Genomic DNA, 113,127 nt, shown 5'->3' on the forward strand with positions numbered 1-113,127 from the left:
GACCGGATGATCGCGCTGGTCGAGGGCGCCGCCCGGCAGAAGACGCCGAACGAGATCGCGCTGAACATCCTGCTCGCCTCGCTCACCGTCGTCTTTTTGATCGCGGTCTGCACCCTGCAGCCGATGGCCACCTACGCCGGTGCCCCGCAGTCGATGATCGTGCTGGTGGCTCTGGTGGTCGCACTGATCCCGACCACGATCGGCGCGCTGCTCTCGGCGATCGGCATCGCCGGTATGGACCGGCTGGTGCAGCGCAACGTGCTGGCGATGTCGGGGCGCGCGGTCGAGGCGGCGGGCGACGTCAACACCCTGCTGCTGGACAAGACCGGCACCATCACCCTGGGCAACCGCCAGGCGGCCGAGTTCCGGCCCGCCGAGGGCGTGTCGGTCGAGGAGCTGGCGGACGCCGCCCAGCTTTCCTCGCTCGCCGACGAGACCCCCGAGGGCCGCTCGATCGTGGTGCTCGCCAAGACCGGGTACGGCCTGCGGGCCCGCGCCCAGGGCGAGTTGACGCACGCCACCTGGGTGCCGTTCACCGCGCAGACCCGGATGTCGGGGGTCGACCTGGCCGAGGCCGACGGTGTGCACCAGGTCCGCAAGGGCGCCGCCGGCTCGGTCGCCGAGTGGGTGACCGGCAACGGCGGCACGGTGGGCACCGAGGTCACCGACCTGGTCCAGGAGATCTCCGGTGCCGGTGGCACCCCGCTGCTGGTCGCCTCGAGGATCGGGGCCGCCCAGGCCCGGGTGCTGGGCGTGGTGTACCTCAAGGACGTGGTCAAGGAGGGCATGAAGGAGCGCTTCGACGAGCTCCGCCGGATGGGCATCCGGACCGTCATGATCACGGGTGACAACCCGCTGACCGCCAAGGCGATCGCGGAGGAGGCGGGCGTGGACGACTTCCTCGCCGAGGCCACCCCCGAGGACAAGATGGCGCTGATCAAGAAGGAGCAGGCGGGCGGCAAGCTGGTCGCGATGACCGGCGACGGCACCAACGACGCCCCCGCGCTGGCCCAGGCGGACGTCGGCGTGGCGATGAACACCGGCACCATGGCGGCCAAGGAGGCCGGCAACATGGTGGACCTGGACTCCAACCCCACCAAGCTGATCGAGATCGTCGAGATCGGCAAGCAACTGCTGATCACCCGTGGTGCGTTGACCACCTTCTCGATCGCCAACGACGTGGCGAAGTACTTCGCGATCATCCCGGCGATGTTCGCCACCGTGTACCCGGGCCTGGACAAGCTGAACATCATGCAGCTGCACAGCCCCCAGTCGGCGATCACCTCGGCGATCGTCTTCAACGCCCTGGTCATCGTCGGCCTCATCCCGCTCGCCCTGCGCGGCGTCAAGTACCGCCCGTCGGACGCCAGTTCACTGCTGCGCCGGAACATCGGGGTCTACGGCCTGGGCGGTCTGGTGGTCCCCTTCGTCGGGATCAAGGCGATCGACCTGATCGTCCAGTTCATCCCCGGCCTGAGCTGAAAGGAGCGCAAGCCATGTCCAAGCCCCTGCCCACCATCGTGCGCAACCACCTGACCGCGCTGCGGATGCTGCTGGTGATGACCGTGATCCTCGGCATCGCCTACCCGCTGCTGGTGACCGGTCTGAGCCAGGTCGCGTTCGCCGGCAAGGCGAACGGATCGATCGTCAGCTCCGAGGGCAAGGAGGTGGGTTCCAGCCTGATCGGCCAGAACTTCAACCTCCCCAAGAAGAACCCCGACGACGCCGACGAGGCCGCCCAGCCGGACCCGAAGTGGTTCCAGCCCCGGCCCGCCGCCTACCCCTACGACCCGACCAGCTCGGGCGCCTCCAACCTCGGCCCCAACAACGAGGACCTGGTCAAGGCGGTCGAGGAGCGCCGCGCCGCGGTCGCAGCCTTCGACGGGGTCGACCCGGCGAGCGTCCCGGCCGACGCGCTGACCACCTCGGGATCCAGCCTCGACCCGCACATCTCGGTGGCCTACGCCGAGCAGCAGGTCACCCGGGTGGCCAGGGAGCGCAACCTGTCGGCCGAGACGCTGAAGGGCCTGGTCGCCAAGTACACCGACGGCCGCCCGCTCGGCTTCCTCGGCCAGGCCGGCGTCAACGTCGTCCTGCTCAACAAGGCCGTCAGCGAGCAGAAGTGACCGCAGACCGGCCGGCCGCCGACTGAACGGACCGACCCTGCCCCGGGACACCACCCGGGGCAGGGTCGGTCCGCCGTATCCGCCCTCCAGCGAAAGATGCAGCGCCCATGGCCCGCGACGACCTCACCCCCGGCCCCGCGCACCGCCGCGGCCGGCTGAGGGTCTACCTCGGCTCCGCCCCCGGGGTCGGCAAGACCTACCGGATGCTGGACGAGGCCCGCAGACGCCAGGAGCGCGGCGCGGACGTGGTGGTGGGGTACATCGAGTGCCACGGCCGCCGGCACACCGAGAACATGCTGCAGGGCCTGGACGTCATCCCGCGCACCCAGCGGACCTACCGGGGAACCGAGTTCACCGAGATGGACCTGGCGGCCGTGCTGGAGCGCCGCCCCTCCGTGGTCCTGGTCGACGAGCTCGCGCACACCAACATCCCCGGCGGGCGGCACGCCAAGCGCTGGCAGGACGTCGAGGAACTGCTGGCGGCCGGGATCGACGTGATCACCACCGTCAACATCCAGCACCTGGAGTCGCTCAACGACGTGGTGCAGAAGATCACCGGCATCCCGCAGCGGGAGACCGTACCCGACGAGGTGGTCCGCCGGGCCGACCAGCTCGAACTGGTCGACATGGCCCCGCAGGCGCTGCGCCGCCGGATGGCCCACGGCAACGTCTACAAGGCCGAGAAGGTGGACGCCGCGCTCTCCAACTACTTCCGGGTCGGCAACCTGACGGCCCTTCGGGAACTCGCCCTGCTCTGGGTGGCCGGCCGGGTCGACGAGGGCTTGCGGGACTACCGGGTCGAGCACCGGATCGACCGGGTCTGGGAGACCAGGGAACGCGTGGTGGTGGCCCTCACCGGCGGCCCCGAGGGCGAGACCCTGATCCGCCGGGCCGCCAGGATCGCCGACCGTACGGCGGGCGGTGAACTGCTCGCCGTGCACATCACCCGGAGCGACGGCCTGGCCGGGGCCTCGCCCGGAAACCTGGCCGAGCAGCGGCAGTTGGTGGAGACCCTGGGCGGCAGCTACCACGTGGTGGTCGGCGACGACATCCCCACCGCGCTGCTCGCCTTCGCCCGCGCGCACCATGCCACCCAGCTGGTGCTGGGCACCAGCCGCCGCGGCCGGATCACCCGGTTCCTGACCGGCCCCGGCATCGGCGAGACCACCGTGGACGCCTCCGAGGACATCGACGTCCACATGGTCACCCACGAGTTCAGCGGCCGGGGCCGGCTGCCCGCGCTCGGCCGCCGGCACTCCCGCCGCCGCACGGTGGCCGGGTACACCGTCGGACTGGCGCTGCCCGCGCTGCTCACCCCGCTGCTCTCGCACGCCGGGCTGAACCTCACCACCGACGCGCTGATCTTCCAACTCGGCGTGGTGGCGGTCGCGTTGCTCGGCGGCGCGACCTCCGCACTGCTCGCCTCGGTGGTCGCCTCGCTGCTGCTGAACTACTACTTCATCCCACCCGTCCACACCTTCACCATCACCGAGCCGAACAACATCATCGCGCTGGCGGTGTTCGCGGTGGTCGCGCTCACCGTCTCCACCGTGGTGGACCACGCCGGCCGGCTCACCGCCCGGGCCGCCCGGGCCACCGCCGAGGCGGAGACGCTGTCCACCCTGGCGGGCAGCGTGCTGCGCGGCGCCGACGCGCTGCCCGCCCTGCTGGAGAAGTCCAGGACCGCCTTCGGGATGGACTCGGTCGCCCTGCTGGACCGCACCAGCGGTGAGGTGCTGGCCAGGAGTGACGCCGGCGGCGAGGCCGCCGCCGACCGGGAGGTGACCGAAGTGCCGGTCGGCGAGAGCGCGTTGCTGATCCTGGCCGGTCGGCGGCTGCCTGCCGCCGACCACCGGGTGCTGACCGCCTTCGCCGCCCACGTGGCGGCCGCGCTGGAACGTGACCGGCTGGCCACCGTCGCTGCCGAGGTGGAGCCGATCAAGGCCGCCGACCGGATGCGCACCGCCCTGCTGGCCGCCGTCAGCCACGACCTGCGCACCCCGCTGGCCGCCGCGCTCGCCTCGGTCGGCTCGCTGCGCAGCCCCGACGTGGAGTTCTCCGAGGAGGACCAGGCCGAACTCCTCGCCACCGCCGACGAGTCGCTGCTCAAGCTGAACCGCCTGGTCGACAACCTGCTCGACATGAGCCGCCTGCAGGCCGGCGCGCTGACCCTGTACCTGACGCCCACCCACCTGGACGAGGTGCTGCCGCGCGCCCTCGACTCGCTCGCCGACCAGGACGCCCCGGTCCAGCCGCTCGGCCTGGCCGAGGCACCGCCGGTGCTCGCCGACCCCCCGCTGCTGGAACGGGTGCTGGCCAACGTCATCACCAACGCGCTGCGGCACAACGCCCCGGGCGCCCCGGTCCTGGTCACCGCCAGCGCCCACGCCGAACGGGTCGAGATCCGGATCGCCGACCGCGGCCCCGGCATCCCCGCCGAGGAGCGCGACCGGGTCTTCCTCCCGTTCCAGCGCCTCGGCGACACCGACAACACCGCCGGCGTCGGGCTCGGCCTGGCGCTCTCCCGGGGCCTGGCCGAGGCGATGAACGGCTCGCTCGAGGTCGAGGACACCCCCGGCGGCGGCACCACCATGCTGCTCACCCTGCCGGTCGCCGGGCCCGTACCGGAGCCCGCCGGGGAGCCCGGCGAGGTGGCCCCGTGAGCCGCATCCTGGTGGTGGACGACGAGCCGCAGCTGCTGCGCGCGCTGAAGATCAACCTGCACGCCCGCCGCTACTCGGTGCTCACCGCCGCCACCGGCGCCGAGGCGCTGGACCTGGCGGGGCGTCAGATGCCCGAGGCGGTGCTGCTCGACCTCGGGCTGCCGGACCTGGACGGGATGGACATCATCCGGGGCCTGCGGGCCTGGAGCCCGGTGCCGATCATCGTGATCTCCGGCCGGGGCAGTGCGTTGGAGAAGGTCCGGGCCCTGGACGCGGGGGCCGACGACTACCTCACCAAACCCTTCGTGATGGCCGAACTGCTGGCCCGCCTGCGGGCGGTGCTGCGCCGCCCGCCGACCGGACAGCCGCCGCCCAAGGCCGTCATCGGCGTCCACGAGATCGACGTCGGCGCCGCGACCGTCACCGGCCCGGACGGCCCGGTCCGGCTCACCCCGACCGAGTGGCGGATCCTCACCCTGCTGCTGGCCCACCCCGGCCTGCTGGTGCCGGGCCGGGACATCCTGCGCGAGGTCTGGGGGCCCGAGCAGCAGGCGCACTCCAACTACCTGCGGGTCTACTTCTCCGGCCTGCGCCGCAAGCTGGAGCCCGATCCGGCCCGGCCCCGGCACCTGGTCACCGAGCCCGGGCTCGGCTACCGCTTCGAACCCTGAGAGATCGAGCCGCCCCGGAGGCAACGGTCGGGGGCCGTTCTGGGCTCTGGCAGGGTGAGGAGGTGCTCATGGGAGAACCGAAGACCGACCGGGACAGCGAGTTCCAGGCGTTCACCGTCATCGCCTGGCCACGGCTGCTGCGCACCGCGTTCCTGCTCGCCGGTGAGCAGCACGCGGGCGAGGACCTGGTCCAGTCGACCCTGGAACGGACCTACGCGGCCTGGGGCAAGGTACGCCGGGCCGACGACCGGGACGCGTACGTACGCCGCATCCTGGTGAACGAACACGCCCGGCGGTTCCGCCGGAAGGTGCCGGAGCAGCTGGTCACCGCCGTGCCCGAACGGGCCGGGGCGGACGGGTTCGCCCAACTCGACCAGCGGGCCGTGCTGTTGGCGGCCCTCGCCACCCTGCCGCCCCGGCAGCGGGAGGCGGTGGTGCTGCGGTACTGGGAGGACCTGAGCGAGAGCCAGGCGGCCGCCGCGATGGGGTGTTCGGTGGGCACCGTGAAGAGCCAGGCGTCGAAGGGCATCGCCCGGCTGCGCACCGCCTCGTCACTGAAGGAAACGGCAGACATCGGAGGCGCGGCATGACCAGTGAACAGCGTTCTGGGTACGAGGAGTCGGCGGCACAGGTGGGGATCGGCCTGGCCGGTCTGGTGGAGACGGTGGAGATCGGGCCGGCCCCCGTGGCCGCGCTGGCGGCCGGTGGCCGGCGGCGGCTACGGCGCCGCCGGGCGGTGCTGACCGGCTCGGTGGCCCTGGTGACCGCCGCGGTGGTCGGCGGCGGGTTGCTGATCGGCCCTGGCCTGGGCCCGGCCGGGCGGCCGGGCCTGGCCGCCGCGGCGGGGGTGGCCGCCGGTCCGTCGGCGGTCCTGTCGGCCGGCGCGGTCCCGCTCGCCCGCAACCCGCTCGCGCCGGTGCGGGCCGTGCTCGCACAGGGTGTGGTGGACGGCAAGGAGTGGAAGGTCTGGGCCGCGCTCTGGCCGCTGGCGACCAGGGAGCAGTCCCTGGAGCAGGCCAGGATGATCTGGCAGGAGCAGCACGCGGCGGGCTCCGACCTGCCCGAGCCGACCGCAGCCTACGTCCAGCAGTACTGGCAGTCCGGCTCGGACGTGGTGAACCTTTACTACACCGTGGACGGCACCCGGCTGCCGTACAACGGCGAGCTCACCCCCACCGCCCCGGGCCCCACGCCCCCGACCCCGACCGGGCCGGACGGCGGGCTGAGTGGCGTGCTGGTCGGTGCGCTCGGCAAGGGGCAGAACGCCGGCCCGGTCCGGGTGGCGGCGCTCACGGTCGGCCCGGACGTCGCGAAGACCGTGGTGACCTGGGCCGACGGCAGCACCTCCGAGCCGTCGCCGGTCACCCTCGGCGACTCCCTGGTGCGCCTGATCGGGGTGCCCGAGCGTCAGGGGAACAAGGCCCGGTCCATCGCGGTGTACGGCTCCGGCGGCCAACTGCTCGGCACCAACACGAGCTGGCTGTCCTGACCCGTCGTTGACCCGTCGCAGCCAGGGCCCGGCTGCGACGGCCCACTGTTGGCACTGAGTGCTGCCGATGGCATGCATCAAGTGCCATTCCGTGCCGAAAATGCTAAATTCACGCCATGACCGCCGCACGGGACACCAGCTCCGAGACCTCCGCCACCCCGGCGAAGCCCGCCATGCGGGACGCGCTGGTCGCGGCGGCCTTCCAGCTGTTCGTGGAACGCGGCTACGAGCAGACCACCATCGACGACATCGTGACGCTGGCCGGTGTCGGCCGCCGGTCGTTCTTCCGGTACTTCCCCTCGAAGGAGGACGTGGTCTTCCCCGACCACGAGCAGTGCCTCGCGGACATGACCGCCCTGCTGGAGGCCAGCGGGGACGAGGACGACCCGGTGGCCCGGGTCTGCGACGCAGCCAGGCTGGTGCTGCGGATGTACGCCGAGAACCCGGTCTTCTCGGTCCAGCGCTACCGGCTGACCAAGAAGGTGCCGGGCCTGCGCACCTACGAACTCTCGGTGGTCTGGCGCTACGAGCGCACCCTCGCCGAGTACCTGCGGGCCCGGTTCTCGGCCCGCCGGGACGGCACGCTGCGGGCGGACGTGATCGCCTCCGCCGTGGTCACCGCGCACAACCACGCGCTCCGCGCCTGGCTCCGCGCGGGCGGCGAGGGCGACGCGTCGGCGGGGGTGGACCACGCCCTCGACTACGTCGCCCGGGCCTGGACGCCCGAGTCGTCCCCAGCGGCCGAGGCTGCGGAGGAGGACGAGGTGGTCATCGTGATCACCAGGCGCTCCACCCCGATGTGGCGGGTCGTCAGGGACGTCGAGGCGGGCCTCGGCCGGGGCTGACCGCACCTGACGACGAAGCCGGACGGCAGTTGCTGCCGTCCGGCTTCGTCGTGCGCTGGTGTCTGGGTGTGGTCAGCCCTTGCGGGTCTTGATTTCGGTGGTGAGTTGGGGGAGGACGGTGAAGAGGTCTCCGACGATGCCGTAGTCGACGAGTTCGAAGATGGGGGCTTCGGGGTCCTTGTTGACGGCGACGATGGTCTTGGAGGTCTGCATGCCGGCGCGGTGCTGGATGGCGCCGGAGATGCCGGCGGCGATGTAGAGCTGGGGGGAGACCTGCTTGCCGGTCTGGCCGACCTGGTTGGTGTGGGGGTACCAGCCGGCGTCGACGGCGGCGCGGGAGGCGCCGACGGCCGCGCCGAGGGCGTCGGCGAGGTCCTCGACCACGCTGAAGCCCTCGGCTGCGCCGACGCCGCGGCCGCCGGAGACGACGATGGCGGCTTCGGTGAGTTCGGGGCGGCCGGAGGAGACGCGGGGGGTGCGGGCGGTGACGGTGGCGGCGTTGCCGGTGAACGCCACCTCGACGCTCTGCACGGTGCCGGCGGCCGGGGCGGGCTCGGGGCTGGTGGAGTTGGGCTTGACGGTGATGACGGGGGTGCCGTGCGAGACGGTCGACTTGACCTGGAAGGAGGCGGCGAACACGGACTGGGTGGCGACCGGGCCGCCGTCGGTGCCGGCTTCGAGGTCGACGGCGTCGGTGATGATGCCCGAGCCCAGGCGCAGTGCGACGCGGGCGGCGATCTCCTTGCCCTCGCCGGAGGAGGTGACCAGCACGGCGCCGGCGTTGGCGTTCTGGGCGATCTGGGTGAGGGCGTCGACCTTGGGGACGACCAGGTGGTCGGTGAACTGGGCGGCGTCGGCGGTGTAGACCTTGGCGGCGCCGTACTCGGCGGCCTTGGCGGCGATGCCGGCGGTGGCGTCGCCGGCGCCGAGGACGACGGCGGAGGGCTCGCCGATGCGGCGGGCCAGGGTGAGCAGTTCGAGGGCCGGCTTGCGGACCACACCGTCGGCGTGGTCCACGAGGACCAGGATCTCAGCCATGATTTTGTCTCCTGAGGGATCGTGGCGGGTGGCGCTGACGGTGGCTTAGATGAACTTCTGGTCGGCGAGGTAGCCGGCCAGCGCGGTGCCGCCCTGGCCTTCGTCCTTGACGATGGTGCCGGCGGTGCGGGCGGGGCGGGCGGTGATGTCGTCGACCGCGGTCCACGCACCGGCCAGGCCCACCGTGTCGGCGTCGATGCCCAGGTCGTCCAGGTCGAAAGACTGCACCGGCTTCTTCTTGGCGGCCATGATGCCCTTGAAGGAGGGGTAACGGGCCTCACCGGACTGGTCGGTGACCGAGACGACGGCGGGCAGCTGCGCCTCGACCAGTTCGGTGGCGGCGTCGCCGTCGCGGCGGCCGGAGACGGTGGTGCCCGACAGGGTGACCTCGGACAGCAAGGTGGCCTGCGGCACGCCCAGGCGCTCGGCCAGCAGGGCGGGCAGCACACCCATGGTCCCGTCGGTGGAGGCCATGCCGCACACCACCAGGTCGTAGCCGGTCTTGCCCAGGGCCGCGGCGATCACCGCGGAGGTGCCGATCACGTCGGTGCCGTGCAGGTCGTCGTCGTTGACGTGGACGGCCTTGTCCGCACCCATCGACAGCGCCTTGCGCAGCGCGTCCTTCGCATCGTCGGGACCCACCGTCAGGACGGTCACCTCCGCGTCGCCGTGCGCCTCCGCGATCCGCAGCGCCTGCTCCACGCCGTACTCGTCGAGTTCCGACAGCAGACCGTCCACGGCCTCCCGGTCGGTGGTGGTGTCGTCCGCGAACCGACGGTCACCCGTCGCATCCGGCACGTACTTCACACAGACAACGATCCTCAAGCTCACGACTGCTGCGCCTTTCTGACGGTTCGACAGGGAAAACTACGGGAGGTTGCGGGACATCACGATGCGCTGGATCTGGTTGGTGCCCTCATAAATCTGGGTGATCTTGGCGTCGCGCATCATCCGCTCCAGCGGGTAGTCACGGGTGTAGCCGTAACCGCCCAGCAGCTGCACCGCGTCGATCGTGATCTCCATCGCGGCGTCGGAGGCGAAGCACTTGGCGGCGGCACCGAAGAACGTCAGGTCCGCGTCCACCCGCTGCGACTTCGCGGCCGCCGCGTACGTCAGCTGACGCGCCGCCTCCAGCTTCATCGCCATGTCCGCGAGCATGAACTGCACACCCTGGAAGTCACCGATCGGCTTCCCGAACTGCTTCCGCTCCCGGACGTAGCCCTTGGCGTAGTCCAGCGCGCCCTGCGCGATGCCCACCGCCTGCGCCGCGATGGTCACCCGGGTGTGGTCCAGGGTCTTCATCGCGGTCGCGAAACCGGTGCCCTCCGCCCCGATCATCCGGTCCGCGGGGATCCGCACGTTGTCGAAGTACACCTCACGGGTCGGCGAACCCTTGATGCCGAGCTTCTTCTCCGGCGCACCGAACGAGACGCCCGCGTCGCCCTTCTCCACCACGAACGCCGAGATGCCCTTGGACCGCAGCTCCGGATCGGTCACGGCGAGCACCGTGTAGAACTCCGACACCCCCGCGTTGGTGATCCACCGCTTCACACCGTTGAGCACCCAGAAGTCCCCGTCCCGCACCGCCCGGGTCTTCATCCCCGCCGCGTCCGAACCCGCCTCCGGCTCCGACAGGCAGTACGAGAACATCCCCTCGCCCCGCGCCAGCGCACCCAGGTACTTCGCCTTCAACTCCTGCGAACCCGACAGCTGCACCGGCAGCGAACCCAGCTTGTTCACCGCCGGGATCAACGACGAGGACGCACACACCCGCGCGATCTCCTCGATCACGATCACGGTCGCCAACGCGTCCGCCCCCGCACCACCGAACTCCTCCGGCACGTGCACCGCATGCAGCTCACTGGCCTGCAACGCGTCCAACGCCTCCTGCGGGAACCGGCCCTGCTCGTCCACCTCCGCCGCAAACGGAGCGATCTTCGCCTCCGCCAACGACCGCACCGCCTCCCGGAGCATCTCGTGCTCCTCGGAAACCCGGAAGAGATCGAACACCTTGTCCATGGCGCGGCGCTCCTGAGCGATAGAGGGAACCAAGTTCCCCTAATAGACCACACTCTGTGCCATCTCGGCCAGCCCTTGCGGCACTGAGTCCCCTGAGCAGGGTGAACTCGGTCCCCCGGGTGCGGCTCGTCCTACAGTGGTACCGCGAAGTCCCGGGGGCGGCGGCTGGAAGGTGGGGGACCTTGAACGTTGCCGGAAGGAAGATCGACGACCGGTACCGGCTGATCTCGCTGCTCGGGCGGGGCGGCATGGGCGAGGTCTGGCGGGCGCACGATCCCCGGCTGGACCGGCAGGTCGCGATCAAGTTCCTGCCGCCCTGGGCGGCCCACGACGGCCAGGGAGTGGCGAGGTTCCGCCGCGAGGCCAGGGTCACCGCCGGGCTCAAGCACCCGGGCATCACCCAGGTCTTCGACCACGGAGCCCAGGCCGGGCAGCTGTACCTGGTGATGGAACTGCTCGACGGCCGGGACCTGGGCGCGGTGCTCAGGGAGCGGCCCCAGGGGCTGCCGGTGGACCGGGCGGTGGAGCTGGCCGCGCAGGTCGCCGACGCGCTGTCACACGCGCACCGGGCGAAGATCGTGCACCGTGACATCAAACCGGCCAACCTGATGCTGCTCCCCGACGGCCGGGTCAAGGTCTGCGACTTCGGGCTGGCCGGATTCATCCGGGTCGAGTCCGAACTCACCCATGCGGGAATGGTGTTGGGGACGCCCGCCTACATGGCCCCGGAGCAGGCCGCCCAGGGGCGGGTCGACGGCCGGGCCGATCTGTACGCCCTCGGCTGCGTGCTGTTCGCGCTGCTCACCGGGCGGCCGCCGTTCACCACGGGCGGCTGGGCCGTCCTGGTCGACCACCTGAACACCCCGCCCCCGCTGCTGGCCACCCTGCGCCCGGACGTCCCGGACGCGGTGCAACGGATCGTCTCCGGGCTGCTCGACAAACGACCCGGGGCGCGGCCCACCTACGCGGGCCTGGTCGCGGAGCAGCTCAGGGACCTCGGCCGGCCCCCGTCCCGCCCCGTCCCCGAGCCACCCGCCGGCGCGCCGGAGCCGGTCGGGGCCGGGCGGCCCGAGCTCGGCATCGAGGTGTTCCAGAACGAGTACCTGCCGCCGGACGCCACCGAGGTCAACGCCATCGTGCGGATCAGCGGGGGCGCTCCCCGCCCGGAGGACCTGGCGGTGGCGGCGCCGCGGTCGCTGGTCTTCCTGCTCGGCCTCTCCGCCGCGCTGCCCGAAGCCGACTTCCGGGCCGTCCGGGAGCGCGTCGCCGACGCCGTCGAGGGGCTGGACGACGGCGTCGCCTTCGCCGTGGTGGCCGGCGCGGAGTACGCCCGGATGCTCTACCCCGACACCATGCGCCTGGTCCGGGCGAACGCGACCACCAAGGCCGAGGCACGCGCCGCGCTGGCCGACCTGGAACCGAGCGGAGCGGCGGCGTTCGGACGCTGGATCCGGCTGGCCGACCGGCTGTTCACCGCGCACGCCGAGACGGTGCGCACCGCGATCCTGCTGACCGATCTGGAGGCCACGGCCGAGTCCCCCGACGAGCTCGCGGCGGCGCTGGCCGCCTCGACCGGCCGGTTCGCCTGCCACGCGCGCGGCCTCGGCACCGCCTGGTCGGTCGGTCAACTCAGGGCGGTCACCAGTGCCCTGGCCGGCACGTTGGACATCGTCGCAGCCACGGCCGGGCCGACGGCGGAGAAGAGCCTGGCCCGCGAACTGGCCACCGTCATCGACGCCACCCGGCAGCCCTACGCCCGCAACCTCGCGCTGCGGGTCGGCCTGCCGCCGGGCGCCGGGGTGCGGTCCGTCAAGCAGGTGACACCGGTGGTGGAGGACCTGACGGACCGTGGGCAACCGGTCGGCCCCGGCACCGTCGAGTACCCGGTCGACGTGCCGGGCAACGGGGCCTGCGAGTACCACCTGGTGCTCGACGCACCGCCCGGTCGGGCCGGCGAGCGGCTCGAAGCGGCCGAGCTCACCGTCGTCCTGCTGCCCCCGGCGGGCGACGGCCGCACCCTGGCCCGGGTACCGGTCCTGGCCGTCCTGGCCGACGGACCCGACCGGCCGTCCCCGCACCTGGCGCGGTACGCCGACCGGGCCGACCTGGCCCGGGCCATCCGCGAGGGCCTCGACGCCCAGGGCGACCAGGGCGACCAGGGCCGGGCACGGCGGTAGCACAGAACCGCCCCGGGCCGGGCGATCTCGGGGCCGAAGTCAGCCGATCCGATGCACTTCGGGGCGCCCCGCGCCGACCGGTGGCCCGGGCCGCCGATCCTGGTGGACGTCGTGGGTCGCCGTCCGGTGGCCTGCCGTCCGATCCGTGCCCCGGGAGGGAACACCATGGCAGCCCAGGACAGTGCCGGAGCGCGCACCGATCGGGGTGTCGAGGCGATCCAACTCGTCGCCGGCGCGGTCGATCTGGGCCTGGAGCAGGCCGAGGGGCTGCTGCGCCGGATGCGTGGCCTGCTCGGCCGCTCGGACCTGCCCGGGCTGGCGGCCGACGGGCAGGAGGAACTGCGGGCGCGCGGCGAGCTGTTGCTCGGCCGGTTCGCGCCCGCCTCCGAGTCCCATCTGGAGGCCGTGGCCCGGCGGGCGGCCGCGGTCCGACGCCCGGCACCTGATGCCTGATCCGTCCGGAGGCCCGGCGCTCAAGTCACGGGTGGACCGGGCCCTGCTGGCGTTCGCCGAGCAGGAGACCGGGCTGCTGGTCGCCGTGGACGCCGAACTGGAGCCGGTGGCCGAGCAGTTGCGAGCCGCCGTGGCGGAGGGCAAGCGGCTCCGGGCCGCCTTCTGCTACTGGGGGTGGCGGGCGACCGGCCAACCGGACAGCGAGGCGGCGGTCCGGGCCGCGGCGGCGATGGAGCTGGTGCACGCGGCGGCCGTGGTCCATGACGACCTGATCGACGACAGTCCGATCCGCCGTGGCGCGCCGACCGTGCACCTGGCCCTGCGGCACGCCGTCCCGGACGGCCCCGAACGCGACGCCCGGGGGCGGGCGTTGGCGATGCTGACCGGCGACCTGCTGATGTCCTGGGCGGGCCAGCTGTTCGCCGGCTGCGGACTGCCCGGTGCCTACCTCGCCCGGGCCCGCCCGCTGTGGGCCACCCTGGCCCGCGAGCTGGTCGCGGGGGAGTGCCTGGAGATCCTGCGGACCGGCGCGGCGCCGGGTGCCGACCGCTCGGTGGAGATCATCCGCTACAAGACCGCGAAGTACACCGTCGAACACCCGCTGCATCTCGGCGCGCTGCTCGGCGGCGGGCCGCCCGCGCTGCTCGCCGCCTTCACCGCCTACGGGGTGCCGCTGGGCGAGGCGTTCCAGCTCCGGGACGACCTGCTCGGCGTCTTCGGCGACCCGCGGCGGACCGGCAAGTCCAACCTCGACGACCTGGCCGGCAGCAAGCCCACCGCCCTGCTCGCCCACGCCCTCGCCGGTGCGACCCCCGCCGACCGGGCCCGGCTCCGGGGGCTGCTGGGCCGGCAGGACCTCGGTGCCGCCGAACTCGACGAGCTGCGGGAGGTCATGGTCCGCTCCGGAGCCCGGGCCCGGGTCGAGGAGATGATCGGCGCGCGGACGGCCGCCGCCCGCGCCGCCCTCGCCCGGGCCGCGCTCCCGCGGGGCGTCGCCGACGCCCTGTCGGACCTGGTCGCCGCCGCGACCGCCCGTACCTGCTGACGCCCGTACCTGCCGATGCCCGCACCGAACGAGGGGACACCCGATGACCGCGACACCCGAAGCGATGGACGCGCTGCGCCTGCAGGGTGACCCGCTCGCCGACGCCGTGGTGGCGACGCTGTTCGAGCGCGGTGAGATGGGCAGGTTCAACACCCTGATGCGCTGGTTCGCCCGGACGGGCCAGCCACTGCCCGAGGACCTCCCCGAGGTGGCCCGCGACTACCTGCGGTCCACCGCCACCCCGCCCGACTGGGTGGACTGGGACCAGATGGAGAAGGCCCGGCTGTTCTTCATCGACAACAACGTGCACATCTCCACCGCGCTCTCCTTCGCCTCGATGCCCGCCTGCTACGTCGTGCCGCACATCGCCAGGCTGCTGAGCGCCACCCACTCGCTGGCGTACCCCTCCAAGCGGATGGCCGAGACCGGCCAGTTCACCCTGTACCTGATGCGGCCGGACGCCTTCGAGGCCGGCGGCAGGTTCATCCCCGCCGCCCAGAAGGTCCGTCTGCTGCACGCCTCGATCCGCCACCACCTGCGCCGGGAGAACCGCTGGGACGAGGCCGCACTCGGGGTGCCGATCTGCCAGGAGGACATGATCGGCGGTCAGATGATGTTCTCCATCCAGGTGCTGGACGCGCTGCACCGGATGGGCATCCACCTCTCCAACGAGGGCGCCGAGTCCTACTTCTACGCCTGGCGGGTGGTCGGCGCCATCCTCGGCATCGACACCGCCGCCGCCCCGGCCGACCTGGAGCAGGCCCGCCACTTCTCCGACCTCTACATGGCCCGTCACATGGGACCGTCCGAGGAGGGCGCCCGGCTCACCCGGCAGCTGATCGACCTCTACGAGGAGGTCGTCCCCGGCACCCTGCTCGACCCGGTGGTGCCCGCGCTGATCCGCTACCTGATCGGCGAGACCTGCGCCGACTGGCTGGAGGTGCCGCGCTCCGGCTGGGACCGGGCGATCGGTCTGACCCCGGCCCTGCTCGGTGTGCTGGAGCGGATCGAGGATGCCTCCCCGCTCGGCGCCTGGGCCCTGGACCGCCTCGGTGACCTGACCGCCCGGTTCGAGCTCAGCTCGCTGACCCGGGGCCGGGTGATGCAGTACGCCGTCCCCGAACACCTCAAGGGCGACTACGGCGTGACCTCCGCCAGACCCCGCACCGATCCCTGGACGCCGCCACCGCTCTCCCCGAGGCTCCCGGTCTGACCGGGGCGGATCCGGTCAGCGCAGTTCCAGGCCGAGTTCACGCTCCAGCGCGGCCGCCTGTTCGGGGGTGACGAAGGCGAAGTAGGTCTCGTAGCCGCCGTCCCCGAGCCGCACGTGGTCGACCAGGCGGAACCGGCGCGGGTCGCCGCCGGGGTCCGGGTCGAGGTGGCCGATGAACTCCACGATCGCCAGATGGTCGAGGTACTCCGCCGACCGGTGCTCGGTCGGCTGGGTCACCAGGACGCCGTTCCGGGCGAACTCCAGGACCTCGTCGTACTCCTGGTCGGCGCGCAGCCGGACGTCGGTGACGGTGACCGCGCCGTCGGTGAGCGCCGCGGCGGCCGCCAGGATGGCGGCGTAGCTCTCCTCCAGGTCGTCGACGTCGTCCGCGTGGGCCGAGACCGCCACCCCGAACGCCTCCAGCGCGTCGGGCACTTCGTGCGGCGGCAGGTCGTGGTGCGCGTACTCGGCGTACTCCGCCAGGACGCTGTCGGCCTTCTCCCGGGAGATCATGCCCAGCCGTTGCAGCAGCGCCCCCACGTGGGCGTACGAGGTCGGCCGGAACCAGAACAGCAGATCCCGCAGGTGGTCCGCGGGCTTCCCGGTGAACAGGTCCCGCAGACAGAGCAGCGGGACCGCAGCCGCGCCGCCCCGCTTGGTCGGCTGATCCACCAGCGGCACCCCGGTCCACCCGCTCTCCCGCGAGCCGGGCGTCCCGGGCCCGGCGGCCGGTTCGAACGGGGTGTGCTGCCACACCGCACCCCGGTTCCGCCGGACCACCTCGCCCAGGTACCAGCAGGCACCCTGGACGAACGGCTCCTCCCGGGCGGCGTCGAACTCCCGCACCGTGGCGAACCGTCGGCGTACCTCGGCCTCCAGCCAGTCCAGCGTGTCGGGGTGGAAGTTCCACCGCCAGGCCCCGCCGAACGCGTCCCCGGCCCAGCCGGCGAGCGCCGCCCGCCGCTCGGCCAGCCAGGCCGTCAGCACCGGGTGCTCCGGCAGGGGCAGGGCGGGATCGACCCGTGGCGTGTGCTCCTTGACCGGCTGCCAGCCCGGTACCTCGTCCTGCCGGTCCGCGACGGCCTGCCGCAGCCGGTCGACCTCCTCGGCGAACGCCGTCCCGGTGCGCACCCGGAGGGCGTACGAGATCAGCAACATCGGTGCGACGGGGGAGAGTTCGAGCCCCCGGTCCGGCCGGACCACCGGCTGCCCCGGCAGCTCGCCGGTCGGCCGGGTGTGCCACCCCCAGCCGCCGCCCGCGACGCCGAGCAGGACCTCGCCGAGATAGGCCGCCGCAGCCGTCGCCAACTCCCGCCGCTGCTCGGCGTCCTGCTCCCGGTCGTGCCGTTCCAGCAGCCGCGCCTCCAGGGCGTCCAGTGAGCCGGGGGAGTAGTCGAAGCCGAAGGTCCCGGCGAGCAGCACCTTCTCCAGCATCATCAGCTGGTGGGGCAGGTCGTCGATCCACTGCTCCAGCAGAGCCTGCGGTGAGTTCTCGGGCTGCGTCTCGGGGGCCATCCGGACACTGTAAAGGGGCTCCCCGACAGCGGCATCGGCCTCCCGGACGCTGCCCTGACGTTCCCTCAGCAGTGCCGGATCACCGCCTGCCAGGGGGTCAGGTGCCGGGCGCCCGGGCGGTGCGCCCCGATCGTGGCCGCGCGGGCCGAGCGGGTGAACGCCTCGGTGACGTCGATCAGCCAGGCGGTCTCGGCCTCGATGCTGGCCTGCACCTGGTGCGCGGCGTACGGGACCGGCGGCCCCGCCCGGTACGGCAGCCCGGCCTCGGCGGCGGCCAGTGCGGCCGCGATGCAGGCCGCCTCCGCCCGGGCCGCCGCGTTGCCGCCCGTACCCGGCCGGCCCGCGGTGGCCACCGCCCAGGTGTGCACCCCGGGATGGACGTAGGGTCGCAGCGCGAGCTGGCCGTCGTGGATCTCGATGATGCGGCGGTACAGCGCGAACTCGGCACCGCGCGGGAAGGCCGGCCGGAGCCGGGCGGCCGGTGTGCAGAGCGCGATCTCGGGCACGGCCCGGTGCAGGGCGGCCCAGAGCGGGCCGATCCGCCGGTACGCCGTCCAGGCCCGGATCCAGCGGATCGGAGCCGGGGTCATACCCGACTGCCGCGGCGGGGGCGGTGCAGGGCCAGTGAGGCGAACAACTCGGCCTCCTGTTCCTCGAGTTCGGTGTAGACCGTACGCCCGAGGACTCGCTGCACCAGCTCGTCGGAGAGATTCGGCAGCAGTGCCTGCACGGTGCCGGGGCTGAGCCGGTCGGATCCCGCGTGGCCGGACAGCAGGTGGCCCAACTCGTGCAGCAGGATGTGCTGTTGGTGCAGCGCCGTGGTGGCGCTGGGGTAGCCGATGTAGTCGGCCCGGTCGGTGGTGATCAGAAGGCCGCACGGGGTGCGGGCCCGGATCGGCAGTTGGATCAGCTCGATCGGCCGCCCGCGCCGCTCGGCCAGCGCGGCCACCAGCTCCGCCGGATCGAAGGGCGCGGACAGCGGGAGGGACTCCACCATCCGTCGACATCGGCGCCAGAGCACCCGCCGCCGCTGGTCCGTGTGTAACCGCACAGTCCCACCCCCTGGCCCGGTCCGATCACGGTCAGCGATACCCGACCCGCTGTGAGCGATCCTAGGCGTGTGAAGGTCTGATGGACAGTCATTCGGAGCGGTGCGATCCGGCCTCTCTGCGGGCGATGATCTCGATCATGTCGCTGATCGTGCCGAGCCCCTCGGGGGACAGCGAAACTGCACGCAGCGCCACGTCACGGACGCCCGCATCCCGCAGCGCGCCGAGCAGTTGGAGCTCCTCGGCGATCCGGGCGCTCTGCTCGTCGTCGAAGAAGTAGGCCGGCGGGACCTGGAAGAACCGGGCCAGCGCCTCGAGGTGACGCTTGGTCGGGTTGTCCCGCCGTCCCGTTCTGAGCTGCCAGAGGTAGGTCGCGGAGAAGGTCTCGCCGGTGGCCTCCCGACAGGCCCGGGCGACGTCCTCGTTGCTGTACGGCTCGCGGTCGGGGCCTCGGACCACCTCGAAGAGCCGGTCGATCCGGTCGGCGAGCGTGGTGGCTCCGGATCGGGTCACCGCGCACCTCCCTTGCTGGTTCAGCGCTGCGCCGCGAGCGCGGCCGGAACCCGGCGGCTCCGTCGCCCCATCCTAGTTGGCCGGGCGCCGGAACCACCCTGGTCTGCGGCGCCCCGCCCGTCCCGGCCGTCGCCGGGCGGCCCGGCCGGTCGCAGCTGTTGACGGGTCGGCGGCGGAGCTGTCAATCTGCGAGGGCTCCGTCTGAGATGAATGAAAACACCAAGTCCCGTTCATCTGGGACTGGTTGGACTCCAGCAGGGAGAGGCGTGCCGGATGGCCCTCGACGAGGCGGTGACGGCGGGCCGCCCGCTGCGCGCGGTGCTGGGGCGCTACGCGACCGGGGTCGCGGTGGTCACCACCCGGTACCGGGGACGGCCCGCGGGTCTGACCGTGAACTCCTTCACCTCGGTCTCGCTGGACCCGCCGCTGGTGCTCTGGTGCCTGCGGCTGTCCGCCACCAGCCGGGTCGCGTTCACCGGCGCCGACCACTTCGCGGTCTACCTGCTGGCCGCCGACCAGCGCGATCTCGCCGTCCGGTTCGCCGGTCCCGGCGATCGCTTCGCGGGGCTGGGCGACCGGGCCGGACGGTACGGACTGCCGCTGCTGGAGGGCACCGTGGCGACCCTGGTCTGCCACCGGGACCGCACCGTGCCGGCCGGCGACCACCTGATCCTGATCGGCCGGGTGCTGGAGCACCGGGCCACCTCCGGGGCCCCGCTGCTGTTCGTCGACGGCGGCTTCCATGCCGGACCTGACGGGGCGTCAACTCGCTTTTCCGACTGTTGACATGAGCCGGACTCGGATCCATGCTGATGGGCGTCGCGACAGCTGAGATGAATGACCGATGCTTAGCGATTCACTTCTGCTAGTCCCTGTCAGCTCGACGAAAGGACATCCCATGAAGAAGATCGTGATCCGCAAGGCCGGCCCCGTCCGCCTGACCAGCTCGGCCCAGACCATGTACGGCTGCGGCTGCGACGCCTGAGGCTCCAGCGCCATCTGACGGGGTCGGCCGCCGTGGTGGCCGACCCCGTCAACCACACCGCCCAGCAGGGAAGTTCCCCGGGAGGAACGATGCGCCCCTCGACCGACCAGGCGTCCGCCGGCCCGGACCTCGACCGTCCGGTCGCGCTGCACCCGCTGGTCTACCTGGAGGAAGGCGAGGAGGTCACCGTCGGCCGGGTCGAGACCGACTCCTACGCGGTGCTCCCCGCCGACGGCGCGGAACTGGTCCGCCTGCTGGCGGACGGCCTGACGCCGCGCGCGGCCGCCCGCGCCTACGAGCGGCAGTACGGCGAGAGCGTCGACATGGCGGACCTGCTGGCCGGACTGGCCGAGCTCGGCTTCGTCCGCACCGGGGACGAGCCGGCACCACCGCCGCTGCGCTGGCAGCGCCTCGGCCGGGCGGCGTTCAGCTGGCCCGCCTGGCTCTGCTACCTGCTGGTGGTCGCCGCCTGGATCACCCAGACGATCCGGGTGCCCGAGCTGGCACCGCGCCCCTCGAACGTGTTCTTCAGCCCCTACTTCACCGTGGTCTCGCTGGTCCTGTTCGTCGGTCAGTTCCCGCTGATCCTGGTGCACGAGGGCTTCCACGCGCTGGCCGGCCGCCGGCTCGGGCTGCCGAGCAGACTGTCCATCGGCCACCGCCTGATCTACATCGTGCTGGAGACCTCTCTCGACGGGCTGGTCACCGTGCCCCGGCGCAAGCGCTATCTGCCGATCCTGGCCGGAATGCTCGCCGACACCGTGCTGACCGCCGCGCTCACCCTGACCGCCGACGCCACCCGGCTCCCCGGTGGCGCGCTCAGCGGGTTCGGCCGGCTCTGCCTCGCCCTCGCCTACGCCACCCTGCTGCGGATCGCCTGGCAGGCGTTCCTCTACCTGCGGACCGACATCTACGTGCTGCTCAGCACCGTGCTCGGCTGCCGCGACCTGCACACCACCGCGACGGGCGTGCTGACCAACGCCGTCCGCCGCCGCCGGGGCCGCCCGCTGCTGGACGAGTCGGCCTGGCACCCGGTCGACCGCCGGGCGGCGCGCTGGTACTCCTGGCTGATCGTGGGTGGCTACGCCTTCTCGCTGACCGTCTTCGTGATCGGCGTCGTCCCCGCCGGGGCCCGGTTCGTCACGGGCGCGCTGGACCGCTTCGGCGGGCACGCGCCGCTCGGCCCGTTCATCGACTCCACGGTGTTCTTCGCGCTGGCCGTCCTCCAGCTCGGCGCCGTCGCGGTGCTGGTCCGCCGGGACCGGCGCCGTCGGAAGTCCGCTCCGGAAGCCCCCGCACCCGCTCTCTGACGAAAGGCCCCACCGCCATGGCCGAGCCCCGCCACCACTGGGTCCGGGCGCCGCACCGCGCCGCCCGGGCCGCCGCCCACGAGCAACTGGCGCTGCCGCCGGTCCTGGTGACGGTCAGTGCGCACCGCCGGCTGCGCGGCCCGTACACCGCCGTCGGCTCGCTGCTGCGGGCGCTGGTCCCCGACGCGCTGACCCGCTGCCCCGAAGCCGTCCGGCGGCACGACGTGGAGATCCTCAGCACCGCCCCCGAACTGCGCGGCGTGGTCCCCGCCTCCCGGGAGACCCTCACCTCGCTGGCGGTGCCCAAGGAACGCACCCGGTACTACTCCCGGCTGCGTACCCTGCGGATCGCGCACGGCCTGGTCGAGTTCCTCACCGAGTACGCTCAGGCCCTGGGTGACGGGCCGCACACCCTGGTTGTCGAGGACCTGCACCGGGCCGACCCGACCGACCAGGAGTTCCTGGCGGTGCTGCTCCGCCGGATGGACCCGGCGCTGCTCACAGTGGTCGCGCACACCGGGACGGAGCCGCTGGAGCAGCCCCCGGGCGAGGTGGCCGCCCCGCTGGAGCCCGCCCTCACCGCGTACTGCGTGACCGTCGAGGGCACGGCCCCGGCCGACCCGCTGCCGGAGTCCCCGGCCGAGCGGGCGGCGCTGTACGTGGCCGGCGACGGCACCGCCGAGGACCCGCGCGTGGCCGAGGCGTACGAGCGGCTCGCCCCCGCCGAGCGCGCCGCGCTGCACGATGCCCGGCGACTCGAACTGGCGGCGCCGGACGAGCGTTCGCTGAGCCTGGGCGCCCTGCTCTGGCACGCCGAGCACGGCTCGGACCCGTCCGGCCTGGGTGCCGAGCTGCTCCGCGAGGCGTGCAACTACTGCACCGACATGGGCTTCTACCACGCCGTCCTGGACTACGGGGAGCGCGGTGGCGCCCTGGTCACGCACGAGACCCACCCCCGGCACTGGTGGACCTTCCTCGCCAAACCGGCCAACGCCTTCGCCGGGCTGGGCCTGACCGACCGGATCCTGCCGATCTGGGAGCGGGCCCGCGCGCTGAGCACCGATCCGGAGATCCACCTGCAGTGCGCGTACGGCACGGCGATGCTCTACACCCGCTTCCTGGACGACGACCAGCGGGACCACCAGCTGGCGCGCGGCTGGATCAACACCGCGATCGCCTTCGCCACCCGGACACCGGACCCGAAGGAACGGGCCTTCCGGACCGCCTTCAACCGCAACGGGCTGGCCCTGATCGAGGTCCGCGAGGGGCGGCCGGAGGCGGCGCTGGCGCTGCTGGACGAGTGCGTCGCCCGCCTGGACGAGATCCTCGACCCGGGCGAACACGCCCTGCACCGCTCGGTGCTGGTCTACAACCGGGCCCAGGTGCACGGCGGGCTCGGCAGCCACGACGCGGCGGTGGCCGACTACAGCTCGGTGATCACCGTCGACCCCAACTACGCCGAGTACTACTTCGACCGGGGCATCGTGCTCCGGCGCACCGGCCGCGCGGCCGAGGCGCTGGCCGACTTCGACGAGGCGATCCGGCTCTCGCCCCCGTTCCCCGAGGCGTACTACAACCGCGCCGACGTCCGGGCCGAACTCGGCGACGTGAAGGGCGCGGTGCAGGACTTCGGCTACGTCATCGAACTCGACCCGGCCTTCGTCGACGCCTACCTCAACCGGGCCGGGCTGCTCACCGACCTCGGTGACCTGCCCGGTGCCCACCGGGACGTCGCGGCCGGGCTGGCCCTCGACCCGACCAACGCCCAACTGCTGACCGTTCAGGGCCAGTTGTACGCGGCGGAGGGCGAGAACGTGGCGGCGCACGCGGCGTGCTCGGCGGCCCTCGCAGCCGACCCGGAGTTCGCCCCGGCCTGGGCGCTGCGCGGTGAACTCGCCTACGAGGAAGGCGACCTGGCGGCGGCCGCCGCCGACCTGGAGCGGGCCGTCGGGCTGAGCGACGACCCGGGGCTGCGGTTCAACCTGTCGGTCGCCTACCAGGACGCGGGGCGGCACGCCGAGGCGCTCGGCCTGCTGGACGCCGTGCTGGCGGAGACCGACGACCCCTCGGCCCGGCTCCAGCGGGTCGGTTCGCTGCGGGCGTTGGGCCGCGAGGACGAGGCGCTGGCCGAGGCCAGGGCCGCCCTGGCGGCGGATCCGGAGCTCGAACTCACCGACGAGGTCCGGGAGCTGCTCCGGTAGTGCCCCGGCCGGTGGGCGCCGGACGACCCCGCCCGGGGGCGCGGGCGGGGTCGTCGGTGGGGCGGCCGGGTCAGTGCACCGTGCCCGCGTAGCGGCGGGTGAACCGGGTGCCGGTGGCGGCGGTCACCGTCACGTCGTAACGACCGTTGTCGAGCGGCCAGTTGACGGTGGCCTGCTTGTTCGCGGCCACCCACACGGTCTGCGGCTGACCGGCGAAGTCGTTCGGGGCCACGGTGAACGACACCTCCGTCCCGCCGTCGTTGTGCAGGTGCAGCGCGACCTTGTTGCGGTTGACCAGCGCCTCGACCGAGGGGACGGGGACGTCGTCCTGGCCGGCCCGGGTGACGGTGCCGGCGAACCGGCGGACGAAGCCGTCGGGGCCGTGCACGGTGAAGTCGTACCGGCCGTCGGTGGCGGCGGCGTCCCAGGTGTAGGTCCTGGTGGCGGCGGGCGCGACGGTGAACGGCGTTCCGGCGAAGGGGAAGACGATGTTCGGGTACACCGTGAAGGGGTAGCCGACGGTCCCCGTGTTGGTCAGGGTGCAGGTGACCTTGCCGGTGCTCCGGTCGACGGTGACCTCGGCGCCGGGGCCGTAGGGCAGCTTGCGGTGCGGCCGCTCGCCCGGCTCCTGGGGCGGGAGGGCCTGGCTGCCGGTGGCGGGCAGCTTGACGGCGGGCAGGCCCGCGTTGGCGTCGGCCGTGGCCATCAGGGCGGCGGTGTCGGGCAGCACCGGGATCGAGTAGTCGGGCTTGGCGAAGTCGAAGCAGCTGGTCAGGTCACCGCAGACGGTGCGGCGCCAGGCGGAGATGTTGGGTTCCTGGACCCCGGTCACCACCTCCAGGAAGCGCAGCACCGAAGTGTGGTCGAAGACTTGGGAGTTGACCCAGCCGCCGCGCGACCACGGGGAGGCGACCCAGAGCGGCACCCGGTTGCCCAGGCCGATGGCCCGGCCCTGGGTGAACTCCTCGGGGGTACCGGCCTCGGGGGTGGGCGGCACCATGTGGTCGAAGTAGCCGTCGTTCTCGTCGTACATGACCAGGAAGACGGTGTGCTTCCACACCTCGGGGTTGGACATCAGCGACTGCAGTGCGGTGTTGACCCAGTGGGCGCCGTAGGCCGGGCCGGCGTTGGGGTGCTCGCTGAAGAGGTACGGCGCGACCAGCCAGGAGACGGTGGGCAGGGTGCCGTCCTTGCAGTGGGCGTCGAAGGCGGCGGGGTCGAACTTGGTCATCGCGTTGATGTAACGCGGGTCGGTGGCGGGGAAGTTGTGGAACTGCTTGAAGTACGACAGCGCGTTGTCGTCGTAGTCGCCGGTCCGGTCGTCCTTGCTGGGGTTGTGGTAGACCCGCCAGCTCACCCCGGCGGCGTGCAGCCGCTCGGCGTAGGTGGTCCAGTCGGCCACCGGGTTGTCGGTGACCGGGGTGTTGTCGATCCATGGCCCGGTGGTGCCGTCCACCCCGGGGCCCGAGGTACCGGTCCACAGGTACAGGCGGTTGGGGTCGGTCGGGCCGGCCAGCGAGGTGAAGTAGGCGTCGCAGAGGGTGAACGCGTCGGCCAGCGCGTACTGGTAGGGGATGTCCTCGCGGTTGAAGTACCCCATCGCGCGCTCGCCCTTGGCGGCGATCCACTTGTTCATCGCGCCGTTGTTGATGGCCTGGTGCCCGGTGGCCCAGTCGTGCGCCAGGCCGCCCGCGTTCTGCGCGTTGTACTTGGTGGTGTCCATCCGGTACGGCAGCATCACACCGCCGTCGCTGCGCCCGGCATCGGGTTGGCGGAACACGTTGCCGCCGTCCGGGAACTGCAGCGCCTGCTTGTCGCCGAAGCCCCGGACACCGTTCAGGGTGCCGAAGTAGTGGTCGAAGGACCGGTTCTCCTGCATCAGGATCACCACGTGCTTCACGTCCGCCACGGTGCCCGGCCTGGGCTTGCCCTTGGCCTCGGCCTCGGTGGCGCCGGTCAGGCCGACCATGGTGGCCGCGCCTGCGGCGGCGGTGGCCGAGACGAAGGTACGGCGGCTGAGCTGGGGAGTCATCGGACGGCCTCTCAGAGCGTGAAGGTGGCGACGGCGGCGGCGGTGTCGGAGGGCCAGCCGTTGGCGGCCGCGCCGGGCTCCGGCTGGGGCCAGCCGGTGACCAGGGTGTGCGCTTCGACCAGGGTGAGCTTTCCGGCGAACTGCACCTGGTCGATCCGGTCCTGCGGCTCGGGCTTGCCACCGCGCAGGGTGCGGGTGACGGACCAGGTGTTGCCGGGGGAGGCGGCCGGGTCGGGGTGGGCCAGACGGTAGGCGTCGACCAGACCGGCGTTCTGCAGGGCCACCGTGACCGGCCAGTTGAGCGCCGGCACGCCGCCGTGCGCGGTGGCGGTGGCGGGCGTCCAGTCCAGGTGCGAGGGCGAGGCCAGCCCGGCGGCCAGGATCACCGGCTTGCGGGCGGCCAGGTCGGCCTTCACCAGCGCGGCCAGCGCGAGGGCCTGCTTCCCCCGGGCGGAGGCGTTCTCGCTCGCCAGGGTGGCCTCGGCGGTGCGCCCGTCCTGGACGGCGTACGGACCGTAGTCGGCCTCGTCCAGGTGGGCCGCCCAGAACCGCACGGTGCGGTTGCCCGGCAGCTGTACGGTGGCGCCGGCGGCGGGCAGTTCGGCGGTGGCGGCGGTGATCTCGGTCAGCGGGTACCGGCTGAGGATGCCCACGCTGCCGGCGCTCTGGTGGGCGTACCAGCCGAGCGCGTCGGCCAGCGCCTGGGCGGCGGTGCCCGCCGTCTCCTGCAGTGCGACCAGGTCCAGGCCCTGGGTGAGGATCAGCCGGAGCTGCTTCTCCAGCGCGTCCTCGACGCCCGCGCCGGCCTTGCAGAGGTTCAGGGTGGCGGTCTTGAGCTGCGGCTTGCGGGCGTTCACCGGCGCCTGGACGGTGATCGTGTCGGTGCTGCCCGCGGGGTCCTTGATCCCGACGGTCAGCACGGCGGGCCGGGACAGCGCCGCGTTCGGGGCGGTCCCGGTCACGGTGCCGTCGGAGCTGACGGACAGCCAGGAGTCGCCGCCGACCTTGCGGAACACCGGGGTGCCCGTGCCGTGCATCCACAGCCCGCCGAGCTTGATCCGGAAGGCGGCGGACGGGGCCACGGTGGTCGCGGTCAGGGCGTCGACGGCGCTGTGCGGGCGCGGGGCGACCGGTCGCGGGGTGAAGCCGAACGGCGCGCTCTGGGCCAGGATGCCGTAGCCGTCCTTGGCCAGCAGATAGGCGGTGTACGGGCCGTCGGTGAGCGCCGAGGTGTCCAGCTGGAGGTCGCCGGAGGCGGCCGGGGTGTACTTCCAGAGCAGCGAGGAGCCGGTCCCCGGCAGCCGGGCGCCGTCGTAGATGCCGACCCAGTTCTTGGCGTCGGGCACGTCGGTGGTCCAGCGGAAGGTGAGCTTGTCCCCCTCGTGCGGAGCGGGAGAGCTGGAGAGGACGAGGGAGGAACCTGTCGCCACGGGGGTCCTGTCCGCCGCGGCGGGCGTGCGCGGCTGAGTCGAGTTGGCTGTACAACCAGGCCAATTCAGTCGGGGCGCGGCGGACTGCGAATGAACGGAACGTGACGGGCGGTCGGGCTTCCCCGGAACTGTCCGAGGCCGGGCCGCCGTCGTGCAACGAAAAGGTTGCACGACGATCGATCGGCGTGCAATGATTTGGTTGCACTCAATGCCGGTACTTGAAGGAGTTTCCTCATGAGCGACGACATCATCGAGCGTGACACTCTGATCGACGCCTCGGTCGAGCGCGTCTGGTCGCTGGTGTCCGCCCCCGGCTTCTGGGTGGCCGACCCGGACAGCGTCCAAGGCACCACCGCGGTCGAGGGCGAGTCCATGCTGGCCAAGAACCCGGACCACGGCGACTTCCCGGTGCGCGTGGTGAAGGTCGAGCCGCAGACGTACCTCGCGTACCGCTGGGCCCCCGCCTCTCCGGGGCAGGAGCTGACCGAGGGCAACAGCACCCTGGTCGAGTTCACGCTGTCCCCCGAGGGCGACAAGACCCGCCTGACCGTGGTCGAGAGCGGTTTCGCCGCACTGGCCGTCTCCGACGAGGTGCGTGCCTCGACGATCGCGAACCTCACGGCCGGCTGGCCGCAGATCCTCGACATGGTGAAGACGCGCGTCGAGGAGCCGACTGTGTGAGGGCGGACCCCGACAGTGCGGTCGAGGAGGTCGGCAGTGTTCTGGTCGCCCTCGCCGACCCCACCCGTCGCCGACTGCTCGACCTCCTCGCCGCGCTCGGCGTGGCCACCGCGACGACGCTTGCCGGGCGGCTCCCCGTCTCCCGGCAGGCGGTCGTCAAGCACCTCTCCCTGCTGGACGCCGCCGGCCTCGTGGTCGGCAGTCGGGTCGGGCGTGAGGTGAGGTACTCGCTGCGGCCGACCGGCTTGGATGCCACCACGCGGTGGATGTCCTCGCTCGCCGCCGACTGGGACCGCCGGCTGGCGGCCATCAAGCGCGTCGCCGAGACGGTGGAGCGCGACTTCCCGTAGGACCCGGACCCACCCGACACCCTGATCCGCGGCACGGCGATCGCTGCTGCCGCGCAACCGGACTCATCCCTGAGGAGACTTGTCATGAGCATTCTGAAGCCTGGAAGCATGCTGCTCGGCACCACCCGGCCGGCCGAGCTGAGGGCCTGGTACGTCAAGGCGCTGGCCCCGGAGTTCACCGGCGAGGGCGCGATCGACCTGGGCGGCTTCCTGCTGGTCATCGACGGTCGCGACGACGTCGAGCCGAAGAACGACCAGCCCGGTCGCGTGATCGTCAACTTCCACGTCGAGGACTTCGCCGCCGTCGAGGCCCAGCTGAACGCGGCCGGGGTGGAGTGGGTCTCGATCGAGGACCGGGAGAAGGGCAAGTTCGGCACCTTCGCCGACCCCGACGGGAACTACCTCCAGATCATCGAGTGGAAGTGACCGCCTGACCCCGAACCCCCGTCGGTCGCCCCGTTGTTGAGACGACTCCTCGCACCACGACAAGAAGGAAGTGCGCACATGAGTACCCAACAGACGGCGCTGAGCCCGGGCAGGGCCAACCTGGCACTGGCCACGCTGTTCCTAGGAATGTTCGTGCTGGGCAGCGGTGAACTGCTCGTGGTCGGTGTACTGGACCGGGTGGCCGCCGACCTCCACGTGACCATCTCCGAAGCGGGCACCCTGGTCACGGTGTACGCGCTGGGCCTCGCCATCGGCGGTCCGATCCTGACCGCGCTGACCATCAAACTGGAGAAGAAGATCGTCCTGATCGGGTCGCTCGCGCTGTTCATCGCGTGCAACCTGGCCGCGGTGCTGACCTCCAGTTACGGTCTCTTCCTGGTGCTGCGCTTCTTCATCGGTGCGTCGCAGGGCCTGTTCATCGCGGGTGCGTTCATCGCGGCGATGACCGTGGTCCCGCCGGAGCGGATCGGCAAGGCGATCGGCATCGTCATCTCCGGTGTCGCGATGTCCGGGGCGCTCGGCGTGCCGCTGGGCACCCTGGTCGGCCAGACCCTCGGCTGGCGCGGCTCGTTCGTGGCGATCGTGGTCGGCGCCGTGCTCACCCTGGGCGGCACGGTGGCGCTGATCCCGGTCGTCCCGCCGGCCGGTGCCGGTGCGGCCCACCAAGCCAGGTACGCGTTCGCCCCCCGGGTGCTCGCGGTGCTGTTCCTCAACTTCATCGTGTTCTCCTCGGTGTTCGCGACGCTGACCTACCTGGTGCCGTTCCTGCAGCGGGTCACCGGCATCTCCGGCGGCGTGCTGAGCGTGTTCCTGCTCGCCTACGGCGCGGCCACCGCGGTGGGCTCGTTCGGCGGCGGCAAGTTCGCCGACCGGAACGCCCAACTCACCCTGATCATCGGCTCGGTCGGCATCGCGGCCTCCCTGCTGGTGCTCTACTTCGTCGGCTCGATCGCCTGGCTCGTGGCGCTCGCGCTGCTCGCCTGGGGCCTGTCCTTCTACAGCATCGTGCCCTCGCTGCAGGTGCGGGTGATCAGCTTGGCCGGCCCTGGTGGCCAGCTCGCCCAGTCGCTGCCGGTCTCCGCGGCCAACGTCGGCATCGCGTTCGGCGCCCTGGCCGGCGGGTTCGCGATCGACAACCACAGCGCCTCCGCCCCCGTGATCACCGGTCTGATCCTCGGCGTGGTCACCATCGCGGTCGCCTGGGGGACCAGCTACCTGAAGCCGCCGGTGGTCGACGAGTCGTCACCGGCCGCCGTCCAGTCGGTGCCCGAGCCCGCGTAACCGTCCGTCGGACCACTCCCCGCAGCTTTCGGAAGCACGGTGGTGACCACCCGGTCCCGTCACCACCGTGCTTCCGAAACGCATGTCCGGCCGCCCGGGGAGGTGGGCAAGGAAGGAGTAGTGACGGCCCTGACTGCGGTGGGAGCTTTGGGACATCCCCACTTCACCGACAGAAAAGGTGTGCCATGAACGACTCGCAGGCGGCACCGGGTCAAGGCCCGACCACCGAGGTGACCCACCGGTTCGTGGAGACCAACGGCATCCGGATGCACATCGCCGAGCAGGGCGAAGGACCGCTGGTCGTGCTGCTGCACGGCTTCCCCGAGACCTGGTACTCCTGGCGCCACCAGTTCGCCGCGCTCGCGGCGGCCGGCTACCACGTGGTCGCCCCCGACCAGCGCGGCTACGGTCGGACCGACCGCCCCGAGGCGGTCGAGCAGTACTCCCAGCTGCACCTGGTCGGCGACGTCGTCGGTCTGATCGACGCGCTCGGCGAGGAGCAGGCCGTCCTGGTCGGCCACGACTGGGGCTCGCCGGTCGCCTGGAACACCGCACTGCTGCGCCCCGACCGGGTCCGCGGCATTGCCGCGCTGGGCCTGCCGTACCTGCCGCGCGGCCCGGTGAGCGCGCTGGCCGGGATGACCCAGGGGCTCGGCCCCGGCTTCTACATGAACCAGCTGCAGCAGCCCGGTGTGGCCGACGCCGAACTGGCCCGGGACCCGCGAGCCGGCCTGCTCCGGGTCTTCCGGTGGGGCTTCGGCGACTCGCCGCAGGCCGAGGCGCCCACCCTGCCGCTGGTGCCCGAGGGCGGCAGCTTCGCCGACCTGCTGCCCGAGGCGGGCGCACTGCCCGACTGGCTGACCGAGGCCGATCTCGACGTCTACGCGGCGGACTTCGCCCGGACCGGGTTCACCGGCGGCCTGAACTGGTGGCGGACGATGGAGCTGAGCTGGGAGCTCACCGCGCCCTGGCAGGGCGCGCCGATGACGACCCCGGCGGTGTACCTGTACGGCGAGCGCGACGGCAGCGTCCAACTCCCGGGCCTGGACCAGCTGATCGCCAACCTCCAGGTGTTCGTACCGAACCTGACCCGCACGGTGGTGCTGCCCGGGGTCGGGCACTGGACCCAGCAGGAGCGCCCGGACGAGGTCACCGCCGAACTGCTGAAGTTCCTCGGCGGGCTCTGACCCTTCGGCGCCGGAAGTCCCGTACCCGGACCGGCCATTGGTCCGCTCCGTACGGCGACCGCGCATTCCCCCGTGCGTTCTCCCGGGTATTCCCCGCACACCGGGAATCAGGGCCTCCGGGCTCGGCAATGTGGGAGAAGCCCCCGGCCGGGGCGCCCTGCCAGAGTCGTTCCCAGCCGACGGTGAATCGCCGCCCAGCCGGACAGCAGGGGAGACCTGCGACACGATTCCGCGCGGATACCGCCGATTCCGGCGGGGTTCCACTCCACTTTCCTTTCCCTGTCATCGAATTGAGGAGCACAGATGACGATCAACGAGGCGACACCGCAGGCCGAGCTCGTCGGCCGGGCCACGGAGCTGGTCGAGGTGATCCGGAAGCACATCCCGTGGCAGGAGGAGCACCGGGTCCTGCACGACGAGGTGCTGCAGGCGATCACCGACGCCGGGATCATGAAGATGCGGGTGCCGGTGCGCTACGGCGGCGCCGAGTCCGACGTGCGGACCGTGTCCGCCGTGATCTCCGAACTCGCCCGGGGCGACGGCGCCGTCGGATGGACCATCAGCACGTTCACGATGGGCTCCTGGCTGGCCGGCCTGTTCCCGGACGAGGTGCAGGACGAGATCTTCGCCGACCCGGGCGTCCGGATCTGCGGCGGCGTCAACCCGTCGGGCATCGCCACCCCGACCGACGGCGGCGTGATCCTGAACGGCCGGTGGCACTTCGTCTCCGGTGCGCCGCACAGTCAGTGGGACATGCACTCGGTGCTGCTGGCCACCGAGGACGGCGGGTTCGCCCCGGCCACCATCGCGGTGCCGATGGCGGACCTGACCATCGTCGACGACTGGCACACCGCCGGTCTGCGGGCCACCGGCAGCGTGACCACCATCGCGAAGGACCTGTTCGTCCCGCAGGCCCGCGTGCTGCCGATGATCCCCGTGATGATGCACGGTGAGCACCTCTCGAAGCAGAACGCGGACTCGCTCACCTGGAAGCTCCCGTTCGTGCCGCACGCCACCGCGGTGACCAGCTCGTCGGCCATCGGCATGGCGAAGGCGGCCCGGGAGGCGTTCTTCGAGAAGCTGCCGAGCCGCAAGATCGCCTACACCCACTACGAGCACCAGGCCGAGGCCCCGCTCACCCACCTCCAGGTGGCCGAGGCGGCGATGAAGATCGACGAGGCCGAGTTCCACGTCCGCCGCGCCGCCGAGCGCCTGGACACCAAGGTGCGGGCCGGCGAGCAGTGGTCGCTGGAGGAGCGCGCCCTCTCGAAGATGGACGCGGCGATGGGCTGTCTGCGGGCCAAGGAGGCGGTGGACGTGCTCAACACCGCCAGCGGCGGCTCGTCCATCTACTCCGACCAGCCGATGCAGCGGATCGAGCGCGACATCCAGGCGCTCAACCTGAACGGTGTCCTGCACCCGAACACGGTCGCGGAGACCTACGGCCGGATCCTGTGCGGCCTGGAGCCGAACACCGACCTCCTGTAGGCCACGGACCGACCTCCAGGTCAGGTGGCCGGGGCCGGCGCCCCGGCCACCCGACCGGACCTCCCCGACGAAAGGCGGCAGGCCCGTGCAACCGTTCCGGACAGACATCCCCCAGGCCGATCTCGACGACCTGCACCGGAGACTGGAGAACACCAGGTGGCCGGACGAGGTGGCGGGCGCCGGCTGGTCACGAGGTGTCCCGGTCGACTACCTGAAGGAGCTCGCGGAGTACTGGCGCACCGGCTTCGACTGGCGGGCGGTGGAGTCCCGGATCAACCGGTACCCGCAGTTCACCACCGAGATCGACGGCGCGAACATCCACTTCCTGCACGTCAGGTCGCCCGAACCGACTGCCAGGCCGCTGCTGATCACCCACGGCTGGCCCAGCACCTTCGTCGAATTCCTGGACGTGATCGGCCCGTTGACCGATCCCCGGGCGCACGGCGGTGACCCGGCGGACGCGTTCCACCTGGTGATCCCGACCATCCCCGGCTTCGGCTTCTCCGGCCCGGTCCGGGAGGCCGGCTGGGACCACTACCGGGTGGCCCGGGCCTGGAAGGAGCTGATGGCCCGGCTGGACTACCGGCGCTACGTGGTGCAGGGCGGCGACTGGGGCATGATGGTGTCGCTGGAACTGTGCCTGGCCGACCCCGAGCACGTGGCGGGCGTGCACGTGAACTCGCTGGTCACCTTCCCGCCGGAGGACCCGGCCGAGCTGGCCGACCTCGACCGGGCGGAGCTGGCACGGCTCGGCAGGCTGGGGCACTTCGACCGGGAGCTGTCGGCACACCTGAAGCTGCTGGCCACCCGCCCGCAGACGGTGGCCTACGGCCTCACCGACTCCCCGGTCGGCCAACTCGCCTGGATCATGGAGAAGTACCGCGAGTGGACCGACTCCGACCAGGTGCCGGAGGACGCGATCGACCGCGACCTGATGCTGGCCAACGTCACCGTCTTCTGGCTGACCGCGACGGCGGGCTCCTCGGCCCAGCTGTACTACGAGTCGCTGGACCGCACCCTTCCGAACATCGCCGCCCGGCTGGGCGGGCCCTGGGAGTTGACGATGCCGGCCGGCGTCGCGGTCTTCCCGCACGACGCCGCGCTCCCGCTCCGCCGGTTCGCCGACCGGGTGCTGCCGACCATCACGCACTGGTCGGAGTTCGACCGCGGTGGCCACTTCCCCGCGATGGAGGAGCCCGACCTGTACGTGGGGGACCTCCGGGCGTTCGCCCGCACGCTCTGGAAGGACTGAACCACCGAGGACCGTTGCGCACGTGAAGCAGGGCCCGGGTCGGCAGACCCGGGCCCTGCTTCACGTTCCTGATCTCAGATCAGGTGCGTGCCGGGCTCCAGCCCGCAGAGCACCCGCCCGTACAGCTCCAGGTTGGTGTCCGGGTGCAGGACGCCGTGCAGGCTGATGGTCTGGATGTCGCGCTCGATCCGCTGCATCGGCTGGTCGGAGTAGATGGACGAGCCGCCGCTGGCGGTGTTGAGCACGTCCACCGCCTCCTTGGCCCGCCGGGTGGCCGCGCCCATCTCCATCCGGGCCAGGGCGCGTTCCTCGATCGACCAGTCCTCGCCGTGGCGGACCTTGTCGTCCACCTGCTCGGCGGCGCGGCGGACGTGGAACTCGGCCTCGTCGATCTTCATCGCCGCCTCGGCCACCTGGAGGTGGGTGAGCGGGGCCTCGGCCTGGTGCTCGTAGTGGGTGTAGGCGATCTTGCGGCTCGGCAGCTTCTCGAAGAACGCCTCCCGGGCCGCCTTCGCCAGGCCCAGCGGCACGGCGGCGGCACCGGCGGCGGTGATCGGCGAGAACGGCGCCTGCCACATCAGGGACCCGGCGTTCAGCTCGGAGCGGTGCCGGTTCTGCAGCACCAGGGGGATCATCGGCAGGATCCGCCCTTCCGGGACGAACAGGTCCTCCGCCACGGTCGTCACGCTGCCGGTGCCGCGCAGGCCCACGGTGTGCCAGTCGTCGACGACGGTCAGCTCCGCCGTCGGCACGGCGAGCATCACGGGGGTGAACTCCCCGTCCGGGCCGGCCAGTACGGCCGAGTGGACGAACCACTGGCTGTGCAGCACCCCGGTGCTGAACGGCCAGCGCCCGTTCAGCACCACCCCGCCCTCGGTCGGCACGGCCACGCCGTTCGGGCTGACGCTGCTGCCGATCCGGACGTCGGGGTCGGCGAAGATCTCGTCCTGTACCTGGTCCGGGAGCAGCCCGGCCAGCCAGGAGCTGATCGTCATCGTGCTCACCGTCCAGCCCACCGAGCCGTCGCCCCGGGCGAGTTCGGAGATCACCTCGCACACCGTCCGGACGTCCGACTCGAAGCCGCCGTACCGGGCCGGTACCCGCATCTTCATCAGCCCGGCCTCGGCCACCCCCCGGAGCACCTCCGGGTGCAGCGCCCGGTGCTCCTCCTGCCAGGCCGCGTGCCTGCGGATCAGGGGGACCAACTCGGTTGCCCGGCGGACGAGCTGAGCGCTCGTCGGCGCCTCGATGGTCGTCATCTGTGCTCCTCGAAATACGATGGCAGAGACACGAAAATAGGTCGGCCCTCATTCGGCGCAGCGCCGATTCTGCATGGCCGCAGTCACTCTGACACGGGCCGGCAGCCGGGAACTTCTCCCACGTTGCCAGGCCCGGCGGACGGGAAAGGGCGGTCCACCGGAATGCCCTCCCGGCAATTCGCCGGCCGGTGGACGATTTCCCGTCCGTGTACGGTCTTCGTACCCCCTGGTGTCCTGCGGGCGGACCGCCGGGAACCCGACCGGAGCCGACGCGGCTTCGCACGCCGCCCGGTACGATGCCCCGTCGCCCTGCCGTCACCTCTCCTGGAAGGACCCGGTCCTGAACCCGCTGTTCGCCGAGATCCTGTCGGTCACATTGCTCCTCGTCGTCCTGGGCTGTGCGGTCGTGCGGCCGTGGGGCTGGCCCGAGGCGGTGGCCGCCGTGCCGGCCGCCGGTCTGGTGATCGTCACCGGTGCCATCCCGCTGGAGCACGCCCGGGCGGAGGCGGAGCGGTTGGGGCCGGTGATCGGCTTCCTCGCGGCGGTGCTGGTCCTCGCCCAACTCTGCGACGACGAAGGGCTGTTCCAGGCCTGCGGGGCGTGGATGGCCCGGACGGCGGCGGGCCGGCCCGGACGGCTGCTGGTGCAGGTGTTCGCGGTCGCCTCGGTGATCACGGCGGTGCTCAGCCTGGACGCCACCGTGGTGCTGCTCACCCCGGTGGTGTTCGCCACCGCCGCCCGGCTGGGGGCCCGGCCGAAGCCGCACGTCTACGCCTGCACGCACCTGTCGAACAGCGCCTCGCTGCTGCTGCCGGTCTCCAACCTGACCAACCTGCTGGCGTTCGCGGCCAGCGGGTTGAGCTTCACCCGGTTCGCGGCGCTGATGGCGCTGCCGTGGCTGGTGGCGATCGGCGTCGAGTACCTGGTCCTCCGCCGGTTCTTCGCCGCCGACCTGGCCGCCGGGGCCGAGGCCCCGCCCGCCACCGGGGCTCCCGAGCTGCCGCTGTTCGCCCTGGTCACCGTGGCGGGCACGCTCGCGGGTTTCGTCGTCGCCTCCGCGGTCGGCATCAGCCCGGCGTGGGCGGCGCTGGCCGGGGCCCTGGTGCTCGCCGCCCGTGCCCTGGCCCAGCGCCGGACCGGTCCGGTGGCGATCGTCCGCGCCGCGAGCCTGCCGTTCCTCGCCTTCGTCCTGGGGTTGGGGATCGTGGTCCGCGCGGTGGTCGACAACGGGCTCGCCGACGCGCTCGGACACGTCGTACCGGACGGTGACGGCCTGTTGGCGCTGCTCGGGCTCGCGGCGCTGGCCGCCCTGCTGGCGAACCTGATCAACAACCTGCCCGCCGTGCTGGTGCTGCTCCCGCTCGCCGCCCCGGCCGGGTCGGGCGCGGTGCTCGCGGTGCTGCTCGGGGTGAACATCGGACCGAACCTCACCTACGCCGGATCGCTGGCCACACTGCTGTGGCGACGGATCGTGCGCGAGCACGGCGCCGAGGTGGACCTCGGGGAGTACAGCCGGCTGGGACTGCTGACCGTGCCCGCCTCGCTGCTCCTGACGGTGGCGGCGCTGTGGGGGTCCCTCCAGGTGATCGGCGGCTAGGGCCGGTCCGACGCACCGCGAGCCGCCGGAGTGATGCGCGTCACTGTCCGGGCGGCCCGGGGCGGGCGTGCGCGATCATGATCGGTATGGACGCTCGCTTCGTTGGTATCCCCGAGCTGGTCGAGGCCCCGTCGGTGGCGGTGGTGGTCGACGTCATGCGGGCATTCACCGTGGCGGCCTGGGCCTTCGCCCAGGGCGCGGAGAAGATCGTGCTCGCCGGGTCGCTGGACGAGGCCCTGGCGCTCAAGGAGCAGCACCCGGACTGGGTGGCGCTCAAGGACGGCCCGGCCGCCCCCGGGTTCGACCTGGTCAACTCGCCGGGCCTGCTGCGGTCGGTCGACCTCGGCGGGCGGACCGTGGTGCAGAAGACCACGGCGGGCACGGTCGGCGCGCTCGCGGTCAAGGACGCGTCGCTGGTGCTGTGCGCAAGCTTCGTGGTGGCGGAGGCGACGGCGCGGGTCCTGCGCGGGAGTGACGCGGTCACCTTCGTGGTCACCGGCGAGGACGGGCAGGCCGACGAGGATCTGGCGTGCGCCCAGTACATCGCCCGGCGGGCCACCGGAGACGGGACGGACGCCGCCGGCTTCGTCCGCCGCGCCGCCGGGTCGCGGGCCGCCACCGAACTGGCGGAAGGGGTGCGGGAGGGAGTGCACCCCGACGACGTCGCGCTCTGCCTCGAGGTCGACCGGTTCCCCTTCGCGATGGTGGCGACCTCGGAGGGCCCGCTGATGGTCCTGCGTCCACGCACGGTCCCTCCGGTGACCGAGGATTCCGCCGCAGCGACCCGGGCCGGCCGCCCGGCCTCCTGAGCCCGTCCGGGTGATCCGGCCAACCGGAGTCCGTGTCAGGTGATATGACGGTGCGGAGCCTGGAGGTGGTCCCCTGATGACCCGGTACTGCGTCGACCCTGCGCGACTCGAACTGATCGCCACCTGGGGGAGCGGGACCGGCGATCTGGCCACCCGTATCGCCGTCCTCCCGGCCGGGACCGATACGGGGGCACTCACCCGACTGGCCAGCGTGCTCACCCAGTTGTCGGCGGCGGCCTGGCACACCTACACCCACCCCGCCAGCGCCACCGAGTCGTTGGAGCCCAACAGCGAGGGGTGGCGCAGGGAGCAGGAGCGCAAGGCGTTCGACGAGGTCGCCCATGCCGTGGCGGATCCGAACGTCCCGCAGGGCGGTTCGATGGTGGTCGCCTACAGCCCGCTGGTGGAGAACGCCAACCGGGTCGGTCGGGCCCTCCTCGCCCTGGGCGTACCGGAGTTGACCGAGGCGGTCCGCGCCGAGACCGTACTGGAGCTGGCGGCGGTGGAGGCGGCCGAGCTCGGCGACCTGACCGGCCGGGCCCAGCAGGCGGTGCTGCTCAGCCGCGAGGGCGCCTCCCCGGCGCAGGTCGCGGCCGCCGACCGCCTGCTGGAGCGGGACCCGTTCGGCCCGGCCGCGCTGTTCTGCGACGTCGACCCGACGGCGGCGGCGGTCGCGGCGGCGCACTGGCTGCTGGCGGCGGCGGAGGTCGCCTCGGGAGTCTCCGGGCACGCGCCGACCGCGGTCGTCCAGGAGGCGGACGACATCGAGTCGTTGGCGCACGAGACACCGACGCTGGTCCTGGAACTTCTGGACGAGGGCGCCTCCCCCTACGACGCGGTCACCGGTCTGGTTCGGCACGCCATGCGCGTCGCCGACGGCATCCTGCCCGACCCCGACGCCTTCCGCGAGCAGCTGGAGGAGGCGCAGGAGATGCTCGCCGAGTACGGCGACGACGAGGAGGAGATGGAGCTGGCGGGCCTGCGGATCACCCCGCTCGATCCCCAACGACCCGCCCGCGACCTGCTCGAAGACCTCCTCGCGGGCATCCAGGGCTGCTGGCTCCTGCACGACCAGTACGTCGAATCCGATGAGGAGGACGACGAGGAGGGGGACGAGCAGACCGGCTCGGACTCGGACGACCAGCGGGCCGAACGGCGGCAGGACCTCAGCCGCGAAGCCTTCGCCGCCCTGGTCCGCGCCACCGCGGCCCGGCACCGCGACCGCCTCATCTGACGTGGCTCACGGCTTCGGCAGGGTGTCCACGAAGTCGGTGCCGGCGCCGTAGAAGCCGTCCACGGTCTTCTGGACGTCCGCGTAGGAGACGGCCGCGGCGTCCTTGTAGTAGAACCAGTTGATCTTCAGGTTCCAGGTCCGCTGTCCGCCGAGGGACGGCAGCAGGTCGACGAACCAGTTGCTGAAGTGGACGTCCATCTTCTCGCGCGGCACGTACTTGCCGGTGCTGGTGAACAGCTCCTTGCCGTCGATGGAGTAGGTGGCCTTCCCGTCCACGGCGGTGACCATCATGATGTGCCAGCCCTCGAAGTGCTGCTTGTGCGGCTTGGTCACCCGGTCCGCCGGATCGGCCTTGAACCAGCTGGTGGTGTCGAGCTGCGGACCCGGCGTGCCCCAGCCGCCGTTCGGCATGTACTCGTAGTCGAGCTCGCTGTAGTTCGCCGAGTCGTCCGCGGGGGAGATCGGGAAGTAGGACTGGACGACGTGGTCGCCGTTCTTGCCGCCGGCCGGCTTGTCGCTGAGGTAGACCCGGGCGGCGAAGGTGCCGTTGAAGAGCTTGCTGCCGGTGCTCTGGATCTCGACCTGCTTGGTGCCCTTCTGGGTGCCGTCGGTGGACGCCTGCAGCTGCAGGGTCCGGCCGCCCTGGGCGGTGGTGTCGGCGGGGAAGCTCGCGCCGGAGTCGGACCAGGAGTCCTTGATCCCGGGGCCGCCCTCGCCGGTGCGGATCTCCCAGCCGTGCGCGGTGAGCGCGGGGTCGGTGGGACCGGTGTAGCGGAAGCTGTCGAACAGGGTCCCCGGCGGGCCGGTCGGGGTCGGCGAGGCGCTGGTCGCGGACCCGCTCTTCGCCGTCGCGGCGGGGCCGTCGCCGCCACCGGCCGCCGGACCGCTCGAACAGGCGGCGAGCACGCCCAGCAGGACCGGGAGGGTCAGCACGCTCCACGCGCGGTGACGACGGGTGCGGCGGGGCTGACTCACGCGGGCTCCTCGGGGCGTACCGATCACACCTGCGCACTGATCGGATGAGGGGGTCATCCTAACGGGGGCCCGCAGACCCCTCCGGCCCGCAGGCGCCTTCGGCGTGCGTCCGTCCGGCACGCGTCCCGCCGCATCCGGAGGGGCGGAGTCCGAGGTCAACGGCACGCATGCCTACTTTCCGGTACCCGCCCACCGGCGTTGCGATCCGATTACAACCCCTCGCCAGATCAGGCCAAATCCCCCCATCGAACCCAATTCGATCCAGGTGGTGCACTAGCGTTCGCTCTACGCTCACGCGGTCTACGTACCCTGCCTGAAAGGCGTCGCAAGGTGCGCCCAGTCACCACCCCCATCGAACCCGGATCGGCGTACCCACCGGTGCCTGACGTGCACGAATCAAGTCTGGAAGAGGCCGCTCCGGCACCGGTGTTCGTGTCCCGGTCGGGTCTGCGCGGTCGGCTGCTGCGGGGCTTCGGCTGGCCGGTCTCGGTGGTCGGCGCACTCCTGGCGGTCGTCATGGCCAGCAGCCTGGTCGGCATGCAGGCGGACGCCCCGGCGATGGGGATACCCGTGCAGTCGCCCGCACAGTCACCCACCCCCGAGGCGTCGCCGTCACCGGTTCCGTCGCCCACCCCGTCACCTTCACCGTCGGCGCCGTCCAAGACGCCGCCGCGCTCCGCGACCCCCTCGACGAAGACCACGTCGAAGCCGACGACCACCGCGCCGCGTGGCGCGACGCCTTCGGGCCAGTCGACCAAGCACCCCTGAACCGCCGCACCACCCATCTCCAGGAGCGCCATTGTCCCGCCATCAGCGCCGCCGGCAGTCCCCGCGCAGGCCGCGCCGACTGGCCGCGCCTCCGTTGCGCTTCTTCATGCCACTGTCCCTGCTGGCGTGCCTGCTCGCGCTCCTGGTCCTGCGCGGACTGGCGACCAACGAGGTGTTCCACGACACCCGGGTCGCCGACTCGGCCGACAAGACGATCGTGCCGGAGAACCTGCTCACGGGCGGCCCGATCATCGACGCGCGCGGCAGCAACAACGACCACCCGGTGAGCTACAGCATCCCGGACCGCACCGTGGTCCTGAGCTTCGACGACGGCCCCTCGGACGAGTGGACCCCGCAGATCCTGGAGATCCTCGAGTCCCGCAAGGTCCGCGCCGACTTCTTCGTGACCGGCGCCATGACCGCCCGTCACCCGGATCTGATCCGGAGGATCGTGGCGGACGGCCACGAGATCGGCCTGCACAGCTTCACCCACCCCGACTTCGCCTTCCAGTCGCACGCCCGGATCAGCTGGGAGATGGCCCAGACCCAGCTGGCGCTGGCCGGTGTCGCCGGGGTGCACAGCTCGCTGTTCCGCCCGCCGTACTCCTCCAACTCGGCCGCCCTGGACGACTGGAGCTACCCGGTGATCCAGTACCTGGGTGCCCGCGGCTACGTCACCGCATTCATCGACCACGACACCGACGACTGGAAGCGTCCGGGGGTGGACGCCATCGTCAACGAGGCGGTGCCGGCCATCCCCGGCGCGGGCGAGCTGATCCTGCTGCACGACGCCGGTGGCGACCGCTCCCAGACCGTTCAGGCGCTCGGCGTGCTCATCGACAAGCTGCAGGCCGACGGCTACCGCTTCACCACCATCTCCGAGGCGCTCGGCGCCGGCAGTGCCACCACGCCGGTGAGCGGCTTCCAGCTGTGGGCGGGCAAGGGCTACATCTGGGCCACCCAGCTGTCCCTGCACACCCTGCCGGTGCTGATCGGGCTGTTGGCCGTGGTCGGCTTCCTGAACTTCGGCCGGTTCGCGCTGATGCTGGTCCTCGCGCCGATCCACGCCCGCCGCTCCCGGCGGCAGGACCTCTGGGGCGAGCCCGTCACCCGTCCGGTCACCGTGCTCGTGCCGGCCTACAACGAGCGCGAGTGCATCGCCAACACCCTCAACTCGCTGGCCGCCAGCGACTACCCGATCGAGGTCATCGTCATCGACGACGGCTCCTCGGACGGCACCGCGGACATCGTCGAGGAGATGAACCTCCCGTTCGTCCGGCTGATCCGCAAGGTCAACGGCGGCAAGTCCAGTGCCCTCAACGTCGGCATCGCGGCGGCCTCGCACGACATCGTCGTGATGATGGACGGCGACACCGTCTTCGAGCCGTCCACCGTGCGCGAACTGGTCCAGCCCTTCGGCGACCCGGCGATCGGCGCGGTCTCCGGCAACGCCAAGGTCGGCAACCGCGACACCCTGATCGGGGCCTGGCAGCACATCGAGTACGTCCTCGGCCACAACCTGGACCGCCGGATGTACGACATGCTCGGCATCATCCCGACCATCCCCGGCGCGGTCGGCGCCTTCCGCAAGGAGGCCCTGGACGCCGTCGGCGGGATGAGCGACGACACCCTCGCCGAGGACACCGACATCACCATGGCGGTGCTCAGCGAAGGCTGGCGGATCGTCTACGCCGAGCGCGCCCGCGCCTGGACGGAGGCCCCCGCCAGCCTCCAGCAGCTCTGGTCCCAGCGGTACCGCTGGAGCTACGGCTCGATGCAGGCGATGTGGAAGCACCGCCGCACCGTCGTCGCCCGTGGGCCGGCCGGGCGGTTCGGCCGTCGCGGCCTGCCGCTCGTCGTGCTGTTCGGCGTGGTCGCCCCGCTGCTGGCCCCGCTGGTCGACATCTTCCTGATCTACGGCGTGCTGTTCGCGGACGCCGGGCTGACCCTCACCAGCTTCGGCGGCTTCCTGGCGGTCCAGGGCGTGCTGTCCTGGTACGCCTTCCGGCTCGACCACGAGAAGCCCTGGCACCTGATCAGCCTGCCGACCCAGCAACTGGTCTACCGGCAGCTGATGTACATCGTCCTGCTGCAGTCCGCCATCACCGCGCTGACCGGCGGCCGACTGCGCTGGCAGAAGCTCCGGCGCACCGGCGAGGTCTCCGCGCCGGTGGAGGCGTGACCGTTCCCCCGGATCCTGGCCGCACCGAGGGCGTACGCGCCTGAGTGGTGACGGCCAGGACCGGGGTGGCCGTGAGCGTGGCCGGAGCGACCGGGCTCACCGACAGGGGCAGGCTCACGGCTCCTGGTCCCAGCGCCTCCGCCGAACCGCCGGGACCGCCAGTACCACCGCACCGGCGACCAGTTGCCACAGCGCGCCGAAGCCCAGCACACCCGCCGTGCCGACCTGGTCCGCCAGCGGCCCGGACGCCGCCAGCCCGAGGGGCCCGAGTACGAACGCGCCCAGGCCGCCGAACGCGCTGACCCTGGCGAGGGTTTCCGCCGGTACCCAGCGCTGCAGCGTGGTGCTGTACAACGTGCCGCAGACCGCCGATCCGGCCCCCGCCACCAGGGCCGCCCCGGCCACCGGCAGCACCGATGCCTGTGCCGCCAGGGCGGCTGAAGGAAGCGTCCAGCCGAGCGTCGCCACCGTCGCCACCGCCAGTGGCCGGCCCGGACGCCGCCCGAGCATCAGCAGGCCGCCCAGGACCGCCCCGGCCCCGTACACCGCCATCACCAGCCCCCAGCCGCGCGCCCCGCCGAGTCCCCGTTGTGCGGTCAGCGGGCCGAGCACCAGGAACGGCGCCCAGACGAGGAGGTTGAACAGTCCCATGTGCACGGTCGTGATCCACAGCCAGGGGCGCGAGCGGAACTCCGACCATCCCTCGTGCAGATCGGTGAGCATCGACCCGTCACTCCGCTTCCGCTCCTGCGGTGGCAGCGACAACCGGGCCAGCGAGAATGCCCCGATGCCGTACGTGACGGCATCGACCAGCAGCACCGTGGCCGGGCCGTACACCGCCGTGACCACCCCCGCGGTCGCCGGACCGGCCACCATGGCCAGCGAACGAGCCAGCCCCACAAGGGTGTTGGCGTCCGCGAGCCGGGGACCCGCTCGAACCATCGCGGGCACCAGTGATCCCATCGCGGGCATCGACACCCCCTCGCCGAGCCCCCAGAGGGCGACCAGCGCAACCATCACCCAGACCGACGCGTGCCCCCACAGCAGCGCTGCGGCGAACACGGCCTGTACGCCGCAGCGCAGCACGTCCGCGGCCAGCATCACCCGTCGGCCGCCCAGCCGATCCGCGATCACCCCGCCGGCCAACAGGACCAGCACGATCGGCAGGATCCGGGCCGACATGACCCAGCCGAGCCCGCTACCACCGCCACCGGCGCCCAGAACCGCGAAGGCCACCGCCACCGGTGCCATCGAGGAGCCGAGGAGCGAAGTCGCGTAACCGACGAAGAACCACCTGAAATCGCGCTCGCCCAGCACGGCCAGACGGTCCGTCAACCTTGTCGACGCCGCCTCACCGGGCTCGGGTGCGCGATGCGCATCCACTGCCATGGGCGGCAGTCTGCCTCCGTCGGACGGCCTGGCGGAAGGGCTTTCGGCGGAAAGATTGAGTCTTCCATGCTCAATTCTTCCCGACGGCCAACTGTCGCAGTAAATGGCGCCATACCCCCTATGTGGCCTGCTATTTACTGCGCTTCAACGCTATTCTTCGCAGGTGATCCCGGTCGAATTTACTGCGGAAAGAAGGCCCCATGTCGAGCACGCAGCCCGTCGAGTACGCAGTCGCCGTCGAGCGGTATCTCGCGGCCTCGCACCTGAGCACCGGGTCCCTGCGCGTCTACCGGATCGCCCTCGCCACCTGGGCCTGGGCGCTCGCCGACCGCAGTGCCCCCGTCGGCCCTGACCGGCGCCGCGCGCGGCCCCCCGTCCTCCCGCTCGCGCTGCTCGACCACCCGGACGCCGCCGGACGCTTCCGGGGCGCCGTCGCCCGCCGCGCAGCCGACGCCGATCCCCGCACGCTCAACCGGGAACTCTCCATCCTGCGCGCGGCCGTCACCTGGTGGCGCACCCAGGGTTGGATCGACACCGACCCCACCACCGACCTGCGCCCCCTCCCGCTCCCCGCGTCCGGCTCCGGTCCCCTCACCCCCGAGGACCTGCGAACCCTCTTCGCCATCCGCGCCCCGCTCCGCGAACAGACCCTCTGGCACCTGCTCCACGAAAGCCACGCGCCCATCGAAACGGTCCTCGCCCTCGACGCCGACGACCTCGACCTGATCCACCGTCGGACCCGCCCCTCCGCCGGTGCCGACCTCCGGTGGCAAGCCGGCACCGCTCGCCTTCTCCCTCTCCACCTCGTCGGCCGCACCGCAGGACCGCTCTTCCTCACCGACCGCCGCGCCCCCGCCAACACCCCAGCCCCCGACCGCTGCCCCCACACCGGCCGCGCCCGCCTCTCCTACCGCCGCGCCGCCGAACTCTCCACCGCCTGCACCCGCCACCCCGACTGGACCCTGCGCCGACTGCGCACCGGCACCGACAGTGTCCGCCCGGCGACTTGAGCCGCCCGCGAAGCCGGGACGGCACCGTGGTCCGTTCGGCCTACGGCCCCACCACTTCCCGGTGCAGCCATTCGACGGCGCAGGTGGCCCTGCGCTTCCCGTCCGTCGACCAGCGCCTGTCCGACGGCACCCCCGTGACCGGCGTGCCGAGCCACTGGCGGTGGTCGGCACGCCATTTCGCGCACAGCTCGTCCGCCTGGCGGTGCAGCGCGGCCGAGCCGGGGGAGTTGCTGCTCCCGGTCAGTTGGAACGTCGCGTAGACCTGGCCCTCGTACGGTCCCGTGCAGGGCACCGGCAACACCCGGGGGCTGGTCCGGTAGTCCGGGTCGGTGGTGCGGTTGTAGCACTCGCCCACATCGAGGGTACTGAGCTCCGACCCGCCGGGGCCGAACAGCGGTGCGCCGATGAGCAGTTGGTAGCCGAGCCAGGCCGGGCAGAACACCAACGCCGGCACGGCCAGCGCCGTGGCGCGCAGGCGCCTGCGGTCCCGGGTCCACAGGGCGGCCGCGCCGAAACCGACCGCCACCACACCGAGCAGCGGCATCGGCCAGCTCAGCAGCACGAACAGCCCGGAGATCAGCGCCGCAACACCCCGATGCCCCACGAAGAATCCCGCCGCCAACCCGGCCGCGAGCACACCGTTGCCCACAGAGACCAGCACCGCCCGAAGACGCCACTCAGCCGGCAACCCGAAAACGATCCTGCCCACCCCGTCATCCACAACCGCACACCGTACGCCCGCCCCACACCCCCGGACAGAGACCCGGACCAACAACCTCACCCGCCGTCCGCTCGTCCGAGCCGCAACCGCGGGCGCCTGTGTCGCCTGGCAGGACGGCTTCGACTCCGTTCAGCAGCAGGTAAGTTGGCCGACAGGCGCGGTCGCACCGTCAGTTTGCCAAAGCCGGGCCCCGGTGCGCGAGAGCGCGTACCGGGGCCCGGGTGCCAGGTGGGTGAGGCTCAGCAGTCCTTGGCGAATATCACCGAGGCGTTCTCGTTGTACGTGTTGACCAGGTTCCCGGAATTGCGGTAGTTGAACGCGTCGCGCGGGCCGCCGTAGTTGGAGTTGTAGAACACCGTGACCGTCATGCACACGTTGGAGACAGCCGAGGCGGCGTTGTTCTTGAGGTGCTGCCCCTGGCCGTTGCCGGGGCTGGCGAAGGTGTACCCGGCAAGGTCGGGCACGTCCCGCACTCGCAGTGCGGTGTGGGAGCCCTGCTCGTTCGAGTTGTAGAAGAAACAGAAGGTGCTTTCCTCGCAGTCGCTCGCGTCGGCCTGCGCGGTGGTGGCGAGGATGGGGACGAGCAGGGCAGCGCCCAGGGCTGCTGCGGTGAGCTTGAGGGTACGCTTCATTTCTTTGGGTCCTCTCTTGGTGGACGTTCCAGGCGTAGGCAATCCCCTTGTTCTGCCTGGGGATTGGTGGGCCCGCCCGGACGTGAAAAAGTGCCGGCCCACTACTTCACTGATCGCGCAGCACGGCGTCGGCCTTGGCGAGTTGCTCGGTCTTCGCCGCGAACGCCGCCGTGAAGTCGGCTTGCTGCCGTGCGATCAGTTCCTTCTGCAAGGAAGTCTCGACCGCGAACCAGGTGTCGATCAGATCCACTTGCTGCTTGCAGGTCACGTCTGCCGTCGCCACCTGGAGTTCCAGCGGCGTGGGGGAGTCCCCCAGGAAGCGGCGGTCGCTGATGGCATCCATCGGGTTGGGGTAGGAGTAGCCCTTGTCCTTCATGCAGCCGGACCACGCCTCGAATGCCTGGGTGACCTGCGGCACCGACAGACTGGCCTTGAAGGTCTGGAAGTCGGCCTGCTGGGCCACGTTGCCCGGGCCCAGGTCCGCCGAGCCGGCCAGGCTCCGCTTCGCCTCGTCGTAACAGCCTCCGGGGGGTACCGGAACCCCGTTGACCTGAAGCTTCGTGTCGTCCGCACCGGTCTTCCCCGGGAGGTGTCCGGTGAGCACCTGCTGCTGCTCGGGGGAGAACTGCGGCGGGTGGACCGGGTGGGTGCGCGGGTCGCGGTCGCCGAGGTGGTAGCCGTTGGCCGCCGCCTCGGCCTGGTCCGTCACGCCGTACCGGCGGTCCATGAACGTGCGCGGTCCGGTCGGCGGGCCGGCGGGGCTGGTGTCGTAGTCGAGACCGAACCGCTGCAGGCACGCCTTGCGCAGCACGGCTCCCGCCCTGGCCAGCTTCTCCGTCTCCGCGTCGGAGAAGAGGTACGTCTCGATCGGAAGATGCGGATCGGCACTCGCCGGGAGTGCGGACGGGGCCTGCGCGGACGGGGCCTGCGTGGTCGGCACCGCCTCGGCGGCTGGGCCCCCGGACGGCGAACAGCCCGCCAGGGAAAGGAAGATGAGCCCGGCCAGGCCGACTCCCACACCTTTGCCGGTCAATCGCTGCTGCACGGCGGAACTCATACGCCGACGGCCTCGGTCGCGGTCACCGTTGCACTCATGGCCAGGTGCTTGCACATCTTCCGCATCTCGTCCTGCGTCCTCTTCCGGTCCGTTGGCATGGGCCGTCGGGTGAGCCCTCGGCCTGTGACGCCATCGTGGTGCGCGGAGGTATCGCAGTGGTCTCATCCCCGCGATACCCGGCGGCGCCGGCCGCCCTTGCCAGGCCGCCGTTCGTGCAAGATGCCCGTTCCTACATACCCTCAAGTGACTTGGCGTCAGCCCGGGCTCGGGGCGGGGCGGCCGGATTGCCGGTGCGGGTACGCGATACCCCCGCGATACCTGCACGCGATCATGGCCAATTAGCGTCGCGGCGCAGGTCGCGCCGCCGCCCGAGCCCGGGCGCCGCACGGACGCGGCCCCGTGCGAGGAGTTCTCATGCGCCAGCTCGTCCACCGTGCCACCACCGCCGTCGCGGTCGCGACCGCCGCCTTGGCCGGAGTGGTCCTCGTACCCGGCTCGGCCGAGGCCGCCGTCTACAACGGCGCCTGCGGAAGCGGCTACACCGTTGTCGACGCCCTGGAGGTCGGCGACCACGGGACCATCTACCTCACCTACAGCCGGTCCACCGGCAAGAACTGCGTCGTGAACGTGCGGGACAACCCGGGCGCCCGGGTGTACATGAACGCACTGGTCCGGGTGTCCGGCTCGCCGGACTGGATCGGCAACTACGGCCAGTTCACCACCTACGCGGGGCCGGTGTACGTCTCCGCGGCCGGCACCTGCATCGACTGGGGCGGCGAGATAGAGACCGTTTACGTCTACCGCGAGAACGTCCACTGCGGCTGACCGTTGCGGGCCTGCTCGGAGAAGTTCTGTTCCGAATTATGCCGAACGGCCTTGGCCGCCCCGGTGGATGGCACACGTCGCCACTGGGTACGCTCGGGCCACCCAAAAATGATCAAGAAAATGGGGAAGTCAATGCTCTTTGCCCGTAAGGCACTTGTCGCTGCGTCAATAGCGGCTTCAGCCGTTGTCGGTACCCTTGCCATGGCCTCTCCGGCGAGCGCGGGAATCTCGACCGGCTCGTACAACGTCGGTGACTGTGACGCCCAGTGCCTGGTCCTCTACTACAACACCGGCTACGGCGGCTCGCACACGACCATCGAGTCCGGCACCCCCAACGGTGGCGAGGGCGTGTACGACCTGGCGGGGTACACCTTCCAGAGCGATGGTGCCGGGCAGGGGAAGAGCCTGAAGAACAACGCAGCCTCGGCGAAGGCCCGGGTCTGGGGTATCGACGCCAGCGTGACGATTTACTTCAACAGCGGCTACGCCGGCCCCTGCGACAAGTTCCACAGGACCGAGTACCCGGTCGCCTGGCAGCTCTCGAACACGTACAACGAGAACGCGTCGGTGTACTTCCGGAACGTTCCGGTCAACCAGGGCTGCGTCAACTTCGGTTGATCGGAGCCATGAATTCGTGGCGGCCGCGGACCCACGCGGCCGCCATGTTCCTTGTGGAGAGAAGTGGATGACTGTGCGGAGACAGGGCTTGCCGACCGGGGCATCACGCGCTCTCGTGTTTGTCGCGGCCGCGCTCATGGCGACGGCCGCCTGTTCGGCAACCAAGGACCGGACCGGCGGTGAGCCCGGCGGTCGGAGCGTGGACGTTCGTCCCTCGGCCGTGCCCTCGGGCGGCGTTTCCCTGCCGGTCGAGAGGTTCGCTCTCACGGCCGAGGAGTCCAGCGCGGTCGACCGGGCCAAGGTCCTCCTGACCAACGAGTGCCTGGGAGGCTTCGGTCTGGACTACCGGATTCCGGAGCACCCGCCGCTGGTTGCCGAATCCTCCAGGCGCTACGGGATATCGGACCGCGGGGTCGCCCGCGACCTCGGCTACCACCTCCCGTCGCCGGCCGGCGGGGCAGCCGCCGGCAAGCGGCCCACCGAGGCGCAGGAAGCGATCCTGTTCGGAGCGACTCGTGCGGGAGTGCCGCAGTCGACGAGCCCCGACGGCCGCCCGATTCCACCCGGCGGCTGCTACGGGGATGCCGAGGCCCGGCTGGACGGCGGACCGCGTCCTGAGTCCGACATCGCCGCCGCGGCGGCCATCGACAAGGAGAGCTTCAAGCAGTCCCGGCAGGACGCGACGGTCGTGGCCGCCTTCCGGACGTGGTCGACCTGCATGGAACGCCAGGGCTACCGGTACCAGGACCCCATGGCCTCCGTGGGGGATCGGGCGTTCGACACCGCGGAGCCGACGGAGCGCGAGAAGGCCGTGGCCCTGGCTGACATGGACTGCAAGACCGAGGCAGATCTGCTGCAGAGGTGGGGTGCCGTCGAGGCGGAGATCCAGACGCGCATGATCGCGGAGAAATCCTCGGCCCTGAACAGGCTGAGCTCCTTCCAGAAGCGCAAGGTCGGCATCGCACGCGAGGTGATCGGACGCCTCGGGAACTGAGCAATGCTCCCGACACCGCGAAGCCCGGCCGAACCAGTCGATGCACGTTCAGTGGTCGCGCTCTGCGGTCCAGGTCGGCATGTGCTCGAAGAAGGTCACGGCGTCCGCGCGCCAGCGGGTGCGCCAGGAGCCTGCCACGGTGGATGCCTCACGCGCGTAGCAGTGGGCGTCGGCCTGCACTGCACGGTCGATGCCGTGCCGCCGTGCGATGGAGCGCACGCGGTCGAGCGTGTCGTCGTCGCCCTGCGGGTCGCCCAGGGCAGCGTCCAGGATCCTGCGCTCGGACTCGTCGGTGTCGGCGGCCAGCAGGGCGCGGACGACGTAGCTGCGGCGGCCTGCGCGGAGGTCGGAACCGAGGGACTTGCCGACCACGGCAGGGTCGCCGAACAGGTCGAGCCAGTCGTCGCGGAGCATGTTGGCGATCCCCAACGCGCTGGAGTAGCGGCGCAGTTCGCGGTCGTACGGTGCCGGGTCGACGTCGGCGGTGAGCAGCCCGAGGCGCAGCGGGGCCAGGATGGAGTAGCGGGTGGTCTTGAACTCGGTGACCGCGTGCAGGAAGTCGAGGTCGGGGACGGGGCCGAAGTCGCGTTCCAGGTCGAGGAACTGGCCGATGACGGTGGTGGCGCCGACGTCGGCCTGCTCGGCGACCATGGCTGCGGCGAGGCCGGGTGGCAGGTCGGAGGTGACCAGGACGCGCAGCGACAGGAAGGCGGCCAGGTCGCCCGCGAGGACGGCCAGGCCCAGGGCGGTGTCGGGCCGGTCCGGGTACTCGGCGCGGTAGGTGTGCGGGACTGACGGTGCGCCACGGCGCACGGCCGAGCCGTCGATGATGTCGTCGTGGATCAAGCCGTGGGTCTGGAGCAGTTCGAGGCTGATGGCGGCCTCCTCCAGGCCCGGCACCGGTTGGTCGGTGATCAGTGCGGCGGCCTCGTGGAGAACCGCTACCCGGAGGCGTTTGCCGCCGCGCAGTGACATGTCGCGCAGCAGGTCGAGTGCGCGCGCGGGGAACCGTCCGTGCTGTGGCCCGTCGAGGGCTCCGCCCGCAGGGTCGGTCAGGGTGTCGAAGTACGCCGCGAAGCGGGCGTCGAACCGGCGCCGGTGCTCGGCCGCGCGCCGCAGGGCGGCAGTGATCATGTGGTCCACCGGCCCAGACTTCCACCCACCCCGCCGGGAGCGCCAACTCCTGGGCCGTCTCCGGGGGACGAGGTCCAGCGTTCCTGTCGGGCTCGACACCGGGCCCGTGGTGGTGTGACAGCGGGGTTATCCGGCTGATACGCGCCCTTCCTAGGTTGGTTCCGAAGTGGACCGGTGCCGCCGATTCCGGGCCGGAGCTCTGCCGACGCGAGGCTGATGTGCCGGCCCGACGGCAAGGTGATCGACCCGAAGCATCGCGACACCCACAACCTCCGCCGCGCCACGCCGTTGCGCGGCCGCCTTTCGGAAGGACCCTCGTGACACCCAGCAAGTCCGGTCGCTCCACGGCCCGCAGGCGCCTTGTGCGCGCCGCCTTCGTCGGCACGGCGATCGCCAGCGCGATCGGTCTGACCGCCACCACCGCGTCGGCCGCCGCCTTCGTCGCGAACTTCACGCTCTCCCAGTCCGACTGGACCGCCGGTGCCAGCGTGGGGGCGGACAACGGCATGTCGCAGTTGGTCTTCCAGTCCGACGGCAACCTGGTGCTCTACAAGTTCACCGGAGCCGACAGCTACCCGGTCTGGGCTTCGGGGACCAAGGGCGACGGCGTCGTGCGGGTCGACTGGTCGCGGTCCGGATACGTCAAGCTCCTCAACTCCTCCGGCGGCATCGTCTGCACCCTGGGCGCGCTCAACCCGGCGCCCGGCGGCCACGCCGAGCTCCGGAACGACGGCAACCTGGTCTTCCTCAACACCAGCGGCACTGCCACCTGGTCCACCGGTACCTCCCAGGGGACCGGCAACCTCAACTACTGCTGGACCTGATCGGCCGTATCGGCCGGACACCTCCGCGACACCCACAGGGCGCCGCCCCGGGACACCTCTGGTCCCGGGGCGGCGCCCCCATGCGTTCCCGGTCTTCAGCACATCCACCCCCTGTGCAACAATCTGATGATCAGTCATCTGGTGCGCGTTACACATTGCTGCAGGTCAGCAGTGGGGCCGACGGGTTCGCAGCAGCGAGACCGGTCACGGCTGACGGCAACAGAGCTGAAGGGGTTCCGGGGATGTCCGTACCGACCATGGGCGGCGAAGGGGAGTCCGATGCCCCCTAGGCCACGACCACTCGACCCCGATGACGGCCCACTGCAGGCGTTCGCCTACGAGTTGAGGTGTCTGCGGCAAGCGGCCGGGAACCCGACCTACCGGGCACTCGCAGGAACCGCGGGCTTCAGCGCCACGACGCTGAGCGACGCCGCCGGCGGCGTGCGCAGGCCCACCCTGGACGTGACGCTGGCGTACGTCGGCGCCTGCGGTGGCGACGTCAAGCTCTGGGAGAAGCGCTGGTACGCACTCGACCGGCGGCTCGCCGGCAGTGCCGGAGCCGACGTGCGGGCCCGGCAGTCGGGTGTCCAGGCCGCGCTGACCGTCTCGGAGGTGATCGAGCCGACAGAGGCGGACGCCGAGAACCACGCCCCGGTGGTGGACACGTTCCGGAAACCGGGCTTCGAGCCCGAGCCGGTCGACGGCGAGGAGCCGGGAGCACCGCATCGGCGCCTGTGGCGGTCGCGGGCGTGGCTGCCCGCCATGGCCGTCGCCCTGGTGCTGGTGCTGACCGGCCTGCTCGTGGGTCTCAAGCGCGGGTCCGGCGACACCCACACGGTCTCCGGATCCGGCTGTCCGGCCGCCCCGGCCGGCGGAACGACGTTCCAGGGCCTGACCTACAGCGGGAGCACCCGGGTCCGCAGCAGCGCCAGCCGCAGCGCACCGGTGATCGACCAGATCCCGCCCGGGTGCACGGTCCAGTTCGTCGGCTTCTGCATCGGTGACGCCGAGTTGGACGTGACGGGCGGGACTCCCGATGTGCGCTGGTTCAAACTGGGCAGCGGCGGGCTGGTCTCGTCGGCGGTGGTGCACGGCAATCCGCCGTGGGAGTTGAGGCCGGACCGCTGCCCGGGTGAGTTCCCGGCTCCCTCGTCGATCTCCCTGGCGGTCGCGCCACGGCCCGCCGATCCCGAGACCGTGGAACTGCGCGCCAGCGGTTCCTACCTCGGCATCGTCGGGTTCGCCGGGTACTTCTCCGACAGCGGCCAAGCCGTGCCCGTGCCGCGCTGGCACCAGCTCGGCCTGATCGGCGTCGGCGCCGACGGGTTCGTACTCCCCTGGCGGATCGCGAAGCCGACGGCCGATCAGAGCCCGATCCAGCTGGTCGCCGTCGCCTGCCTGGGCGGGGACGGCCCCACCGATGTGCTGGACGCGCTGACCCTCCCCCCTGCGACCCCCACCCAGGCACGGCCACTCTCGCTGGGCGAGGGCGACCGGAGCACGGCCGAACGGACCGCCTGCCGCTACCCCTCCTAGACCCCTCACACAGCCAGGACCTGGGGAATCGCGTGACCACGGCCCGCGGCATCCAGCAGGGTCCGTGGGCTGCTCGACCGCGAAGGGCAGCAGGGAGTGGGGCCGCCGGGTCGGCGCGGCGGCTGGGCGTGGACGGGTGCCTCGGGCTCCGTCCGAGCCCTGCGCGGTCGGCCCGTCGGGCCGACCCGCAGCAGCCGCTCCCCGGGGGACCGCGGCGAGACGGGTACGGGGCCCTCGTGCGATACGGCGGCGTTACGCGGCTGCGCCAGCATGGTCGACGTTCGATCGACCATCGATGATCCGCCTCAGACAGGGTTCCGTATGCACGTCCTCCGCCGAGTCCTCGCGGCGTTCGCCGGCGTGGCGCTGCTCGCTGGCGTCAGCCTGTTCGCGTCCTCCACCGCGCAGGCCGCCACCTCCTGCTCCGGCACCGTCACGTACGACCAGAGCGTCTCGCACAACGGCGGTGTCATCGGCGAGTTGGTCATCTACTACAACAGCGGCAACGGCGGCACCAACAGCGCCTGCTTCTACCACCGAGGGGCGTCCTACGGCGTCTCGGCGACGACCAGCATCGAGATCTACCGGTGCCTGCAGAAGTCCGGTACGGGCGGCGGCTGCACCGTCGACGTCTCGTCGCGCATCGACAAGGGGTCGTACGCGTACAACGCCGGACCGGTCGGCGTGACCGGCACGGCGAACCACTGCGTCTACGCCTACGGCTACGTCAACTGGGCCGGCCACGAGTACTCCGTGTCGAGCGGGACCCGGGGCTGCTGAGAGCCCCGCGTCCCGCCCCCTCGACGGGCCGCGGAACGCCCCCGAGGTCCCGTCCGGGCTCCGGTGGGCCCGCCTCCCGCCGGCCCACCGGAGCCCGGCAGATCCGCATTTCCGACCGTGTCGAACCACTGGTGTTCGGCGCAAGAGAGGTTTTTTCCGTGCGCAAGAAGCTCGTCTCCGTCCTCGGCGCCCTCGCGATGGCCGGAGCCGCCACCGTGATGACCGCGCCCGAGGCCTCGGCGCTCGCCGCCTCGCCGGCGGAGGTCTGCGGCCCCGGCTACAAGGTCGTCGACTCCGAACAGCTCATCAACCGCGACGTGTGGGTCTACCTGACCTACAACAGCTCCAACGGCTACAACTGCGTGGTCACCGTCCGCGGGAACGCGGGCACCCCGGTGCACATGTCGGCCGGCCTCACCGTCGAGGGCAGCGCCCAGAAGTCCGACACCGGCTACTACGGGTCCTACGCCGGCCCGGTCTACGCCTACGCCGCAGGCAAGTGCGTCAAGTGGAACGGCTGGTTCAGCGACAACGACCAGAGCTCGTACGAGAGCCCCTGGAGCCACTGCGGCTGACCCCCGCCGACGACGGCCCCGCCACCGGACCCGGATCGCGCCCCCACAGCGATCCGGCCCGGTGGCGGGGCTTCGGCGTTCCACTCCGCCCGATGCCGCTGACCAGGGCACCTGGAGAGGTCTCAGCGGAGTACCAGGGCCTGGTCCGGCCCGCCGGGTGCGACGGAGAAGTTACAGCGCGCGCGAAGAATGTCCTGCGCGGCGTGGCCGGCTGCCGGACGGCATCGCCGGCCGCGCCGCGCCATGTCCTGTCCTTCCCTCCCGAGGAGAATGGTGAACCACCGTCACCTTCCGGGCCTGGTCCGGCGGATAGCCGGCGCCACGGTCGCAACCGTGGTGTTCGCTCTGCTGAACCTCGCCAACGTCACCACCGCCTCCGCCGCCACGGGCACGGGCGCCGCTGCGCTCGCCGCCGCCAACCTCGACAAGACGGCCGGCACCTGCGCGAACAGCCCGACCCACAACAGCCTCGGTGGCGCGCAGTTCGAGACCAGCTGCTCCGGCGGGGGGTCGGGAGGTCCCGAGTACTGGTGCGCCGACTTCGTGCAGTGGGTCTGGCAGAACTCCGGCTTCTCCACCGGTGGGTTGGATGCCGATGCTGCCAGCTTCTACGCCTACGGCCGGGACAACGGCACCCTGCACACCTCGGCCTCCTACCAGCCGCAGCCCGGTGACGCGGTCGTCTACGGCAGTGTGAACGACACCGAAATCCATCACGTCGCCATCGTGACCTCCGTCAACGCCGACGGTTCGATCACCACCGCCAACGGCGACTGGGGAGGCACCCCGGGCACCGGCTCGATGGCCGACTTCGCGGTCAGCTCCCGGGTGGCCGCCATCACGCTCTCCGCCGGCCAGAAGAGCGTGGGCAGCGTACCCGGCAACGTGGACACCGCGGACGGCTACACCATCGTCGGCTACACCACCCCCACGACCACCGGCAGCACCAACCCGAACACCCCGACCGCGATCTGCGGCACCGGCTTCAAGGTGATCGACTCGCACGCCCTCGGCGGCGCGGTCGTCTACCTGCTGTACAACGGCTCCACCGCTCGGAACTGCGTCACCACCGTGGCCACCGACCCGGGCGGCAAGGTGGCGATGGACGCGACACTGGCCGCGCAGGGTGGCTCCTCGGCCGGTAATCCGGGCAACTTCACGTACTACGCCGGCCCGGTCATCCTCGGGGCGGCGAACGTCTGCGTGCAGTGGGGCGGCTCCTACGCGGGCACCTCGTGGACCAGCGGCTGGAGCCACTGCGGCTGACCCCTGCTCGTGTGGTCGGCCCGTTGTCCGGCTGTTCAACGGTCCGTTCGGACGTTGTCAGGGCGTTGTACGGACTCTGTCAGGACAGCGGAACGCCGGGCGCTTGTACGGGATTGACCGCCCATCACCGGCTCGACGCCACCTGGCAACCAACCGTCGCCTTAGATCTCGTCCGTCAGCACGGTGCGCCCGGCAAGCCCGGGCGCACCGTTCGGAACACCGACGGCGCAGGAGAACAGGCGAGTGGAATTCGGGATCCTGGGGCCCCTTGTGGTCAGTGACGGAGTGCAGACCCGCACCGTCCCCAGCGGCAGGCAGCGGGCGCTGCTCGCAGCGCTCCTGATCCGGCACGGGCAACCGACGTCGGCGCAGTTCCTGACGGAGGCCATCTGGGACGAGCACCCGCCCAGGAGTGCCGCCGCCGCCCTGCGCAACTACGTGATGCGGCTGCGCAAGGCGCTCGGCGCTGCGGGTGAGCGGATCGAGACCACCGCCGGCGGCTACCGGATCGACGTCGACGCGCAGGAGTTCGACCTCCAGAGGTTCACCGTCCTGCGCGACGAGGGCATCGCCGCGCTGCGCCGACAGGACTTCGAGGGCGCCGCCACCCGGCTGGACACCGCCCTCCAGCTGTGGCGCGGGCCCGCGCTGGCCGACATCCCCTCGGACGCGCTGCTCCGCAAGGAGGCCGGGTGGCTGGCCGAAGCCCGCCTGGACGCCGTGGAGGCGAGGCTGGAGGCGCAGCTGCGGCTGGGCGGCGACGTCCGGGCACTCACCGCCGAGCTGCAGGCACTCACCACCGAGTACCCGGAGCGGGAGCTGCTCTGGGCCCAGCTCATGACGGTGCTGTACCGCAGCGGGCGGCAGAGCGAGGCGCTGGCCGTCTACCAGCGGGTGCGGCAGACCCTGATCGAGGAGATCGGCGTCGAGCCCGGCAGTGAACTGCGCGAGGTCCACCAGCGGGTCCTGCGCGGTGACCCCGCCCTTGACGGGCCGGCCCGGCCCCGCCCCGAGCCGGTCCGCATCAACTCCACGAGCGCCGGCGCGGCAGCGGACCCAGGAGCCGACGCGGGGGCCGGAGCGGGCGCGGCCGGGCACCCGGCAGCCGACCGGACCGCGGGCGGTCGACCGGGTTTCGCTGTGACGCCATGTCAGCTACCCGCGGCGCTGCCCGACTTCACCGGCCGGGCAGGGGAGACGTCCCTGCTCACCGGCCGGCTGACCGGCGTGGACCGCACGGCGCCGTTCACCGCCGTGATCTCGGGCCAGCCCGGCGTCGGCAAGAGCGCGCTGGCCGGCCAGGTCGCGCACGCCACCCGGGCCGCGTTCCCGGACGGCACACTGCACGCCGAGCTCGGTGGGACGGGCGACAGCCAGGCGCTTCCCGCCGCCGTGCTCCGGACCTTCCTGATCGCGCTCGGCGTTCCCGCCGACCTGGTGCCGGTCGGAGTGGAGGACCGGATCTCGCTCTACCGTTCGCTGCTGACCGGCCGTCGGATCCTGGTGGTGCTGGACGATGCCCGCGACAGCGCCCAGGTCCGCCCGCTGCTGCCCGGCGACCCCGGCTGCGCGGCGCTGGTCACCAGCCGCTACCGACTCGCCGACCTGGCCGGGGCACTGCCGCTCGAACTGGACGTGCTGTCCGCGGCGGAGGCCGAGCTGCTCCTGCGGCGGCTGGTCGGAACCGCACGGTTGGCAGCCGATCCGCAGGCGGCCACCCAGGTGGTCGCCGCCTGCGGACGGCTTCCGCTGGCGCTGCGGATCTGCGCGGCCCGGCTGGGCGCGCGCCCTGGCTGGAGCATGCGGCACCTCGCGGACCGGCTGGCCGACCAGCTGATGCTGTTGAACGAACTGCGGGTGTGCAGCCTGGACATCAGGGCCAGTGTCGAGCCCAGCTACCGGGCACTCGAGCCCGCCGCGGCCCGGGCCTTCCGGCTGCTCGCCACGGCCACGGACGGCCCCCTCTCGACCGTGCAGGCGGCCCGGGCACTGCACCTTCCGCTGCCGGCCGCAGAGCACTTGCTCGAACGGCTCGTCGACGCACACCTGCTGCTCACCGACGCGCCCGGCCGGTACCGCTATCCGGCTCTGTTGCGGGCTTTCGCCCGCGAGCAGGGTGGCCTGCGGCGCGGGGCGGTGCCGGCCCAGCAGGACAGGCGCGCCGCCGCCGAACGGCTGGCCACGCCGCCGACTCCGGGTGTGCGCTGGGCCACCGAGGTCTGACGCGGCGTCCGGCCGCCGCGCCAGGTCGGCTCGGCTCAGCAGTGGAACACCGGGCGGCGTGGGTCAGGGCTGGCGTGCCGGAGAGGCTGCCGGCCTTGACGCGGACGGCACGGTTCTGCCCGGGAGGGGCAGGTCGGATCGCCGCCCCCACGCGAGCATGGCGACTCCGCGTACCACCGCCGTCTCCGACCGGTATCGCGGCTCGCCCCGAGCGTACGAGCTACAACTCCGTCCGCTCGCAAGGGGGTTCACGGCTCGGCGAAACCTCAGGCTTCGTCATATCCCTGGTCAGCGGCTGAGTTACTGACCAATGACGGGCGTGATACGCGCCGCGTGGAGGATTCCCGTGGATTCGCGACCAGCCGGCCGCCGCACCGCCCCAGCTCATGGAGGACCGTGGGCATGCACGCCTGTATCCGCACGAAGCCCATCCGCACTTCCCCTCCGCTCCTCGTGGTGGCCACCGCAGCGCTGGGGACACCCGCCCTCCCGCGGCCGCCGCCACGATCTTCGGCGCCAAGGCCGACCTCGACGGCCGTGACGGGCCGTCATTGAACGCCAACAGCGTTCCCCACGACGACTGTTGCCGACCGTCCGGCGGATTCCGCGAAGCCGGCCGTGTCCATCGAGCAGTACCGGTCCCCGAGCTGTCACCGGAATTCGTACCGCTCACCCGGCTTCGCCGGGCAGCGGCGAGCGCGCCTGCGCAGGCGCCGCCCTTCTCCGCAGCAACCACGTCAGCGACGCCCGCACCCACCAGCGGTGCCGCTGCGCGCTGCCCGCTGCTCCAGCCGGGACCCCTCCATCAGACCTCTCGCCCGCCGGTGCCCGACAGCGGGACGAGTCCAGGGCCGATCCTCCACCGAACCAGAAGGAACCACCACATGGCATCCGCCATCAAGACCCGCACCACCGCAACCCGACTGCTCACGGCCGTCGCCGTCCTGAGCGGTCTGGCGCTGAGCGCCGTACAGGCCCACGCGGCAACCCCGTCGTCCCGCACCGAGGCGCCGGCGGCCGTCGCAGCCGCGCTGCCCGTGGTGGACATGGAAGCCACCGTCCTGGCCGCCCAGATCGACCCCCGCCGCCCCGACAGCACGCTGACCCCGGGGGCCAAGGACTCGGTCCTGGCCGTCGAGCGAGCCCTGCAGGCCCGGAACCTCCTCGACGCCCGCTGGGTGGACGGGTACTTCGGCACCACCACCATCACCGCCTACGCCGCCTTCCAGCGCTCCCTCGGCTACAGCGGCCTGGACGCCAACGGACTGCCGGGCTCCTCCTCCCTCACCGCGCTCGGCCAGGGCAAGTTCACCCTCACCCACCAGATCGCGGCCGGCGCGAAGGTGCAACGCGACGGATACACCGTCGACACCCGCACCCAGACGATGCTCACCGAAGCCGAACGCCTGCTGGGCTTCCATCTCACCCTGGACCAGGGCTCCTACAACCCCGGCGGCGATCCCACCTCGGCGGGTACCCACGACGGCGGTGGCGTCGTGGACGTCAACGTCGACGGGATGTCCAGCACCACCCGCACCGCCGTCGCCCGGGCACTGCGCCAGGTCGGATTCGCCGCCTGGGTCCGCAACCCCAACCAGGGCGACTGGCCGTGGCACATCCACGCCGCAGCGATCAGCGACACCGATCTGGCCACCCAGGCCCAGAACCAGGTCGGTGACTACTACCTCGGCCTCAACGGCCTGGCCAACCACGCTGCCGACGACGGCCCCCGCATCCCCATCCAGACCTGGGAGGAGTACCAGCGCACCCACTGACCGCGCACGGCGCCACTCCGAGCACGACCCAAGAGCCCCTTGACGACACGTCACGAAAAGAGCAGGTCTTGAAGAACATACGCACCACGCTCACCATCGCCGGCACCGCACTGGCCATGGCCGTCCCCCTCATCGCCACCACCTCCGCCCCCGCCTTCGCCGCCTCCCGTGACGGAGTCTGCGACTCCGGAGAGTTCTGCCTCTACTACAACAGCGACCAGGCCGGCTCGATCTCCGACTTCACCGGCTCCATCAGCGACTACGGAGCCACCCAGCCGAGCTGCTACGAGTTCAAGAGCGCCGGCAGCGGCCAGGGCGTCTGCGTCAAGAACAACGCCGCATCGGTGTGGAACCGCACCGGGCAGACCGTCCGCGTCTACTTCAACAGCGGCTACGCCGGCGCCGGCCAGGACTTCGCCCCCGGCGCCAAGGACAACCTCAACTCCACCCTGAAGAACAACGAGGCCTCGCACCAGTTCCTCAGCGGTGGCGGCGGTGGCAACGAGGGCACCACCAACGACTTCGACCACGGCACCCGCGGCTTCGCCGCCGACAACTGCACCGCCTTCGCGGCGTTCCGCATCGCCGACCGTCTCGGCGTCCCGAACTTCAGCAACTCCTGGGGCGGCACCAACTGGGGCAACGCCGGCACCTGGGACGACGCCGCCCGCCGCGTCGGCGTCACCGTCAACACCACCCCCACCGTCGGAGCCATCGCCGTCAACGACACCCACAAGGTCGGCCACGTCGCGTACGTCAACGCGGTCTACTCCGACGGCTCCTTCGACGTCGAGGAGTACAACTGGAACAACCCCCTCGGCTACGGCACCCGCAGCCACCTCCGCGTCAGCAGTTCGGAGTCCTCCTTCCAGTACATGCTGCATTTCTGAGCAACCATCAGCAGGACCCCGGCAGACCCGCACCGAGGGCAGCATCACAGCCGGGATGATCGTGTGAGTGTGCAGGCCCCGGCGGTGTGACGATGTCCGTCGGAGCCGCAGCGGTGCACAACGAAGCCCCGTCGAACGAAGGCGACCTGGAAAGGCCACCTTCCCGACGGAGCTTCGACCTGCCACCGCTCTGCCAACGACCGCCCCCGTCAGGTCGAGGCGCGCCGGTACCGCACGTACCGCCTCCGCTTCGCGCAGAGCTGGTCGGCGTTGCCGCCGGAAGAGAGTCCGCTGGAGCATCCAAAGGAGACCCGGAGGGACAGTCCATGACGCGGTGCAGCGTCGACGTCCGGGCAGGCGAGGTGGGCCTCGTCCTGGTCGAGCTCACCGCGATGCGCTACGAGACCTGGCGCACGCAGCACTCACGCGACGACTGCCGAGGCGTGCTGGTCACCATCTCCTGCACGGGAAGACCAGCCGGGACTTCGCCCACCGCACCGCAATCCTGACCGCGCTCGGCGACAGCGAGCTGCTGCTCCCTCTCGCCAGGTGGCCGAACTCCGTTGCTTCGCCGGCCGGTTCGTCAGCACCGACCCGCTGCCACAGGCGGCGGGGGCCGCGAGAGTGCCGTCCTTGACGGACTGTCAGAGGTCGGTGGCCATCGCGCTGACGACCACCGCGGCGCCGGGCTGCGCGAGCGCGCCGAGCTCTTGGTCCATTGATCGCCTCACTTTCAGGGGCTGCGGGTGGTGGTGATGTGCTGGACGCCGTTCTGGACCGCGTAGATGGCGCCGTGTCCGCTGGCCCGGTTGGTCATCCGCGACGGCCCGGCGGGCGGCGCGACGACCGGGGCCTTCGCGGTCTCGGTGGCGTCCGCAGCCGGGGCGGCGGATGACCGGAGCCACGCCGACGAGCTGAACTCCTTGTTGTGGACGGCTACTTGGCGGTAGTCCTCCGGATCCATCCCCGGCTGGCCGGGCTGCACCGTCTCCTCGTGGAAGTGCTCCGAGAGGGCCAGGACCGCGACGGTCTGCGGTGGGGCGTCGGCCAGTTCGGTGCGGACGGCGGGCGCGTCGAGCAGCCGGGCCAGTACCTCCAGCGGTCGGCCGGCCACCTCCCCGGCCGGGCCCAGCCGGACGTCGCCGGCGTGCAGCGCCATCCGGACCCGGATCGTGGTGAGCGGCCCGGCCAGCCGGTTGTGTGCCCGCAGCCGGGTGGCGAGCTCGTCGAACAGCGGGTGGATCAGCGCCGCCTTCCGCACCCCGGACGGGGCGGTGACCCGCAACCCGTCGCCCAGGTCGTCGACCCGGCAGGCCGCCCAGTCGATCCGGCTCCGCTCGACGGACTCGCGCAGCATCGTGCGGAGCGCCGCACGGACCGTCAGCAATGCCGGGTCGCCGCGTCCGGCAGAACGTTCGATGTCCACTGCGAGCACCGCCCGGTACGACAACTCCCATTCCATGCTGCTCCTCCTGACGACTGGTCACACCCTGCCCGGGGCGTTGCACCTCACCCCTCTGTCTTGACCGCACCGGCCCCGCCTCCGGTTCCCATGGTGGCGGACCGTCGGGCCCAGAACCCCGTCGGAATACGGGTTTTCCGGCCGGACCGTGCCACGGCGGGACGCATACTGGTCCCACCGGCGCGGCTCACGGGAGGGCGCGCCCGGAGCAGCGCGGGCAGGGAGAGCAGTGGCACCGAGCGACCGCCGCCGGGACGAGGGCATCCCGTCCGGTCACACCCGGACGTGGCCGTTGGCGAGCCTGCTCGGTGGTCTGCCCCCGGTCGAGCGGGACCGCCTGCTGGCGCTCGGCACCGAGGTGCGGTACCCGGCTGACCGGGTGCTGCTGCGGGAGTCGGACCTGACGGACTTCCTGGTGGTGCTGCTGGCAGGCGTGGTCAAGGCGACCAGGCGCACCCACGACCACCGGGACGCCCTGCTGGCCGTGCGGATGGGCGGCGACCTGGTCGGCGAGTTCGCGGCTCTGGACGGCCGGCCGCGTTCGGCGACGGTCACCAGCTGCGGCCAGGTCACCGCCAGGGTGGTGAGCCGGGCGGAGTTTCTCGACTGTCTGCGGCGCGAGCCGCGGATCGCGCAGGCTGTCAACGCGTCCGTCGTCACCAAGCTGCGGGTCGCCAACGACCGCCGGGTCGACTTCACCGGCTGCGACACGGAGACCCGGCTGGCCCGGGTCATCTGCCAGATCGCGGTCAGCTACGGGGAGCCGGTCGGCGCCGGCGCCGTCATCCACTGGCCGGTCACCCAGCCGGAGTTGGCGACGCTCTGCGGCGCGGCCGAGCCAACCGTCCACAAGGCGCTGCGTCGGCTGCGCGAAGCCGGGGCCGTGAGCACCGGGTACCGCACCATAAGGGTGGAGAGCATGGCACTGCTCGACGCCATCGCGTTCCCCTGATCACCCGGGCATCTGACCATCCGTCAGCACAGCTGCCGGCTCGGCTGCTTCGCGGAGCTGCCGTGAACAGCCATGGCGGAAACCGTCGTTCGACGGGGTCTCACCGTACCGCCTGCACTAGCCTGACCGACGACGGGACGCCCCGAGGGCAGTTTCGGACCCTGCCGTGCGCCTACGCACGCTCGGTGGGCTGCCAAGCTCCGTACCGGCCGACCGCCCCCGCAGCGGTCCGCCCCGAGAACGGTCGCATGCCACGGCCGGGAGAGACTTCGCGATGGAAGAACCGGCCGAGTCCGACGTGAGGACCGCGACGGACGCCACCAACAGCAGCGCGGGCCCGACCGGGCCGGGCGGCGGCAACGACTACCGCCTCGACATCGACGGCGATGCCCTCGGGCCAGTGGTGGTCGGCGACCACAACCTGGTGGTGGACGCCCAGCACGGCTCCTCGGTGACCCTCCTGGTATCCGGCCGGCGTCCGACCCCGGTACGCCGGGAGCGAGTGGCCCTGCTTCCCCGCCGGCAGCCGGCGCCGCTCGGACGCGCCACCGAACTGGCCGACCTGGAACGGGCGATCCGCGACGGCGGGCTGGTGCAGCTGTACGGTCCGTCCGGAACGGGCACCAGCATGCTGCTGCGCCACGCCGCGCACCGGCCGGCCGCCGCCCTCGACGGGCGGGTGTACCTCAACGCGTTCGACCGCGAGGTCGCCGACCTGGCGCAGGAGATCTTCGAAGCCTGCTACGACGCCATCGGCTACGCCCCGTCCGAGCCCGAACTGCGGCGTCTGATGGCCGGGGTACGGGTCACCGTGTACCTCGACAACGCGAACCTGACCCGTACTCAGGCCCTCGCCCTGGCAGACCTGGCGCCGGACGCGACGTTCGTCCTGGCCTCCCACCAGCGGTCACTGCTCGGTGAGGACGGCGCGCTGGTCGAACTCGCCGGACTGGACAGGGCAGCCGGGCTGGAACTGCTCGTCCGCGAACTGCGCCGCCCGCTCGCCCAGGACGAACTTGCCGCCGCGACCAGCCTGTGGCAGGCCGCCCAGGGGCGACCGCTGCACCTGCTGCAGGCCGGCGTCCTCGCCCGCTCCCGGGTCGGCACGGGCGGCGGACTGCCCCTGGCCGGCGAGGTCGCGGAACTCGTCCCCCTGCTGCTCGACGGACTCGACGCCCCGTCGGCGGAGGTGCTGCGCCTGCTGGCCACCCTGGACGGCGCGGAACTCGCGGCGGCCCGGATCGGCGCGATCGTCGACCTGCCCGACGCCACGGGCGTGTGCGAGCGGCTGGCCGAGACCGGCCTGCTGCGGGCCGAACAGGACGGCTACCGCTGCCCGCCGGACGCCGTCACGGCGGCCCTCGGCCGGACCACCCCGTTCCCGTACCAACGGATCTGCTCGCAGCTCACCGAGTGGATCACCCGGCCGGACACCACCCCCGCCGAAGTGGCCGCGCACAGCCGGGCGTTGGACCGGGCCGCCGCGCTCGCCGAGGCGGCCGGCCAGTCCGAGCTCGCGGTCGTCCTGGCCCGGGCCGCCTCCCCGGCACTGGCCCGCGCGCTGCGCCCCGGGGCGTGGGGCCGGCTGCTCGGCCGCGGCTGGGGAGCCGCCGAGCGGGCCGGTGACCGGCAGGCACAGACCTTCTTCGTCCACGAGGAGGGCATCCGCAGTCTGCTGACGGGCCGCCGGGTCATCGCGGCCGCGCTGCTCGGCGAGGCCGCGATGCTGTGGAAGGCGATCGGAGACCTGCACGGCGCGACGGCCGCGCTCCACGCCCAGAGCGTCGCGCCCTCGTTGATGGGTCCGCTGCCCACCGTCCCGACCGTCCCCACGCCGGGTGCCGGCCTGAGCGGGGCCGGGGCGCACGGCGGCGCGGCACACGCCGCGACCACGCCAGGTGCCGCCGCGCACGGTGCGCAGGCCAACTCGGTCGCCTCGCACATGGCCAACCTCTCGCCCGCGCCGGCGCAGCCCGCCGCGACCGTTCCGCACGCCACCGTCCCGGCGGCGCAGCACGGGGCCGCCGCGCAGGCGGGCCACGCGACAGCCGGCCACGCCGGAACGTCCGCCGCCGGTACGTCCGTTGGCCATGGCGCTGCCGGTACGTCGGCCGCTCTCGGCGCGGGCGCGGGGGCGGCCGGGGTGGTGGGTGTGCTGAGCGCCAAGGCGCTGCTGATCGGCTTGGCCGTGCTGCTCGCCGTGGCGGGGGCGGTCACCTGGTCGGCCTCCACCGGGGGCGGCGGCGGTGCGACCGCCGAGGAGAAGGGACTGCGCGAGCCGTTCGACCAGGCGGTGCAGGCACTGTCCACAGCTCCGGGCGTTCGCTACCAGGGCGACTGGAACGTCGAGGAGTACCTCAACGACGTCACGGTGACCACGCACGGCGAGAAGTTCGGCACCAGCCACCTCAAGGGCGACACCATGCAGTCCGACACGAACTCGCATGACCTGCTGACCATCGGCGGCAAGGACTACTCGCGCTGGCACGCCTCCGACCTGATCCTGCGTCTGTGGACCTACGACGGCCTCGGCGACCGGACCACCGACGGCAGCAGCCGCCTGACGCAGGAGATGTCGCTGTACGAGACGCCGGCCGACCTGGCCAAGCGGTTCTCGCAGGCGCTCGCCGACAAGCCCCGTCTCCCGGCCGCGAAGGACCCGCAGACCACCGACGTCAACGGCGTCCCGGCCCTGCGTGCGGACACCACCGTCGGCTACCTCTACGTCTCCCGGGACGCGCCGTACCGCTTTCTGCGCTGGGAGCCGCCGAGCGCGATGAACTTCCACCTCCCCAAGGACGGTCAGCTTCCCCGCGCCAGGGAGATCCAGTCCCCGCTGTGGGAGACCTCGTCGGTCGACCTGACGACGGTCGCGCCGACGGAGGTCGGCACGATGTACGACGGCCTGGAGAAGTACGCCAAGGACCTGACGACGGCGACCTACGGAACCCTCGACTTCACCGGTCGCGGGGACGGCAGCTCGGTGAACTGCGATGCCTCCGGGTGCCACGTCAAGGAGGTCGTCAGCGCGGACGTCCTCCAGGGCGACGCCCTCGTCCGTCGGCTCTCGCACGTCAACGTGCTGCTGACGGTCGGTTCGCTCACCATCGACGGCCGCGCGGCGGGCAGTTGCTCCAGCGGCCCGCAGCCGCTGCCGGTCGGCGGCAGCACCATTACCGGCACCCTCACCTGCGACAATCCGTCCGCTGCCGCCGTGTATCAGCAGATCGCCGCAGAGAGCCAGGCCCGGGCGAACGCCGTCGGCAGCAACTCCTACTGGGACCGCGCCGACGACATCGAGATCAAGGCCCTGGTCCTCACCCAGGCCGAGGTCGACCAACTCCTCGCCACCGTCCGGCAGGAACGGTCGGCGGCCTGATGACCACCCCCTCGGACTCCTCGGAAGGAGCGCCCATGGCCACCGGAGCCGGTGACCGGTACGACATCCGGATCGGCGGCGACGCGCACGGCCCCGTCGTCGTCGGCCGCGACAACCGCGTCGAGACGACTCCCGCGCCTGCCGCGGCCGCCGAGCCGGAGTCCCCCACCCAGAACAACACGGCCGGCGGGCATGCCACCCTGTACACCGTCATGAAGGGCGACATCCACATCCACCAGGAACCGGGCGCCGACCGGCCCTGACCGGCTCCGCCACCACGCCGCCCAGCTCCTCGTTGAATGCCTCTGGACATCCAACCGGGCCGAGCACCACCACCGCCGGCCGCAACCCGGTGAGCCGTCACGGTCACAGCACCGGATCGGCTCAACCGTGCGGAAACCGCGCCCAGGGGCGTGGTCCCAAAGCGGTCCCAGAGGTACCGATCCGCCCGCTGTCACTGGCGGCAACGACGTGCCGAAGGCGAAGATGTCGCCCAGAGCTTGGCCATCCGCAAGCCGGCGAGCAGGGGCGGTGAGGGCGAGGCGTACGGCAGGCCGGTCGATCCCCTCGGCGTGCACGTGGGGCAGGACGGCCCTGGTGGCGGCGATGTTGGTCCGGGCCATCGCGTCTGCTGCGTGCGCAGTCCTGCGATGTCAAGGTCCCCGAAGTAGAAGGTGGCTGCGGGGAGCGGGGCGAGGAGAGTCATGGCGGTGACGGAGACGCTGGGCGCCGACGACCAGTCCAAGGTCATCCGGGTCGACGTGCTGCGCGACCCGGAATTCAGGGGTACGCCGCCCGACAGCCTATTATCGCTCTCTGGGCCTGCGGACCTGATCCCGGCTCACCAGGTGCGGAGAGGCGTCACCGGCCTGCTGCCGAGGCGTACCCGAGGAAAAACGTGAGCACTGTACAGTCAATCACCGTCCCGCAGGTCCTTCGTGAGGCCGGCCGCCGACGGACCTTCGCTGTGATCAGCCATCCGGACGCGGGCAAGTCCACGCTCACCGAGGCGCTGGCGCTGCACGCGCGGGCGATCACTTCGGCCGGTGCGGTGCACGCCAAGGGTGACCGGCGCGGCGTGACCAGCGACTGGATGGAATTGGAACGCGAGCGCGGTATCTCGGTGACCTCGGCCGCCTTGCAGTTCGGCTATCGCGGCCATGTGATGAACCTGGTCGACACCCCCGGCCACGCCGACTTCTCCGAGGACACCTACCGGGTGCTGGCCGCCGTCGACTGCGCGATCATGCTGGTCGACGCGGCCAAGGGCCTGGAGGAGCAGACCCGCAAGCTTTTCGCGGTCTGCCGCCATCGCGGCGTCCCCGTGATCACCTTCATCAACAAGTGGGACCGGCGCGGCCAGGAAGCACTCACCCTGCTCGAGGACATCGAGAAGCACCTCGGGATCACCCCCGTCCCGGTCGTCTGGCCGGTGGGCAGTGCGGGCAACCTGCGCGGCCTGGTCGAAGCGGGGAACACCGAGCAGATGCTGCGCTACACCAAGGTGCCGGCCGGCACGCACGCCGCCCTCGAGGAGCAGCTGACCTCCGAGAAGGCCGCCGAGCAGGAAGGCGAAGCCTGGACGACCGCCCTGGAGGAGCTGGAGCTGGTGCTCTCGTCCGGCCCCGGCTACGACCAGGAGGCCTTCGAGGCCGGCAAGATCAGCCCGGTCTTCTTCGGTGCCGCGCTGACCAACATCGGTGTGAAGCTCCTGCTGGACGCCGTGGTCGATCTCGCTCCGGCTCCCGGGCCCCGCCCGCTGGCCAAGGCCGGCAGCCGCGAGGTCGGTGAGGAGTTCTCCGGCCTGGTGTTCAAGATCCAGGCGAACATGGACCCGGCCCATCGCGACCGGATCGCCTTCGTCCGAGTCTGCTCCGGCGTCTTCGAGCGCGGCATGCACGTCACCCGGGCGGCCAGCGGCCGCTCGTTTGCAACCAAGTACGCGCACACCGTCTTCGGAGCCGAGCGCACCGTGGTCGACACCGCGTACCCCGGCGATGTGGTCGGCTTGATCAACGCGAGCGCGCTGCGGGTCGGCGACACCCTCTTCACCGGCAAGAAGGCCGAGTTTCCCTCGCTGCCGGCCTTCGCCCCCGAGTACTTCGCGGTGGCACGGCCCAAGGACATCAGCCGGTCCAAGCAGTTCCGCAAGGGCATCGCCCAACTCGACGAGGAAGGCGTGATCCAGGTGCTGGTCTCCGACCGGCGTGGCGACCAGGCGCCGGTCATGGCTGCGGTCGGCCCGATGCAGTTCGATGTGATCCTGCACCGGATGGAGCACGAGTTTTCTTCCCCCATCGCTCTCGACCAGCTTTCCTACCGCTTGGCCCGGATCACTGACGCCGACGGCGCCGCCACCCTGGGCAAAGCCCGCCTGATCAACGGCGAGGTGCTCACCCGCCGCTCGGATGACGCGCTGCTGGCCTTGTTCGCCGACAAGTGGCAGCTGAACGCCTTCCAGCGCGCCCACCCCGACATCCTGCTCCAGCCGCTGATCGCCACGGCGGACTGAGCGCCGCCCTCTCGGCCCGGCGGCGCCGCTTGGCACGGCGGACGACGACGGCGCATGGGCGGACCCTGCCGGGGGTCTTTCGGGGGGCACCGCCCCTGTGGGTGCCGACAAGTCTGTCCGTGCAGGTCATGCCGCATCTTCGAGGCGCGCGTCCCCGCCAGGCCCCGCGCCACCGAACGCACCTGCTGGACCCCCGACGAGGCCGCGGCGTTCCTGCGCCACAACGCCGCACGTCTGCCATGGTCACCCGTCTGCTCGTTGTCCCTGGTCGGCGGGGCGCGGGTTGCTGCTATGTGCGGGTCGCAGGCTACCTCCCCTTCGAACACCGAAAAATCTATGCCGAGCAGAGTAGACATTGCTGCTGGGTGTGGTTAGTGTTTCTCTCGTAGCAAGCAGTCGGAACGGCCCGTCAGACACGAACTGGCGGGATTAGTACGGAAGTTCGCAAGTCTCGGTGCGGTTGTGGAGTTCTGAAGCCAGGTTGGTGCAGTACGGCGACAGGGCTGGCGGCCGGGCCGGGTGGCCCGCAGTGATCAGGGGCCACCACCAGGCGGTACCGCAGCAAGTAGAGACGCGGGACGCGCCGAGTAGGTGGGCGCGAGCCAGTGACGCAAAAGAGCGGTGCGGCAGCAGAGCCTCGAAGCCAGCGCAGGTGCAGTACGGCGACGGGACTGGCGGCCGGGCCGGGTGGCCCGCAGTGATCAGGGGCCACCACCAGGCGGTACCGCGGTTGTAGAAGTAGTTGCAGTACGGGCAGGTGCAGTTGAAGTTGGGTCGCAGTCACCGGTGGTTGAGGTGTGCGAGGTCTCAGCAAAGGCGTCGGCTGCGGGCGCGCGTGCTGGACGGTCCGGGCAGTGGGGTTCTAAGCCAAGCAGGTCGAGCAGGGCAGGCGACGGGGCTGGCTGCCGGACAGGTGGTGTGCCTTCACGGACACCACGGCGGTACCAAGGCAGTTCGCAGTACCAAGCAGTACAGGTGTGAATCACGTAGTACCAGTAGTACCCGCAGGTGCAGTGCCAGCAGTTCGCAAGATGTTCAGTGCTGTAGAGGAAGAGACGGAGGGCGCTGGCGCCATCAGGATCGCCCGGTTGTGAAGTTGAGCAGTTGTCGTCCGGGCGGACACCGCAGACCCCTCAAGGTACGAAGGTTGGTGGTTTCCGGTCACGCATGTGCGATCCCCGCGATCCTCCTCCCCCGAGGAGTTGCGGACACAAGGACCGGCCCAGGGCCGGTAGATGGTGATGTACCCCTTCGGGGCCCCGGAGCCACAGCTCCGGGGCCCCTCCGGCGTCCCGGCCCCCATATGAACCCGAATCTCATATGAAGAGGTGCAGTGACCACAGCCATCCACCGCACTACCGGACCTCACGGCCCGGTCAGCCGCTTCGACGATGACGACTACCCCGCCTACACCACGGGCTGCGCCGCCGAGATGACCGGCACCACCCCCGGCTTCCTGCGCGCCCTCGGCTACCACGGCCTGGTCACCCCTGTGCGCTCCGGCGGCGGCCATCGCCGATTCTCCCGTCGCCAGTTGCGGATCGCGATGCGCGCCCGCGACCTCGTCGACCAGGGCACCGCCGTCGACGCCGCGTGCCGCATCATCATCCTCGAAGACCAGCTCGACAGCGCCCGGCGTACCAACGAACAGCTCGGCCGCCCCCGTAGACAGGCAAGCGGCGGGTGAACCCCGCCGGCCATCGCCGTGGCGAAAGTGGCGGCGACCGACCGCCCGCCCGCGCAAAGCCGAGGCCCGCCCCGGCGCGAGCTGCTTCGCTGCGGCCTGGTCTCCGCCGGACCGCACTGCCTCAGGCCGGAGAGGCGCGGGCCGCGGGGACTATCACGATCTAGGTGTACGACACCCGGTTGGACTAGGTGTTGATCTTGCTGTCGGGCGTGGGCCAGGTGGCCTACGCCCGTCCGGCTGACAGGCGTCCGTCGAAGGTGATGTCGAAGGCGTTGAGGGCGGCCATCCAGCGGTTGCTCCAACGTTGGCGGCCGCGGCCAGTGGGGTCGAGCGCGAGGGTGGCCAGGTAGAGCCGTTTGAGGGCGGCCTGCTCGTTGGGGAAGTGGCCGCAGGCGCCGGCGGCCCTGCGGTAGCGGGAGTTGAGGCTCTCGATGGCGTTGGTCGTGCAGATGATCTTTCGGATCTCGGCGTCGAACGCCAGGAAGGGCACCATCTCGGACCAGGCCCGCTCCCACAGTCGCACGACGGCCGGGTAGGACGCTTCCCAGGCGGCGGCGAACTCGGCGAACCGCTCCAGGGCCGCGGCCTCGTTCGGCGCGGTGTAGACGGGCTTGAGGTCGCGGGCGACCGCCGCCCAGTCCCGCTTGGAGGTGTAGCGGAAAGAGTTCCGCAGCAGGTGGACGATGCACGTCTGCACCACGGTCTGCGGCCAGACCTGGGCGACCGCATCGGGCAGCCCGGCCAGGCCGTCGCAGATGAGGATCAGGCAGTCCTTGACGCCCCTGTTCTTGATCTCGGTGAGCACGGACTGCCAGTACTTGGCGCCCTCGCCGCCGCTGGAGGTCCACAGGCCCAGGATGTCCCGGTAGCCGTCCGCCGTGACGCCGAGGACGACGTAGACGGGCCGGTTGGCGACCTGACCGTCGCGGACCTTGATGTTCACGGCGTCGATGAACAGGACCGGGTAGACCGGGTCGAGGGGGCGCGTGCGCCAGTCGGCCATGCTCTCCAGAACCCGGTCGGTGATCGTGGAGACGGTCTCCTTGCTGGTGGTCATGCCGTAGACCTCGGCCAGGTGCGCGACGATCTCCCCGGAGGTCAGGCCCTTCGCGGTCAGCGAGATGACCAGGTTGTCCAGGCCTTCGGTTCGGCGGGCGTACCGGGGCACGACCTTCGGCTCGAACGTGCCGGCCCGGTCCCGCGGGACCTCGAGCGTGACCGGCCCGGCCTCGGTCATCACGGTCTTCATCCGGTAGCCGTTGCGCGCGTTGCCCCCTTTGCGCGCCGAGCGGCCCTGCCCCGCCGACGAGGCCAGGTGCTCGTCCATCTCGGCCTCCAGGGCTTCCTGGAGCAGGTGCCGGGTGAGCTGCTGCAGCAGTCCGCCCTCGCCGAGCAGCTGCATCCCGCCGGCCCGGGCCTGCTCGGCCGCCAGCTCGGCGACCGACGCCACCACATCCGACGCACCCGTGTTCCTCCTCGGACCCATGCCCAAGGCATCGGCAGTTTCCGACTCCGACGAAACCGACCCGTCAGGAACCGACCCGATCTGGTGATCCGTCAGCGAGCTCATCAGCGTCTCCCTTGATCAGGGTGTCCACCTGATTCATGACACTCCCGGGCCGCGCCGTATCCCATGCCCGTGCCGAGCGGCGGAATTGGTCAGGACGGCGTCCCGGCTCTGAGGGGCGCAGTCGGGCAGGTCGGCGACGCGGGCCGGCGGGCGGCGTAGGGCGTGTTCCTTTTGCTCGTGGACGGCTTTCGGCTGGGGCGGCCGGCAGGAAGCCTGGGTGCTGGGGGAGCGTGCGTGCGAGCGGCTGCCGCGTGGGGGCCTCGTCCCTTTTCACCCGTCTGCTCGTTCTGCCTGGTCCGGAGGGCTGGGCAACTCCTGCGTGCGGTCCGAAAGGGTAGCTGCCCTTCGAACGGGGCAAAATCTGTGTTGCCTGGAGTAGACATTGGCGCGGGGTGTGGTTAGTGTTTCTCTCGTAGCAAGCAGTCAGCGGGGCCCGCCAGACACGAACTGGCGGTAGAGGTAGAGAAGTGTCGGTGCGGTTGCGGAGTTCCGGAGCCAGGCTTGGTGCAGTACGGCGACGGGAGTGGCAACCGCACCCGGGTGGCCCGCAGTGATCAGGGGCTGCCGCCAGGCGTACCGCGTAGGAAGCAGTTGCGGTACGAGCAGGTGAAGTTGGACCGCAGTCACCAGTTTTCGGGGTGCGTGGGATCTCGGTAAAGGCGCCGTGCTGCGGGCGCGCGTACCGGGAGGTCCGGCAGTGGGGTTCCAAGCCACGAAGGTTGAGCAGGGCAGGCGACGGGGCTGGCTGTCGGCAGGTGGGCCGGTTCGGACACCACAGCAGTACCGCAGTACCGATGTGAATCGCAGTTCGCAGTACCAGCAGTTGTCAGTGATGTTGAGGATGAAACGGAGGGCACAAGCGCCATCAGGATCGCCCGGCCCGTGAGATGAGCAGTCCTCGTCCGGGCGGACACCGCAGACCCCACGTTATGAAGGTTGGTGGTTTCCGGTCACGCATACGCGATCCCCGCACGCTCCATCCGATGGGGCGGTGCGGACCCAAGGACCGGCCCAGGGCCGGTAGATGGTGTGTTGTTCCCCTTCGGGGCCCCGGAGCCGCAATGGCGCCGGGGCCCCTCCACGCGTCCCCGGAAACCGGATTCGAAGAGGTGCAGTGACCACGACCATCAACCGACCCACCACGCCCGACGCCGTCAGCTCGTTCGACGACGACGACTACCCCGCCTACACCATGGGCCGCGCCGCCGAGATGACCGGCACCACCGCCGGCTTCCTGCGCACCCTGGGCGAGCACGGCCTGATCACCCCGCTGCGCTCAGAGGGCGGCCACCGCCGTTTCTCCCGCTACCAGCTGCGGATCGCGATGCGTGCCCGCGATCTCGTCGACGAGGGCACCGCCGTCGACGCCGCCTGCCGCATCATCATCCTCGAAGACCAGCTCGAAGAAGCCCTGCGCATCAACGAACAGCTCCGCGAAGGCCGCCCGGCCGGGCAGTCCTCCGCCGCCGACACCTGACCCTGCGGCCCGGCTGGCGAGCGGTCCGCGGTGAGCGGCAGGCTCTCACCGCCAGGCCCGTCGGCCGGTCCGCGCCCGCGCGCCCACCGGCGGGCAACCGTCCCTTGAAGGCCGGATCGCTCGGGCTCCCGCGAAGCACCCAAGGGTGCCAACCTGCCCGGCCCTCTGTACCAGCGGGTACGACGCAGCGAGCGGAGTACACACGGTCGCACTGCGCAGGCCGGTCAGACGGTGGCGGGGCCCGACGACGGATGCCTCTCTGGTGACGGGCCGCTTCGGCGGGAGCATCGGGGGTGTGCTGCCCCCGGGGCCGGGGGCAGTGCGTTCCTACGCGGTGAGCAGGCCGATGGCGTGGCCGTCGTGGTCGATGACCGGCCAGGCGTCGAGGCCGCGGGAGCGCATGGCGGCGACGGCGGTCGCTGCGGGCATGTCGGCGGTGGCGAACGGGGCGCGGTCGTGCAGGATGTCGCGGACCGGGGTGCGCTCCGTGTACCAGGAGCGGGCCTGGAACGGGGCGAGGTGCAGGCGGGTCAGCAGGCCGGCGCAGCGGCCGTCCTCGTCACGGACCAGGAGGTGCTCGGCGCCGGAGCTGAGCAGGATGTCCATGGCCGTGTCGGCCGTGGCGTCATCGCTGATCTGCAGTTCAGGGTGGTTCATGAGGTCGCCGACCGTGGCTGTGGCGGTGGTGGTCGGGCGTTCGAGGGTGATGCTCACAGGCGGGTTCCTTCGTGTCGGTCCCGCCGGTGACGGCCCGGGACATCAGGCAGGGAAGTGCGGCAACGCCAGGTCATGGGTGCGGTCGCCCAGGTGGCGGCGCTTGCCTCGGAGATGTGGGTGTGCCCCGCTCCGCGCGGAGCGGGGCACACCCGTCCGACTACGCGGCGAGGGCGACGGGTGCTGCCTGGCGGCCGCCGGTGGTCTGTGTGCTCCGGCCGGTGGCGGGGCGGCGACGGTTGCGGTTGCGATTCGTGGACGCGTTGCGGCTCGCCCGCGCGACGACGGGGGTGGCGATCACGGTGGGGATGCCGGTGGGCACCCGGGCACCGGTGATGCGGGCCAGTTCCTCGTCGGTGGAGTGCACCCGGGTGGACTCGGGGGTGATGGCGGCCGTGGTCATCATGCGGGCCATCTCCCGCCGCTGGTTGGGCAGCACCAGGGTGACGACGGTGCCGGACTCACCCGCGCGGGCGGTGCGGCCGGCCCGGTGCAGGTAGTCCTTGTGGTCGCTCGGCGGCGCCAGGTTGACCACCAGGTCCAGGCCGTCGACGTGGATGCCGCGGGCGGCGACGTTGGTGGCGATCAGCGCGGTCACCTGGCCGTTGCGGAACTGCTCCAGGGTGCGGGTGCGCTCCGGCTGGGACTTGCCGCCGTGCAGGGCGGCGGCCTTCACCCCGTTCGCGAGCAGGTCGAGCACCAGGCGGTCCGCGCCGTGCTTGGTGTCGATGAACATGATCACCCCGCCGTCGCGGGAGGCGATGTGGGCGATCGTGGCGTTCTTGTCGCTGTTCTGTACGTGCAGCAGGTGGTGCTCCATCGTGCTGACCGCGCCTGCCGACGGGTCCACCGAGTGGGTGACCGGGTCCTTGAGGAAGGTGCGCACCAGCCGGTCGACGTTGCGGTCCAGGGTGGCGGAGAACAGCATGGTCTGGCAGCCCGCGGCGACCTGCTGGAGGAGCTCGGTGACCTGCGGCAGGAAGCCCATGTCGGCCATCTGGTCGGCCTCGTCCAGGACGGTCACGCCGACGCCGTCCAGCTGGCAGTCGCCGCGCTGGATCAGGTCCTTGAGCCGGCCGGGGGTGGCGACGATGATCTCTGCCCCGCGGTTGAGTGCCTGGGCCTGGCGGCCGATCGACATCCCGCCGACCAGGGTCGCCATCCGCAGGCGCACCGCGTGGGCGTACGGGGTGAGGGCGTCGGTGACCTGCTGCGCGAGCTCCCGGGTGGGGACCAGGATCAGGGCCAGCGGGCGGCGGGGTTCGGCCTTCTGCCCGGCGGTGCGGGCCAGCACGGCGAGGCCGAAGGCGATGGTCTTGCCGGAGCCGGTGCGGCCCCGGCCGAGGACATCGCGGCCGGCCAGCGAGTTGGGCAGCGTCGCGGCCTGGATCGGGAACGGCGAGGTGACGCCCTGCCGGGTCAGCACCGACACCAGCGCCGCCGGCATGTCCAGCTCCTCGAAGGACTCGACGGGCGGCAGCGCCGGGGTGGTGCTCACCGGCATCGCGAACTCGCCCTGCGGGCCTGAGCCCTGACGACTGCTCCGGCCGCCGGACGGCCGGTCGCCGTAGAAGGAACTGCCGCCGGAACGGGAGGAGCCGGCGGAGCGCGATCCCGAGCCGGCGCCGCCACCGGAGCGGGAGGACGCGGCGGAGCGGGAGTTGGCGTTCTGGTACGAGGAGCGACTGGAGCGGTTCATGCGGGAGACCTTCCTCGGGCGGCACGTCACGAGGAAGGCTCCGCAGCGCGAGGCGCCGGCGGAGCCCGCGGGGAGACGGGCCGAGAAGTATGACGGGGTGGGGCGTGGACGGTAGAACCGTGCGGCACGTCACCTGCGGTCGGCGCTCACCACGGAGGGCGGGAGCGCAGAACCTCGAACCGTGGAATGTCACGGCAGGGCGCCGATCCGGACGCGGCGCTGTGCGGCTCGCGTGGGGATGGCTGCCGGTGGCGGAGCCAAGGGGGCCTCAACGGCCGGGGTGGAGCGTGGAGCAATGCCGAGGGGCCCGCACCGGGCGTGTACGCGGTGCGGGCCCCTCGCTGCTAGGCGGGTGCCTCGGCAGAAAAACTACAGCGGACGAATGTTCTCGGCCTGCGGGCCCTTCTGGCCCTGCGTGACGTCGAACTCGACCTTCTGGCCCTCAAGCAGCTCACGGAAGCCGTTGGCGTTGATGTTCGAGTAGTGGGCGAACACGTCAGGACCGCCGCCCTCCTGCTCGATGAAGCCGAAGCCCTTTTCCGCGTTGAACCACTTAACAGTGCCATTAGCCATAAAGAAATCTCCTTCAAGGGGCTGTCCGGAACCCGCACAGTGCGGACCCCGAGTCGCCGCGATGAGCACCCACCCGGGAAAGAACCGGGAAACAAAAATACGCCTGCGATACATCAGCAGGCGCACACAAAGTTCATGGGAACCACTACTGCAACTAAGGAGACGATAGCAGGCCGAGCCTCACAGTGGTGGGAAATTTTGCCCCGGAGGTGCTTGAGCCCTGCCCCGAGGGCAGGGCACTCTCCTTGCGCAAAGCGCGAAGTAGTAGCCTTGGCAGGGTAGTTGGGGCTTCTGATGCCTGCTCCGACGGTCGGGGTCGAGGAGGAGGGGCGCGGTGCGACCGACGCAGCCTCAGCGTCGCCCTGCGCACGCGCAGGCCGTCGACCCCGAGTCGGAAGCGGTGAAGACGCCCGCCATCTCGGCGGCTGGCGAAATTCAGGCTTCCTCGCGGGGTCAATTTGTGCTTTTCGCTGCATACTGAAGGGGATGACAAAATCAGTAGTCCGGCGCCACCTGCCCACCAGTCCCTTCAAAGTCCGGGTCGAAGCACCGCGCAAGCGGTTCGCGGTGGGGGACCGGGTCTCGCACGACCGGTACGGCCTCGGCCGGGCCATCAGTGTCGAGGCAGACAGTGACATCGCGGTCCTCGTCGACTTCGGGTCACAGCAGCGGCGGATCACCCAGCCGTACGCCGCACTGTTCAAGCTCTGACGAGACCGCCCTCTGAGCTCCACGGTCTCGTTCTCGGCGGATGCTCAGCGCTGCTCCCACCGACGATGAAGATCGGCGATCTCGCCCGTCAGGTGAGCCAGGAGAGCCTGATCATCCGCCGGCACGTCCCGGCCAAGCCTCTGTGACACCTCGCGTTGCAGTTGCAGCGAATCGCCCTGCCCGTCGGCGACAAGCACGGACAGGAGCGGCTCGCCGGCCTCCGTCGGCTGGTCCGCTCCGGGCACACGGTGGTGCTGTCCGAACCGGTACTGCCCTGAGCGCCGACCTCGATGAGCGGCTTGTCCATCCTTGCCCTCTTCACGCTGTACTACCGCCGGCCGGGATCATTGTGCACGCCGGCCGCCGGTCCGTTCCTCGCGCACCGTTCCGCCTTCGAGCGGGGCGTCTGGGGTGGGACGCTGGATGCGGGGTGGGTGTCGCGTCCGCGACGGCTGTGTCCTAACCTGTCCGTCATGTCGAACCCTGACGGGCTGCTCGTCGACATCGCCGCGATGGTGGAGTCCGAGCACAGCAACCAGATGTCCTTGACCGTGGTGGTCCCCGGAGCGGTGATCACCGGCAGGCTCGCGCCGGTGGCCCTGTGGCTGGAGCGAGTGGCGGAAGTCCTCGAAGCCTCGGACCACTTGAAGCCGTTCGCGGCCCTCTTCACCCGACCCACCGAGGGCGCGCCCGCACGGCCCACCCATCTGCACCTGCACCGGGCGCAGATCCTGCAGGGGGACTTCGGGCTGCCCCACACCGGCGGCATGTACCGCATCGCCATCGAGGACATCAGCAGCTGGACGATCGGAGACCTCAGCTACTCCGCAACCTGACGGCGACGGTGGGGGAGGGTGCCACCTCCAGGAGTTGGGGTGTCTCGGTGGCGCAGCGCTGGTCTGCCAGGGGCAGCGGGAGCGGAAGCGGCAGCCCGAGGGCGGGTTCAGCGGGGAGGGTGGGTCTGTGGGGAGCAGGCCGGTGTCGCGGAGCGGTCGGCCGGGTTCGGGGACGGCGGCGAGCAGTGCGGCGGTGTAGGGGTGGGCGGGGGAGGCCAGTACCTCTTCGGTCGGGCCCTGTTCGCAGATCCGGCCGAGCTGCATTGCGGCGACGTCGTCGTTGACCGCCCGGACCACTCCGAGGTCGTGCGAGATGAGCAGGCTCGCCAGGCCGCGGTCGTTGGTGAGGTGGCGCAGCAGGTTGAGGACGGTGGCTTGGGCGGATACGTCGAGTGCGGAGACGGGCTTGTCGGCGATGAGTACCCGTGGTGCGGCGGCCCCCGCGGTGCGGTCGCGGGTGCGTGCGGGAACGCGCAGGGTTGGCCCATGGGTATCGTGGTGCTGCTGGAGCTGGTCGAGCCGCTGGACCAAGTCGTCCTGGGGGTCGGCGGCGATCCGGTTGATGCCCTGTCGGTGCGGCGGGTCCACGCCGCGCCCTCGGATCCGGACGCCCTCGGCGATGTGGGGCCGCTGACCGCGTGCGCGATGGATACCGCCGCCATGGTGACCGACCCGTGGAGCCCGCGGCGGCCGGGCCAGGGATGGTACTCGCCACGCTGGAAGGGCTACGTCTGCCTGACCTGTGATGCCGCCGCCCGCGCCTTCTGACCCGGAAGCTCGGCGGGCCGGGCATGCCTACTACGGCGTCGGCGGGTGGCGCCGGCAGATCCGGGTGGTGTCTCAGCGGGTGGGGCGTAGGGCGGGGTTGAGTGCGAGGCGGTTGTCGGTGGGGTGGTGGCCTTCGGGGCTGAAGGGCGGGACGGTGGCGGGGAGGCAGTCGGCGATGAGCAGGGTGTCGTGGTGGCGGTCTTCGGCGGTGGCCGTGACCAGTGGTTCGCCGTTGGGGGCCCAGATTCCGGAGTTGCCTTGGTACTGCCAGGCGCCGGCGGGGACTTGTTCCCAGCCGCGGCGGTTGGCGTAGGCGATGAACAGGCGCCAGATGCTGGCCATGGCGGGGATGATGTGGCGGGTGGCGTCCTGGTAGGGGACGCGGCTCATGGTGCCGTCGGCCAGGCGGAAGTGGAAGTCGGCCGCAGTGGGGCCGAGCACGATCTGCGCACCGTGCTCCGCCAGGTACTGGTACAGCGGCGGGAACTCGCACTCGTAGCAGTTCAGCACCCCGACCGTGATGCCGTTGATCGTGACGACGGGCGGCAGCTCCTGGCCGAAGGAGTAGTTGCGGCGTTCGGCGGCCCCGTACAGGTGGGTCTTGCGGTAGTTCGCGGCGACCTGCCCGTCGGCGGTGATCACGCTGATGGAGTCGTAGAAGTCGCTGCCGTCACGTTCGGGATAGGGCAGGACCACGGCCAGGCCGTTCTCCTTGGCCGCCAGCCGGGCCCGGTCGACCGAGGGGCCCTCGCGGTGTTCCGCCAGCTCCTGGCACTGGCTGGGGTCGATGGCGTAGCCGGTGGTGTACTTCTCCGGGAACACCACCACTTGGCAGTCGTAGGCGGCGGCCAGCGCGGTTACCTCGGCCAGCCGGTCCATGTTCTGCCGTACCGCTTCCCGGCTGCCGACGGGACCCTGGCCCTGGTAGAGCGCCACCCGCAGGCCCTCGCCGACGGCGGGCGCGTCACGCAGTGCGGAGCGGAAGACGATACGAACGGGCAGCGTCATCGATGCATGCTCTTTCCATGATCGGCGATCCCCACGACCGCCCATGAGAAGAAACGAATCACCACCGCATCGGACACCATGATCACTGTGATGGCGGTATCGACCTGCCCCGCCACATCGCTACCGAGCGTCACCTCCGACCTGGCCGTACACGGGGAATTCCAGGCCGCCCATTCCTGCCACCGGACTTGTGGCGACGTGAACCGTGGGTTCAGTGCCAGCGGATTCCGGCTTGGTCGAGGTAGTGCAGGCGGCGGATACAGGAGCGGGCGCTGTCGCGGGTGGCGTAGAGGTCGACTTCCACGCCTGCCTCGACCCAGCGGCCGGCGTGGTGGTCGAGCACCGCCCACGGTTCACGCCCCCAGGAGTCCGGCGGCAGTTGCAGTGCTTCGTAGCGGGGCTCGGCAACCGTCGCCGCGTCGGCTTCGGGCAGGGGCCCATCATGCGGTGACGGCTGCTCGGGCCCCACGTTGGTCATGCCCACCACAGTAGAAGCGGCCACGCGCCGCGCAGGCGGCGAATGATCACGTGGGGTGGGGAATTCGGGTCAGCGGTCCGGCGCACGAGGTGCTGGAGGGCGCACTGAGGGGCACAGAAGCCTGACGGGCTGTCAAGAGCGGCCTTTTCAGATACTGGTCGCGGCCGGGGCGCCCGCCACCAAGGCGCGGATCTGCAGCACGACGCGCCCGACGTGGCGACTGCGGGGCCCGGAGCGAACCGGAGGCCGCCGTCCCGGCAGTGCACCGGCCAGCCTCGGCGCACCGTCGGCGAGCCCGGCCAACTGGCCTGCGGGTGCACATCGGACCGGGGGAGTGACCAGGCCACCCCCGGGATAGCGGTACGGCCTGCTGTGCCGCCCTTCCAGCGTCGCGTCAGTTCCCGGTGAGGTTCAGGCGCAGCTTCTGGCGGTCCGCCGTCTTGCCGAACGGGGTGTCCGCGGCGGCTCCCTTGCCAGTGCCCGGGATGTCGTTGTCGGTGGCCGAGCCCGGGACTCTGACCTCCACGACGGCTTGCCCGGCGGTGAAGTCCTGCCCTTCGCTGGTCACCGTGATGGTCCGGCGGCGATCCGTGTCGTCGCAGGTCGCCTCAAAGCTGCTCCCGCCGGAGGCGCGGAAGCGCCGGCCATCGGGCGCCTGCTGGACCGTGACCGTCCCCAGCCCGGTGAAGGGGGTCTCTTCGGGGCCGCACCGGTACGAGAACATGATCTTGGCTTTGCCGTCGAATGCCGCCCGGCCCCTCTCGACCTCGACAAAGGCCCCCGCCGGGCCATCCTCCGCCGCCGCGGGGACGGCCAAGAGGAGCGGGAGAGAAAGGCAGGGCACAGCGCAGGCCAGGACACGGAAGGAACGGGTTCGCGCCGACATGATCATCAAATGCCTCCAGGACAGGAGCCACCCACGAGTCACACCATGCAATGAATTCACCCTGTCACATAATGTCACCGGCTTCTGATCCGACACGCTCCACAGGCAAGCGGATGGCGTCCCTTGATGTGGTGTAGCCGATCACGGCTCAGGCGTACGCCGGGGGCGTGTGCCCGGTTGGGTTCTGCTCTCTGCCCATAGGGCGGGCCACCGTGCAACTCTCCGAAGTGAACGGCCAGTTCAACTTGGGAGGTGCAGGGTGGCCCTGTCTCAGCATGACTTACTGCGGCTGCTGGAGTCACTACGTTCGGCGGACGGGCTCGAACTCGTCCGTGGTGTGGCCGAGCGGATGCTCCAGGAACTGATCGAGGCCGAGGCGACCGCGAGGATCGGCGCCGAGTGGAACGAGCACACCGACACCCGGACCTCGTTCCGCAACGGCCACCGGGACAAGACACTCAGTACCCAGGCCGGCGACCTTGAGCTGGGGATCCCGAAGCTGCGGTCGGGGAGCTTCTTCCCCGTGCTTCTCGAGCGCCGTCGGCGCATCGACCAGGCCCTGTATGCGGTGATCATGGAGGCGTACGTCCACGGCGTGCCCACCCGGTCGGTCGACGACCTGGTCAAGGCCCTCGGCGCGGACACCGGGATCTCCAAGAGCGAGGTCTCCCGGATCTGCCAGGACCTGGACGGCCAGCCGGCCGCGTTCCGCACCCGGCCGCTGGACCATGTCCGATTCCCCTACGTCTACCTCGACGCGACCTACTGCAAGGCCAGGGTCGAGCACCAGATCGTCTCCCGGGCCGTGGTCATCGCCACCGGTGTCACCGAGGACGGCGGCCGAGAGGTCCTGGGAGTGATGGTCGGCGACAGCGAGACGGAAGTCTTCTGGACCGAATTCCTCCGCCACCTGCGCGAACGCGGCCTGACCGGGGTCCGGCTCGTCATCGGCGACCACCATCTCGGCCTGGTCAAGGCCATCCGGAAGGTCATGCTCGGCGCCGCCTACCAGCGCTGTCGCGTCCACTTCCTACGCAACACCTTCTCCGTGATCAACAAGGAAGCGGGCGAGATGGTCGCGGCAACGATCCGCACGATCTTCGCCCAGCCCTCCGGGGAAACGGTGCGAGCCCAGCTCGACACGGTCGCCGACATGCTCGGCAAGCAGTTCCCGAAGGTCAAGGAGATGCTGCTGGAAGCAAAGGACGACCTGACCGCGTTCGCCGCCTTCCCGGAACGACATTGGAAGAAGATCCAGTCGACCAACCCGCTTGAGCGGATCAACCGCGAGGTCAAGCGCCGCACCGACGTCGTCCAGGTCCTCCCCAACGATGACGCGCTGCTTCGGCTGGTCACGGCGGTGCTCTTCGAGCTGCACGACGAGTGGATCGCCTTCCCCCGCCGCTACCTGCCCGAGGGCAGCATGGACCAGCTCTACCCCGAGCTCCCCGAAAGCGCCCCCGCGCTACCCAACACCACGAACACGACCGCCGGTTGATCGGCTACACCACGACAAGGGACACGACCCCCGACGGCCCGGCGAGCGAAAGAGACCGCGCGATCTGGTCGTACGAGTCCTCGAACCGCTCGTACTCCTCTGCATCCAGCAGAGCGAGCGATTCGTCGAACCACGGCTTCACACCCACGAACGCCGGCCCCGGAGCGAACCGCCCGTGCAGCCATGGGAAGTCGGCCTCGTCGATCACGATCTCGCCGACCAGCTCCTCCTGGCGCACCAGCCGCCAGACCTCACCCTCGAAACCCACCTCAGCAGCTCCCATCGCCATCCACCGCTTGCGCCACACGGCAGCTTCCCAGACACCCAGGACAATGAGACAGGAAACGATCATCTACCGAATGTGAAGCGATCTTCGGCGTCTACCAGCCCTGATCGGCCGTGCTCATGGACACCGCTCGAACGGTTGGTCTGGCAGGGGCCTGTTTGAGGCCGGAGCTGTCGGATCTCGGGACTAGCATCCGGCCACATGGCCACTGAACTTCACTTGCCCATCGGCATCCCCCTCCCACCCGGCCGGATGATCATCTCGGATGAGGGCGACGGAGATCTGCAGCCCCTCTGGCTGAGTGACGGGCCGGCCTCCGCCGGGTTGTGGGTGATGGTGCGCGCCGAGCACGTCCGCACGGGCCTGTGGCCTCTACTGCTCGACTCCGGGGAGCCTTTCGACAGTGAGTTCAGGCCCTGGGGAGCGGGTGAACTCTTCCCTGAACGGATGTCCTCACCCGACGCCCACGACCCGGCCGAACTCCTCGCGAGGTGGTGGAAGGACTACACCACCCTCGATGAAGAGGACGACATGCTCTCGCCGGAAGAACGCCAGGCCGTCACCGCCCCCTTCGGCCAGCTCTGGCCAGGACTTGCATCCAGTCCCCGATCACTCCTGGATCCGGACGAAATGGCCGCCGAATACGCGGAACACTTCGTTGCCCGTCGGCCGCAGTCGCGGCTGGGACTCGTCGTCGCCGGAACGGGCTCCGACGCGATCACTGTCGCGGGCTGGGACGGGCCGCTCAACTACGACAACGACACTGCCAAGTTCTCCGCCGTCGTACGAGGCTGGGAGCAGCGCTTCGGTGCCCGCGTGGTCGCCGTCGGTCCAGCCACTCTCCACCTGAGCGTCGCCGCACCTCCGTTGACGGCAGCCGACGCCCTGCTGGTGGCGGCCGAGCACTTTGCCTTCTGCCCGGACAATGTCTGGCAGAGCAGCCACCCCTACACCTTGACCGCGTACTCCGAGCAGCTGATCGGTGCCCACTGCTGGGAGTTCTGGTGGGACTGACCAACATCACTGGCGCTGCGGCCATCTGATCGGTTGTCAGTGACTTCAGTGCTCCCGCTCGCCGCACTCGGCGGGGCGGAGTACCGTGCCGACGGCCACCTCGGTGAGGCCTTCGAGGCGTAGGCAAGCACCGCCGGACTTGTCCGCTGGCGGATACTCGACTGAGACGACGCAGACAGTGCCGCTCCGCTGGTCCTCCCCACGGGCCGTGTCGGAGGGAAGGTCTCCGGCCAGCCCGCCGAAGGCGAGTAGCTGGTCGCCCTCCGTAAGGACCTCGGCAACCTCGAAACGCCAGTGCTCGTCGGTCTCTTGGAGCAGTTCCCTGCCAGGTTTGCCGAGCGAATGGAGGAAGGTCCGGCGGGTGCGGACCAGATCCGCCACCGCGCAGCACAGTGCCGCGCCGTCGATGCGGCTGAACCCGATGAAGGGAGCCATCGTCAGGAACTCGCTGAGCAGGCCGAGGGCGGAGTTGCGGGCCAACGGGAAGGCGTCCGGTTGTTCGGCGATTTCCAGCAGGAACGGGGTGGCGGCGACCGCTGCGGGGAAGACGGCGGCCATGTGCCCGTGCAGGACGCTGGTGTTCTCCAATCGGGATACGGCGTTGGCAACCTGGACTTGACTGCGGGCGGTGGCCAGCACCTGCAGCGGCGCAACCGGATTTGGTAGCTGCCCGTCATGCGGAACGCGCTCGGCGGCCCACGACGGGACCCGAAGGGCCGGCGTGGGGATCGCGGCCCAGTCCACCGCCGCTATCCGTTCGGTCAGCATTCCCGGATCTTCGCACACCTGCGGGTCGGCCGGCCGACGGTGGGCGCGTGAGTGCCAAGCCTTCTCCTGCTGCAGTCCGACTCGGCTCGCCGACCTACATGACCCGCATTCGGGAAGCGATCACTCGTCGCTCGGGGAGCGATCTTCGGCTGCCCTCTCCGGGCCCTGGTCAGCCCCACTCGTGAACACCCCGTGGTCCGGGAGGCGGACAACATCGAGTCCCTGGCCCACGAGACACCGCCCCTCGTGCTGGAGCTCCTCGAAGAGGGCGCCACTCCCTACGATGCCGTCACCGGGCTGGTACGCCACGCCATGCGGGTCGCGGACGGAATTTTGCCCGACCCGGAAGCCTTCCGCGAACAACTCGAGGAAGCGCAGGAACTGCTCGCCGAGTACGACGACGAAGACGAGGAGATGGAACTGGCGGGCCTGCGCATCACCCCGCTCGACCCCCAGCGCCCTGCTCGGGATCTCCTCGAAGACCTCCTCGCCGGCATCCAGGGCTGCTGGATCCTGCACGACGAGTACGCCGAACCCGACGAAGACGAAGACGAGGGTGACGGGTTGGACGAGGAGGACTGGGACGACGAGCAAGCGGAACGGCATCAGGACCGGAGCCGCGGGACCTTCGCCGCCCTCGTACGCGCCATCGCGGCCCGGGACCGCGACCGCCTCATTTGACCCCCCACGGCACCGCGTCGGAGGCCGTGGACCAGGGCCTGATCGACGAGTTGGTGGCCCGCGCCCGGGCGAGCGGAAGGAAACTGACCGGCGACAGCGGTTGGAGTCGTTGTCGGCGTGGGCGGCCACGGACATGGCGGCTGCGGTGAGCGCCATGACGGCCACTGTGGTGATCTTCTTCATGCCGACCGCAACGATTGGTGGGAAAAGGACACACAGACGTCGGCCGGCTGGCCGACCGCCAACCGTGCAGTTCACCACTGCCGCACTGGATCAGGCCCAGCCTCCCTGCCCGCAACCAGACGAACGAGCGCCGACGGCACGCAAGGGTTGACGTCGAGACAGAAACACAAGGCGCTGGCGTGACCGCCCGGGCGGTCACGGTGCCGGACGCGCCCGTAGCGACATGGCGGGCGGCCGTCAGATGGTGATTATTGGCCGCCGGCGCAGGAGCTGCGGGCGGTTTGGCGGAGATGAGGTGGCTGTCGGCGGGCACCGCTAGCCTTCCCGCATGCCGCTGACTACCCCCGCAGAGCGCGCCGTCCCGCTCGGCCGCACGTTCACCTCCCAGGTCCCCCTCGGGGCGGCGGGCGACCTCACTTTGACCTGTCACTCCTCTACGACGGGGAAGGGCAAGCTCCACGGGGCGGAGGACTGCGGGAGGCTGGGCTCGGCACCGGGCATCGTCCGGGTCGAGGTTCCGCTGCGGGAGGCGGTGGGGCGGCTGTGCGGGAGCTGCTGCTGGCCGGTGCTGGCCGACAGCCTCCTGCTGGAACTCGGGGCTGCGGTTGTCGACGTCGGCGCCCTCAAGATCTGGCTGGATCAGGAACCCGACCCGGAGCATGAGGCGGCGCAGGTGGACGCCGCCTCAGCGCTCGCGATCGGTGAGTACCCCCCAGCGAAGGTCCTGGAGCCGCACAGCGGCGGGGCCGCCGGGCTGGAGGAGCTGGAGGACGACGACTGGAACGATGAGGAGTGGCAGCGGTTCACCCGGGCCCGGGAGATCCGGCTGGGTCGGCTGGAGCACTGGCGTCGCCTGCACACCTACATGATCCGCAGCAACGACGCCGTTCTGACGTTCCCTCATCTGCAAGCGTGGGCCGAGCCGTTGCAGGTGCGGCTCGCTTCGGTCATCGAGCAGGAACGACGGGCGTTCGCTGCCCTGCTCCGGCCGGCCAGCCTGGTGGACGCCGCGGCTGTCCGGCTGTTGGGGGAGCCGCGGTTCGTGCCTGGACCGGAGTTCGCGGGCCTGGGGGAGGACGCGCCCATGGTGGTGCGGCGTGCCTGGTCGGAGTGGGAGCGCCGCGCCGGATGGTCCTGGCGCCGCCTGGAGGAGAACGGCTGGGCCGTGGCCTCCGTGGTGGGCGATGCCTTCGGCCGCCGACGCAAGGGCCGCCCGCAGGCCGAAGCAGCCTTCGACGATCTCGTCGCAGGCTGGATCTCCGACGCCCGGGCTCAGGTCTCTCAGTACGGCGACGCTCCGCGCCAGCTCATCGCCGTCAAGCTCCCGCCCGTCGTCCGGGAACCGTACGAGGAGAAGGACAGGGACTCCCTCGGCGCGTGGGAGTGCGCCGTGATCGCCACGTACCAGGTGGCGGCCCACTGGCAGGCCGCCACGGTGGCCGTCCTGGTTCCGCATCTCGTCGCCGAGCAGCTCCTGGACGCCGCGACGAGTTCCATGCCGGTCAGCCGCCTGGCGAACCCGGACACCCAGCTTCCCGCCGATGAGCTGCTGCGGGCCTGGCGGCCCGAGACCGGCAACCACGAGGACTGAGCTGAGGAAAGGGACGCCGAGCGGGCCGAACATCTCCACGTGCCCGACGGGCTAACAGTCCCGTCTCGGCAGCACGGTCACGTACCGTAGCCGTGCGCAGGTTGCGTGCCTCGACGAGCCGGCCCCGCCCTTCAGATCACTCTCTGTGCTCGAAGCCGAAGGCCAGCTGGCGGCGAAAGGGTCAGGGCCCGTGTTTCCCCGCCGGGTTCCGGGTCCCCTTGTCACGAGTCAAGGGATCGCCGCAGGTCGGCGGGGGTTTCGGGGGAGTGGTGGTCGGGTTGTGGTCGTGGCCCTGGACCGTCGTGCGTGGGCGGAGCAGGATGGGGTTTGCCGCTCACCGCACCCGTTGTCTGAAGGTGATCGTCATGCGTGCCCACCTCGCGGTGGGACGTGTCTACCGTCGCTGTGGCTGCCGCGACCAGCAGCGCCACCAGCTCGGCACCCACTGCCCCCGACTCACCACCGAACCCGACCATGGGACCTGGACGTTCGCCCTCGAGCTCCCGCCCGCCACCCACGGCGGTCACAACCGCACGGTGCGCCGCGGCGGCTTCCCCACCGAAGGCGACGCCCGTGACGCGCTGCGCCGCTACCAGGCCGGCCGCCGGCTCGGCGTCAGCGTTGACCCGAACCAGACGGTGGCCGAGTACCTCACCACCTGGCTGGCGGCGAAGAAGCTCACCCTCAAGCCCACCACCTGGGTCCGCTACCGCGACTACGTCACCAAGGACCTCATCCCCGCCCTCGGCTCGGTACGCCTGGACGACCTCGCCTACGAGCACCTCCTCGCCTACGCCCGCGCCCAACTCGCCGCCGGCCGCGGCCGGCCCACCGTCTGGCACATCCTGGCCACCCTCTCCTCCGCCCTCGGGGAGGCCAAGCGCACCCACCGCCTGCCCGCCAACGTCGCCAGGCCCACGATCATCCACCGCCCCCACTCGGAGGAGCGCACCATCTGGACCGTCGCCCAGGTGGTCACCTTCCTCCAGTACTGCCGCGCCGTGGACCCGAAGTTCGCCGACCTCATCGAGCTGATCGTCTGCACCGGCCTGCGCAAGGGCGAAGCCCTCGCCCTCCACTGGCACGACGTCCTCCTCCACCCCGCCCTCATCTACGTCCGCTGGACCCTGTCCGCCATCGACAACAACCAGCTCTCCATGACCACTCCCAAGACCCAGGCCAGCCGGCAATGGGTCGCCCTCTCACCCAGAGCCCGACAGCTCCTGCTCCGCCTGCGCAAGGAAGCCGACCGCACCACCCTCGATGGTTTCGTCTTCCACCACGACGACGGCAGCCCGCTGCACCCCGAGTACGTGCTCAACCACTTCCACCAGATCGCCCGCGCCGCCGGCCTGCCAGACTGCACCGTCCACGACCTGCGCCACTTCGCCGTCACCACCGCCCTCGACGAAGGCGTCGAGATGACCATCGTCTCCAAGACCGCCCGGCACTCCACCTACTCCACCACCGCCAACATCTACGCCCACCTCACCCGCAAGGCAGCCCACCAAGCCGTCGACGCCATCGCCCACGCCCTCAAACGCGAAGAACGACGCCGCAACCGCCGTAGGAGGACACGCGGAACAGCAGGCAGCCAACCGACGCAGCATCAGACCGGCTACCGGCGAGCCGCGTGAACACCCATCAGTGCCCGAGATCCGCAGCAGTACCGCACACGAGGGCGGTGACAATCAGCGACTGAGGGGGGAGGGAAGCTCCAACGATGGGCCGCACGGGGCCGATCAGGCATGCCCCGGTGCGCTCGGACTGAGGCGGAGCACAAGGCAGCTGATGATCCATTAGCTCAATCTCGCAGCCACACGCTGCGGCCAGCGCCGGGGAACGACCAGCTGACGACCACCAACACGACAAAGCCGCCCTCGCATTTCTGCGAAGACGGCCTCCGACCTGCGAAAACGCTGGTCGGGACGACAGGATTTGAACCTGCGACCCCTTGACCCCCAGTCAAGTGCGCTACCAAGCTGCGCCACGTCCCGTGGTCTGGCTGCCTGGCCCTGGGGCTTCGGCTTTCTGACCGTGTCGCCGATCTCCCGGCGACGTGGAAAACAATACAGCACGGGGAGGGGTGCTCGTTGCCAGTTTCCGGGGCGGGGGCGGGCGTGCCGTGCAGGTCAGGGGGCGGGGTGGTGGGAGTCGTAGCGGCGGAAGGCGGGGCGGCGGGCCGCGAGGAGGAGGACGGCGGCCACGCAGGTCAGGCCGCCGGTGAGGAGGGCGGTGGTGGAGGTGGTGAGGGAGGCGACGGTGCCGGCGAAGAAGTCGCCGAGGCGGGGGCCGCCGGCCACCACCACGATGAAGATGCCCTGGAGGCGGCCGCGCATGTCGTCGGGGGCGCCGACCTGGAGCATGGTGTTGCGGAAGATCATGCTGATGCTGTCCGCGCAGCCGGCGGCGGCGAGCATCAGCAGGCCGAGCCAGAGGTGGGTGGAGAGGCCGAACGCGGCGATGGCCAGGCCCCAGGCGGCGACGCCGGTGACGATGGCGATGCCGTGCCGGCGCACCCCGGAGACCCAGCCGGAGAACAGGGCGCCGGCCAGCGAGCCGACGGCGGGGGCGGCGACCAGCAGGCCGACCGTGCCGGGGCCGCCGCCGTAGACGGTGAGGGCGATGGCGGGGAAGAGCGCGCGAGGGGAGGCGAAGACCATCGCGATCAGGTCGGCGACGAAGCTGGTGCGCAGGTTGGGGCGGCTGCGTAGGAAGCGCAGGCCGTCCAGGACGGAGGCGCGCTTGCGGGGGGCGCCGTCGCCGGGGCGCATGGCGGGCAGCCGCCACATTGCGTAGAGGGTGCCGCTGAAGGCGAGGGTGTCGACCAGGTACGCGGACTGGACCCCGAAGGCGGCGATCAGCAGGCCGCCGATCATCGGACCGACGGTGGTGCCCAGGCTCATGCTCATGCTGCCCAGCGCGTTGGCGGCGGGGAGCTGGTGGGGCGGCACCAGGCGCGGGATCATCGCCGACCGGGCCGGGGAACTCAGCGCGAAGAAGCCGGACTGCAGGGCGACCGCCGCGTACAGCAAGCCCACCGAGCCGAGGCCGAGGATGGCCTGGACGGCCAGTACGGCGGAGGTGAGGGCGAGTCCGGAGGAGCCGACCAGGCCGAGCAGGCGGCGGTCCACGGTGTCGGCGATCGCGCCGCCGTACAGGCCGAGGCCGACCAGCGGGACGAGCGAGAAGAGCCCGACCAGGCCGGTGGCGAAGCTGGAACCGGTGAGCGCGTACACCTGGACTGCGACCGCCACCGCCGTCATCTGCTGGCCGACGGCGGAGACCACCTGGCCGGTCCAGAGCCGCCGGTAGTCGGGGTGCTCGCGCAGCGGGCTGAGGTCGGCGAGTGCACCCCGGCCCAGCCGGCGCCACCGTCCACCCCCTCCCGACGGCCCGGGGTCGGCCGGGTCGACGGAGACGGGGTCGGCGGAGACGGGGTCGGCGGGTATCGCCTCCGAGGCCCCGCCCACGGAGAGGCCATGGTCGGCGGGACCGGCGGGACCGGCGGGACCGGCGGGACCGGAGCTGGACGGGGTGGCGGGCGCAGGGGGAGTGGTCGGCACGGGCCTCATCCTCGCTCACCGCCCCGCCGCCGCCGAAACGGTTTCCACCCGCCCGGCACCCGCCGGCCCCCGCTACTTGGTCAGCACCTGCTTCTCGCCCGCCTCGACCGCCACCGTCAGCCGGTTGCCCGGTGGCGGGAAGGGGCAGACGAAGTGGTCGGCGAACGCGCACGGCGGCAGGTAGGCCCGGTTCAGGTCGAGCACGGTGCGGCCGTCGGCGTCCGGCGCGGGCAGCACGATGAAGCGGAACCGGTACGTCTCCCGCCCGCTGGTCCCGTCCGCGATCACCCCGGTCAGCCGGTCGCCCTCGCGGCTGACGGTCAGGGTGTGCGGCTCGCCGGCCAGTTGGAAGGCGATCCGGCCGGTGACCGCGAGCGGCCGCTCCCGGCCGTCGGCGTTCGGCACCAGCACGTCGTGGTCGCTCTCGAACGGGGTGAAGACGGCGGGCACCGCCCACTCCGGCGCGTACGGGTAGGCGGCGATCCCGGCGAACGCCGCCCGCGCCGGAGAGTCCGGGTCGAAGACCCGGAGGGCGAGCTCGCCCTCGCGTTCGATCGGCACCAGCAGGACCTCACCGAACGTCAGCAGGTCGGCGTCCGGAGCGGTGTCGGGGCGCAGCTCGACGGTGCCGTCCGGCGCGCCCTCCGCGCCCCGCACCCGCAGCCCGTCGGCGGCCGTGGCCTGCACGAGCACCGCACCGTCGGCGGCCCACCAGCGGCCTGGCAGGCCCGGGATCGCGGTGGGCTCGGGCTCCAGCCAGTGCGTGCCGGTGAGGGCGAGGGCCCCGTGCGGGGCGCCGACGGCGGCGGTGCGGCGCTCGGTCCAGCGCTGCCACGCCTCGATGGCGGTGTCGGTCATGACTGCTTCCTCCCTGTTCGGGTACGGGCCTGATCGCGTCCGGGCCGTACGCCTGCGTGCCGTGTGCATCCGGGTCGAATGCCTGCGAGCCGTACCCGTACCGGCTGTACGGCTACGAGTTGTGAGCGTACGACCCGTCCGCGCACGAGCGGCGTCTACCCTCAGACCCGTCGGTCACCCAGCGGCCGGAACAGTCCTTCCTGCATCACCGAGACGACCAACCGGCCGTTCCGGTCGAAGATCTGACCCCGGGCCAGCCCGCGCGCGCCGTGCGCGATCGGGGACTCCTGCTGGTAGAGCAGCCACTCGTCGGCCCGGAACGGGCGGTGGAACCACATCGCGTGGTCGAGCGAGGCCATGTCGAAGTTCCGGGTGCCCCAGAGCGGTTCGACCGGGGCCCGGACCGAGTCCAGCAGTGTCATGTCGCTGGCGTAGGTGAGGGCGCAGACGTGGATCAGCGGGTTGTCGGGAAGCGCGCCGTTGGTCTTCAGCCAGACCCCGCTGCGCGGCTCGACCCCGACCAACTCCTGCTGGGTCCACTTCAGCCGCTCCACGTACCGGATGTCGAAGGGCTGGCGGCGGCTGATGAACGGCGGCAGCTCGCCCAGCCGGGCGCCCACCTCGTCCAGCGCGCTCGGCAGGTCCTCCGGGCCGGGGACGTCCGGCATCGCCTCCTGGTGCTCGATGCCGCCCGCCTCGGGCACGTGGAAGTCGGCGGTCAGGGCGAAGATGCTCCGCCCCTGCTGGATGCCGAGCACCCGGCGGGTGGTGAACGACCGCCCGTCCCGGATCCGGTCCACCTGATACACGATCGGCACCCCGGGCACGCCCGGCCGCAGGAAGTACGCGTGCAGCGAGTGCACCGGGCGGTCGCCCTCGACCGTCCGCCCCGCCGCCACCAGGGCCTGCCCGGCCACCTGCCCGCCGAAGGTCCGCTGGAGCGCCTCCTCGGGGCTGCGCCCACGGAAGATGTTGAGCTCGATCTGCTCCAGGTCGAGCAGGTCCACCAACTGGTCGACGGGGGTGCCCATAGTCGTGTCGTCCTCTCTCGGCCGGGCCGCGTACCGGGCCCGACGCTGCGTTCGTCTACCCAGAAGTCTGCACATCCCACCGGCATTCCCGCCCGGCCGCCCTCCACCAGGGTCGTTCCGGCCGTCGCCTGGGGCGGCCGACCCCGGGGCGCACGCAGTTGGCTCAACCAGGCGTGCAGCCACCCTGGCTCCCACCGAGAGTGGAGCCCGAGAGCGGGGCGGCGTCCGAGCCCCGGTAAGGAGCCCGCCATGACCACACCGTCCTGGAACACGCCCCCACTGCCCGAGCCCGGCGGCGCGGGCACCGGTCTACCGCCGGGGCAGCTGCCGGGGACGATGGTCACCATCGGGGACATCGTCTGCACGCAGTTCGAGGTCGTCACGCCGAGCGGCAGGTGCCCGATCGGGCGGGTGACCTGGTCCTTCACCGACATGTCCCGCACCACCCGGGCGATCCCGGCGTGGGCGATCGTCTGTGCGGTCGTCTTCTTCGTGTTCTGCTTCCTCGGCCTGCTCTTCCTGCTGGCCAAGGAGGACCGCACCGAGGGGTCGGTTCAGGTGGTGGTGCAGGGGCCGGGACTGCTGCACCAGATCCAGCTGCCGGTGGCTTCGGTCGCGCAGGTCCAGGACTACAGCGCACGGGTTGGCTACGCGCGCTCGCTGACTGCTTCGGCCTCGCAGATGGGGATCTGACGACAGTTCGGTTGCCGAACGGGTTGAGCGCGGGCGAGGGTATCGAGCATTCTTCTGGGCATGACTTCGTACACCGCACCGGAAGCCGTCGGTCCTGCTCCCGAATGGGCCCTGGTGGACGTGGAGACGTCCGGCCTGCGGGCGGCCGAGCACCGGGTGCTGTCGGTCGCGGTGATCACGGTCGACGCGTTCGGGGAGCGGACCGGTGAGTTCTCGACGCTGCTCGACCCGGGTTGCGACCCGGGGCCGGTGGAGATCCACGGGCTGACGCCGGAGCGGCTGCGGGGCGCACCCCGGTTCGAGCAGGTCGCGGGGCGATTGGCGGAGATGTTCCGGGATCGGGTCATGGTGGCGCACAACGCGCAGTTCGACTACGACTTCCTGGCCCGCGAGTTCGGCGCCGCCGGGGTGCCCCTCCCGGTCACCCGGCGGCTGTGCACGGTGGCCCTGAACCGACGGATCGGCACACCCACCGACAATCTTCGCCTGGGCACCCTGGCCGCGTTCTACGGAGTGCGGCAGCTGAAGGCGCACGATGCGCTGGACGACACCCGGGTGCTGGCGGGGGTGCTACGCGGGTCGCTGGCGGAGGCCACCCGGCTCGGGGTGGCCCTGCCGCTGGTCGACTGTCCGCCCAGGCGCGCCTCCGAGTACCGGCCGAGCATCCCCAAGAGCCCGTGTGCCTTCAACAATCCGGGGCGTTGGCAGCCGGGCGGTCACCTGGTCCAGGGGATGAAGGTGGCGGTCACCGGCGAGACCCGCCTGCCACGTGAGGAACTGGTGGCCGGGGCGGTGGCGGTCGGCCTGAACGTCATGACGTCGGTCAGCCGCCACACCAGCCTGCTGGTGACCAACGACCTGAGCTCCGGCTCGGCCAAGGGGCGGCGGGCGGTCGCGGAGGGCGTGCCGGTGCTGGACGAGGATGACTTCCGGGCGCTGCTCCCGGCGATCCGGCCCGGGGTGGCGCGGGACGGCGGCCCGGTCGCGCCCGCCCCTGCCGCAGCCCCGGCCCCGGTCGTCGCTCCGGCGCAGGTCCCGGGCCCTGCCTCCGCGTCGGTACCGGTCCTGGCCACCGCTCCGGCTGTGCCGTCGGCGCGGGCCGGTTCGGCGGGCCCCCTGACGGGCCGCCGGGTCCTGGTCATGGGCGGGACGCACCCCGACGCGGCCGCGGTACGGACCCGGGTGACCGGTCTCGGCGGCAGCGCGGCCGTCAACCTGTCGGCGAACGTCACCGACGTCGTCCTGCTCCCGGGAGGCGTGCCGGACCGCCGCCTGCCCAGGATCGCCACGCTGGGGCTGGTCGTGTACGAGCCCGGCTGGTTGGACGACCCGCAGTTCGGCGTGGTGCGGCACCACGGCCCGCAGACCCCGGTACTGCCGCGCGGCGGCGTCGTCGACCTGCCCGTCGAAACGGCGGGGGCGCGCTGGCAGCTCAACGTCAGCTGGGGACAGCAGACCAGCTGTGAGGTGGACGTGGTGGCCTTCGCGGTTGACGAGGACGAACAGGTCTCGTGCGACGAGGACTTCGTCTTCTACGGTGCGCCGGAGAGCCCGGGCGGGTCCGTCCTGCTCGGGCTCGACGGCCCGACCGAGCAGTCCGTGACGGTGGATCTCGCGGGGCTGCCCGTCTCGACCCGGAAGGTCGTGGTGGCGGCGGCCATCGACGGAGTCGTGACCTTCGGCGAGGTCGGCGCCATCGAGATCGCCGCAGGACGTGGGAGCGACGGCGGGCTGCTGGCGCAGGCGACGCTGGACGCGGCGACCACCGAACGCACCATGCTGCTGGCCGAGTTCTACCGTCGGGGCGTGTCGTGGCGGCTGCGTGCGATGGGGCAGGGATTCGACCACGGGCTGGAGGGCCTGGCCCGCTCCTACGGCGTCGACATCGAGGACTGACCGGCGCGGGGCGACCCCGGAGAGCGGCGTAGGATATTTGCATGGGAGCGCAAGTACGACCGTGGGACGCCGCCGGGGCCGAACGGGCGGTGGCCGTGCTCAAGGCGGTGGCCGATCCGGCGCGCTACCGGCTGCTGTGGGCGCTGAGCGGCGCGGAACTGCCGGTGAGCGCGCTCGCCGAACTCCTCGGGGCGCACGTGGCGGCCACCTCCCAGCACCTGGCGAAGCTGCGGGCCGCCGGACTGGTCGACTCCCGGCGGGAGGGGACCCGGATCTTCTACCGGGCCGCCGAGGGCGCCGACGTGCGGGGCCTGCTGGAGACGGCCCTGGTGGTCGGGCGGACGGCGGTACCGGGCCCGGACGTCACCGGGGCCGCGCCGGCGGGGGAGCCGGCGGTGGCCCGAGCCCGGGCCCGGACCAGGCAGGCCCTCGCACCGAAGCCCGCCTAGCCGCACCCGCCCTGCTCTCACTCACCCGGCCCGTCGCTTTCGCCGCGCCCGAGCAGGCCGTTCTCGTCCAGGCGGTACTCCTGGCGCTCGGCGTCGTAGGTGTACAGCTCCGCGTACCGGCCCCAGTCGGTGGCGGTCTCCAGCTGGCGGTCCACCTGCACGCTGGTGAAGTGGTGCGCCAGGATGTCGCGGAAGAAGCCGGTCCGCAGGGTGCCGGACGGGTTCTGCCGCAGACTGCTGGTGATCAGCTGGACCAGCGGCACGCCGATCGCGGCCATCGCGAAGACGGTCTTCGAGGTCTGTACGTCGGCCCGGGCGAAGGCGGTGCCGCGCTCGGTGAGCACCAGGTCGTCGCCGCCGACGGTGGCCAGGCCGAGCAGGTCGAGGGCGTCCACCAGGGGCAGCAGGTCGTCGACCTCCAGGCCCAGGTCGTCGGCCAGGTCGGCCAGGTCGCAGCTGCCGCCCGCGTGCGCGACCAGTTCGGCCAGGCCGGCCAGGCCGTCCACCCCGGCGGCTGGGAGCGGGGTGTTGGCGGGGGTGCGGCGCTCGGCCGGGGTGTCCCGGCCGGGGGTGCGGGTCTCCTTCGTCCGGCCGGTCATGGTCCGGTACACCTGGTCGATCAGCTCCTCGAAGGCGGGGCTGTTGCGGTCGCGCGGCCGGTCAAGCCCGACCTCGAAGGTGGCCTGGACGGTGCCGTACGGGCGGGAGCCGAGCACCACGATCCGGTCGGCCATCAGCACGGCCTCCTCGATGTTGTGGGTGACCAGCACGATCGCCCGGGTCGGGAAGTGGCCGGACTCCCAGAGCTCCATCAGCTCGCCGCGCAGGTTCTCGGCGGTCAGCACGTCGAGTGCGGAGAACGGCTCGTCCATCATCAGCACGTCCGGCTCGACCACCAAAGCCCTTGCGAAGCCGACCCGTTGGCGCATGCCGCCGGAGAGCTCCTTGGGGTAGGCGGACTCGAAGCCGTCCAGGCCGATCAGGTCGATCGCCTGCCGGGCGGCCTCGGCCCGATCGGTGGCGTTCCAGCCCTGGGCCTCCAGGCCGAGTTCGACGTTCTGCTGGACCGTCAGCCAGGGCAGCAGGGCGAAGCTCTGGAAGACCATCGCGGTACCGGGGTTGGCGCCGTTCAGCGGCCGGCCCCGGTAGCAGACGGTGCCGGAGCTGGCCGGGACCAGGCCGGCCAGGCAGCGCAGCAGGGTGGACTTGCCCGAGCCCGACCGGCCGAGCAGGGCGACCACCTCACCGGCCCGGATCTCCAGGTCGATCCCGCCCAGCACCGGCAGCTCGCCGTCGGCACCGGCGTACGACTTGGTCAACCCGACGGTCTCCAGCAGGACTTCGCCGTCCACGGCGCGGGGCAGGGCGGCGGTGGGACGGGTCCGACGCAGGGTGTTCAGCTTCATGGGGAACCTCCGGAGGTCCAGAAAAGGGTCCAGCAGGGCGAGGGGGTCAGAGCGAGTAGCGGGTCTCGGCGAGCCGGTACAGCCGCCGCCAGACCAGCCGGTTGAGCGCGACCACGTACAGGCTCATCACGGCCACCCCGGCCAGCAGCCGGGGGAAGTCGCCGTCGCCGGTGGCCTGCGCGATGTACGCGCCGAGGCCGGTCGCGGTCAGCGTGGTGGCGCCGAAGGTGACCACCTCGGAGACGATCGAGGCGTTCCAGGCGCCCCCGGAGGCGGTGATCCCGCCGGTGACGTAGGAGGGGAAGACGCCGGGCAGGATGAGCCGCTTCCAGCGCTGCCAACCCCGGACGCCGAGGTCGTCCATCGCCTCGCGCAGGTCGCCCGGGATCGACATGGCGCCCGCGATGGTGTTGAAGAGGATGTACCACTGGGCGCCGAGCGCCATCAGCAGGATGCCGCCGACGTCGATCGACAGACCGGTCCTGAGGAAGAACCAGACCGCCAGCGGGAAAAGGAAGTTGGCGGGGAAGCCGGCCAGTACCTGGATCACCGGCTGGGCGATCCGGGTCAGCTTCGGGGAGAAGCCGATCCAGACCCCGACCGGCACCCAGATCACGGTGGCGGCCACGATCAGCACCGACACCCGGGCCAGCGTGGCCAGTCCGAGCAGCAGTGGCTCGCCGAACACGCCGAGTCCGGTGCTGGCGTCCAGGTAGCGGCCGAGGTCGACCAGGCCCCAGAGGATCAGGCCGCCCGCCACCACGGCGAAGACCAGGTCCCCGGTCCGGCGCCTGGCCCGGTCGACCACCAGCGGGCGGTCGTCGATGCCGAACACCCGGCCGGCCCGGGAGCAGGCCGGCCCCAGCGGGCGGAGCCAACGGCCGATCAGACGAGGCCAGTTGGATCGGCGCAGGAAGTCCAGCACCAGCGAGCGCTGGGCCTCGCCGGCCTCCGACTGCTCGTTCTTGAAGCGTTCGGTCCAGGCGGTCAGCGGCCGCCAGAACAGGAAGTTGACCCCGATCACCATGACCGCCATGGTCAGGATCGCCCAGCCGACCTTGCCCAGGTCGCCGTCGGCGATGGCCGCCCCGGCGTAGGAGCCGACGCCCGGCAGGGCGTACTCCCGGCTGCCGACGCTGATCATCTCGGAGGCGACCAGGAAGAACCACCCGCCGCCGAAACTCATCATGCCGTTCCAGACCAGGCCGATCGCCCCGGCGGGCAGCTCGACCTTCCAGAACCGCATCCACCGGGTGAAGCCGAACGACCGTGACAGCTCGTCCAGTTCGCGGGGGAGCGAGGTCAGCGACTGGTAGAACCCGAAGGTCATGTTCCAGGCCTGCGAGGTGAAGATGGCGAACACCGCCGCGCACTCCAGGCCGAACATCGAGCCCGGGAAGAGCGCGAGGAAGCCGGTCACCGCGATGGTCAGGAAGCCGAGCACCGGGACCGACTGGAGGATGTCCAGGGCCGGGATCAGCACCCGCTCCAGCCGGCGGCTGCGGGCGGCGGCGTAGGCGTAGCAGAAGGTGAAGACCACCGCGGCGGCCAGTGCCACGAACATCCGCAGCAGGCTGCGGGCCGCGTCGTACGGCAGCTGGGACGGGCTGGTGTCGACCAGGGTGGTCCGGTCGGGGGTGAACGAGACCGTGGTGCCCTGGCCCACCCGCAGGGCGGTGTAGAGCAGGACCAGGACGGCCGAGGCGACCACCAGGTCGACCCAGGAGAAGCGGCCCGACCTGCGGGCAAGGGTGTGCTGGGTACGGAACGACATCACGAGAGGGACCTCCGGTGCACACTGTGCGCACGCCGAGGTCCCCGGTCCGCGGCAGGCACGCCGACGGCCGGGCAACCGACGGTGGCCGGTGCGGAGAGTTACGGAAAAAGGCTCAACGAACAACGCGGAGGCAGGGGCGACTGGGGGGCTCGGTACGCATGGCTGCCTCCTTTCGGTTCGGGGCACGGCGGAGGGCCGGTTTCGTTCCGTCCCCCCGAGTCTGCACCCTTGTTGCGCGAATGCGCAAATAAGCGTGGACTGCGGGTCGCGACCAGCGGAGCCGGTCTCGGCGACCCGAGCCCAAAAGGCGGAGCCGGTCTCAGCGCCCCGAGCCCAGCGCCCGGGAGACCCGGAGTGCCCCGGCGGCCACCGCCGGGCCGAGCACCCGGACCCGGGCCGCGGTGATCCGGGAGGTCAGGCCGGAGACCGAGAGCGCGCCGGTCACGGTGTCGGTGTGGTCGAAGACCGGGGCGGCCACGCAGCGCACCTCGGGCTCGTTCTCCGGGTCCTCCACCGCGTAGCCCCGGCCTGAGACGCTGCCGGTGCTGCTGTTCTTCGTCCTGGTCCAGCGTCACCTGGTCTCCAGGCTGGGAGGTGCGGTGAAGGACTGAACGGGTGCTCAGTTGACCCCGCGGGGGCGGAACTGGATGCTGATCCGCGGCCCGACCGGGCGGGCGGTCTTCGGCACGGCGTGGTCCCAGGTCCGCTGGCAGGAGCCACCCATCACCAGCAGGTCCCCGTGCCCGAGCGCGTACCGGACCGACTCCCCGCCCCCGCCGGCGGGCCGCAGCGCCAGGGCGCGCGGCTCGCCGACCGAGACGATCGCCACCATGGTGTCCGCCGACCGCCCGCGCCCGATCCGGTCCCCGTGCCAGGCCACGCTGTCGTTCCCGTCCCGGTAGAGGCAGAGCCCGGCCGTTACGAACGGCTCGCCCAGCTCGGCCCCGTAGCGCGCGCTCAGCTCCGCCCGCATCTCCGCCAGTACCGGATCGGGCAGCACGTCACCTTCCCCGAAGTACGCCAGCAGCCGGGGCACCGCCACCACCCGCTCGTACATCTCCCGCTGCTCGGCCCGCCAGTCGACCCCGTCGGCCAGCCGCTCGAACAGCGCGTCGGCCCCACGCACCCACCCGGGCAGCACGTCCACCCAGGCCCCGTGGCCCAGCGTGGTGCGGCGCAGGCCGTCGAGCGGCCCGAGCTCGGGACGGTCCGCGCTCAGCAGTGATCCCTGGAAGTTCATGGGGCCAGCGTACGCCCATGCTCGAATGAATGTTCTATTCTGGAACTCGGTTGAGGCGCCCGAGGGTGCTGGCAGACGGGCGAGCATGACCGATTCGGGGCCCGGAAGCTGTCCTGTCGATCACCAGCAGTGCCAAGGCGGTGCGCTTGCGCCCTGTACCACCCGCCGTACGGGTACTCCTGGCGTGACCGGCGGCCTCGGGGCGGATGTCGGCCGACGCTTCTCCCCAAGGGGTGAACCGGGGCGGCCTCGTCACCCGGGTACCTGGCCGCGCGGAGGTGCCCCGGATGGCCCCTATCCGGGCTGCTCGGAAGATGTTTGAGTGCGCGGCGTACCCCCTTCGCACTACATCCTGAGGAGTCACCTTGTCCTACCGCCCCCGTCTGCGCACCGCCGTGATCGGAACGTGCGCCGCAGCTCTGCTCGCCGGCTCCGGCCTGCTCGCGCTCCCCGCGCAGGCCGAGAACCTGAAGGCCCCGGCCGCTGTCACCGACCTGAGGTCGACGCGCCCGGAGCAGGCCGTCGCGTCGTTCGTCGGGGACTACTGGCAGGCCGTCAGGGACGGGGCCGTCATGGTCTTTGGCGAGAGCCTCACCGCCGACAAGGTCCGGGAGCACTACCTTTCGACCGAACTCAACGACGCCCTCACCCAGTGGGGGTTCGACCACCAGGTGGACCCGATCTTCCGCAAGGAAGCACTGCCCAAGAGCTACTCCTGGGCGGAGGCCGGCCAGGCGGACGGCAACACCAAAGTCGTCCTGACCGAGACCTGGGACGACGACACGACCACCGACGTCTGGTACACGGTGAACACCAAGGATCTGACCATCACCGGCATCACCGACCCCTCCTAGGCACCACACCCCGCTGCTCCGGACACCACCGTGCTCCGGAGCAGCGGCACGTGCTGGCGATCTGACTCCGCTCGTGATCGCCAGGACAGAACCCGAGACAGACCTCCAGTTGTACCTGCAGGACGCGCGCGACGTGCTGCTGCTGAAACTCGACGGGCTCTCGGAGTACGACCTGCGCCGGCCGATGACGCCGACCGGTACCAATCTGCTCGGGCTGGTCGAGCACCTGACCGGCGCCGAGGCGGCGTACTTCGGCGAGACCTTCGGGCGGCCGTTCGAGACGCCGAGGCTCTGGATCGCCACTGACGCCGAGTCGAACTCCGACCTGTCGGCGACCGTCGACGGGAGCCGCGAGCAGATCGTCGGGCGCTGCCGGGCGGCCTGGGCCCACTCGGACGCGACGATCGCGGCGCTGCCGCTCGACGCGCTCGGTCGGGTGCCCTGGGGCCCCCGGAGTGAGCTGACCCTGCATCGCATCCTGGTCCACACGATCGGCGAGACCCACCGGCACGCGGGTCATGCCGACCTCGTCCGCGAACTGGTCGACGGATCGGTCGGCCAGCGTGGCGAGAACGACAACCTGCCGCCCGGCGGCCCCACTTGGTGGGCGGCCCACCGTGCCAGGCCGGAGCAGGTGGCCCGCGAGGTGGGCGGACGGGCCTGACCCTCGCGTGGTCAACTTGTCGACATGGAAACTGTGTTGGCCGCCGCGGTGGCCGTACTCGGCACTCTGGCGGGGACGTTCGGGACGCTGGTGCTCCAGCGCCGCCAGGCTGACCGCGCAGCGGCGTCCGCCCAGGCGGAGCGCCTGCGGCAGGAGCGGGCGAGCGCCTGTCTGGCGTTCGCCGAGGCGTTGGCGGAGCTGGAGCGCGCAGCCGTCGGCGTCTGGCTCCGCCGCCACGACCGTCCGCGTGACGAGGACGCCGTCCGCGCCGCCCGGCAGGAGGCGGACCGGTCGGGCGCGGCGGCCCAGTCCGCGATGTTCCGGATGCAACTGATGACCCATGATCAGCGGCTGGGCGCGCTCGCCCACGCCGCCTTCGAGCTGATCGGCGGCATCGAACCCGCAGCCGACCGCGCGGAGTTGAAGCGCACGGAACGGTCCTTCGAGCAAGCGGTGGAGGCGTTCATCGCGGAGGCCCACCGCCTGGTGATCTGACGGGCGCCCGGCTCAGCGACCGGCGACCAGCCGTGCCATGACGGTACGCGGCAGGGCCGGGTGGGCGGCGGCCGCCTCCACCACCTGGAAGTCGTCGTCATCGAGCAACTCGGTCAGCACCGAGGGCGGGAGAGCGGGATGCCCGGCTGCCGACCGCCGAGCCCGGAGGTCCGTCAGGCAGACCTGGAGGGCCGGCGCCGTCGCGTTCGGGTGCCGGGCGATCTCCCGGAGTGCCTTCCGGGCCGGTGGGTTGCGGTGGGCGAGGTCCGCCAGCAGGGCCGCCGGAGTGCCGGGGTTGGCGGCCACCGCAGCGGCCACCCGGTCACCGTGGCGGGCGAGCGCAGCCCGGAGCTGCGCTTCCGACAGGCCGGGATGCGGTGCGACCGAGGCGACCACCTTCGCGTCGGGATCGGCTGCCAGGGCGTCCCGCACCCCGTCCGGCAGGTCGCGGCGCTGTGCCACCAGCATCCGGACCTGCGGACTCGCGGACCGGGCGAGTTCGGTGACCTCGACCGGGGAGGCGGACGCCACCCGGGGCAGCAGGACCGGCCCGATCCGGCCGGTGGCGGCCAGTCGGGTGAGCAGGTCGAGCGGCAGCCGGGGGTGCTGGGCGAGGCTGCGCCGGACGTCGTACCCGTCGTCCTCGGCCAGTCGGCGCTGCAAGGCCGCTCCGATCGCCGGGTTCGCCGCCAGGGTGGACCGGGTCCAGGGCATGCCGTCCTCGGCGAGTCGCGCGTAGGTGGCGGCCGACTGGTCGGTACGGCAGGCGAGCTCGCGGCGCAGCAGTAGGGACGGATGGTCCGCGAAGGCCGCGCAGGGGGCCGGCGGAGTGGCCGGGTTGGCCAGTGCCGCCCACTGGATCGCGTGCACCGTGGACTGGTGTCCGGCGTCGCAGGCGGCACCCGGCGGCAGCTCGCAGTCGGGTCGCGGGCAGTGCGGATCGTGCTCGAACGGGACGGTCTCGCGCTCACAGACCAGGCACCAGCGGGCTGGCGGCAGCCCCTCGCCGGTGAGCAGCATCGTCAGTACGGCCGGTGGCGCGGCCTGGTTGACGGCCACCGAGCGGCGTACCTCGGCATGGGGATGGGCCGCCAGCCGGGCGGCCACCTCGGCCGTGGTGCACAGCGCGAGCTCTGCGACCACCCGGATCTCGGGGTCGGCGGCGAGCCGTGCCACCACGTCGGACGGCAGGCCGGGGCAGGCGGCCAGTCTCTCCCGGACCTCGACGGCCGGATCGACTGCCAGCAGCCGGGCCCAGGACGGGAGTCCGCGCCCTTCGGCGAGCATGGCGAGCGCGGCGCCGGGCTGCCCGGCGGGATCGACGTCGGTGGCAGTGAGCAGGCCGGACCGCGCGAGCCGGACCGCCGCGCCTTCGTCGCGCGCCGCCAGCGCGGCCACCTGGGCGGGTGTCAGGTCCGGACGGCCCGCGAGCTCCTCCAGCGTGTCCGCGTCGGCCCCGGCGATCAGCCGGTCCAGGAGGGCGCCCGGCAGGGCGGGGTTGACGGCGAGGCCGAGCAGGCGGTGGTCCACGGCAGAATCCTGCCCGAAGGGTGTTCCCGTGGCCCGTGGATTTCCACGGGCCTCCTCGACCACGGAAGGTCCCACCGCCATGAACGACCGTCAGCCCGCACCGTTCGGGAACTTCGAGACCGCCTTCGCCGCCGCCACGCTGGCGGAGCCGCTGGTCGGGCCGGTCGCGGACGCTTTGAAGAACTGGGACGTGCCCGGTGCCGCCCGGTCGGTGCTGTACGTGGACACCGATCCGGCGAAGGCGGACACCGCCGTGTTCTGCGAGGCGTACGACGTCGCCCCCGAGGCGTCCGCGAACTGCGTGGTGATCGCCGCCAAGCGCGGCGGGGAGACCACACTGGCGGCCTGCCTGGCGCCGGCCGGTACCCGGGTGGACGTCAACACGGCCGTCCGCAAGCACCTCGGCGCCCGCAAGGCGTCCTTCGCGCCGATGGAGACGGCCGTCGCCGAGACCGGTATGGAGTACGGCGGCATCACGCCCGTCGGCCTCCCGGTCGGCTGGCCGCTGCTGATCGACGCGGCGGTGGTGGCGGCGCCGTACGTGCTGGTGGGCAGCGGGCGGCGGCGGGGCAAGCTGATCCTGCCGGGCCGGGTGCTGGCCCAACTGCCGGGTGCGCAGGTGCTGGAGGGCCTGGCGGGGTAGCGGTCTAGGGTGGCCCGATGAGCGAAGACACCGGCATCACCCTGCGGCCCGTGCGCGAGGACGACCTGCGGGTCCTCGAGCCGTTCCTCACCGATCCCGAGGCGGCCGGCGAGTTCCAGTGGCAGGGCTGGTCCGACCCGGGCCGGTGGCGCCGGCAGTGGCTGGAGAACGGGATGCTCGGCGAGGAGGGCGGCACGCTGATGGTGGTCGCCGCCGACGGGGCGCCGGCCGGGTTCGTCTCCTGGCGGAAGGTGATGTGCTGGCGGGGCTCGTCCTGCTGGAACACCGGGATCTCGCTGCTGCCGGAGGTACGGGGCCGGGGCCTCGGCGCACCGGCGATGCGCGAACTGGTCCGCTACCTGTTCGCGCACACCCAGCAGGTCCGGATCGAGGCGGCCACCGAGGTGGCGAACCTCGCCGCCCAACGGGTGCTGGAGCGGGCCGGGTTCAGCCGGGAGGGCGTGCTGCGCAGCGTCGCGTACCGGCAGGGCGGGTGGCATGACGGGGTGGGGTACAGCGTGCTGCGGTCCGACTCCGGCTGGCAGTAGCGGGGGTCCGCAGCGCCTCCTGCCTGGACGAACGATCTCTGCCCCCAGCCATGTTGGTCCCAGGCCCGCCCGCCCTGCCGAAAGTCGCCGAGAAAATCTTCCGTTCCGTTGAGTGCTCCGCCGCCCGGCTCCGTACTGATGGATGCGAATGTCCATCAGATCTCGTGGGGGAGACCACTCATGCGCAACCTTCGCCGCACCGCCCTGCTGACCGCCCCGGCCGTGGCCGGCCTGCTGCTGCTCACCGCCTGCGGCTCGGACGGCAAGCCCGCCGCCACCCCGGCGCCCGCCGCGTCCGCGCCTGCGTCCGGGCCCGCCGCCACCACCTCGACGCCGGCCGCCTCCGCACCTGCCACCGGCCAGGCCACCGGCGACAAGGCCGTGCTGAAGGGCTCGCTGGCCGCCGGGAACACCGCGAAGTTCGGCGCGATCGTGCTGGACGGCCTCGACTACACGCTCTACCGCTTCGACAAGGACACCGCCAACCCCTCGGCCTCCAACTGCAACGGCGACTGCGCCGCGAAGTGGCCGCCGGTGCCGGTGAACGCCCAGGGCACGATCAAGGGCATCGACACCAAGCTGGTCGGCAGCGTCACCCGGGCCGACGGCACCAAGCAGCTCACCCTGGGCGGCTGGCCGCTGTACCGCTTCGCCGGTGACAAGGCCCCGGGTGAGACCAACGGCCAGGGCGTGGGCGGTACTTGGTTCATCGCCGCGCCCGACGGCAAGAAGGCGGCGGCCGGCACCGGCAGCACCGGCACGGGCGGCAACGGCTACTGATGGCTGCCGTGACCCCGCTGCTGCTCGACGAGGAGAGGCGCATGCGGCACGATTCCGCCGTGACCGGAGCACAGGACGAGGCGGCGCCGCCCGGGCCGCCGCAGGGCGAGGAGCTGATCCGCGCCCTGCACGACCAGCATGCCGCCGCGCTGCTCAGCTTCGTGCTCCGGCTGGTCGGCGGCGACCGCCACCAGGCCGAGGACGTGGTGCAGGAGACGCTGGTCCGGGCCTGGCGGAACATCCACCGCCTCGAACCGGCGGCCGCCTCGCTCCGCCCCTGGCTGGTGACCGTCGCCCGGCGGATCGTCATCGACGGTCACCGGAGCCGGCAGTCCCGCCCGCGCGAGGTCGGCGACGCCATGCTCGAAGTCATGCCCGCAGAGGACGAATTGGAGAAGGCGCTGCGCCTGATGACCATCTCCGACGCCCTGGACGCCCTCACCGAGCCGCACCGGCAGGTGATCGTCGAGACCTACCTCAAGGGACGTACGGTCAACGAGGCCGCCGCCGTGCTCGGCGTGCCCGCCGGTACCGTACGCTCCAGGGTCTTCTACGCGCTCCGCTCGCTCAAGATCGCACTCGAAGAACGAGGAGTGACATCGTGACGTCCCCGCAGGAGCAGCACCTCGACGTGGGTGCCTACGTCCTCGGGCTGCTCGAACCGGAGGAGATGGCGGAGTTCGCCGTGCACCTGGCGGGCTGCGCCCGGTGCACGGCCGAGGCCGCGGAGCTCTCCGGACTGGAACCGCTGCTGGCGGAGTACGCGGACGCGGTGCGTCCGGTGACCGACCCGGCCCCCGGTGGCGAGCTGCTGGAACGGATGGTCGCCGAGGTGACCGCCGTCCGCCGCACCTCCCGGACCCGTCGGCTCTTCCTGGTCGTGGCCGCCGTCGCGGTCCTGATCGCCGGACCACTGGTCGGCGCCTCGCTCGGTGGGGACGACGGAGCGGGTGCCCCGGTGGCCCACTCCACCAGCCCCGCCCAGGACTTGATGGAGCACGGCACGCTCCGGACCGCCACCGACCGGACCAGCGGGGCGGTCGCCACGGTCGCGCTGGAGGACAAGAAGTGGGGTACCCACGTCGCGCTCCGGCTCGGCGGCGTCAAGGGCCCGCTGTCCTGCTCGCTGATCGCGGTGGCCCGGGACGGCCGCGAACAGACCGTCACCAGCTGGGCCGTCCCGGAGGCCGGGTACGGCACCTCGGCGCAGCAGGACGCCCTGGTCACCCACGGCGGCGTCGGCTTCCCGGCCACCCAGATCGACCACTTCGAGGTCCGCACCACGGAGGGGGCCGAGCTGGTGGCCATCCCGGTCTGACGCCGATGCCCGCCGGGCCGGGCCCGTCCTGATCCCGACGCCCGCGCGGGCCGGGCCGGGGCCGCGGGCCGGGCCCGGACGGGCTTCAGGCGCCGGTCCGTTCGGCCAGCGTCCGGCGCAGCCGGGTCAGCCGGGCGATCTCGGCGTCGAGTGCCGCGAGCCGCCGCTGCACCACCGTGGCGGCGGGGGAGGGCGGCCCGGCGGCGGGACAGGCCGGGGGCGGGTCCGCGGCGAGCAGGTGGAGCCGGTCGGCGCAGTGGCGGACGTCCTCGATGGTGAGACCGAGCGCGAGCAGGCCCCGGACGGCCCGGACCCGGGCCAACTCGGCCGGACCGTACTCACGTTGGCCCGAGGCCGAGCGCGCCGGGGTGAGCAGCCCGCGCTGTTCGTAGAGCCGCAGGGCCCTCGGTGTGGTGCCCGCCGCTGCCGCCGCGTCCCCGATCCGCATCCGCCCGCCTTCCCGCCGCCGGTGCCCGGAGGCTACAACTCGACCACGACGGCGCCGACCTGCCGACCGTCGATCAACTCCCGCAACGCTCCCGGTGCGCGCCCGATTCCGGGGAGCACCGCGTGCGGGAAGGTGATCTCCCCGGAGCGCAGCCAGCCGCCGAACCGAGCCGTCCACTCGGCCGCCACCCCTGGGTGCTCGGTGCCCCGGTAGCCGCGCAGCGAGATGCCGTTGACCACGATCCGGAAGCTGTCCAGCAGCACCGGTGAACTGCCGCCCGCCCGGTCGGCGGCGAACTGGCCGGAGAGCGCGCCGACCAGGGCGAACCGGGCGCCGGCCCGGCCCGCCTGCACGGCTGCCGCCAGCTGCTCGCCGCCGACGGTGTCCACCAGGACGTCGATCCCGTCCGGCGCGGCCCTCGCCAGCTGTGCCCCGAAGGGCTCGGCCGCATCGCGCAACAGGACCGCGTCGTAGCCGAGTTCGGCGGTCAGCCGGTCCGCCTTCGCGGCCGAACCGGTGCTGCCGATCACCCGCCCGGCCCCGAGCAGTCGGGCGACCTGGCCCGCCAGCGAGCCCACGCCGCCGGCCGCGCCGGTCACCAACACCGTGTCGCCGGGGCGGACTTCGGCCAGCCGGGTGAGCGCGCCGTACCCGGCCTCGCCCATCGAGAGCTGGGCGACCGGCTCGGGCAGCGCCGGGTCCAGCGGTGCGCAGGACCCGGCGGGCAGCACGGCGTACTCCCGCCAGCCCGCGTGGTGCGAGACCAGGGTGCCCGGTGGCAGCGCTCCGGCCAGCACCTCGCCGACCGCCGGGCCGAACAGGGTGTCACCGGCGTGCAGTCGGGGGAGCGGCACCCCGTCCACCTCGCCGCCGATCAGTGTGCGCAGACCGGGGAAGACGGCGAAGTACCGGTTCCTGACCAGGACTTCACCCTCCTGGAGGGCCGGCAGCGGGGATTCCGCCAGGGCGAAGTGACGCGCTTCGGGCAGCCCGTCGGGCACGGCGGCCAGCCGGACCTCTCGGCTGTGGGTGGGCAGGGTCGGGCTCATCGGCGACGGCTCCTCGGGATCGGTCCGGAACGGGAGCCGCGACGCTAACCCCTGCCCCGTGGGTCAGGGGCAAGCTTCCTGGCTCACGGGAGGTGCAATTGAAAATGAAAACGCATGTCGTATAGGTTCTCCTTTCACACCGTCCTGCCGGGTGGAGCGAGAGGGAGAGCCGTGGCGCATCTGTTGGTGATCGAGAGCTGGGTCGGGTCCATGAGCAGACTGCTGCCCAGGGCCATTGCGGAGGGCGGGCACCGGTTCACCTTCCTCACCCGGGACCTGCACCACTACCTCCGGGCGGCACCGGCCGACACCACCCACCCGTTGCTGGCGGCCGACAACGTGCTGACCGCCGACACCAACGACCCCGAGTCGCTGCTCCCGTACGTCGAGCGGCTGCACCGGGTGCTGGGCTTCGACGGGGTGGCGTCTTCCTGTGACTACTACCTGCCCACCGTGGCGCTGGTGGCGGAGCGGCTCGGGCTGCCGGGGCCCTCGGTGGCCTCGGTCACGGCGGCCTGCCGGAAGGACCTGACCCGGCGGCGGCTGGCCGAGGAGGGGGTGCCGGGGCCCCGGTTCGCGCTCTGCGGGGACCGGGACGAGGCGGTCGCGGCGGCGGCCGGGATCGGCTACCCGCTGGTGGTCAAGCCGGTCGACCTGTGCGCCGGGATGCTGGTCCGCAAGGTCGACGACGAGCGCGAACTGCTCGCGGCGTACGGCACGTTGGACGAGTTCCCGGTGAATGCCCGAGGTCAGCGGCGGCAGCCCGTGGTGCTGTTGGAGGAGCTGCTCGGTGGGCCCGAGGTGAGCGTCGAGACGGTCTCGTACGGCGGTCGGACCGAGGTGGTCGGGGTGACCGGCAAGAGCATCGGCGGGGCGCCCGCCTTCGTCGAGACCGGCCACCTGTTCCCGGCCGCGCTCGACCCGACGGACGCGGCGGCCGCCGCCGACACCGCCGTCCGGGCGCTGGCCGCGCTCGGGCTGGACCAGGTGGTGGCGCACACCGAGATCAAGCTGACCCCGAGCGGCCCCCGGGTGGTCGAGGTGAACCCGCGCCCGGCCGGGAACCGGATCACCGAACTGGTCCGCCGCGTCACCGGCGTCGACCTGGCGGCGGCCGCGGTGGACGTCGCACTCGGCGCCGCACCGGACCTGACGCACCGTCCGACCGGCGTCGCCAGCGCGGCGATCGCCTTCCTGCTGCCGGAGCGGGACGGCCTGCTGGCCGGTGTCGACGGGGCGGAGCAGGTCGGGCAGCACCCGGCGGTGGTCGAACTGACCCTCGCCGAGCCGGGCCGCCAGGTCCGCCGCGCGGTCAGCAACAACGAGTACCTCGGCCACCTGCTGGCCACCGACCCCGAGGGCGCCGCCGCGCTCGACACCGCCGAACGGCTGCTCGCCCGGCTGGTGCCCCGCTACGCCGAGGAGGCGGTGCGGGCATGACCGGCGCCGTCGACACCCTGGTCGAACGGGTCAACTCCGGTGCGTACGGACTCGATCCGGCGGCCGAGCGGATCGCGCTGGCCTTCAGCACCAGCCAGGCCGTCCGGCACCCGGGCCGGTCGGGCGGGTACCGGAACGAGGTGCTCAGCCTGCGGCTGGGCGCGGCCGTCGGCTCCTGCGCCGTCGAGCCGGGGACGCTGCCGCCCGGGACGCTGGACGACTGCGTCGGCGTGAGCGTCGCCGAGCTGTTGGGGCACCCGGAGCTGGCGGTGCGGATCGCCGCGCTGGACGCCTTCCTGCTGCTGGCCCGCCCGCACGTCCCCGAGCACGGCGCCCGCCCGGTGCCGATCCCGGCCGGGAGTTCGCTGGCCCGCTCCCGGGCCCGGGCCCGCGCGGTGGTCGGGCTGGTCCCGGCCCGGGCCCGGCGGGTGCTGGTGGTCGGCGTGGTCAACTCGCTGCTGGAGCGGCTCCGCGAGCGCGGTACCGCCTACCTGCCCTGCGACCTCAAGGGCGGCCGGACGGAGTGGGGTGAACCGATCCGGACCGAGGCCGGACTCGACGACTGCGACGCGATGCTGGTCTCCGGCATGACGCTCGGCAACGGCAGCTTCGAGACCTTCGCCGAGCACGCCCGGCGCACCGGCAAGCCGCTGGTGATGTTCGCCCAGACCGGCAGCGGCGTGCTGCCCCGGCTGCTGGGCGACGGGGTCACGGCGGTCAGCGCCGAGCCCTACCCGTTCTTCTGGCTGGACGGCGGCCCCGGCACCGTCCACCTGTACGGGGGGCCGCGATGACCACCGCGCTCTGCCCGCCCGGCACGGCCAACCCCGAGCTGCTCGCCCTGCTCGGCCGCACCCCGCTGGCCCGGATCGGCACACCGCTGCCACAGCCGCATCCGGGATTCTGGGCCAAACTGGAGTACCTCGGCGCGGGCGGAATGAAGGCCAGATCGGCCGTCGCGATACTGCGCGGTGCCCACGCCCGGGGCGAACTGCCCGGCGGAGCACCGGTGGTGGAGTCCACCTCGGGCACCCTGGGCATCGGGCTGGCCTTCGCCGGGCAGGCGCTCGGGCACCCGGTGGTGCTGGTGGGGGACAGTGAACTGGAGCCCTCCATGCGTCAGTTGCTCCGCTCGTACGGGGCCCGGCTGGAGCTGGTCGACCGGCCGGCCGAGCGGGGCGGCTGGCAGGCCGCCCGGCTGGACCGGGTGCGCGAGCTGCTCGACCGGATGCCCGGGGCGTACTGGCCGGACCAGTACAACAACCCCGACAACGCGGCCGGTTACCTCTCGATGGCCCGTGAGCTGACGGACCGGCTCGACCAGCTGGACGTGCTGGTGTGCAGCGTCGGCACCGGCGGCCACAGTGCCGGGCTGGTCGAGCCGCTGCGCCGCCGCTGGCCCCGGCTCCGGGTGATCGGGGTGGACTCGGTCGGCTCGGCGATCTTCGGGCAGCCCGCCAGACCCCGGCTGATGCGCGGCCTCGGCAGCAGCATCCACCCCCGTAACGTCGGCCACCGGCACTTCGACGAGGTGCACTGGGTCGGCCCGGCCGAGGCGGTGGACGCCTGCCGGCGGCTGGCCAGGGGCAGCTTCGTCAGCGGCGGCTGGAGCACCGGGGCGGTCGCGCTGGTCTCCGCCTGGGCCGCCAGGGCGCAGCCCGGCGCGGTGGTCGCCACCGTCTTCCCGGACGGGCCGCACCGCTACCTGGGTACGGTCTACGACGACGACTGGTGCCGGGCCCGCCGACTGCCCGCGCCGGTCCCCACGCCGGTGGAGATCCTGCACCCGGGTGCCGTCGAGGTGACCGGCTGGGCCCGCTGCCGCACCGTCGTCGACCCACTGGACCCTCCGAGGGAGCCCCGACCGTGAGACTCGACCTGCGCGTGGTGGAACTCCGGCTGACCGAACCGCTGCGGATCTCCCGCTCCACCATGACCTCCCGCGACGCGGTCGAGCTGACCGTCCGACATGGTGGGGCGAGCGGCCACGGCGAGGTGGTCGCCAGCACCTACCTGGGGCTGCCCACCGGGGAGATCCTCCGGCACGGCCGGGCCCTGGACCTGCTCCGCTACCCCGACCCGGAGACCGCGCTGAGCGAACTCCAGTGTCTGGCGGCCCCGTTCGGGGAACTGCCGCCCGGGGTGCTGGCCGGCCTGGAGGCTGCGCTGCTCGATCTGGTCGGCAAGCGCGCGGGCGCCCCCGTACACCGGCTGCTCGGCCTGCCGGGGCCACCCGCCGCCGCCACCGCCCGCACCATCGCCATCGTCGACCCGGCCCGGGCCGCCGCGCAGGCCGCCCGCCTGGCCGCCGACGGCTTCCGGGTACTCAAGGTCAAGGCGGGATCGGCCGATCCGGCGGACGACCTGGCCCGGGTCAGGGCGGTGCGGGCCGGTGCCCCCGAGGCCGAGCTGCTGCTCGACCCGAACGGGGCCTGGACGGTCGCCCGGTCCCTGGCCCTGATCCCGCGGTTCGCCGCGCTCGGGGTGACCGCCGTCGAACAGCCCACCGCCCCGGGGCACCCGGAGTGGCTGGCCGAGGTGGCCGAACGCTCCGAACTGCCGGTGATCGCCGACGAGGACGCGGTCTCCCTGGCGGACGCCGTCCGGCTGGCCGGCCGGGTGCAGGGGATCAACGTCAAGCTCGCCAAGTGCGGCGGCGTCGCGGCCGCGCTGCGGATCTGCGCCGCCCTGCAGGGCAGTGGCACCGAGGTGATGCTCGGCTGCCTGACGGCCAGTTCGCTCGGCATCGCCCCCGCCGTGCACCTGGTCGACCGGGCCCGCTGGGTCGACCTGGACGGCCACCTGCTGCTCCGGCACGACCCCTGGCGCGGCATCGGCGGCACCGACGGCGTGGTCCGGACCACCGACCGGGCCGGGCTCGGGGTCGTCCCGGTGCGGACGCTGCCGTCGTCCCCCGGGCACCCTCAGCCGCCCGGCGGTGGCGTGTCCGGCTCCCGCAGCACGGTCAGATAGCGTTCCCTGGGCAGCAGTTCGGCCCCCAGCGACCGGACGTGCGGACTGTCCCACTGGGCGTCCAGCAGCCGGCCGCCGACCGCCCCGAACCGGGTGGCCAGCTCGGCCAGCGCCAGGCTGCCCGCCCCCGGCCGACGGTGGAACATCGAGTCGAGGCTGAGCACCGGACCGACCCGGATCCCGTACGCTCCGCCGACCAGCTC

General features: G+C 71.7%; 108 protein-coding genes, 1 tRNA gene and 1 pseudogene (2 of these 110 only partly in view). 70 read left to right on the forward strand and 40 right to left on the reverse strand.

Translation table 11 applies throughout. The features are described 5' to 3' along the window. The 7 genes from kdpB to OHV05_RS26635 form a co-directional block, all read left to right on the forward strand. Positions 1-1,482: the 3' portion of a potassium-transporting ATPase subunit KdpB gene (gene kdpB, locus OHV05_RS26605; protein ID WP_405019885.1), read on the forward strand. It extends 630 nt beyond the left edge of the window; the window shows 1,482 of its 2,112 coding nt (coding positions 631-2,112); the start codon falls outside the window, past its left edge; it ends in the stop codon at positions 1,480-1,482. 14 nt (positions 1,483-1,496) lie between these two features. Beyond that, complete coding sequence (kdpC, locus tag OHV05_RS26610) at positions 1,497-2,126, forward strand: potassium-transporting ATPase subunit KdpC (protein WP_405019886.1); 630 nt, start codon at positions 1,497-1,499, stop codon at positions 2,124-2,126. 107 nt (positions 2,127-2,233) lie between these two features. Further along, on the forward strand, positions 2,234-4,789 hold the full coding sequence (locus OHV05_RS26615; RefSeq protein WP_405019887.1) for an ATP-binding protein: 2,556 nt from the start codon (positions 2,234-2,236) through the stop codon (positions 4,787-4,789). Further along, complete coding sequence (locus tag OHV05_RS26620; RefSeq protein WP_405019888.1) at positions 4,786-5,460, forward strand: response regulator; 675 nt, start codon at positions 4,786-4,788, stop codon at positions 5,458-5,460. The genes OHV05_RS26615 and OHV05_RS26620 overlap by 4 nt, the downstream gene beginning before the upstream one ends. 68 nt (positions 5,461-5,528) lie before the next feature. Beyond that, positions 5,529-6,050, forward strand: coding sequence for a SigE family RNA polymerase sigma factor (locus OHV05_RS26625; RefSeq protein ID WP_405019889.1), 522 nt, complete (start codon positions 5,529-5,531; stop codon positions 6,048-6,050). Further along, a complete protein-coding gene (locus OHV05_RS26630; RefSeq protein ID WP_405019890.1) occupies positions 6,047-6,949 on the forward strand; it encodes a hypothetical protein in 903 nt (300 codons plus the stop codon). The genes OHV05_RS26625 and OHV05_RS26630 overlap by 4 nt, the downstream gene beginning before the upstream one ends. Positions 6,950-7,122: 173 nt before the next feature. After that, positions 7,123-7,794, forward strand: coding sequence for a TetR family transcriptional regulator (locus OHV05_RS26635; RefSeq protein WP_405021550.1), 672 nt, complete (start codon positions 7,123-7,125; stop codon positions 7,792-7,794). A 72-nt stretch (positions 7,795-7,866) separates the two neighbouring features. On the opposite strand, the gene OHV05_RS26640 is transcribed toward OHV05_RS26635, so the two are convergent. The 3 genes from OHV05_RS26640 to OHV05_RS26650 are packed head-to-tail and all read right to left on the reverse strand — an operon-like array spanning position 7,867 to position 10,851. After that, on the reverse strand, positions 7,867-8,832 hold the full coding sequence (locus tag OHV05_RS26640) for an electron transfer flavoprotein subunit alpha/FixB family protein (protein ID WP_405016500.1): 966 nt from the start codon (positions 8,830-8,832) through the stop codon (positions 7,867-7,869). Between the two features lie 45 nt (positions 8,833-8,877). Then, entirely contained in the window at positions 8,878-9,663 is a 786-nt protein-coding gene (locus OHV05_RS26645; protein WP_405016501.1) for an electron transfer flavoprotein subunit beta/FixA family protein, read from the reverse strand. Between the two features lie 36 nt (positions 9,664-9,699). After that, positions 9,700-10,851, reverse strand: a complete 1,152-nt coding sequence (locus OHV05_RS26650; protein ID WP_405019891.1) for an acyl-CoA dehydrogenase family protein — start codon at positions 10,849-10,851, stop codon at positions 9,700-9,702. A gap of 182 nt (positions 10,852-11,033) precedes the next feature. Between OHV05_RS26650 and OHV05_RS26655 the strand changes: the two genes are divergently transcribed. The 4 genes from OHV05_RS26655 (at position 11,034) to OHV05_RS26670 (ending at position 15,739) form a co-directional block, all read left to right on the forward strand. Further along, complete coding sequence (locus tag OHV05_RS26655) at positions 11,034-13,028, forward strand: protein kinase domain-containing protein (RefSeq protein WP_405019892.1); 1,995 nt, start codon at positions 11,034-11,036, stop codon at positions 13,026-13,028. A 165-nt stretch (positions 13,029-13,193) separates the two neighbouring features. After that, a complete protein-coding gene (locus OHV05_RS26660; protein WP_405019893.1) occupies positions 13,194-13,481 on the forward strand; it encodes a hypothetical protein in 288 nt (95 codons plus the stop codon). Next, a complete protein-coding gene (locus OHV05_RS26665; RefSeq protein ID WP_405019894.1) occupies positions 13,474-14,526 on the forward strand; it encodes a polyprenyl synthetase family protein in 1,053 nt (350 codons plus the stop codon). The genes OHV05_RS26660 and OHV05_RS26665 overlap by 8 nt, the downstream gene beginning before the upstream one ends. Before the next feature lie 43 nt (positions 14,527-14,569). Further along, entirely contained in the window at positions 14,570-15,739 is a 1,170-nt protein-coding gene (locus OHV05_RS26670; protein WP_405019895.1) for an oxygenase MpaB family protein, read from the forward strand. A gap of 15 nt (positions 15,740-15,754) precedes the next feature. Here OHV05_RS26670 and OHV05_RS26675 read toward each other — a convergent pair whose 3' ends face one another. From OHV05_RS26675 to OHV05_RS26690, 4 genes are all read right to left on the reverse strand, one after another. Then, positions 15,755-17,254 carry a hypothetical protein gene (locus OHV05_RS26675; protein WP_405019896.1) on the reverse strand — a complete coding sequence of 500 codons (1,500 nt, stop codon included), beginning with the start codon at positions 17,252-17,254 and terminating at the stop codon, positions 15,755-15,757. 65 nt (positions 17,255-17,319) lie between these two features. Beyond that, positions 17,320-17,844, reverse strand: a complete 525-nt coding sequence (locus tag OHV05_RS26680) for an MAB_1171c family putative transporter (protein WP_405019897.1) — start codon at positions 17,842-17,844, stop codon at positions 17,320-17,322. After that, positions 17,841-18,251 carry a ParH-like protein gene (locus OHV05_RS26685; RefSeq protein WP_405019898.1) on the reverse strand — a complete coding sequence of 137 codons (411 nt, stop codon included), beginning with the start codon at positions 18,249-18,251 and terminating at the stop codon, positions 17,841-17,843. The genes OHV05_RS26680 and OHV05_RS26685 overlap by 4 nt, the downstream gene beginning before the upstream one ends. A gap of 142 nt (positions 18,252-18,393) precedes the next feature. Beyond that, entirely contained in the window at positions 18,394-18,816 is a 423-nt protein-coding gene (locus OHV05_RS26690; protein WP_403043814.1) for an XRE family transcriptional regulator, read from the reverse strand. Positions 18,817-19,089: 273 nt separating this feature from the next. Here OHV05_RS26690 and OHV05_RS26695 point away from each other — a divergent pair, with 273 nt between their 5' ends. The 3 genes from OHV05_RS26695 (at position 19,090) to OHV05_RS26705 (ending at position 23,312) form a co-directional block, all read left to right on the forward strand. Further along, positions 19,090-19,602, forward strand: a complete 513-nt coding sequence (locus OHV05_RS26695; RefSeq protein ID WP_405019899.1) for a flavin reductase family protein — start codon at positions 19,090-19,092, stop codon at positions 19,600-19,602. Positions 19,603-19,890: 288 nt separating this feature from the next. Further along, positions 19,891-21,111: a hypothetical protein gene (locus OHV05_RS26700; RefSeq protein WP_405019900.1), complete on the forward strand. Its 1,221-nt coding sequence runs from the start codon at positions 19,891-19,893 to the stop codon at positions 21,109-21,111. A 17-nt stretch (positions 21,112-21,128) separates the two neighbouring features. Continuing rightward, positions 21,129-23,312 carry a tetratricopeptide repeat protein gene (locus OHV05_RS26705; protein ID WP_405019901.1) on the forward strand — a complete coding sequence of 728 codons (2,184 nt, stop codon included), beginning with the start codon at positions 21,129-21,131 and terminating at the stop codon, positions 23,310-23,312. A gap of 70 nt (positions 23,313-23,382) precedes the next feature. Here the strand turns inward: OHV05_RS26705 and OHV05_RS26710 are convergent, their stop codons facing one another. Beyond that, on the reverse strand, positions 23,383-25,344 hold the full coding sequence (locus tag OHV05_RS26710; RefSeq protein WP_405019902.1) for a phosphocholine-specific phospholipase C: 1,962 nt from the start codon (positions 25,342-25,344) through the stop codon (positions 23,383-23,385). A gap of 11 nt (positions 25,345-25,355) precedes the next feature. Further along, positions 25,356-26,774, reverse strand: coding sequence for an endonuclease/exonuclease/phosphatase family protein (locus OHV05_RS26715; protein WP_405019903.1), 1,419 nt, complete (start codon positions 26,772-26,774; stop codon positions 25,356-25,358). Between the two features lie 234 nt (positions 26,775-27,008). Between OHV05_RS26715 and OHV05_RS26720 the strand changes: the two genes are divergently transcribed. The 7 genes from OHV05_RS26720 (at position 27,009) to OHV05_RS26750 (ending at position 33,460) form a co-directional block, all read left to right on the forward strand. Then, complete coding sequence (locus OHV05_RS26720; RefSeq protein WP_403043800.1) at positions 27,009-27,455, forward strand: SRPBCC domain-containing protein; 447 nt, start codon at positions 27,009-27,011, stop codon at positions 27,453-27,455. Then, the gene (locus OHV05_RS26725) at positions 27,452-27,805 is read left to right on the forward strand and encodes an ArsR/SmtB family transcription factor (protein ID WP_405019904.1); all 354 of its coding nucleotides are present in this window, start codon (positions 27,452-27,454) and stop codon (positions 27,803-27,805) included. The genes OHV05_RS26720 and OHV05_RS26725 overlap by 4 nt, the downstream gene beginning before the upstream one ends. 84 nt (positions 27,806-27,889) lie before the next feature. After that, positions 27,890-28,231 carry a VOC family protein gene (locus tag OHV05_RS26730; protein ID WP_405019905.1) on the forward strand — a complete coding sequence of 114 codons (342 nt, stop codon included), beginning with the start codon at positions 27,890-27,892 and terminating at the stop codon, positions 28,229-28,231. A 78-nt stretch (positions 28,232-28,309) separates the two neighbouring features. After that, on the forward strand, positions 28,310-29,533 hold the full coding sequence (locus tag OHV05_RS26735; protein ID WP_405019906.1) for an MFS transporter: 1,224 nt from the start codon (positions 28,310-28,312) through the stop codon (positions 29,531-29,533). A gap of 185 nt (positions 29,534-29,718) precedes the next feature. Next, positions 29,719-30,720 (forward strand): alpha/beta fold hydrolase, encoded by a 1,002-nt coding sequence (locus OHV05_RS26740; protein WP_405019907.1) that lies wholly within the window; start codon positions 29,719-29,721, stop codon positions 30,718-30,720. Positions 30,721-31,023: 303 nt separating this feature from the next. Further along, entirely contained in the window at positions 31,024-32,208 is a 1,185-nt protein-coding gene (locus OHV05_RS26745) for an acyl-CoA dehydrogenase family protein (protein WP_405019908.1), read from the forward strand. Positions 32,209-32,293: 85 nt separating this feature from the next. Beyond that, entirely contained in the window at positions 32,294-33,460 is a 1,167-nt protein-coding gene (locus tag OHV05_RS26750; RefSeq protein WP_405019909.1) for an epoxide hydrolase family protein, read from the forward strand. A gap of 74 nt (positions 33,461-33,534) precedes the next feature. Here the strand turns inward: OHV05_RS26750 and OHV05_RS26755 are convergent, their stop codons facing one another. Then, the gene (locus tag OHV05_RS26755) at positions 33,535-34,719 is read right to left on the reverse strand and encodes an acyl-CoA dehydrogenase family protein (protein WP_405019910.1); all 1,185 of its coding nucleotides are present in this window, start codon (positions 34,717-34,719) and stop codon (positions 33,535-33,537) included. Positions 34,720-35,059: 340 nt separating this feature from the next. Here OHV05_RS26755 and OHV05_RS26760 point away from each other — a divergent pair, with 340 nt between their 5' ends. The 3 genes from OHV05_RS26760 to OHV05_RS26770 all read left to right on the forward strand — a co-directional run bounded on the left by OHV05_RS26760 (position 35,060) and on the right by OHV05_RS26770 (position 38,359). Further along, on the forward strand, positions 35,060-36,316 hold the full coding sequence (locus OHV05_RS26760; protein ID WP_405021551.1) for an SLC13 family permease: 1,257 nt from the start codon (positions 35,060-35,062) through the stop codon (positions 36,314-36,316). Positions 36,317-36,402: 86 nt separating this feature from the next. Beyond that, positions 36,403-37,125, forward strand: coding sequence for a 2-phosphosulfolactate phosphatase (locus OHV05_RS26765; protein WP_405019911.1), 723 nt, complete (start codon positions 36,403-36,405; stop codon positions 37,123-37,125). 76 nt (positions 37,126-37,201) lie between these two features. Beyond that, positions 37,202-38,359 (forward strand): hypothetical protein, encoded by a 1,158-nt coding sequence (locus OHV05_RS26770; RefSeq protein WP_405019912.1) that lies wholly within the window; start codon positions 37,202-37,204, stop codon positions 38,357-38,359. Between the two features lie 6 nt (positions 38,360-38,365). On the opposite strand, the gene OHV05_RS26775 is transcribed toward OHV05_RS26770, so the two are convergent. After that, a complete protein-coding gene (locus OHV05_RS26775) occupies positions 38,366-39,334 on the reverse strand; it encodes a glycoside hydrolase family 16 protein (protein ID WP_405019913.1) in 969 nt (322 codons plus the stop codon). Between the two features lie 387 nt (positions 39,335-39,721). Between OHV05_RS26775 and OHV05_RS26780 the strand changes: the two genes are divergently transcribed. Further along, the gene (locus OHV05_RS26780; protein ID WP_405019914.1) at positions 39,722-40,102 is read left to right on the forward strand and encodes a hypothetical protein; all 381 of its coding nucleotides are present in this window, start codon (positions 39,722-39,724) and stop codon (positions 40,100-40,102) included. A 106-nt stretch (positions 40,103-40,208) separates the two neighbouring features. Then, positions 40,209-42,284 carry a bifunctional polysaccharide deacetylase/glycosyltransferase family 2 protein gene (locus OHV05_RS26785; protein WP_405021552.1) on the forward strand — a complete coding sequence of 692 codons (2,076 nt, stop codon included), beginning with the start codon at positions 40,209-40,211 and terminating at the stop codon, positions 42,282-42,284. Between the two features lie 114 nt (positions 42,285-42,398). On the opposite strand, the gene OHV05_RS26790 is transcribed toward OHV05_RS26785, so the two are convergent. Then, positions 42,399-43,619, reverse strand: coding sequence for an MFS transporter (locus OHV05_RS26790; protein WP_405019915.1), 1,221 nt, complete (start codon positions 43,617-43,619; stop codon positions 42,399-42,401). Between the two features lie 254 nt (positions 43,620-43,873). On the opposite strand from OHV05_RS26790, the gene OHV05_RS26795 reads away from it, so the two are divergent. Continuing rightward, positions 43,874-44,683: a hypothetical protein gene (locus OHV05_RS26795; RefSeq protein ID WP_405019916.1), complete on the forward strand. Its 810-nt coding sequence runs from the start codon at positions 43,874-43,876 to the stop codon at positions 44,681-44,683. Between the two features lie 40 nt (positions 44,684-44,723). Here OHV05_RS26795 and OHV05_RS26800 read toward each other — a convergent pair whose 3' ends face one another. From OHV05_RS26800 to OHV05_RS26810, 3 genes are all read right to left on the reverse strand, one after another. Further along, positions 44,724-45,404: a hypothetical protein gene (locus OHV05_RS26800; protein ID WP_405019917.1), complete on the reverse strand. Its 681-nt coding sequence runs from the start codon at positions 45,402-45,404 to the stop codon at positions 44,724-44,726. A 239-nt stretch (positions 45,405-45,643) separates the two neighbouring features. After that, positions 45,644-46,036, reverse strand: a complete 393-nt coding sequence (locus tag OHV05_RS26805; protein WP_405019918.1) for a peptidase inhibitor family I36 protein — start codon at positions 46,034-46,036, stop codon at positions 45,644-45,646. Positions 46,037-46,142: 106 nt separating this feature from the next. After that, a complete protein-coding gene (locus OHV05_RS26810; RefSeq protein ID WP_405019919.1) occupies positions 46,143-46,976 on the reverse strand; it encodes a hypothetical protein in 834 nt (277 codons plus the stop codon). 531 nt (positions 46,977-47,507) lie between these two features. Here OHV05_RS26810 and OHV05_RS26815 point away from each other — a divergent pair. From OHV05_RS26815 to OHV05_RS26825, 3 genes are all read left to right on the forward strand, one after another. Next, entirely contained in the window at positions 47,508-47,918 is a 411-nt protein-coding gene (locus tag OHV05_RS26815) for a spore-associated protein A (protein WP_405019920.1), read from the forward strand. A 201-nt stretch (positions 47,919-48,119) separates the two neighbouring features. Beyond that, complete coding sequence (locus tag OHV05_RS26820) at positions 48,120-48,536, forward strand: hypothetical protein (RefSeq protein ID WP_405019921.1); 417 nt, start codon at positions 48,120-48,122, stop codon at positions 48,534-48,536. A 115-nt stretch (positions 48,537-48,651) separates the two neighbouring features. Further along, the gene (locus OHV05_RS26825) at positions 48,652-49,530 is read left to right on the forward strand and encodes a hypothetical protein (protein WP_405019922.1); all 879 of its coding nucleotides are present in this window, start codon (positions 48,652-48,654) and stop codon (positions 49,528-49,530) included. A 48-nt stretch (positions 49,531-49,578) separates the two neighbouring features. Here OHV05_RS26825 and OHV05_RS26830 read toward each other — a convergent pair whose 3' ends face one another. Beyond that, positions 49,579-50,664 carry a polyprenyl synthetase family protein gene (locus OHV05_RS26830; protein WP_405019923.1) on the reverse strand — a complete coding sequence of 362 codons (1,086 nt, stop codon included), beginning with the start codon at positions 50,662-50,664 and terminating at the stop codon, positions 49,579-49,581. 317 nt (positions 50,665-50,981) lie between these two features. On the opposite strand from OHV05_RS26830, the gene OHV05_RS26835 reads away from it, so the two are divergent. The 9 genes from OHV05_RS26835 to OHV05_RS26875 all read left to right on the forward strand — a co-directional run bounded on the left by OHV05_RS26835 (position 50,982) and on the right by OHV05_RS26875 (position 61,042). Then, the gene (locus tag OHV05_RS26835) at positions 50,982-51,488 is read left to right on the forward strand and encodes a hypothetical protein (RefSeq protein ID WP_405019924.1); all 507 of its coding nucleotides are present in this window, start codon (positions 50,982-50,984) and stop codon (positions 51,486-51,488) included. A 279-nt stretch (positions 51,489-51,767) separates the two neighbouring features. Next, complete coding sequence (locus OHV05_RS26840) at positions 51,768-53,024, forward strand: hypothetical protein (protein WP_405019925.1); 1,257 nt, start codon at positions 51,768-51,770, stop codon at positions 53,022-53,024. A gap of 321 nt (positions 53,025-53,345) precedes the next feature. Beyond that, positions 53,346-53,804 carry a hypothetical protein gene (locus tag OHV05_RS26845; RefSeq protein WP_405019926.1) on the forward strand — a complete coding sequence of 153 codons (459 nt, stop codon included), beginning with the start codon at positions 53,346-53,348 and terminating at the stop codon, positions 53,802-53,804. A gap of 158 nt (positions 53,805-53,962) precedes the next feature. After that, positions 53,963-54,379: an acetyltransferase gene (locus tag OHV05_RS26850; RefSeq protein ID WP_403043738.1), complete on the forward strand. Its 417-nt coding sequence runs from the start codon at positions 53,963-53,965 to the stop codon at positions 54,377-54,379. A gap of 273 nt (positions 54,380-54,652) precedes the next feature. Next, a complete protein-coding gene (locus tag OHV05_RS26855) occupies positions 54,653-55,645 on the forward strand; it encodes a CHAP domain-containing protein (RefSeq protein ID WP_405019927.1) in 993 nt (330 codons plus the stop codon). A gap of 285 nt (positions 55,646-55,930) precedes the next feature. Then, a complete protein-coding gene (locus OHV05_RS26860) occupies positions 55,931-57,868 on the forward strand; it encodes a BTAD domain-containing putative transcriptional regulator (protein WP_405019928.1) in 1,938 nt (645 codons plus the stop codon). A gap of 884 nt (positions 57,869-58,752) precedes the next feature. Continuing rightward, entirely contained in the window at positions 58,753-59,643 is an 891-nt protein-coding gene (locus OHV05_RS26865; RefSeq protein WP_405019929.1) for a peptidoglycan-binding protein, read from the forward strand. 68 nt (positions 59,644-59,711) lie between these two features. Beyond that, on the forward strand, positions 59,712-60,533 hold the full coding sequence (locus OHV05_RS26870; protein WP_405019930.1) for a CHAP domain-containing protein: 822 nt from the start codon (positions 59,712-59,714) through the stop codon (positions 60,531-60,533). A gap of 326 nt (positions 60,534-60,859) precedes the next feature. Then, entirely contained in the window at positions 60,860-61,042 is a 183-nt protein-coding gene (locus OHV05_RS26875; RefSeq protein ID WP_405019931.1) for a hypothetical protein, read from the forward strand. Between the two features lie 224 nt (positions 61,043-61,266). Here the strand turns inward: OHV05_RS26875 and OHV05_RS26880 are convergent, their stop codons facing one another. Next, the gene (locus tag OHV05_RS26880) at positions 61,267-61,995 is read right to left on the reverse strand and encodes a hypothetical protein (protein ID WP_405019932.1); all 729 of its coding nucleotides are present in this window, start codon (positions 61,993-61,995) and stop codon (positions 61,267-61,269) included. A 229-nt stretch (positions 61,996-62,224) separates the two neighbouring features. On the opposite strand from OHV05_RS26880, the gene OHV05_RS26885 reads away from it, so the two are divergent. The 6 genes from OHV05_RS26885 to OHV05_RS26910 all read left to right on the forward strand — a co-directional run bounded on the left by OHV05_RS26885 (position 62,225) and on the right by OHV05_RS26910 (position 70,525). Next, on the forward strand, positions 62,225-62,947 hold the full coding sequence (locus OHV05_RS26885; protein ID WP_405019933.1) for a Crp/Fnr family transcriptional regulator: 723 nt from the start codon (positions 62,225-62,227) through the stop codon (positions 62,945-62,947). 274 nt (positions 62,948-63,221) lie between these two features. Further along, positions 63,222-66,326 (forward strand): hypothetical protein, encoded by a 3,105-nt coding sequence (locus OHV05_RS26890; RefSeq protein WP_405019934.1) that lies wholly within the window; start codon positions 63,222-63,224, stop codon positions 66,324-66,326. 35 nt (positions 66,327-66,361) lie between these two features. Then, complete coding sequence (locus tag OHV05_RS26895) at positions 66,362-66,589, forward strand: hypothetical protein (protein WP_405019935.1); 228 nt, start codon at positions 66,362-66,364, stop codon at positions 66,587-66,589. Positions 66,590-67,030: 441 nt separating this feature from the next. Beyond that, positions 67,031-67,228 (forward strand): hypothetical protein, encoded by a 198-nt coding sequence (locus OHV05_RS26900; RefSeq protein ID WP_405019936.1) that lies wholly within the window; start codon positions 67,031-67,033, stop codon positions 67,226-67,228. Next, positions 67,225-68,838: a peptide chain release factor 3 gene (locus OHV05_RS26905; RefSeq protein ID WP_405019937.1), complete on the forward strand. Its 1,614-nt coding sequence runs from the start codon at positions 67,225-67,227 to the stop codon at positions 68,836-68,838. Before OHV05_RS26900 ends, OHV05_RS26905 begins: the two co-directional genes overlap by 4 nt. A gap of 1,333 nt (positions 68,839-70,171) precedes the next feature. Continuing rightward, positions 70,172-70,525: a MerR family transcriptional regulator gene (locus OHV05_RS26910; RefSeq protein WP_405019938.1), complete on the forward strand. Its 354-nt coding sequence runs from the start codon at positions 70,172-70,174 to the stop codon at positions 70,523-70,525. A gap of 223 nt (positions 70,526-70,748) precedes the next feature. Here the strand turns inward: OHV05_RS26910 and OHV05_RS26915 are convergent, their stop codons facing one another. Further along, positions 70,749-72,011: an IS256 family transposase gene (locus OHV05_RS26915; RefSeq protein ID WP_331730095.1), complete on the reverse strand. Its 1,263-nt coding sequence runs from the start codon at positions 72,009-72,011 to the stop codon at positions 70,749-70,751. Positions 72,012-73,287: 1,276 nt separating this feature from the next. Here OHV05_RS26915 and OHV05_RS26920 point away from each other — a divergent pair. Further along, on the forward strand, positions 73,288-73,572 hold the full coding sequence (locus tag OHV05_RS26920) for a MerR family transcriptional regulator (RefSeq protein WP_405021553.1): 285 nt from the start codon (positions 73,288-73,290) through the stop codon (positions 73,570-73,572). Between the two features lie 327 nt (positions 73,573-73,899). Here OHV05_RS26920 and OHV05_RS26925 read toward each other — a convergent pair whose 3' ends face one another. The 3 genes from OHV05_RS26925 to OHV05_RS26935 form a co-directional block, all read right to left on the reverse strand. Beyond that, complete coding sequence (locus OHV05_RS26925; RefSeq protein ID WP_405019939.1) at positions 73,900-74,286, reverse strand: HPP family protein; 387 nt, start codon at positions 74,284-74,286, stop codon at positions 73,900-73,902. Positions 74,287-74,446: 160 nt separating this feature from the next. After that, positions 74,447-75,985: a DEAD/DEAH box helicase gene (locus OHV05_RS26930; RefSeq protein WP_405019940.1), complete on the reverse strand. Its 1,539-nt coding sequence runs from the start codon at positions 75,983-75,985 to the stop codon at positions 74,447-74,449. Between the two features lie 369 nt (positions 75,986-76,354). Further along, a complete protein-coding gene (locus tag OHV05_RS26935; protein ID WP_030918248.1) occupies positions 76,355-76,558 on the reverse strand; it encodes a cold-shock protein in 204 nt (67 codons plus the stop codon). Between the two features lie 486 nt (positions 76,559-77,044). On the opposite strand from OHV05_RS26935, the gene OHV05_RS26940 reads away from it, so the two are divergent. The 3 genes from OHV05_RS26940 to OHV05_RS26950 all read left to right on the forward strand — a co-directional run bounded on the left by OHV05_RS26940 (position 77,045) and on the right by OHV05_RS26950 (position 78,105). Next, positions 77,045-77,269, forward strand: coding sequence for a hypothetical protein (locus OHV05_RS26940; RefSeq protein WP_405019941.1), 225 nt, complete (start codon positions 77,045-77,047; stop codon positions 77,267-77,269). A gap of 155 nt (positions 77,270-77,424) precedes the next feature. After that, positions 77,425-77,547 carry a hypothetical protein gene (locus OHV05_RS26945; RefSeq protein ID WP_405019942.1) on the forward strand — a complete coding sequence of 41 codons (123 nt, stop codon included), beginning with the start codon at positions 77,425-77,427 and terminating at the stop codon, positions 77,545-77,547. 195 nt (positions 77,548-77,742) lie between these two features. Then, entirely contained in the window at positions 77,743-78,105 is a 363-nt protein-coding gene (locus OHV05_RS26950; protein WP_405021554.1) for a hypothetical protein, read from the forward strand. Positions 78,106-78,153: 48 nt separating this feature from the next. Here the strand turns inward: OHV05_RS26950 and OHV05_RS26955 are convergent. Continuing rightward, positions 78,154-78,369 (reverse strand): annotated as a pseudogene (locus OHV05_RS26955) (oligopeptide/dipeptide ABC transporter ATP-binding protein); the annotation flags it as partial. A 222-nt stretch (positions 78,370-78,591) separates the two neighbouring features. Here OHV05_RS26955 and OHV05_RS26960 point away from each other — a divergent pair. Beyond that, positions 78,592-78,873, forward strand: coding sequence for a hypothetical protein (locus OHV05_RS26960; RefSeq protein ID WP_405019943.1), 282 nt, complete (start codon positions 78,592-78,594; stop codon positions 78,871-78,873). A 72-nt stretch (positions 78,874-78,945) separates the two neighbouring features. On the opposite strand, the gene OHV05_RS26965 is transcribed toward OHV05_RS26960, so the two are convergent. The 4 genes from OHV05_RS26965 to OHV05_RS26980 form a co-directional block, all read right to left on the reverse strand. Further along, complete coding sequence (locus OHV05_RS26965; protein WP_405019944.1) at positions 78,946-79,881, reverse strand: nitrilase-related carbon-nitrogen hydrolase; 936 nt, start codon at positions 79,879-79,881, stop codon at positions 78,946-78,948. Beyond that, positions 79,878-80,015 carry a hypothetical protein gene (locus OHV05_RS26970; RefSeq protein ID WP_405019945.1) on the reverse strand — a complete coding sequence of 46 codons (138 nt, stop codon included), beginning with the start codon at positions 80,013-80,015 and terminating at the stop codon, positions 79,878-79,880. The genes OHV05_RS26965 and OHV05_RS26970 overlap by 4 nt, the downstream gene beginning before the upstream one ends. Before the next feature lie 77 nt (positions 80,016-80,092). After that, on the reverse strand, positions 80,093-80,359 hold the full coding sequence (locus OHV05_RS26975; RefSeq protein WP_405019946.1) for a hypothetical protein: 267 nt from the start codon (positions 80,357-80,359) through the stop codon (positions 80,093-80,095). 394 nt (positions 80,360-80,753) lie between these two features. Then, the gene (locus OHV05_RS26980) at positions 80,754-81,251 is read right to left on the reverse strand and encodes a hypothetical protein (RefSeq protein WP_405019947.1); all 498 of its coding nucleotides are present in this window, start codon (positions 81,249-81,251) and stop codon (positions 80,754-80,756) included. A gap of 253 nt (positions 81,252-81,504) precedes the next feature. Between OHV05_RS26980 and OHV05_RS26985 the strand changes: the two genes are divergently transcribed. Further along, positions 81,505-82,743 carry an IS256 family transposase gene (locus OHV05_RS26985; protein WP_405019948.1) on the forward strand — a complete coding sequence of 413 codons (1,239 nt, stop codon included), beginning with the start codon at positions 81,505-81,507 and terminating at the stop codon, positions 82,741-82,743. A 4-nt stretch (positions 82,744-82,747) separates the two neighbouring features. Here the strand turns inward: OHV05_RS26985 and OHV05_RS26990 are convergent, their stop codons facing one another. Then, the gene (locus OHV05_RS26990) at positions 82,748-83,095 is read right to left on the reverse strand and encodes a hypothetical protein (RefSeq protein ID WP_405019949.1); all 348 of its coding nucleotides are present in this window, start codon (positions 83,093-83,095) and stop codon (positions 82,748-82,750) included. 135 nt (positions 83,096-83,230) lie between these two features. Here OHV05_RS26990 and OHV05_RS26995 point away from each other — a divergent pair, with 135 nt between their 5' ends. Next, positions 83,231-84,043 carry a DUF4253 domain-containing protein gene (locus OHV05_RS26995; RefSeq protein ID WP_405019950.1) on the forward strand — a complete coding sequence of 271 codons (813 nt, stop codon included), beginning with the start codon at positions 83,231-83,233 and terminating at the stop codon, positions 84,041-84,043. 45 nt (positions 84,044-84,088) lie between these two features. On the opposite strand, the gene OHV05_RS27000 is transcribed toward OHV05_RS26995, so the two are convergent. Then, positions 84,089-84,811 (reverse strand): hypothetical protein, encoded by a 723-nt coding sequence (locus OHV05_RS27000; RefSeq protein ID WP_405019951.1) that lies wholly within the window; start codon positions 84,809-84,811, stop codon positions 84,089-84,091. A 246-nt stretch (positions 84,812-85,057) separates the two neighbouring features. Here OHV05_RS27000 and OHV05_RS27005 point away from each other — a divergent pair, with 246 nt between their 5' ends. From OHV05_RS27005 to OHV05_RS27015, 3 genes are all read left to right on the forward strand, one after another. Next, positions 85,058-85,492: a hypothetical protein gene (locus OHV05_RS27005; protein WP_405019952.1), complete on the forward strand. Its 435-nt coding sequence runs from the start codon at positions 85,058-85,060 to the stop codon at positions 85,490-85,492. A gap of 511 nt (positions 85,493-86,003) precedes the next feature. Continuing rightward, positions 86,004-87,266: a hypothetical protein gene (locus OHV05_RS27010; RefSeq protein ID WP_405019953.1), complete on the forward strand. Its 1,263-nt coding sequence runs from the start codon at positions 86,004-86,006 to the stop codon at positions 87,264-87,266. A gap of 365 nt (positions 87,267-87,631) precedes the next feature. Then, on the forward strand, positions 87,632-88,903 hold the full coding sequence (locus OHV05_RS27015; RefSeq protein ID WP_405019954.1) for a tyrosine-type recombinase/integrase: 1,272 nt from the start codon (positions 87,632-87,634) through the stop codon (positions 88,901-88,903). 283 nt (positions 88,904-89,186) lie between these two features. On the opposite strand, the gene OHV05_RS27020 is transcribed toward OHV05_RS27015, so the two are convergent. From OHV05_RS27020 to OHV05_RS27035, 4 genes are all read right to left on the reverse strand, one after another. Further along, positions 89,187-89,263 (reverse strand) — tRNA-Pro (locus OHV05_RS27020). 135 nt (positions 89,264-89,398) lie between these two features. Continuing rightward, positions 89,399-90,739 (reverse strand): MFS transporter, encoded by a 1,341-nt coding sequence (locus tag OHV05_RS27025; RefSeq protein ID WP_405021555.1) that lies wholly within the window; start codon positions 90,737-90,739, stop codon positions 89,399-89,401. 165 nt (positions 90,740-90,904) lie between these two features. Next, complete coding sequence (locus OHV05_RS27030; RefSeq protein WP_405019955.1) at positions 90,905-91,690, reverse strand: DUF1684 domain-containing protein; 786 nt, start codon at positions 91,688-91,690, stop codon at positions 90,905-90,907. Positions 91,691-91,851: 161 nt separating this feature from the next. After that, on the reverse strand, positions 91,852-92,721 hold the full coding sequence (locus OHV05_RS27035; RefSeq protein ID WP_403039252.1) for an acyl-CoA thioesterase: 870 nt from the start codon (positions 92,719-92,721) through the stop codon (positions 91,852-91,854). A gap of 249 nt (positions 92,722-92,970) precedes the next feature. On the opposite strand from OHV05_RS27035, the gene OHV05_RS27040 reads away from it, so the two are divergent. The 3 genes from OHV05_RS27040 to OHV05_RS27050 are packed head-to-tail and all read left to right on the forward strand — an operon-like array spanning position 92,971 to position 95,759. Then, entirely contained in the window at positions 92,971-93,414 is a 444-nt protein-coding gene (locus tag OHV05_RS27040; protein ID WP_405019956.1) for a hypothetical protein, read from the forward strand. Between the two features lie 60 nt (positions 93,415-93,474). Then, on the forward strand, positions 93,475-95,310 hold the full coding sequence (locus tag OHV05_RS27045) for a TerD family protein (protein WP_405019957.1): 1,836 nt from the start codon (positions 93,475-93,477) through the stop codon (positions 95,308-95,310). Positions 95,311-95,351: 41 nt separating this feature from the next. Next, entirely contained in the window at positions 95,352-95,759 is a 408-nt protein-coding gene (locus tag OHV05_RS27050; RefSeq protein WP_405019958.1) for an ArsR/SmtB family transcription factor, read from the forward strand. 17 nt (positions 95,760-95,776) lie between these two features. Here the strand turns inward: OHV05_RS27050 and OHV05_RS27055 are convergent, their stop codons facing one another. The 4 genes from OHV05_RS27055 to OHV05_RS27070 form a co-directional block, all read right to left on the reverse strand. Further along, entirely contained in the window at positions 95,777-97,165 is a 1,389-nt protein-coding gene (locus tag OHV05_RS27055; RefSeq protein WP_405019959.1) for a nitrate/sulfonate/bicarbonate ABC transporter ATP-binding protein, read from the reverse strand. Positions 97,166-97,211: 46 nt separating this feature from the next. Next, on the reverse strand, positions 97,212-98,939 hold the full coding sequence (locus OHV05_RS27060; protein ID WP_405019960.1) for an ABC transporter permease: 1,728 nt from the start codon (positions 98,937-98,939) through the stop codon (positions 97,212-97,214). 322 nt (positions 98,940-99,261) lie between these two features. Then, entirely contained in the window at positions 99,262-99,456 is a 195-nt protein-coding gene (locus OHV05_RS27065) for an IclR family transcriptional regulator C-terminal domain-containing protein (RefSeq protein ID WP_405019961.1), read from the reverse strand. A 105-nt stretch (positions 99,457-99,561) separates the two neighbouring features. Beyond that, on the reverse strand, positions 99,562-100,182 hold the full coding sequence (locus OHV05_RS27070) for an alpha-ketoglutarate-dependent dioxygenase AlkB (protein ID WP_405019962.1): 621 nt from the start codon (positions 100,180-100,182) through the stop codon (positions 99,562-99,564). 365 nt (positions 100,183-100,547) lie between these two features. Between OHV05_RS27070 and OHV05_RS27075 the strand changes: the two genes are divergently transcribed. The 3 genes from OHV05_RS27075 (at position 100,548) to OHV05_RS27085 (ending at position 102,195) form a co-directional block, all read left to right on the forward strand. Continuing rightward, positions 100,548-101,036 (forward strand): hypothetical protein, encoded by a 489-nt coding sequence (locus OHV05_RS27075; protein ID WP_405019963.1) that lies wholly within the window; start codon positions 100,548-100,550, stop codon positions 101,034-101,036. A gap of 76 nt (positions 101,037-101,112) precedes the next feature. After that, the gene (locus tag OHV05_RS27080) at positions 101,113-101,700 is read left to right on the forward strand and encodes a DinB family protein (RefSeq protein ID WP_405021556.1); all 588 of its coding nucleotides are present in this window, start codon (positions 101,113-101,115) and stop codon (positions 101,698-101,700) included. Positions 101,701-101,724: 24 nt separating this feature from the next. Further along, complete coding sequence (locus tag OHV05_RS27085; RefSeq protein WP_405019964.1) at positions 101,725-102,195, forward strand: hypothetical protein; 471 nt, start codon at positions 101,725-101,727, stop codon at positions 102,193-102,195. Positions 102,196-102,207: 12 nt separating this feature from the next. On the opposite strand, the gene OHV05_RS27090 is transcribed toward OHV05_RS27085, so the two are convergent. After that, positions 102,208-103,725, reverse strand: a complete 1,518-nt coding sequence (locus OHV05_RS27090) for a hypothetical protein (protein WP_405019965.1) — start codon at positions 103,723-103,725, stop codon at positions 102,208-102,210. A gap of 79 nt (positions 103,726-103,804) precedes the next feature. Between OHV05_RS27090 and OHV05_RS27095 the strand changes: the two genes are divergently transcribed. The 5 genes from OHV05_RS27095 to OHV05_RS27115 all read left to right on the forward strand — a co-directional run bounded on the left by OHV05_RS27095 (position 103,805) and on the right by OHV05_RS27115 (position 107,014). After that, the gene (locus tag OHV05_RS27095) at positions 103,805-104,368 is read left to right on the forward strand and encodes a YbaK/EbsC family protein (RefSeq protein WP_405019966.1); all 564 of its coding nucleotides are present in this window, start codon (positions 103,805-103,807) and stop codon (positions 104,366-104,368) included. 17 nt (positions 104,369-104,385) lie between these two features. Beyond that, positions 104,386-104,916, forward strand: coding sequence for a GNAT family N-acetyltransferase (locus tag OHV05_RS27100; protein WP_405019967.1), 531 nt, complete (start codon positions 104,386-104,388; stop codon positions 104,914-104,916). 180 nt (positions 104,917-105,096) lie between these two features. Further along, positions 105,097-105,696 (forward strand): hypothetical protein, encoded by a 600-nt coding sequence (locus OHV05_RS27105; protein WP_405019968.1) that lies wholly within the window; start codon positions 105,097-105,099, stop codon positions 105,694-105,696. Positions 105,697-105,737: 41 nt separating this feature from the next. Then, positions 105,738-106,301 carry a sigma-70 family RNA polymerase sigma factor gene (locus OHV05_RS27110; RefSeq protein ID WP_405019969.1) on the forward strand — a complete coding sequence of 188 codons (564 nt, stop codon included), beginning with the start codon at positions 105,738-105,740 and terminating at the stop codon, positions 106,299-106,301. Further along, positions 106,298-107,014 carry a zf-HC2 domain-containing protein gene (locus OHV05_RS27115; protein WP_405019970.1) on the forward strand — a complete coding sequence of 239 codons (717 nt, stop codon included), beginning with the start codon at positions 106,298-106,300 and terminating at the stop codon, positions 107,012-107,014. Before OHV05_RS27110 ends, OHV05_RS27115 begins: the two co-directional genes overlap by 4 nt. A gap of 85 nt (positions 107,015-107,099) precedes the next feature. Here the strand turns inward: OHV05_RS27115 and OHV05_RS27120 are convergent, their stop codons facing one another. Beyond that, positions 107,100-107,462, reverse strand: coding sequence for a MerR family transcriptional regulator (locus tag OHV05_RS27120; protein ID WP_405019971.1), 363 nt, complete (start codon positions 107,460-107,462; stop codon positions 107,100-107,102). A 32-nt stretch (positions 107,463-107,494) separates the two neighbouring features. Further along, the gene (locus OHV05_RS27125; protein ID WP_405019972.1) at positions 107,495-108,511 is read right to left on the reverse strand and encodes a zinc-binding dehydrogenase; all 1,017 of its coding nucleotides are present in this window, start codon (positions 108,509-108,511) and stop codon (positions 107,495-107,497) included. Positions 108,512-108,682: 171 nt separating this feature from the next. Here OHV05_RS27125 and OHV05_RS27130 point away from each other — a divergent pair, with 171 nt between their 5' ends. Genes OHV05_RS27130 through OHV05_RS27145 form a run of 4 tightly spaced genes read left to right on the forward strand, consistent with a single transcriptional unit; the run spans position 108,683 to position 112,924 of the window. After that, the gene (locus OHV05_RS27130) at positions 108,683-109,951 is read left to right on the forward strand and encodes an ATP-grasp domain-containing protein (RefSeq protein ID WP_405019973.1); all 1,269 of its coding nucleotides are present in this window, start codon (positions 108,683-108,685) and stop codon (positions 109,949-109,951) included. After that, a complete protein-coding gene (locus OHV05_RS27135; protein ID WP_405019974.1) occupies positions 109,948-110,745 on the forward strand; it encodes a Rossmann-like domain-containing protein in 798 nt (265 codons plus the stop codon). Before OHV05_RS27130 ends, OHV05_RS27135 begins: the two co-directional genes overlap by 4 nt. Further along, complete coding sequence (locus OHV05_RS27140; RefSeq protein ID WP_405019975.1) at positions 110,742-111,821, forward strand: PLP-dependent cysteine synthase family protein; 1,080 nt, start codon at positions 110,742-110,744, stop codon at positions 111,819-111,821. The genes OHV05_RS27135 and OHV05_RS27140 overlap by 4 nt, the downstream gene beginning before the upstream one ends. Then, positions 111,818-112,924, forward strand: a complete 1,107-nt coding sequence (locus OHV05_RS27145) for an enolase C-terminal domain-like protein (protein WP_405019976.1) — start codon at positions 111,818-111,820, stop codon at positions 112,922-112,924. The genes OHV05_RS27140 and OHV05_RS27145 overlap by 4 nt, the downstream gene beginning before the upstream one ends. Here the strand turns inward: OHV05_RS27145 and OHV05_RS27150 are convergent. Continuing rightward, positions 112,876-113,127, reverse strand: the end of a protein-coding gene (locus OHV05_RS27150) for a leucyl/phenylalanyl-tRNA--protein transferase (RefSeq protein ID WP_405019977.1). The gene runs 432 nt beyond the window's last position; 252 of the gene's 684 nt are visible here — the last part of the coding sequence; its start codon lies off the right edge, out of view; the stop codon is at positions 112,876-112,878. The two genes, OHV05_RS27145 and OHV05_RS27150, sit on opposite strands and share 49 nt — an antisense overlap.

This window comes from Kitasatospora sp. NBC_00070 (assembly GCF_045041205.1).
Taxonomy (GTDB): Bacteria; Actinomycetota; Actinomycetes; order Streptomycetales; family Streptomycetaceae; genus Kitasatospora.

Excerpts from the sequence above, each read along its gene's own strand:
- OHV05_RS26740 (WP_405019907.1), top strand. The coding sequence starts at position 29,719 with ATGAACGACTCGCAGGCGGCACCGGGTCAAGGCCCGACCACCGAGGTG.
- OHV05_RS26700 (WP_405019900.1), top strand. The coding sequence starts at position 19,891 with ATGCGCCCCTCGACCGACCAGGCGTCCGCCGGCCCGGACCTCGACCGT.
- OHV05_RS27060 (WP_405019960.1), bottom strand. The coding sequence starts at position 98,939 with ATGTCGTTCCGTACCCAGCACACCCTTGCCCGCAGGTCGGGCCGCTTC.
- OHV05_RS27015 (WP_405019954.1), top strand. The coding sequence starts at position 87,632 with ATGCGTGCCCACCTCGCGGTGGGACGTGTCTACCGTCGCTGTGGCTGC.
- OHV05_RS26880 (WP_405019932.1), bottom strand. The coding sequence starts at position 61,995 with ATGGAATGGGAGTTGTCGTACCGGGCGGTGCTCGCAGTGGACATCGAA.
- OHV05_RS26820 (WP_405019921.1), top strand. The coding sequence starts at position 48,120 with ATGGCCTCTCCGGCGAGCGCGGGAATCTCGACCGGCTCGTACAACGTC.
- OHV05_RS26915 (WP_331730095.1), bottom strand. The coding sequence starts at position 72,011 with ATGGGTCCGAGGAGGAACACGGGTGCGTCGGATGTGGTGGCGTCGGTC.
- OHV05_RS26935 (WP_030918248.1), bottom strand. The coding sequence starts at position 76,558 with ATGGCTAATGGCACTGTTAAGTGGTTCAACGCGGAAAAGGGCTTCGGC.
- OHV05_RS26730 (WP_405019905.1), top strand. The coding sequence starts at position 27,890 with ATGAGCATTCTGAAGCCTGGAAGCATGCTGCTCGGCACCACCCGGCCG.
- OHV05_RS26980 (WP_405019947.1), bottom strand. The coding sequence starts at position 81,251 with ATGATCATGTCGGCGCGAACCCGTTCCTTCCGTGTCCTGGCCTGCGCT.
- OHV05_RS26695 (WP_405019899.1), top strand. The coding sequence starts at position 19,090 with ATGGCCCTCGACGAGGCGGTGACGGCGGGCCGCCCGCTGCGCGCGGTG.
- OHV05_RS26765 (WP_405019911.1), top strand. The coding sequence starts at position 36,403 with ATGGACGCTCGCTTCGTTGGTATCCCCGAGCTGGTCGAGGCCCCGTCG.
- OHV05_RS27125 (WP_405019972.1), bottom strand. The coding sequence starts at position 108,511 with ATGAGCCCGACCCTGCCCACCCACAGCCGAGAGGTCCGGCTGGCCGCC.
- OHV05_RS27000 (WP_405019951.1), bottom strand. The coding sequence starts at position 84,811 with ATGCTGACCGAACGGATAGCGGCGGTGGACTGGGCCGCGATCCCCACG.
- OHV05_RS26995 (WP_405019950.1), top strand. The coding sequence starts at position 83,231 with ATGGCCACTGAACTTCACTTGCCCATCGGCATCCCCCTCCCACCCGGC.
- OHV05_RS26755 (WP_405019910.1), bottom strand. The coding sequence starts at position 34,719 with ATGACGACCATCGAGGCGCCGACGAGCGCTCAGCTCGTCCGCCGGGCA.
- OHV05_RS26865 (WP_405019929.1), top strand. The coding sequence starts at position 58,753 with ATGGCATCCGCCATCAAGACCCGCACCACCGCAACCCGACTGCTCACG.
- OHV05_RS26895 (WP_405019935.1), top strand. The coding sequence starts at position 66,362 with ATGGCCACCGGAGCCGGTGACCGGTACGACATCCGGATCGGCGGCGAC.
- OHV05_RS26960 (WP_405019943.1), top strand. The coding sequence starts at position 78,592 with ATGGGTATCGTGGTGCTGCTGGAGCTGGTCGAGCCGCTGGACCAAGTC.
- OHV05_RS27070 (WP_405019962.1), bottom strand. The coding sequence starts at position 100,182 with ATGAACTTCCAGGGATCACTGCTGAGCGCGGACCGTCCCGAGCTCGGG.
- OHV05_RS27095 (WP_405019966.1), top strand. The coding sequence starts at position 103,805 with ATGAACGACCGTCAGCCCGCACCGTTCGGGAACTTCGAGACCGCCTTC.
- OHV05_RS26635 (WP_405021550.1), top strand. The coding sequence starts at position 7,123 with ATGCGGGACGCGCTGGTCGCGGCGGCCTTCCAGCTGTTCGTGGAACGC.
- OHV05_RS26840 (WP_405019925.1), top strand. The coding sequence starts at position 51,768 with ATGCCCCCTAGGCCACGACCACTCGACCCCGATGACGGCCCACTGCAG.
- OHV05_RS26745 (WP_405019908.1), top strand. The coding sequence starts at position 31,024 with ATGACGATCAACGAGGCGACACCGCAGGCCGAGCTCGTCGGCCGGGCC.
- OHV05_RS26975 (WP_405019946.1), bottom strand. The coding sequence starts at position 80,359 with ATGACCAACGTGGGGCCCGAGCAGCCGTCACCGCATGATGGGCCCCTG.
- OHV05_RS26680 (WP_405019897.1), bottom strand. The coding sequence starts at position 17,844 with ATGACCCCGGCTCCGATCCGCTGGATCCGGGCCTGGACGGCGTACCGG.
- OHV05_RS26650 (WP_405019891.1), bottom strand. The coding sequence starts at position 10,851 with ATGGACAAGGTGTTCGATCTCTTCCGGGTTTCCGAGGAGCACGAGATG.
- OHV05_RS26670 (WP_405019895.1), top strand. The coding sequence starts at position 14,570 with ATGACCGCGACACCCGAAGCGATGGACGCGCTGCGCCTGCAGGGTGAC.
- kdpC (WP_405019886.1), top strand. The coding sequence starts at position 1,497 with ATGTCCAAGCCCCTGCCCACCATCGTGCGCAACCACCTGACCGCGCTG.
- OHV05_RS26665 (WP_405019894.1), top strand. The coding sequence starts at position 13,474 with ATGCCTGATCCGTCCGGAGGCCCGGCGCTCAAGTCACGGGTGGACCGG.
- OHV05_RS26630 (WP_405019890.1), top strand. The coding sequence starts at position 6,047 with ATGACCAGTGAACAGCGTTCTGGGTACGAGGAGTCGGCGGCACAGGTG.
- OHV05_RS27085 (WP_405019964.1), top strand. The coding sequence starts at position 101,725 with ATGGAAACTGTGTTGGCCGCCGCGGTGGCCGTACTCGGCACTCTGGCG.
- OHV05_RS26710 (WP_405019902.1), bottom strand. The coding sequence starts at position 25,344 with ATGACTCCCCAGCTCAGCCGCCGTACCTTCGTCTCGGCCACCGCCGCC.
- OHV05_RS26845 (WP_405019926.1), top strand. The coding sequence starts at position 53,346 with ATGCACGTCCTCCGCCGAGTCCTCGCGGCGTTCGCCGGCGTGGCGCTG.
- OHV05_RS26830 (WP_405019923.1), bottom strand. The coding sequence starts at position 50,664 with ATGATCACTGCCGCCCTGCGGCGCGCGGCCGAGCACCGGCGCCGGTTC.
- OHV05_RS27045 (WP_405019957.1), top strand. The coding sequence starts at position 93,475 with ATGACTTCGTACACCGCACCGGAAGCCGTCGGTCCTGCTCCCGAATGG.
- OHV05_RS26675 (WP_405019896.1), bottom strand. The coding sequence starts at position 17,254 with ATGGCCCCCGAGACGCAGCCCGAGAACTCACCGCAGGCTCTGCTGGAG.
- OHV05_RS26965 (WP_405019944.1), bottom strand. The coding sequence starts at position 79,881 with ATGACGCTGCCCGTTCGTATCGTCTTCCGCTCCGCACTGCGTGACGCG.
- OHV05_RS27035 (WP_403039252.1), bottom strand. The coding sequence starts at position 92,721 with ATGGGCACCCCCGTCGACCAGTTGGTGGACCTGCTCGACCTGGAGCAG.
- OHV05_RS26625 (WP_405019889.1), top strand. The coding sequence starts at position 5,529 with ATGGGAGAACCGAAGACCGACCGGGACAGCGAGTTCCAGGCGTTCACC.
- OHV05_RS26640 (WP_405016500.1), bottom strand. The coding sequence starts at position 8,832 with ATGGCTGAGATCCTGGTCCTCGTGGACCACGCCGACGGTGTGGTCCGC.
- OHV05_RS27110 (WP_405019969.1), top strand. The coding sequence starts at position 105,738 with ATGCGGCACGATTCCGCCGTGACCGGAGCACAGGACGAGGCGGCGCCG.
- OHV05_RS26990 (WP_405019949.1), bottom strand. The coding sequence starts at position 83,095 with ATGATCGTTTCCTGTCTCATTGTCCTGGGTGTCTGGGAAGCTGCCGTG.
- OHV05_RS27100 (WP_405019967.1), top strand. The coding sequence starts at position 104,386 with ATGAGCGAAGACACCGGCATCACCCTGCGGCCCGTGCGCGAGGACGAC.
- OHV05_RS27120 (WP_405019971.1), bottom strand. The coding sequence starts at position 107,462 with ATGCGGATCGGGGACGCGGCGGCAGCGGCGGGCACCACACCGAGGGCC.
- OHV05_RS27140 (WP_405019975.1), top strand. The coding sequence starts at position 110,742 with ATGACCACCGCGCTCTGCCCGCCCGGCACGGCCAACCCCGAGCTGCTC.
- OHV05_RS26805 (WP_405019918.1), bottom strand. The coding sequence starts at position 46,036 with ATGAAGCGTACCCTCAAGCTCACCGCAGCAGCCCTGGGCGCTGCCCTG.
- OHV05_RS26660 (WP_405019893.1), top strand. The coding sequence starts at position 13,194 with ATGGCAGCCCAGGACAGTGCCGGAGCGCGCACCGATCGGGGTGTCGAG.
- OHV05_RS26875 (WP_405019931.1), top strand. The coding sequence starts at position 60,860 with ATGACGCGGTGCAGCGTCGACGTCCGGGCAGGCGAGGTGGGCCTCGTC.
- OHV05_RS26735 (WP_405019906.1), top strand. The coding sequence starts at position 28,310 with ATGAGTACCCAACAGACGGCGCTGAGCCCGGGCAGGGCCAACCTGGCA.
- OHV05_RS26785 (WP_405021552.1), top strand. The coding sequence starts at position 40,209 with ATGCCACTGTCCCTGCTGGCGTGCCTGCTCGCGCTCCTGGTCCTGCGC.
- OHV05_RS26685 (WP_405019898.1), bottom strand. The coding sequence starts at position 18,251 with ATGGTGGAGTCCCTCCCGCTGTCCGCGCCCTTCGATCCGGCGGAGCTG.
- OHV05_RS26920 (WP_405021553.1), top strand. The coding sequence starts at position 73,288 with ATGGGCCGCGCCGCCGAGATGACCGGCACCACCGCCGGCTTCCTGCGC.
- OHV05_RS26950 (WP_405021554.1), top strand. The coding sequence starts at position 77,743 with ATGTCGAACCCTGACGGGCTGCTCGTCGACATCGCCGCGATGGTGGAG.
- OHV05_RS26615 (WP_405019887.1), top strand. The coding sequence starts at position 2,234 with ATGGCCCGCGACGACCTCACCCCCGGCCCCGCGCACCGCCGCGGCCGG.
- OHV05_RS27135 (WP_405019974.1), top strand. The coding sequence starts at position 109,948 with ATGACCGGCGCCGTCGACACCCTGGTCGAACGGGTCAACTCCGGTGCG.
- OHV05_RS27030 (WP_405019955.1), bottom strand. The coding sequence starts at position 91,690 with ATGACCGACACCGCCATCGAGGCGTGGCAGCGCTGGACCGAGCGCCGC.
- OHV05_RS27010 (WP_405019953.1), top strand. The coding sequence starts at position 86,004 with ATGCCGCTGACTACCCCCGCAGAGCGCGCCGTCCCGCTCGGCCGCACG.
- OHV05_RS26890 (WP_405019934.1), top strand. The coding sequence starts at position 63,222 with ATGGAAGAACCGGCCGAGTCCGACGTGAGGACCGCGACGGACGCCACC.
- OHV05_RS27040 (WP_405019956.1), top strand. The coding sequence starts at position 92,971 with ATGACCACACCGTCCTGGAACACGCCCCCACTGCCCGAGCCCGGCGGC.
- OHV05_RS26940 (WP_405019941.1), top strand. The coding sequence starts at position 77,045 with ATGACAAAATCAGTAGTCCGGCGCCACCTGCCCACCAGTCCCTTCAAA.
- OHV05_RS26795 (WP_405019916.1), top strand. The coding sequence starts at position 43,874 with ATGTCGAGCACGCAGCCCGTCGAGTACGCAGTCGCCGTCGAGCGGTAT.
- OHV05_RS26815 (WP_405019920.1), top strand. The coding sequence starts at position 47,508 with ATGCGCCAGCTCGTCCACCGTGCCACCACCGCCGTCGCGGTCGCGACC.
- OHV05_RS27050 (WP_405019958.1), top strand. The coding sequence starts at position 95,352 with ATGGGAGCGCAAGTACGACCGTGGGACGCCGCCGGGGCCGAACGGGCG.
- OHV05_RS27105 (WP_405019968.1), top strand. The coding sequence starts at position 105,097 with ATGCGCAACCTTCGCCGCACCGCCCTGCTGACCGCCCCGGCCGTGGCC.
- OHV05_RS26900 (WP_405019936.1), top strand. The coding sequence starts at position 67,031 with ATGGCGGTGACGGAGACGCTGGGCGCCGACGACCAGTCCAAGGTCATC.
- OHV05_RS26720 (WP_403043800.1), top strand. The coding sequence starts at position 27,009 with ATGAGCGACGACATCATCGAGCGTGACACTCTGATCGACGCCTCGGTC.
- OHV05_RS26770 (WP_405019912.1), top strand. The coding sequence starts at position 37,202 with ATGACCCGGTACTGCGTCGACCCTGCGCGACTCGAACTGATCGCCACC.
- OHV05_RS26705 (WP_405019901.1), top strand. The coding sequence starts at position 21,129 with ATGGCCGAGCCCCGCCACCACTGGGTCCGGGCGCCGCACCGCGCCGCC.
- OHV05_RS27055 (WP_405019959.1), bottom strand. The coding sequence starts at position 97,165 with ATGAAGCTGAACACCCTGCGTCGGACCCGTCCCACCGCCGCCCTGCCC.
- OHV05_RS26930 (WP_405019940.1), bottom strand. The coding sequence starts at position 75,985 with ATGAACCGCTCCAGTCGCTCCTCGTACCAGAACGCCAACTCCCGCTCC.